Origin of the sequence: Legionella qingyii (assembly GCF_003990155.1) — a bacterium.
In the GTDB taxonomy this organism is placed as follows: Bacteria; Pseudomonadota; Gammaproteobacteria; order Legionellales; family Legionellaceae; genus Legionella; species Legionella qingyii.
The window spans coordinates 57,672-144,919 of sequence record NZ_RZGX01000011.1 but is presented as its reverse complement, the minus strand read 5'-3'; the positions used below and the strand labels follow the sequence as shown (position 1 = coordinate 144,919).

Below are 87,248 nucleotides of genomic sequence, written 5' to 3'. Positions count from 1 at the left end.
TTCATAGGAAGATGAAGCTGATTCAAAGACGTGCTTATGGATTTAGAAATTTTGAAAATTATAGGTTAAGGGTTAAAGTTTTGTGTTCTTGATTAGTGCCCCCTGATTTGGGGAAGAGCCATTTGTTTTAGTGTAGATGAACGCTTTTGAAATCAGTTGAGAATATTCAAGGATTATTTATGGTACCTAGGGTGGGACTCGAACCCACACGGTGTCACCACCACCGGATTTTGAATCCGGCGCGTCTACCAATTCCGCCACCCAGGCATTTGTGCGGCCATTATAACAAAGAAATAAATTCTCACAATGGGTTTTAGCATATTATTATTGAAAAAATAGCTAATAATTTAAGAGGATTTTATGAAAAAATATCATTTTATCATTTTTAGTTTTTTTCTTGTACAATTTGCAGCTATTACTCATGCCAAGAGCTGTCCGGATCCACAAACAACCTCATTAATTCTAGGTGGTTTCGTCTGCACACAAGGATTGGGCTCGTGTCAATTTTGTGCTGAATTAGTAACTTGGCGCCACTAAATTCCATGATTTTAACCAATATGGTCTATATTATTTAATGTCATTTACTGAAATGGAGTTTCAAATGAAAAATGCTAATTTAGCTTCAATATGGGTAAATCGATTTATTGCTGTTCTTTTTTTATTGAGCAGTCCACTAGTTGGGGCATATGCAGCTTGCTGTTCAAGCCATGGAGGGGTTGCTTCTTGTAATAGTACTACTGGGGTCCAGATGTGTAAGGATGGTACAGCCTCTCCAGCATGTACTTGTAAGAAAACAAAAAGTACAACTAAAACCACCACAACTACTACAAGTACTAAAGGGTGCTGTTCACAGCATGGAGGGGTAGCTCAATGTGATACATCTACTGGCCATTTAAAATGTAAGGACGGTACACAATCTACTGCTTGTTCTTGCCATTAAGCCTATAGAACCTGACAATTTGTGGATAAGCCTTGGTGTAGCGAAGAGGAGCAAAGAAAATTTTCAGATAAAACCTGGGTGTCGCTTCGTTGCACCCAGGAATTTTTATTAGACGCTTAAATGCGACTTTCAGTGATATCAATCATCATTTGCAGGGATTTTTTAGCGTTATCGATAACCCATTGCTGATCATTTTCGGGTAATCTGTTTCTACTTCCAGTAAATTCATTGACTACATCACCTGCTTTAACTTCATTATAAGCCATTGTTTTTCCTTGTCTTAGCAAATCGACAAGCGCAACTAGATGAGGGGGATCATTACGTGACATAGTAGCACAACCACAGCCTATTCCTTTTTCATTTTCATTTTTAGGGGCTTCTGCTAGATTGACTACCTCTATATTTAAACTTTTACAGTGTTGTTTTAGATTTTCTACCATGTGATTTTCAGTACCAATGGCATAACGTTTGGTTTTGGCACGATCATGAATGACATAATCCCAGATAAACGCGGTAGATCCTGAGTGTTGTGCTACTTTAATTACTGAGTTTCGGCATTCTGGATGAACGATCGTAGTGTACCCTTGATTATGCCAATAATCACACATTTCAGGTAGATAATGTGTATGTACGGCGCATTGACTCGCGAATAATATTAATTGAGCCTCATCAAACTGTTTTAGAGTTTTTGAATCTTGGGTTGTAAGTGAATATTGAGCCCCTGCGGTTCCACCCGGCCAATAGGCTAGATTTTTTATCCCTAACCAATAAGCGACGTTTTCACCCATATGTTGATCAGGAATAAAGAGGATCTTTTTATTTTGTTTTAGTGCCCATTGAAATATTTTTTTAACATTGGAACTTGTGCAAACGGCTCCGCCTTGAGCACCAGTTAACGCTTTGACTCGACCCGATGTATTCATATAGCAAACCGGTAAAATATTCTCGGCACCATACCTTTCATTCAAATCAAGAAAAGCAGGTTCAACCATGAAATCCTTGGCAAGCATTTCCATAGTGCAACCGGATTTGGGATTGGTTATATAAACCTGTTGGTTTTTATTCGCCAAAATACTAATTGATTCAGCCATGAAATGCACGGCAGACTCGATAATAACCGATTTTTCAGGATGTTCGGCTGCCATCAATGCTAATTGATAGGAGTCACCAATAAGTCCTCCGAATTGTTCAACCAAGCGGACAATATCTCCACCCATGTAATAGTGAGCTAAAAGCAATAATCGCTCACCAAAATGATCTTGAGCTTTTTTAAGATAAGGGGTCATCCACTTCAAGACGGTCGTGAGTTTACGATCTGGAAGTGCCTGATATTCTTGGGCATAGGGAATAAATTCTTCTTGATACCAGTCAATTGGGTAATCAGTCTGGCAAATGCTCATATCATTTCTGATTTGCATTAATGTAGTTTCAGGTGTGTAAAGCGTGGAGTTCTTAAACATCTATTGTGCCTCAAATCATTTTAATGTATCGCTCAAGTATAGTGTAGCCTGGAGACAGCGAAGCATAACCCAAAGCTCATTCATGTCCAGAATCCCAGGATTCCTTGCACCGCACCCAGGCTACCTTAATCTTGTTATTCAGGTGAAGTATCCATCAGGCCAAGCTTAGCAATACTTTCTTGTGCCTCGGCATTTTTATTCGGGTAATCTTCACGGAAGTGACCGCCACGTGATTCACGCCTTGCCAGAGCTGCTCTTACAATTAATTCAGCATTGAGAATAATATTTCTTAGCTCAATAAAATCTCGAGTGATGCAATGCTTCCAATAATACTCTTCAATTATTTTTTTACGTTTCATTATTAATTGTAGTAGATCTTCAAGGCCGGCCTCAGTTCGCACTATGCCCGCATAAGATGTCATTTCTCCTCTTAAACCACGCCACTGTGCATTGATTTGGCTGGCACGCCTGGCATTGACTTCACTGGGTGCACTCCAATTAGGAATATGTTCGGAGTATTTCCATGGAGCAGAAATATCTTTTAAAGTACATCGAGCTGCATTGGAACCCATGACCAATGCTTCGAGTAATGAATTGCTTGCGAGGCGATTGGCGCCATGTAAACCGGTAAAAGCTACTTCTCCTATCGCGTAGAGTCGTTTTAAATCGGTGCGGCCATCAATGTCGGTAAGTATTCCTCCACACTGGTAATGTGCTGCTGGCACTACAGGAATCATATCCTGACTCATATCAATACCAATGGATAATAGAGTCGCATAAATTTGTGGAAAACGTTTGTTTAGGAATTCTTTGGATTGATGCGTAATATCAAGATAAACATATCCCATTTGACTACGTTCAATTTCACTAAAAATCGCCCGCGCAACGACATCACGTGTTGCCAATTCCATTTGCTCTGGGGCATAGTGTTTCATGAACCGTTCGCCTGTTTCCGCGTTTTTAAGTAAAGCGCCTTCACCACGCACCGCTTCAGAGATAAGAAAGTTATTTAAAGAGTGGTGATGCAGTAGAGTAGGGTGGAATTGGTAGAATTCCATGTTACCAACACGAGCTCCAGCCCGATATGCCATAGCAACACCATCTCCAGTAGCAACCATGGGATTGGTGGTATATCTGTAGGTTTTACCTGCGCCACCTGTTGCTAACACCACGCAGTTTGCTAGAAAGGTATGAATTTTATTTGCTGCACAATCCAGAACATAAGCTCCTAAAATCTCTCCTTGAATATCGGTACGATGTGGATGGTAGTAGGTAATTAGGTTTACCGCGACATGATGCTCAAAAAAATGAATCTGAGGCTGTTGTTGCGCGAGTTGATTCATTGTTTGGGTGATTGATAAACCAGTTTGATCGCCACAGTTAAAAATACGTCGATGCGAATGTCCCCCTTCTTTTGCAAGATGAAAGTTTCCTTTGCTATCTTGCTTAAAGTGAACATTATACTGGCCCAGTTGTTTTATCATGTCTGGGCCTTGTCGGATAATGAATTCGACGGCGGGCAAATAGCACAACCCGTCGCCGGCAATCAAAGTATCAGAAATATGTGCTTCTAGGGAGTCTTCTGCTGAAAAAACAGCGGCAATTCCACCTTGAGCATAACGACTATTGCACTCAATCGCTTCGGCCTTGCTGATTAAAGCAATTTTTATTCGGGGTTGCAGGCTGATAAGCTGTAAGCAATATTGCAGTCCTGCCAGCCCTGTGCCCATAACAAGAACATCAAATTCAAAGGTTTGCCCTTGTTGTGAGGGTGTGCTACTCATAAAAATGCCTTTACTAACTGGGTTGCCAGACCCGTATAGTTCTCTGGTGTAAGTTTGATTAATTGCTCTTTGGCTTCTTCAGGTATCGATAACTCTTGAATAAATTGCTTGAGACTTTGTTCATCAATTCCATGACCACGGGTTAACGATTTTAGCTGTTCATAGGCATTTGGCACATTATAGCGACGCATCATGGTTTGCACCGCTTCAGCCAACACTTCCCAATTTGCTTTTAAATCTTCCTGTAATGCACGCTTATTGATTTGTAATTTGTCATTACCTTTGGCTAAAGATAGATAGGCAATGAGGCTATAAGAAAAGGCCATACCTATATTCCGCAATACGGTAGAGTCCGATAAATCCCGTTGTAGTCGCGATTGAGTGAGCTTATTAGCAAAATGAATAAACAGGGCATTGGCCATCCCCAGATTTCCTTCTGCATTTTCAAAATCAATGGGATTGACTTTATGAGGCATAGTGGATGAACCAACTTCTTCTGCTACGGTTTTTTGTTTAAAGTAGCCAAGGGAAATATAACTCCAAATGTCCTGTGTGTAATCGAGCAATATGTTGTTAATACGCACCATAATTTGTGATACTTCTGCCAAACCATCATGTGGTTCGATTTGGGTCGTATAGGCATTAAAGGATAACCCCAAAGATGTAACAAAGTTCGCGCAGTGTTTGCGCCAATCTACTTCAGGATAAGCAACAATATGCGCATTATAATTGCCAACAGCACCATTGAATTTACCAGGAATCAAGACTTCACATAATTGTTGTTGTGGTCTTTTGAGACGGGCAACGAAATTGACTAACTCTTTCCCCATGGTTGTGGGGGTTGCTGGTTGACCATGTGTTCTGGATAACATAGGGACATCAGCATGCTGCTTACCAAGTAGGGTAATGCCACCCATGATTTCAGCAAGCGTAGGTTGAATGACTTGGGCGATTGCCTGCTTAACCATTAATGCATAAGCTAAATTATTGATGTCTTCTGATGTGCAAGCAAAATGAATAAATGGTGTAATTGCTTTCAAATTGGCAAGTTGCTGGAATTTGTCTTTTAGATAATATTCTATCGCTTTAACATCATGATTTGTTTGCTTCTCAAATTCTTTAATTTTAAGAGCCTCATTCTCATCAAAATTAGCAATAAGATTATTGAGGAAATCTTTGGCCTTCTGATCCAATGGGGGAACCTCAGTAATCGCATTATTAGCTGCTAAAGATTCAAGCCAGCGAATTTCTACAGTCAGGCGATAATAAATTAAGGCGAACTCACTAAAATAAGGACTCAAAGCCCGTGTTTTATTAATATAACGCCCGTCGATTGGGGAGATCGCATTTAAAGCAGTAAGAGTCATAAGTAGCTAGCCCTAATGATAAAGCACATATAATATTAGATGCGCGAGCAGATGTGAATTGAAGTAAGGAATTTTATCAGAAAATTGATATTTTTTTAATATGGTTGTGTATAATGACTTCATTTTTAAAAATGAATCGCAGCATTTTATGAAAACAATCATTGAATCATATCAAGCAGGCCTGTTTCAGAAGAAGTATTGGGTACAAAATATTATTTCCGGAATTATCGTAGGGGTTGTCGCTTTACCTTTGGCTATGGCATTTGCTATTGCTTCAGGTGTCCGACCAGAACAGGGTATTTATACAGCGATTATTGCTGGTTTAATTGTGTCAATTATGGGGGGCAGTCGTTTACAAATCGCTGGTCCTACTGGTGCTTTTATTGTTGTGCTTTCAGGTATCACAGCAAAATATGGAGTTTCTGGTTTACAAATTTCAACCATACTCGCCGGATTCATGTTGCTATTTTTTGGCCTTGCTCGTTTAGGAGGCATTATTAAGTTTATACCTGCTCCTGTGATTATTGGTTTTACTGCAGGAATTGGTGTAGTGATTTGGGTAGGGCAATGGAACTACTTTTTTGGTCTTCCGTCAGGAGGAAGTGGTCATTTTCATGAAAAATTGTGGTATTTATTACAGTCTCTCCCTCATCTCAATATAACTACAACAATTTTAGGCTTTTTCTCACTGTTTTTAGTTATTTTTTCAAACAGGATTCCCGGGTTAAAACGTGTTCCAGGCCCACTTGTGGCTCTATTGATCGTGACAGGATTACAATCGGTTTATCATTTTTCTGGAGTTGCGACTATAGGCTCTCTATTTGGTGGAATACCTCAAGGCCTACCAGAATTTAAATTACCCAGTCTGACAATCAATAGAATGATTGAGTTAATCGGCCCTGCTTTTACTATCGCGATGCTTGGTGCTATAGAGTCGCTTTTATCGGCTGTTGTTGCTGATGGTATGGCAGGGACAAAACATAATTCAAATCGGGAGTTGGTGGGGCAGGGAATAGCAAACATCTTTGCACCATTGTTTGGCGGGTTTGCTGCAACTGGCGCTATTGCTCGTACAGCGACAAATATTCGTAATGGGGGCAATAGCCCTTTGGCAGGTATAATTCATGCACTCACTTTAGTTTTAATTATTCTTTTTCTGGCGCCTTTGGCAGTGAATATACCGCTTACTGTATTGGCTGCAGTTTTGTTTGTTGTAGCCTGGAATATGAGTGAAGTAAAACATTTTATTAAATTAATACAGTGTGCTCCAAAAGCGGATGTGGTGATTTTGTTGGTAACCTTTTTTCTTACAGTATTTGTTGATTTGGTAGTCGCTGTAAATATAGGTGTAATCATTGCTATATTAAATTTTATACGGGGTATGGCTACTAGTGTTGAAGTACAGCAAATGACCTCGGAAGAGTTAGCTCATGAATTGGCTCGGCAAAATATAGAAACCTTACCCGATGGAGTGTTGGTCTATGCTGTAGAAGGACCTTTTTTCTTTGGTGCAGCAGAATCATTCCAACATGCTTTAGCAGTAACTCATACTGATCCCAAAACATTAATCATTAGAATGCGCTGGGTACCATTTATGGATGTTACTGGTTTACAAACCCTGGAAGAAATTATTGAAGATTTGCAGGAACGTAATGTGAGAGTAATTTTAAGTGGTGCTAATCCTCGTGTAGAAGAAAAACTGCGTAAAGGTGGTATTATTAAACTTTTGGGCGACGCAAATTTTCACAAAGAATTTTCTCAAGCTTTAATTGCATGTAATGCATAATCTCACTCGAACATCCAGTACTCATGCTCAGGATTAGATAATACAACCCATTTATTCTGAGCTATGGGTACTAATGTTTTCTGACAAATAAAGTTTCTAATTCCCATAACCGCACATTTTAAGTAAAATGATTATCATTTTATGGACTTGGGGTAGTTATGACGGTCAAAACACATATTATCGATTTAGCACACCTTGGCATGCACGACCTGGAACAGGTTGGCGGAAAAAATGCTTCTCTTGGAGAGATGATCAGTCATTTATCCTCAGCAGGAGTATCTGTTCCCGGTGGATTTGCAACCACTGCAGATTCATTCAAGGAGTTTCTGTCTCAAGATAATTTAGATAAAAAAATCTATGCAAAACTGGCTACCTTGGATCCAGATAATGTACAGCAATTAGCTGTTGTTGGAAAAGAAATCAGGGAAATGATCGTTAATACGCCATTTACTCCTGAGTTTGAACGTGCCGTGCGAGCTGCATACGAAAAACTATCGCAAACTATAGGCCATGAAAATTTCAGTGTAGCTGTTCGTTCATCAGCGACAGCAGAGGACTTACCTGATGCATCATTTGCAGGTCAGCAAGAAACCTTTTTAAACGTCAAAGGAATTGATGAAGTTTTGCTCTCAATCAAACATGTGTTTGCATCACTATTCAATGATAGAGCAATCACCTATCGAACACATCATCAGTTTGCTCATCATGAAGTGGCCTTATCTGCAGGTATCCAACAGATGGTGCGTAGCGATATGGCGGTAAGTGGGGTGATGTTTACCATGGATACTGAGTCAGGTTTTGATCAAGTAGTATTTATTACTTCATCTTATGGTTTGGGGGAGATGGTTGTTCAAGGAGCTGTCAATCCAGACGAATTTTATGTACATAAACCCGGGATTCAAGCGGGTAGACCGGCTGTTATTCGTAGAAATCTCGGTAGTAAAGCCTTGAAAATGGTTTACTGTGATGATCCCAGCAAGCAACAGCGAGTCAAAACCGTAGAGGTTGATGCAAAGGAGCGATTACTATTTTCTTTAACTTCAAGTGAGGTAGAAAGCTTAGCCCGCCAAGCCATGATTATTGAGAAACATTATGGCCGACCAATGGACATAGAATGGGCAAAAGATGGTGTAAATGGTCAATTATATATTTTGCAAGCTCGGCCTGAAACCGTAAAAAGCCGGGATAATAAACAAATATTGGAACGCTATACCTTACAACAAAAGGGTACAGTGTTAGCTGAAGGGCGTAGTATCGGGCAACGTATAGGTCAGGGTAAGGCAAGAATTATTAAAGATGTAAGTGAAATGGATCGTGTGCAACCTGGTGATGTGTTGATTTCCGATATGACGGATCCTGATTGGGAACCTGTAATGAAACGTGCTGCCGCTATTGTGACTAATCGTGGGGGCAGAACATGCCATGCGGCTATTATTGCACGTGAATTAGGTATTCCTGCTGTAGTTGGATGTGGAGATGCCACGAAAACCATACGTGATGGTGATGAAGTGACCGTCAGTTGTGCTGAAGGGGACAACGGCTATGTCTATGCTGGTTTATTGCCCTACGAGCAGGTACGTCTTGATGTAGAAACCATGCCTGAATTACCAATGAAAGTCATGTTGAATGTTGGAAATCCTGAAAGAGCGTTTACGTTTCAATCCATTCCTAACTCAGGGGTAGGTTTGGCTCGTCTGGAGTTTCTAATTTCCAATACTATTGGTATCCATCCGCGTGCATTACTTGATTTTGATCATTTGAAAGATAAGGAATTAAAACAATTTATTTCTGAAAAAACAGCAGCCTATAATTCTCCAGTCGAATATTATATTGAGCGCCTAAAAGAAGGAATTGCGACAATTGCTGCAGCGTTTTATCCCAAACCTGTAATTGTACGATTATCAGATTTTAAATCTAATGAATATGCAAATCTTGTTGGCGGGAACTTATATGAGCCGCATGAAGAAAATCCAATGTTGGGTTTTAGAGGTGCATCACGATATGTTTCTGAATCATTTGCAGAGTGCTTTGCTTTAGAATGTAAAGCAGTTCGACGAGTTCGTGAAGAAATGGGTTTAACTAACGTAGAAGTTATGATTCCGTTCGTACGAACAGTTGCTGAGGCAAGTAATGTAATTCAAGTTTTAAAGCAACATGGGCTTGAGCGAGGTAAGCATGGGCTACGGGTGATTATGATGTGTGAATTACCTTCTAATGCATTGCTGGCCAAAGAATTTTTAGAGTATTTTGATGGGTTCTCTATAGGTTCTAATGACTTAACTCAGCTGACATTAGGATTAGACAGGGATTCGGGACTAGTTGCTGCTCAATTTGATGAACGTAATGAAGCAGTGAAAGTCTTATTGCATATGGCAATTTCTGCTTGTAAAAAGGCGAAAAAATACATAGGTATTTGTGGTCAAGGTCCATCGGATCATCAAGATTTCGCTCAATGGTTAATGAAAGAGGGAATAGAAAGCGTTTCACTTAACCCTGACTCTGTTTTAGAAACATGTTTATTTTTGGCAAAGCAATAGCATAGATAGAGTAAATGTAACTATTCAATAAGCCTGAGCAAAAAAATCCTGTTCCGCAGCTTGTAGAATCCAGAATTTTGTGGATAAGCTGCAGGATAGGAGCATGTAGTTGGCGTGGACATTTATGAGTTATGTTAAATTGCTGAAGAGGTATTCGAATTCCAGACAATTTCCAAAAGAATCTTTTAGCGAGGTATAAAACAGTAATGCGGGGTTTAAAATGGTGGCTTCTAATTGTAGGAACATGTCCTGTTATGGCTTTTGCCTCTACTGGGGCTGATCATGTTGATCCGGTAGCATTTGTATTACTTGGCGTCACAACTATTTTTTTCTTTGCAATTATCGGTCGTTATACTGCAAGGCGTATAAATCAGCCCAGTGTTCTTGGTGAGTTGCTCATAGGAATTCTTATTGGCAATGTATTCTATTATTACGGATTCCCATTAGCAGTTTTATTACGAGAAGGCTCTTCAATTTTTGAAGCTGTTAAAGAAGTACTACAGGGGGTGCCATTAAATCAGGCGGTTAGTTCGGTCATTCCCAATGAAAATTATGCACAACAAGTTGTAGGTGCCTTAAGCGGCCCTCATGGATCCGATTTTCTTAAAATTGCTTATATTGTTGATATTTTCTCAAGATATGGGGTTATTTTCCTCCTATTCATGGTTGGTTTGGAGAGCTCGATCGAGGAAATGAAACATACAGGCCGTGATTCCGTTATTGTCGCTTTGATTGGTGTGATTGCCCCCATGTTATTGGGATTTGGTACAGTTTATTTATTGATGCCTAATGGTTCCTATCAATCCGATTTATTTATTGCAGCAACCTTGAGTGCAACGAGCATAGGAATAACTGCGCGTGTTCTTTCCGAAATGAAAAAATTACGCACCAGAGAAGCAAGAACCATATTGGGTGCGGCAATGTTAGATGATGTATTGGGCCTGATTATATTGGCTGTAGTCAGCTCCTTGGTAATTAGTGGGGCTGTAGATCTCATGGTTGTGTTGCGCATTATTGTAAGTGCTATGCTATTTTTTGTAGGTACTTTATTTTTAGGTCCAATTATTTTACGCAAGGCAATTCATTTTTTTCGTTTTCTTGAACCTTGGGAAGCAAAATTATTCATTTCCTTTCTGTTTATCATGACGCTTTCCTGGTTAGCTTCGGTGCTTCAACTTGCAACAATTATCGGTGCATTTACTGCGGGAATCATTCTTCATGATGACTATTTTGATGGTGTACCTTTGAGTCAACAAGAAAATCGCAGTATTTATCACTTATTATCCCCATTAGAATCAATCCTGGCACCGATGTTTTTTATTGTAATTGGCATTCAAGTCAAATTGGAAAGCTTTTATCATTTGAATGTAATTGTTTTGGCCACAGGTTTAATTATTGCTGCGGTGATTGGCAAATTAATTAGTGGATATGGGGCACGCACCCCAAATGATCGGTTACTAATTGGTATCGGTATGTTACCTCGCGGCGAAGTGGGGTTAGTTTTCGCTTCCATTGGCCGAACTTTAGGTGTTATTTCTGATGATTTATTTTCTGCAATCGTTTTAATGGTAATGGTGACGACATTTATTGCCCCTCTCTTATTAAAAATTCGATATGCCCAGAAAGATAGGAAAATAGCACATGAATAACACTTTATTACAGATAGAGGCCGAGGTAACACGTGCGTTACATGAAGATGTAGGTGATGGAGATGTTACCGCAACTTTATTATCTGCCGAACTTCAGGCTGAAGCAGAGATTATTTCTCGAGAGCCAATGGTGGTATGCGGCCAGCTTTGGGTTAATGAAGTATTTAATCAACTTGATAATCAAATCAAACTAGAATGGCAAGTTAGAGAAGGAGAATGGTTAGCGGCTCCATCTACTTTGTGTACTTTATCTGGCTCGGCAAGAAGCATTTTAACTGGTGAGCGCACGGCATTAAATTTTTTACAAACTCTTTCCGCTACGGCAACACAAACTTATCAATACGCACAAAAACTTCATGGTACCCAGACGCGATTACTGGATACGCGAAAAACAATTCCTGGATTAAGAGCAGCACAAAAGTATGCGGTGACTTGTGGAGGAGGTTTTAATCACCGTATGGGGCTTTATGATGCTATTTTAATTAAAGAAAATCACATTAAAGCCTGTGGCTCTGTTGCTCAGGCCGTTGCTTTGGCAAGAAAAAACAAAAAAAATGTTTTAGTTGAGGTGGAAGTCGAAACTCTGGATGAGTTATGTGAAGCAATTTGTGCTCATCCTGATCGAATTATGTTGGATAATTTTAGTCCAAAAATGCTTGAAGAAGCGATTAGAATAAATCATCCAAAACGTTGTACTTTAGAAGTATCCGGAGGCGTTACTCTGGAAAATATTGCTACAATAGGTCAATTAGGTGTTGATTTCATTTCTGTTGGTGCAATTACCAAATCAATTCATGCCATAGACTTAAGCTTACTTATTAGGAAAATTTTATGATGCCAATGATAATTTTTACGGGAGGAGGTACAGCAGGACATGTGGCGCCTAACTTGGCATTAATACATGAGTTTAGTCATAAAGGTTGGGAAATTGCATACATTGGTTCTGCCAATGGTATTGAGAAGCAGATGATCGAACCACTTAAAATTCCATTTTATGGTATAAGCAGTGGTAAATTGCGTCGGTATTTTAGTTTAAAAAACTTATTGGATCCATTTAAGATTGTACTTGGTATTGTGCAGTCTTTTTTCTTGCTTAATAAATTAAAACCGGATGTAGTGTTTTCCAAGGGTGGTTTTGTTGCATTTCCGGTTGTGGTAGGTGCGTGGTTAAACCGGATCCCTGTTGTTGCTCATGAATCCGATATGAGTCCTGGACTCGCTAATCGTCTGAGTTTTCCTTTCGTTAATAAAATTTGCTTGACTTTTGAAGCAGGAAAAAAGCACTTTAAAAAGCAAGATAAAATAGAAGTAACTGGTACTCCAATCCGTAAGCAGTTGTTTGCCGGTAGTTACGACCGTGGGCTTGAGTTATGCGGGTTTAATACAGAGAAACCTTGTCTTTTAGCTATAGGAGGTAGCTTGGGAGCAAGTTCTATCAATCGGAGTATTCGTGAGGCATTACCCCAATTAACCAAGGAATATCAAGTTATTCATATATGCGGAAAAGGAAAATTAGAGGCCTCATTAACTAATCGAAAAGAGTACAAACAGTTTGAATATGCTACTGAAGAATTAGCTGATTTATTTGCCGCAGCATCAATTGTTGTGTCACGAGCGGGTGCTAATTCTCTATATGAAATTTTAGCTTTAGGAAAGCCTCATATCTTAATTCCTTTACCAGCTGAGGTTAGTCGAGGGGATCAAATCCAAAATGCACGCTATTTTCAAAGGCTAGGAATTAGCCTAGTGATTGAAGATTGGTCTTTAAATATGGATACTTTACTGCAAACGTTACATGAACTGGAGACTAATAAAAAGGATATTAATAATAAAATCAACGCACTAAATATTAAGTCCGCTACGGAGCAAATCGTAGCTATTATTGAGGAGCAAGTTCATGTTCAATCCGCAAGCACTGTATGAATTCGTTTGTCACCAGTGGGAAGAGGAAATAATTCCTAGTTTATGTGATTACATAAAAATTCCTAATAAATCACCTCACTTTGATCCTGAGTGGCAGGAACATGGATTCATGGATCAAGCTGTATCCCATATTGCTGATTGGTGTAAGGCTCACGCTCCTAAAGGAATGGTGCTGGAAATTATGAGGCTCGAAGGACGTACTCCCTTAATTTTTATCGAAGTCCCTGGCGTAATTGACGAAACTGTTTTGTTGTACGGTCACCTTGATAAACAACCGGAAATGTCAGGATGGAATGAAGATTTGAACCCCTGGCGACCCGTGTTAAAAGATGGCCGTTTATATGGTCGTGGTGCAGCAGATGATGGTTATGCTGCATATGCCTCATTGACTGCAATTTGCGCTTTACAGAATCAAGGGTTACCCATTCCTCGTTGTGTTTTGATTATCGAAGCGTGTGAAGAGAGTGGTAGTTATGACCTACCTTATTATATTGAACAATTAAATGAGCGGATTGGTAAACCTAAGCTAGTTATTTGCCTTGATTCCGGCGCTGGAAATTACGAACAATTATGGATGACTACTTCGTTACGAGGAAATTTGGTCGGTGAATTGTCAGTTGAACTCATTCAAGAAGGAGTTCATTCGGGGGCTGCAAGTGGTATTATTGCAGACAGTTTTCGAGTTGCGCGGCAACTAATTAGTCGTATTGAAGATGAAGCTTCAGGAGAAGTGAAACCATCCGAGTTGTACTGTGATATTCCTGAAGAACGAATAAAACAAGCAGAGCAGTGTGCCCAGGTTTTAGGAGATTCTGTTTACACAGGGTTTCCCCTGCATGAAGGAGTTGATCCGGTAACAACGGATAGAAATCAATTGATTCTAAATCGGACATGGAGACCGGCATTGACTGTTACCGGAGCTGATGGTTTTCCTGCTATAGCAAACGCTGGAAATGTTTTACGTCCACACACCGCACTAAAATTATCTATGCGTTTACCACCTTTAGTAGATCCTAAAATTGCAGCAAAAGTGATGCAAGAGGTATTAACTAAAGAACCTCCTTATCGTGCTAAAGTGAGTTTTACTGTAGGTGATGGCTCGCCGGGATGGAATGCGCCTGAACTTGCTTCCTGGTTGGAAAAAGCTGCTGATGTCGCCTCAATGACTTACTTTGGAAAACCAGCTGCATATTTGGGAGAAGGGGGGACTATTCCTTTTATGGGAATGTTAGGTAAGAAATTTCCTGATGCACAATTCATGATTACTGGAGTTTTGGGACCTCAGTCCAATGCCCATGGTCCTAATGAGTTCTTGCACTTAGATATGGTGAGAAAATTAACTGCATGTGTTGCTTATGTACTTTATCATGTAAGTTAATATATTTTTAAGCAGCTGCTTTTCTCCATATGGAGGAGAGTGAAACTCCCTCACCCTAACCCTCTCCCATGATGGGAGAGGGCATTCTTGGCGTGTAGCACGTTAAAAGCACAGCAAAAACATAATGTCCCATTTTCCCTTCTTCCCTAGGGGAGAAGGTGCCCGTGGGGCGGATGATCCGAAATTTTTCAGTCACATTCAAGCAAAATTTTTGTTACTCCTTGAACTTAAAGCAAAAAAATTAAAAAACCTCTCGACAGGCAGCTCAATTCTTGGGATACTTTTTCCGGCTCTGGAACGAGCCACTTAGTCCAACAATTAGGAGAAAATTATGAAAGCAAAATTTATTGCTACTGTTTTGTCATTCGCAGTAGTTACTTTTTCTGCCCATGCAGTCGTTCCCAAAGAAACTTCTGTCAAAAACAAGCCCCCTGTGGTAATTCATAAAATTGATCTCAACTCGGCTGATTTATCAACGCTTACTGGCTCAGTTAAAGGCATAGGAAGAAAGCGAGCTGAAGCCATCATTGCATATCGTAAAAGTCATCATGGTTTTAAATCTTTGGAAGAGCTTGCTGAGGTGAAGGGCTTAGGCCAACGTTTTATGACTGCGAATCGAGATAAATTAAATCAGGTGTTTGTTATTAATAAAATAGAATAAAAGTCATAGTAAATTAGAGGATTACTTTTATGTCACTGTTGTATGCATTATTAGTACAACAGTGACACGTGAATTAAATTTTTTAGAGTACTTGTTCAGGTACTTTAATCGCTTCCAAATCAATTTTTAAATGACTAATTTCGCTCTTAAAGAATGTAAAACTTGTTGCTGCTCGAATCGGAATAAACCCCCTTTTATGATGAATTGCTTTAAGAAGTTTACCGATATCACTTTCTTTACCTTTTTCTTTATTCAATTCATCATTTATTTGTTGTTCAGACAATGTGGCTAATTTATTTTTGTCTTCAATCGACAGCTGATGGAATGCTGTTTCAATTGCCTCAATTTTCTTATGCGGATCAGAGGAGAAAAAACCAGCTCGTTCTAAAATTCCCTTATTTACTGTTTCAATAATGCCATTAATCTTTTCCAATCGCTTAATTTCAGTGAATATTTCTGATAAACCTTTTTTATCGTTACATTTAATTATTCGTTGCTCTATATTGCTTGTCTCTTCTGCATTTAAACGCAATTTTCCAAGGGCGATGCATAGATCAAGTTTTATTTTATCAGCGGGTAATTCGACTTGCTGTATTGAACTATTTGCTACGTGTAATGGTTGTTGGGCTTTAAGCAATAATTCTTTGAGTTGAACATTTTCTTGCTGCAAGAACTCTAACTGAGCTTTAAGATCCATCAAATCGGATGCAGGCTCCTTGATTTGCTTCCCTTCTTCTATTCGCTGAATTAATGAATTATATTTTTGTTGTAAAGACTCCAATTCTGATTTAAGTCGACTAGTTTCGGGGCTAACTTCACTTGATGATTTTTTAGTTTGTTGCTGTATCTCAAGTTGTTGATGCAATAATCCATTTTCTCGTTGCAAGACTTCTATTTGATTTTTTAGTTCAAGAATAGTTTGCTCGTGGTTCTGTGCAGAAATCAGGCTTCCTTTTAACTCTTCATTTTCTCTTTGAACATTCTGTAATTTGCTCTTCAGCTGTTCAAAAGCGGTACTCTGCTCTTGAAAAGCGATACTTTTTTGCTCTATTTCTCTTTTTTGCTTTTCAATGGTTTCTTTAGATGTGGACTCGACTTTTTCTAGTCGCTCAAGCTCTAAACCCTGTTCTGTAAGCTTGCGTCTTGCTTCATCAGCATCAAGCTTAACTTGCTCATATTCTTGTTGTAGGATTTGTAGTTGACGATTAGACTCCTCTAAAGTAATCATTCTTTGAGATAATTGTTCCTGTGTCTTTTGTAACTCTTCCCTAGAAGCAGATAGTTCCTTTTTCATTTTATCTAAAGCGGCTTGCCATTGAGTGCCATAAACTTTGATAAGTTGAGTAAGGGGCATGGCTTGTAATGCTGCGGCATTCTCAGGATCTTTATCCATGAGAGTTTTTCTAAATGCAGAAATATACCGGTTGATTTCCTCTTGATTGCCTTCTGGAAAACCAAGAGCTTCAAAAGTTTCACTAAGAACTTCTTGATGTTTTCTGGCTTCTGCAGCAAATTCTTTTTGTGCTTCATGACGGGCATTAGCTATTCCAAAGCATTGTTGACATAGATTTAGCGCTGGTTTTATATCTTTAAGAAACTTGTGTGCTTCTTCTGCCTTGCCCTTTTTTAAAAGAATAATATCTTGCAAGCTTTGCTCAATGGCTTTATGCATTGAGGTCCATCGCAAATCGATCCCGGAAGTCCGTGGTTGCTTACCCAATTTTTTTGCTTCAGCTATGTCTGCCTTCTCCTCTTCAGGTAAGATGCTAAAAGGAGTTCGCATGAAATCAACTAGGCTAAGGATTGAATCAAGGAGGTTATTTACTTTTTCTGCATACTTGGCTTTGAACATTTCCTTTTGTTTTTGAGGAGGTATGTCTTTAAATATTAGAAGTTTTAATATAGTTTTATGCTTTTGGGAGGGGGACCCATCGAGACTGTCAAAAAATTGTTTTGGTGTAAATTCTTGGGGAATTAATGGTTTAACAAAAGTATGCACTACCTCAATTTGTTCATCGCTTAATTCAACAATTGGCTTGTTATTAAGCGTTATTCCTAAACGTAAATAAGCGCCTAACAATGCGGATGCATCAATTGCTGCTTTGCCATGTTGAGGGATATGAAGTCGCTGGTCTCCTTGCAGGCTTATAAAATTAGCAATATTTTCCATTACCTTTGTATATTCGACGTTGTCTTTGCCTTTATTAGTCGCTTCTTTTAAAAATGAAAAAAGGTTGAAAAGAAGTTTACCCATTAAATCAGGTTCACCATGGGTCCACTGCGATAATTCATTTGATTTTAAACTGGTGGGCATAATAAATAAAAACCTTAGCTTAGTTCATTTATGTCAGGACAGATAGTATATAATATAATCAAAATGATTACAAAATATATTTTAAATGGAAAATTGAATCATAATAATAATTTGCATCAGTTTTAAAATTGTAACTTTGAATAAATAATTTATAATTAGTTGATTATTTTGATTGCTGGATGTACATAAATAGTATTTAAAGTTGTTTATTTTGTTTTCATTATTTATCAAAAATTGAAAATTCTCTTCATGTATAAAAATTCACTGTTTAATTTTAAATTGTTGTGTAAGAACTGTCGATTTTTATCCAAATTTAGTATAAAGTAGCGCAAAAAAAAGAATGGGATAGTGCGGCTTATGTTCAGAAAATTAAGGGGCGTGTTCTCCAATGATTTATCGATTGATTTGGGGACAGCTAATACATTGATTTATGTGAGAGATAAAGGGATTGTTCTAAATGAACCCTCTGTAGTTGCTTTACGTAATGAATCAGGACAAAAACGTGTTGCCGCTGTAGGCCTTGAAGCGAAGCGCATGTTGGGAAGAACCCCAGGAAACATCAATGCCATTAGACCAATGAAAGATGGAGTGATTGCTGACTTTTTTGTTACTGAAAAAATGCTGCAGCATTTCATTCATAAAGTTCATGAAAATAAATTCTTACGTCCAAGTCCACGAGTTTTAGTTTGTGTTCCTTGTGGTTCCACACAAGTAGAACGTCGTGCGATTCGCGAATCAGCAATGGGTGCTGGTGCTCGCGAAGTATTTCTTATTGAAGAGCCTATGGCAGCTGCTTTAGGGTCTGGAATGCCAGTTGAAGAAGCCAGTGGCTCTATGGTTGTGGATATAGGTGGTGGTACAACGGAAGTTGCGATTATTTCCTTAAGTGGAATAGTTTATCATCAATCCGTTCGTATCGGTGGCGATAAGTTTGATGATGCGATTGTATCTTATGTACGTCGTAACTATGGCACACTTATTGGGGAAACTACTGCAGAACGCATTAAGCATGAAATTGGCTCAGCCTTCCCAAGCCGCGATTTATTTGAAATTGAAGTTCGCGGCAGAAACCTTGCTGAAGGTGTTCCCCGTAGTTTTATTTTGACTAGCGCAGAAATTTTAGAAGCACTGCAAGAACCGTTATCCGGTATTGTTGGTGCAGTGAGAGCCGCTCTAGAATTAGCTCCACCTGAGTTGGCAGCTGACATTGCTGAGCGGGGTATGGTTTTAACTGGAGGTGGTGCTCTGTTGAAAAACATAGATACTTTGCTCATGGAAGAAACTGGTTTACCTGTATTAATTGCTGAAGATCCGCTGACCTGTGTAGCACGTGGTGGTGGTAAAGCTTTAGAAACCATGGATTTACGCGGCGGTGATTTCCTCTCAACAGAATAGTACGTATAACAGATTATTTAGTAGACGCGGGTACAGTTCTATAGGATTTGTGCTCGCTCTTGTCTTTTCTGTTTTTTTGATGTTCTCTGATTACCATTATCGTTATTTAGATAACGTGCGTAGTGGTTTTTCCCTTGTTGTTGCTCCTTTGCAATACGCAGTAGATTATCCTGTACGCGTTATTGGCTGGGTACAGTCGCTGGTTAGCGCGAAAAAAGCTTTAATTGCTGAAAATATGCAATTACGCTATCAGCAAACCATGTTGGAAGCAGAGTTACAAAAATTAATCATAATACAAAAAGAAAACTCACAATTAAAAGAATTGCTCCTTACCTCTTCAAAAGCAGACATGAGTGCAATGGCGGCACAAATTCTTGCTGTTGATACGAGCAATTCACGTCAGATAGTTATTTTAAATAAAGGAAAACGCGATGGCGCCTATGTAGGACAACCCGTTTTAGACGCTAAAGGCGTTATGGGGCAAATTGTTGATGTTGGTCCTATAACAAGTACAGTCTTACTTATTTCTGACTCTAAGAGCGCTGTTCCTGTGCGCAATAATCGCACGGGGGAGCGCGCAATTCTTGTTGGAACAAATGATATAGAGAAATTATCTTTAATTAATTTACCCAAAACTTCGTCGATTCATCCTGGCGATGTACTAGTTACTTCAGGTTTGGATAGGCACTACCCTGAAGGTTACCCTGTGGGGAGTGTGGAAGAAGTGAATAGCATCCCTGGTGAAGATTTTGTTAAGGTTAAAGTAAAACCTGTTGCACTACTTAATCGTAATCGGTTGGTATTGCTGATATGGCAAGATGCGGAGCAAGAGCAGTTAAATACACAAATTAATGAACGTTTAAATGCTAAGGAGACTATGTGATGAGAAATCTTCGCATACGTTTATTCTTGGGATTTATTGTTGCTCTTCTTTTGTCTATATTGCCTATGCCTGAATTAATCTCTGCTTTTAGACCTCCCTGGGTTTTATTACTCGTGCTTTATATAGAGTATTTTTTACCGGGTAACTTTAGACTGACTACATTACTGTTTGTGGGATTATTATTGGATGTCTTATTGGCAACGGTAATTGGAGAGCATTCATTTGCCTTGTTATTGGTGACCTGGATTGCTTCCAGCAAATCAAGACGATTTCAATTTTTTTCCATGATGCAGCAAATCTTCTTGATTGGATTCTTTTGTCTTTTATACCAATCGATTATCTCTTTAATTACAGCTCTTCTCGGTTTCAACTATAGTTTATTCATGCCTTTAGCTAGCGCATTGGTAGGAATGTTTGTCTGGCCATGGATTCGCCTGCTTGGTGAAGATACCTTGCTAAAACGTCTGGTTTATCGTTAAGTCGTCATCCCAAGGCAACGAAGGAGCCTGCATCTTGTCACTGTACTATAGCATGGAGAACCCTGGTTGAATTCCCATGCCGGTCGGGTTATTTGAATTGATGATGTATTATTCGGTACTCACCAGGTTGTAAATTCTCTAATTTCCAGTCACCAATTTGATGGCGAACTAATCTTAACGTAGGAAACCCAATTGCCGCAGTCATTTTACGAACTTGATGATTTTTTCCTTCTTTTAAAATAATTTCCAGCCAACTGGTAGGAATATTTTTCCGGAAGCGAATAGGAGGAATACGTGGCCATAATTGAGGTTCATCAATCAGTCTGACTTCGGCAGGTAAAAAGCTAATATCCTTAAGAACTAAACCTTTTTTAAGAGGAACTAAATCTAGTTCATTAGGTATGCCTTCAACTTGAACCCAATAATACTTCCGTTTATTGAATTTGGGATGGGTTAGCTGATGTTGTAGGGCTCCATGATTCGTTAATAATAACAGGCCTTCACTGTTTTTATCTAACCGTCCTGCTGCGTAAAACCCCGGTTTATTAATAAAAGCAGTTAATGTGTGTTCCGGAGCATCACCAGAGAATTGGCTGACGACACCATAAGGTTTATTCAATAATATAATTTCTGGCATTAAGCATGATATAAAACGAGTTTCTAGTCTGCTTATAGTAGGAGTTTTCCACATTATGGGCAATTCTAAAATTCAATTCATTGTTTTTGTAGGTTAATTCTTATACAATAACGCAAAAATTATACTTTATGGTGAAAATTGTTTATGAAATACACAATCTTGGTTTCTCTCTTTTTTTGTCAATTTACGTATGCGATGAATCATATTGTAATGGTTGGTGATGAAAAAGTTGAAATTAAGCACATTGTGGGTAGAGGTAAGACCTTTGTTCACTTACACCATAATGAACAAACCGCTTTAAAAGCAGCTCAGGCTGTAATCCAGAAGGATGGTGGAGGTCTTATTGCTTTAGTACATTCCGGTGGTCGCAATATTGTCTTTCATTTAAATAACCAACGTTATGAGTTTGATCCAAATCGAATTTTTACAGATAATGGGATCAAAAAAACGCTTTTGCAGTTTGGTCAATATAATCCGCAGGCACATCAGGAAGTAAATAAGTTGGCAAATAAAATAAAACAGTTACTGCCAAAGGGGAAAATAGTTGCTGTTCATAATAATTCAACTTATTCACTTAAAGATTATTTACCAGGAAACACTCTGGAAAAAGATGCACAGGCGATACACATGATTCCGGAAAATTATTTCCGTAATTTTTATTTAGTCACCAAAATTAATGATTTTCTTCGTTTAAAAAGCAAAGGCTACAATGGAATTTTGCAAAAACCTTCTGCAACAGATGATGGATCATTGTCAATATATCTTGCAAAAAATGACTATATCAATGTTGAAGCAGGATATGATCAACTTGTTGAGCAGATCAAAATGTTGCAACATGCATAGTAAACATTCAAGCATAGACAATTAAATAAAAATGGTACTTGGGATTCCAATCTATCACATGCTATCATTGCCTTTTCTCTAATTTTACGGAGTTGTCAATGACATACGATAAAATCAAAGTGCCTTCACATGGTGAGGCTATTACAGTTGCTGCTGATCTGTCACTTCGTGTACCTAATAATCCCATTATTCCTTTTATTGAAGGAGATGGAATTGGTGTTGATGTAACCCCGCCAATGATTCGAGTTGTTGATGCTGCTGTTGCAAAAGCATATGGCGATAAGAGAAAAATTGCCTGGATGGAAGTATATGCCGGCGAAAAAGCAACTAAAGTTTATGGTGCTGATCAATGGTTACCTAAAGAAACTTTAGATGCGATGAAAAAATATGTTGTTTCGATTAAAGGCCCCCTGACAACTCCAGTTGGAGGCGGAATTCGCTCACTCAACGTCGCTATTCGTCAAGAAATGGATCTTTATACTTGTTTGCGCCCAATTCGATATTTTACCGGCGTCCCAAGTCCACTTAAAGAACCTGAGAAAACCGATATGGTTATTTTTAGGGAAAACTCTGAGGATATCTATGCTGGTATTGAATGGAAGGCTGATTCTCCAGAAGCTAAGAAAGTGATTGAATTCTTAATAAAGGATATGGGTGTTAAAAAAATCCGTTTTCCCGAGAATTGTGGCATAGGCATCAAACCAGTTTCTAAAGAAGGAACGATGCGTTTGGTAAGAGCCGCAATCCAATATGCAATTGATAATGACCGCCATACAGTAACTTTGGTTCATAAAGGCAATATTATGAAGTTTACTGAAGGTGCATTTAAAGATTGGGGCTATCAAGTTGCACGTGATGTTTTTGGTGCCAAAGAATATGAAGGTGGTCCTTGGATGGAATTCAAGAATCCAAAAACTGGCAAGCAAATCATCATCAATGATGTAATTGCTGATGCGTTCTTGCAACAAATTCTTTTAAGACCGGAAGATTATAGCGTAATTGCTACACTTAACTTAAACGGTGATTATATTTCTGATGCTTTAGCTGCCCAAGTAGGCGGTATTGGTATCGCTCCAGGTGCCAATATAAGTGATGATGTTGCTGTATTTGAAGCAACACATGGAACAGCACCAAAATATGCAGGAAAGAATAAAGTAAACCCTGGGTCTATTATTCTATCTGCTGAAATGATGTTACGTCATATGGGATGGAATGAAGCAGCTGATTTAATTATCAAAGGCATGCAAGCTGCTATCGCAGCTAAAACAGTGACCTATGATTTTGAACGTGGTATGAGCGGAGCAACTTTGGTGAGCAGCTCTGGCTTTGGAGATGAAATAATTAAACATATGTAAATCGTATGGATGAAATGTAGCCTCAGTAAAATGCAATAGAAGTTAGGATTATTTCCAATTTTGTATTTTCATCAGAGGCTACTTCCATACCATTACAATTTAGACCTTAAATGAATGTTATCTAATCAATATGTTTTTGATTATTTCAAAGACTAATTTTTTCATTAAAAATAGATGATTTTACTGGCCAAAAGTGCGTAGGGAGTCTATAAAAATAGTATAGAGGTTGTATGTTATGAGCGGGCAAAATCTAGAGGAAATTGTAAGGCATAAAGTCGCTGAACCGGAGTTAAGCACGGAAAACAGACTGCCTAGAAAGTACAAAGTAGTGTTGCTCAATGATGATTATACACCTATGGATTTTGTAGTTGAGGTACTGAAGCATTTTTTTCACCTAAATGAAGAAATTGCCATTCAGGTGATGTTACAGGTTCATATCCAAGGAAAAGGCGTGTGTGGGGTATTTACACGAGATATAGCAGAAACAAAAGTAGCACTGGTAAATGAATACGCCAGAATGAATCAGCACCCATTGCTATCCAGCATGGAACCCGAGTAATTTGCTGTGGGCTGAAGAGGAGCAACGACAATGTTAAATAAAGAACTTGAATTCACCTTGAATTTAGCCTTCAAGGAAGCAAAAGAGAAGCGTCATGAATTTATGACAGTTGAGCATTTGTTGTTGTCATTGCTTGATAACCCAGCGGCAGGAAGTGTATTGCAAGCTTGTGATGCAAATATTGAAGCATTACGCCGCGATTTAATTGAATTCATTGATGAAACGACTCCCAGAATTCCTGAAGATGAATTGGATAGAGAAACTCAACCTACACTTGGTTTTCAACGTGTGTTGCAACGTGCTGTATTTCATGTTCAATCTGCAGGAAAAACTGAAGTAACTGGTGCTAACGTTTTAGCAGCAATTTTTAGCGAACAAGAAAGTCAAGCAGTTTATTTTTTACGTCGTGAAAACATTACACGGCTTGATGTAATTAATTATATCTCTCATGGAGTTTCCAAGTATCAAAACAATGATATGCACGAAAACATGAACTCTATGGAAGATGATATGAGCTCATCAGAGGGTAATGAATCACCTCTGGAAAGTTATTGTACGAACCTCAACCGACGTGCGAAACAAGGAAAGATTGATCCGTTGATTGGACGTCATGAAGAAATACAGCGTACTATTCAGGTATTATGCCGACGTCGAAAAAATAATCCATTGCTTGTCGGCGAAGCCGGGGTAGGTAAAACTGCAATCGCTGAAGGCTTAGCTCGACGCATTGTAGATGGTGAAATACCCGACGCGATCCGTGATTGTGTTGTCTATTCCCTTGACTTAGGTGCTTTGCTTGCTGGAACCAAATATCGTGGTGATTTTGAAAAACGGTTAAAGGCGGTGTTAAAACAATTAGGTCAACAAGATGGTGCCGTATTGTTCATTGATGAAATTCATACAATTATTGGTGCTGGAGCTGCATCAGGTGGTGTTATGGATGCATCTAATCTAATTAAACCCTTGTTGGCAAACGGTGAGCTAAAATGTATTGGTTCTACAACGTATCAGGAATACCGAGGTATTTTTGAAAAAGATAGAGCTTTAGCAAGACGTTTCCAAAAAATTGATATACCTGAACCTACAGTAGATGAAACTTTTGAAATATTGAAAGGGTTAAAAGGACGATTAGAAGAGCATCATGGTGTGAAATTCACTATTCCTGCACTAAAAGCAGCTGCTGAATTATCTGCAAAATACATCAATGACCGATTTTTACCTGATAAAGCAATCGATGTGGTTGACGAGGCAGGCGCCTATCAGAATTTATTAACGGCGAGTAAACGCAAGAAAATCATTAGTGTCACCGAAATCGAGAGTGTTGTTGCAAAAATTGCACGCATACCTATCAAGAAAGTATCTGCTCGTGATAAAGATACGTTACGTAATTTAGAACGTGATTTGAAACTCTTAGTCTATGGGCAAGATCAAGCGATCACTGCGTTAGCTTCTGCCATTAAATTAGGTCGTTCAGGACTTAGAGATCCCCAAAAGCCAGTAGGATGTTTCCTATTTGCTGGACCAACGGGGGTTGGAAAAACAGAAGTAACCAGACAATTGGCCAATGTTTTAGGCATAGAATTATTACGCTTTGATATGTCTGAATACATGGAAAAGCATACCGTTTCACGTTTAATTGGTGCACCTCCAGGATATGTTGGTTATGATCAAGGTGGTTTGTTGACTGAAGCAGTGACTAAAAATCCTCATGCAGTGTTGTTACTTGATGAAATAGAAAAAGCACATCCAGATGTATTTAATTTACTGTTGCAAATTATGGATCATGGTACCTTAACCGATACGAATGGCCGTCAAGCTGATTTTAGACATATTATTCTGGTAATGACCTCTAATGCAGGGGCAGGGGAGATGGTACGAAATTCCATTGGCTTTTCACAACAAGATAACAGCAATGATGGGCTTGAGGTTATTAAAAAGCAATTTAGTCCTGAGTTTAGAAACAGACTCGATGCAATTATTAATTTTGCTCCATTGGATGCTGTGACAATTGGTTTGGTTGTTGATAAGTTCATTATGGAGTTGGATGAGCAATTAAGTCATAAGGGCGTTACTTTCAACGTCGATAAAATGGCTCGTGAGTGGCTTATTGAGCATGGTTATGACAAAGTGATGGGGGCTCGTCCGATGGCTCGATTGATTCAAGAAAATGTAAAAAAACCACTGGCTGATGAGCTTTTATTCGGTAAATTGATGCATGGTGGACATGTCACCTTAAAAGTAAAAGACGGTAAGCTGCATTTTGACAGTCATGATCATAGAGAGGGTGTTTTTTAAATGTCATTGACTGTAATAATAATAACTAAAAATGAAGAGAGAAATATTAGAAGATGTCTCGAATCCGTACGATTTGCCGATGAAGTAGTCGTACTGGATTCGGGAAGTACCGATAACACAGTAGCGATTGCCAAAGAATACACTGAACACGTTTTCTCTACAGACTGGCCGGGTTATGGTGCCCAAAAACAAAGAGCATTATCAAAAGCTACAGGCGATTGGGTATTAAATCTTGATGCTGATGAGTCGGTCAGTGAGGAATTGCAGCAAGAAATCATTTTGGCCATGTCGTCGAATGCAGCCGATGCTTTCAGAATCGCAATTCAAATGTATTTCTATAATCAACCCTTAAAATATTCTTCTAGCCCTAAACGTCACGTTCGTCTTTTTAAACGTGCAAACGCCTATTTCAGTAATGACATTGTGCATGAAAAAATAGTACTTCCAGAGGGCACACGAATTGGGAAAATCAAAAATGTTATTATGCATCACTCATTTAAAGATGTGAGTCATGTTTTATATAAGATGAATAAATATTCATCTTACAGTGCAAAGACATACATCTTGAATAAGAGAAGATCCAGTTTTATTAAAACAATGGCAAGTACTTCATGGATGTTTTTCAGATGTTATATCTTGCAACGTGGTTTTTTGGATGGCAGAATAGGTTTTTTATTTGCAGTGTTTAATGCACAAGGTACTTTTTATCGCGGTGTTAAACAATTGTATCAAGACAGCAATATCGATCAATTGCCCAAAAGCACAGAGGAATTAATTTGAGACTGAGCTTGTTAGAAGGAATAAATAATTTACTAATACCAATGCTGCTTGTTTTGCTAGCGTTTTTTATCCCTATAAGTGTTAGTGTTAAGTCAATTTTAGTGGTGATTAGCTTAGTGGCTCTGGTGCTTGCTCCTTATTACAGACAATACTTGTATTATTCTTTTAATACATTATGGGCTCGAGCTGCCATTGGCTTATTTCTTTTTGTCATTATCGGTTGCTTTTGGTCGGAAGCACCGTTCTCATTGCAATACAATGTTATCGATAAATATTCCAAGTTAATTTTTCTGCCAGTGCTTGCTGTAGGCTTTATTAAACCCAAAACAAGAATCTGGGTTTTAAATAGCTATATACTAACCATGCTATTGACTTGCGTTCTTTCAGTGCTGAAGGACGAACAGTTATTAATGTTTCATTCCATAGATCCTGCTGATGTATTTTACAATCACATTATTACTGGGTTTATGGTAGCCTTGGGTGTTTATTTTGCAGCAATTTTACTATTACGCCCGAATATAAATAAAGGGTTACGAATTATCTATTTAATTATGGTTGTTTTGGGAACATATCAGACATTTTTTCTTAATCCTGGGAGAACAGGCTACATTATCTACGGTGTTTTAATGTCTTTATTGATTGTGCTAAAACTGCCTCTTAAAAAAGCTTTGATCGGAATTGTAGTATTTATAGGAGCAATGAGTTTAGCCTATACCCTGAGTCCTGTGATGCAAAATGGAGTTCGTATAATGATGGATGATATTAAGCTCTTGCAACGCAATCAAGCAGATACTTCTTTGGGGTTTAGAATTCAGTTTCATCAATATGCTCAATCTTTATTTGAAAAACATCCCCTGATAGGAGTAGGCACAGGAGGTTTTCAATACAGCTTTGCTCAAGAGCAACCTATACCTGCCTGGGGGAAGAAACTTAATGAACCTCATGGTCAATATTGGTTAACGCTTGCAGAACTGGGTTTAATAGGGATTGTTCTTTTTCTTTTTTTTATAGGCACGTTATTTGTTACTGCCTTCAAGCTTAAAGAAATGAAACCATTTCTTTTGGGGTTATTGGTTTCTTTTTGTGTGTTATCTTTCTCCGATACTATATTTTGTTATTCAACAATAGGTTACTTATTAATTCTTTTCAGTGCCTTGTGTTTTGGGGAGCTAATTGAACAACATCAAGAGTCAGTAGCCCAAAAAGCATGAGTAGTGAATAAGCATCAGCTCAGATAGAACGGATATGTTTTAAATATCTAATAATTGTACTGGCCATAGATGGTAAAAATGATGGACTGGTCCATTTCCTTGACCAACGCAATTTTCTTTTGCTGCCTGTATGGCATTAAATAAATATTTTTTTGCAATACTGCATGCCGAAACCAAGTCAATTTTTTGAGCTAGGCAGGCTGTTATTGCTGCAGAAAGGGTACATCCAGTTCCGTGGGTATTTTTAGAATTAATTCTTGGGCTTGCAAACCAATGAGTATCTCCGTTTGATCCTATTAACAAATCATTTGATTCTTCTGAGTGCAAAAGATGTCCGCCTTTGAGTAAAACGTATTTAGGGCCAAGTTCAAGCAGCTTTTGTCCAACATACAGCATTTCTTTTTCAGATGATGCAGTTGTTCCTGTAAAAGTAGATGCTTCTGGCAGATTAGGGGTAATCACAGTAGCAAGGGGCATAAGTTGTGTTATCAATGAATCAACAGCCTCGGGCAATAATAATGGGTCTCCACTTTTAGCAACTGTTACAGGGTCAATGACAACAGGAATATCTATGGCTTTTCTTTTAAGAAATGAGGAAACTAATTCAATGATTTCATTACTGAAGAGCATACCTATTTTTATACTGTCTGGTTTAATGTCATCAAATATAGCATTTAGTTGATCTTCTATAGCTTGCAATGGAATAGTGTAACAGTGTCTTACACCACATGTATTCTGTACAGGTAGTGCCGTAAGTACAGTCATTCCATAGCAACCTAAAGCAGAAAATGTTTTTAAGTCAGCTTGAATTCCTGCTCCACCTGAGCCATCAAATCCTGCTATAGATAAGGCTTTATATCGCATAACTAAATTCTCGTAATCGCTTTTGACATTGAAATCCAGTCAGGATCAAATAGATTATTAATAAATGTTTCTTTGAATGTGGCAGGCCCTTTGACTCGCTCGTGAGCCAATTGCCCGCATAAGCCAAAATAGGCAGTTGCTTCAACTGCAGCTTGAAAATGATTGGAGTGGCACGCAACAAAGGCACTAAGAACAGCAGTCATTGTACAGCCCATTCCAGTGATCAGTGGCATGAGCTTAGAGCCAAATGGCAGTATATTCTCGTCTACTCCATTAGTAATAAAATCCTCAGGACCACTAATTACAACTGTTTTTTGTGATTTTGCCAGCCTATGCGCGCTGTTGATTGCTTTAGTTACAGGATCTGAGCTTTCAACTCCTTTAGTACTTCCGTGAGCACCCGCTAATGAAATGATTTCACTGGCATTGCCTCTGATGACTTGAGCATAAGAAAATAACTCCATGGCTGCAGATGTTCGAAGTTTACTTGCTCCTGCGCCAACTGGATCAAGAATTAGTGGTTTTCCTATCGAGTTTGCTATGTTTGCTGCAAATCGAGCTCTGTCCATAAATCCATCATTCAAAGTGCCTATATTAAGATATACTGCCTGACTTATAGAGACCAACTCTTCAATTTCATCTTGAGATTCAGACATAAGTGGCGCAGCACCCAAAGCCAAAAGGCTATTCGCCATAAAATCCATAGTGACGTAATTAGTTAGGCAAAGTATTAAGGGTTTTTGCCGTTTTAGTAGGGTGAGGGTGGATTGTATTCGGTCAAGCATATGCGTTCCTGGCGAGCGATACTACGCAGCATGAAAATAAGCTGCGAAGTATATATCGGAAACCTACCAAGCTGCAATTTTCTCTCCTGGACGTAAAGAGCACTCTTCTGAAATTGATCCATCATTACATACAACGAATCCAGTTACGCTGTAGGTAGAAACAACGCCGCCTTTCCATAAGCAGCAACCACGAAATAATTGTAGATCCATTACGGCATGTGGTGTGCAATAACAAGTAGAGTAAAAACCATTTTTACAAACAAGACGACCTGCTGATGAATCACAATAGCTCACGCCGCCCATTTGACTACAACAACCGGAAATATACTGAGATTGGGCGTATGCTGGTGAAATAAGAAAACTTAATATACCAATACAGAAAAGAGTTTTAAGTGACCGCATCTTGATTTCTCGAATTATTTTTCTTTTTAGAATAGCATAGGGTCTGTTTAAATTTCTACTATCTTGCCCAAGCAGTCCTGATTTTCTGCAATTCGAAATTCGAAAATCGGGCATTGAGGTACAAGCGAGCAAAATGTAAACAACCCCGATATTTTATAAACCATTAGGTTGCACTTGAATTGCTTGTAACAAATTAGGATAAAGTACAAATAGATAACTTGTAGCTAAGCCAGCTAAAAGGCCAAATAAATGTGCTTCCCAGGATACCCCTTTATCTCTGGGAAAAATACCAAAGAAAATACCGGCAAAGTAATAGAGACTAATGACACCCAGAATTATGGTAGTTAATGTGCCGTTTTGATAGATATTACTAACTAAAAAACCCCAGTAACCAGTGATAAGTCCGCTAGCACCTACATGCAAACCAGGTTTAGCGAAACACCAAATCGCAATTCCGCTTAAAAGAGTAATCATAACGGTAACGACAAGAAAGTAGTTAAGCCCATTAATTAATATGAAATTACTTAAAACTACCAAGGGAATCGAGTTAAAAAATATATGGTTGAAATTTGAGTGCAAAAGCGGAGCAAATATAATGCCAGGTAAGCCACGAAGATGCCTTGGAATAATGCCCAGGATTAAGATTTTTTTATAGACCTGACTGACAAAGAAGAAAAGCCAGGGAATCAATAAAATAATTTCCAGAATTGGAATATTATTTTTTGTTTGGCTTATAATCCAACTCAGACTATTATTTAATTCTTCAAGCACTTTTTACTCATGTATTTGGGTTATTTCGCAAGTTAAATTACCTTGTGCCAAGCGTATATCGATTGTATCGCCAATATTTACTTGTTGGCTGGAAAACACTACTTTATTTTTTTTCGTTGCAATAGCATATCCTCTATCCAGTGTAGCCAAGGGGCTAACGGCATGCAAGGTAGATAATTGTGTTCTTAATTGATATTGGAGTTGGTTGATCTTATTTTGCATTAGCTGGATTAATTGTGCTGCGATTTTTTGTAAAAGCATTTCTGTTTGTTTGATTTGTGTTTTGGGATTTTGGGCATTCAAATGATTGGTGCACAGATGGAGCTGATGTGTTTTCTGTTTGATGATCGAGTATATGCCAGCAATCAATTGTCGCTCCAAATAATCGGTCGTTTGCCAATAACTGGCAATCGCTTTTTGTGGTGACGATATTTTGTCGATTAAGTGCTGTAATTTAACCTGATATTTTTGCAAAAATCGGTGCATTGCTTCAGACAAGCGAGAGATCGAATGATTTAATAATTTAAACAACTCATTACAGTCTGGCGTCACTGCTGTTGCAGCGGCTGTAGGTGTTTCCGCTCTATAATCAGCTACAAAGTCGGCAATTGTAAAATCTGTTTCATGGCCCACGCCGGATACAATAGGAATTGAGCTGTTTGCAATAGTTCGTGCCAATTGTTCATCATTAAACGCCCATAAGTCTTCAATGCTTCCACCACCTCGTGCAAGCAGAAGCACATCACATCGTTTTTCTGTATTGGCATGTTTTAATGCATTAATCAACTGAAGTGCAGCACCGGCGCCTTGAACTTCACTTGGATAGATGAAGACATCAGCTAACGGAAATCGTCGGGCCAGAGTGGATAATATATCGCGAATCGCAGCTCCGGTAGTTGAAGTGATAACTCCAATGGCGCGAGGCATTGATGGAATGGGTCTTTTTTTAATTGAATCAAATAAACCTTCGGAAGAAAGTTTGTTTTTTAATTCTTCAAAACGTTGATAGAGGGCTCCCAAGCCGGCTTCGGTAATTTGCTCCACGATTAATTGATAATCGCCCCGTGCTTCATACAGGCTTAACCTTCCACTAGCGACTATATGTTGACCGTCAAACAATTTGTTTGCAAGACCAGTGGCATGGCGGTTTTTAAAGTAAACACAACGAATTTGGGCATTATTATCTTTTAATGTAAAGTAAAAATGTCCGGAGACTGGTTTACTCAAATTAGAGAGTTCTCCTTCAACATGAACTGTACCTAATTCATTTTCAAGATAGCTTTTAACTTGTCGATTAAGTTGGCTGACAGTAAGAATTGTATTTCTTTTTTCCACGATCAATTTGTGCGTGCTCCATAATAATGAGAAACAAGATAAAATTTTAAACATGCATGGCTTGCAGAGTACCAAAATTAATTACTTCCATATAGTAATGAAAGAATTTAACTTCATTTCAACCTATCTTGGCAAACCTTCTAAGAATAAGCTATGATCCTTGCTTTAAAAATTAAGAATAAAAATAAAATGAACTCATTCCAAAATAGAAAATTAAGATTTTTCAGCTCATTTTTGTTTTTGCTTGTAACCATGAGTATGGTTGGTTGTGTCGACTTATCAGGAGGTAGGGCCTCTGAGAAGAGACCAATACCGAAGAGCGCTCAATCCGTGATTCTTAAAACACAAACTCAGAAAAAAGCGAAAACAACTACAAAGACGGTGAAAGTGAGTAAATCCCAACCTTATCATGGTGAGGTACATACCATGCTGGGTGGACTTGGGCTTTTTAGCACCGGGATGAGAACACTAAGCGATACTGTTACTGAAGAGTGCAATGTCCCAGCACCCAGTGATATGTGGTACAACGCAGGTAATGTTACTCGCTCAATAGCCACTTACTATCAAAAACATCAAATGCATAGGCCTATTATTTTAGTGGGACATTCTTTAGGGGCTAATGAACAAATTAAGGTTGCTCGTAATCTGGATAAAATGGGTATTCCTGTGGATTTGTTGATCACTGTGGATGCTGTATCTCAAACTATTGTGCCTCCTAATGTGAAACATGCGATGAATTTTTTCAAGCCTGGATATGTACCTATGTTTAGTGGTTTAAAGCTTAGAGCAGTGAATCCAGAGCAAACACGTATTGACAACATTAACGTGACTACGTTAAAAGGCATCGAAGTGAATCATTTTACTATTGATAAAGATCCCGTTGTACAAGCAATGATAATGGAAGAAGTAAAAAAGGTGTTGAGTAATGCAAATCAAGCAAAAGGGTAAAGAGAGTTGTCCTCGTGTCTGCATCATTGGAGCAGGTCCGAGCGGTCTTGCTGCAATTAAAAATTTGCAAGAAGAGGGTGTAACCGATATCACTGTATTTGAAAAAAACAATCAAATCGGCGGTAACTGGGTATATGACGAGAGGAATGATCATTCCAGTGTTTATGAAACGACTCATATCATTAGTTCAAAGCGTTGGTCGGAATTCGAAGATTTTCCTATGCCGGCGCATTATCCTGATTATCCATCACATACTTTGGTTTTAGATTATTTTAAAAGCTACGCAAACCATTTTGATTTAACTAAATACATTCGTTTTAACACGAATGTTTTGAAAGTAGAACATACGGATCTGGGTCAATGGAAAGTCATTTTTGAAAATGATCAAGGTACTCATGAAGAGTTTTTTGATTATCTATTGGTCGCTAATGGCCATCATTGGGATCCGTTAATGCCAGAATATCCAGGTGAATTTTCTGGACAGCTGCTTCACTCACATCAATATAAGAAAGCCTCTGTTTTTAAAGATCAACGTGTTTTGGTCGTTGGTGGCGGTAATTCTGCTTGTGATATTGCTGTAGAAGTAGCACGCGTTTCTTCGAAAATGTGTATCAGTATGCGTAGAGGCTATCACATTTTCCCTAAATTTGTATTTGGCAAACCAACAGATGATGCTGTAGCAAAAATGAGATGGATGCCTTCCTGGCTAAGACAGAAGACTTTAAGTTTTTTTGCGCGTATCTTGCAGGGGCGATATGCTAAATATAAATTAATGAAACCAGATTGCGGTCCTCTAGAAATCCATCCAACAATTAATACAGAGTTGCTCTATTTTATTCGTCATGGAGAAGTTTTCCCTCGCCCAGGAATTACTCATTTCGAAGGAAATCGAGTTCATTTTACAAATGGTAATTCTGAAGAGTTTGATACAGTGATTTTCGCCACAGGTTATAAAATAAGTTTTCCTTTCCTCGATAAAGAAATTGCTGACTTTAGTAATTCAACTAAGATTCCACTGTATCGTAAAATGATGCATCCGGACTTTGATAATCTCTATTTTATTGGTTTGTGTCAGCCTCAAGGATGTATTTGGCCTCTAGCTGATTATCAGTCAAAAATCGCGGCACGCATTATTATGGGAACTTTGAAGCGACCTGATAAATTGCATGAAAAAACACTTCAAGAAATGAATAAACCTCATTATCGATTTAAATCCCATATAAGACATGCTGTAGAAGTGGATTATCATAAGTTTCGCCGCGAATTATTGGATATGCTGGAAGCTTAATTGCAAAATTGTAGCCTGGGTGAAGGCAAAGCCCCAACCCGGGAACTCTGTGCCCGAATACCCAAGATTTCGCATATCCAGGTTGATACCATTGAACGTTCACCAAGATATGTTATCTCCAATATTCATTAGGATACGTCAGCCCAGAACAACTCACGTCAAACCTGAGCCTGATGTATCGTCACTTCTTACCATTTATTGACTCATTAATATGCAAGTTGTTTGTATGTAGTGTCATTCCCGCGAGGGCGGGAATCTATCCATCAAGTTGGTTTATTACTGTGTTTGTGAGATGTATTGGGAGTGAGCGATTAATTCCTGGATTCCTGCCGTTTAATTAGTGCACCCATTAATTTCTCAATATTGGTTACATGTGGGTTTTCCTGGAGAATCATGGCATTAGTTCGTTCTTCACAATATCCTTTTACTTCTTTATCCGGAAAAATATAAAATTTCTTCTGGTCTACTTCATGAACAATATGTTCTGCAATATCTATAGCGGGGCGTGAATGTGATAAAAGTGACTTTAATGCTTCATGAAAAGAAGAATTTGCACTGGCTGTATGTGACAACAGGGATGTGTCTGTAAAGGAAGGAAAAACAACTGAGACATCTACTGGTTTTTTCATACGCACCAAATCAAAATATAATGATTCAGACAATGCAAGTACAGCATGTTTTGACATGGAATAAGAAGTGGTTTGCGAACCTGTACATAATGCATATAAGCTCGCTATATTGATAATATGTGAATGAAAAGCTTGTTGAAATAAAAACGGAATAAAAGCCTGGATCATATGAATCATTCCATATAAGTTCACATCCATTACGCGTTGGATATGTTCTGAAGGCAAATCCCAGATAGGCGCTAATGAGCCTATAATTCCTGCATTATTGTAGATCCAATCAATCCGTCCTAACTTATTCTCAACCTGTTGTGCCAATTGTACGACGTCATCAGCTTGGGTTACATCACAGGCAATTGCCAAAATTTTCTCCGGGAAGAGGGACAATAATCGTTCGGTTTCTTGTTTGAGTTTAATGTCATCTTTATCTACCATAACTACAGTATTGCCTTGTTGTAAATTGACTTGGCTTAATGCTAAGCCAATTCCATTTGCAGCACCGGTGATTACAGCTACTTTCATTTTTTTTCCTTTTGCTATAATTTTTATAAATCATACAAACATAAGGGTGTTATCTTGAAAAACGACAATGAAATACCAGAGCCTTATGAGTATCCTGAGGATCCTGAAGAATATCCAATTGAACCAGAGCCTTATGAGCCGGATGAGCCTGGATATCCTGAGCCTGAACCATCACAACCATCTGAGCCAAATTGGGAGTAGTTGTTTAACAGGCGTTAACAAAAATGGTGGATGCTTTATAATTCGGATTAAGGTATAAGCCATAACCCTAAGCATCCAGATTTCCCGGGTTTTGCTTCGTAGCACCCAGGGTACAGGGGGATACTTATCCCAAGATTAATTTCTATTTATAAGCTGCTCCAGAGCTTTCCCTATATCTTTGGCCCTCATTAAACTTTCTCCAATAAGAAAGGTATTAATGCCATGAGATTGCATCAAATTTATATCTGTACGTGTGTTAATACCACTTTCAGTGATAGTAATTTTATCTTGAGGAATATATTGTTTTAATTGGATACTGAGTTGGATGTCTGTCTTAAAAGTATGAAGACTACGATTATTAATACCTATTAAGGGGGTAGGTAAGCGTAAAGCGCGCTCCAGTTCCTCGTGACTATGGCTTTCTACAAGTACTGCCAATTCCAGTTCGTGCGCTAATTGATAGAAATCCGTTAACTGAACATCATCAAGTAATGCAACAATAAGTAAGATACAGTCTGCACCTAATGCCAGGCTTTCATAAATTTGATATGGATCAAGAATAAAATCCTTTCGTAATACAGGTAGGTTGCAATGCGTTTTTGCCAGAGCCAAATAATCAGGATGACCTTGAAAAAAATCAATGTCAGTAAGCACAGAAAGGCAACGTGCACCATGTTGTGCATAGATTGTTGCAATTTCTTCTACATTAAAATCCTCTCTGATTAATCCTTTGCTTGGCGATGCACGCTTAATTTCCGCAATAATTGCCGGATTTTGTTCACTGTTCAGAGCAGCAATGAAATCACGTCGCTCCATGAGGGGCTGTTCTGCCAATACGCTTAATGGCTTATTTTTCTTGGCAAGAGCGACCTCTTCCTGTTTACGTTGGGCTATACGCTGTAACACACTATTCATGATGCGATTCTTTATTTAAAGTTTGAGTTAGTTGACTAAGTTGAGTAAAACATTGGCTGGCTTTTCCACTGTCTATAACGATTTTAGCTTGCTCCAATGCACGAATAAACGAAATACTTTCATGAGCGCAGTAAATTGCTGCGGCAGAATTTAATAAGACCATATCACGAGCGGCTCCTTGTTCTCCGGAGAACACCGCCTGAATCATTTCTAAACTTTGAGTGGGGGAATCAACAATAACTTCTTCTAAAGAGTGATGTTTGATCCCATAGTCTTCTGGATTAATTATCCAATGATCGAAGGATCCTTCTCGATACTCAATAACATCTGTAGGTGCGGCAATACTGATTTCATCTAATCCATCTTGAGAACATACTACTAAAGCTCGTTCACTTCCCAAGTGAGCAAGAACAGAAGCTAAAGGTTTTTGCCAATCTTTTGAAAATACACCAACTACTTGCTTTTTTACTCGAGCAGGATTGATTAAAGGGCCAAGTAAGTTGAACAAGGTTCTAATGCCTAGTTGTTGTCGTGCTGCACGTGCATGTTGCATGGCAGGGTGGTAGTGAGGCGCAAATAAAAATGCCAGGCCACATTGTTCGATACAGGTCTGTATATGCTGATCGGAAAGGCTTAATATAAAACCTGCTTGTTCTAATAAATCAGCACTTCCACTACGACTAGAAACAGAGCGATTACCGTGTTTTGCAACTTGGAATCCTGCTGCTGCTACCACAAAACTACATGCTGTAGAAACGTTAAATGTATTTTTGCCATCTCCGCCTGTCCCAACGATATCAATTAAGTTGGATCCTAAATCGATTGGATGGGCTAATTTCTGCATAACTTCTGCTGCAGCAATTAACTCTTCAGTAGTTTCACCTTTCATGCGCATGAGTGCTAAAAAAGTCGCGATTTGTATATCATTATATTGGCCTGACATACACGCGTGAATCACGGCTTGCATTTGTTCAGGTTTTAAATTTTTTTTCGCGATTAAGTGCTCAAACAGAACATTGGGTTTCATATTTTAAGAAATTCTCTAATAATTGCAGTCCATATTGGCTTAATATTGCCTCTGGGTGGAATTGTAGACCAAAAACAGGATATTGACGATGTGATATTGCCATAATTGTATCATTTGTCCATGCGTCAATTGCGAAGCACTCTGGAAGGCTTTGTTTTTCAACCATCAAAGAATGATAACGAGTTGCTTTGAAATGATTCGGGATGCTTTTAAAAATTCTTTGTTGATTATGTTCTATAGTTGATGTTCTTCCATGCATTATTTCTGAGGCGGGTATTATTCGACCGCCAAAAACTTGAGCAATGCTTTGATGTCCAAGACAAATACCTAAAATAGGAATAGTAGAATAAAAAGTATGTATTGCTTCCATGGAAATACCTGCATCATTTGGAGCTTTTGGGCCTGGTGAGATGACCAAGTATTGAGGACCTAGTTTTTTTATCTGGCTTATACTGATTTGATCATGGGTATAAACTAATACTTCTTGATTGAGGCATTGGAAATATTGCACTAGGTTGTAGGTGAATGAATCATAATTATCAATAATGAGCAGCATGTTAAATCAAAATATTGGTTGGTGACGTCGCTTGGGTGCAAAACGTAACCCTGGGTTTACCGAATATACATTCCTGGGCTCCGCTGCGCTGTACTCAGGGTACTTATTTATAAGGTGAAATCCTCGCCTAAATAAACGGCCCTAACTTGTTGGTTGGCCAGTATAATCTCAGGGGTTCCTTCACACAATATTTTTCCTTGGCTGACGATATAAGCTCGCTCACAAATATCCAGGGTTTCTCTGACATTATGATCCGTGATTAAAACGCCAATACCTTTATTACATAAATGTTGAATGATTTTTTTGATATCAATAACCGAAATAGGGTCGACTCCAGCAAAAGGTTCATCAAGAAGAATGAAGGAAGGCTCAATAGCTAAGGCTCTCGCAATTTCAACACGTCGTCTTTCTCCTCCAGATAAGGACATACCAAGACTTTTATGCAGATGTGTAATATGAAACTCTTGAAGCAGAAGATCTAGCTTTTCTTCTCGAGCCTGCTCGTTTAAATCAGGTCTAAGCTCCAAAATAGCCATGATGTTTTCTGCAACAGTCAGTTTACGAAAGACAGAAGCCTCTTGGGGAAGGTAGCTAATTCCCAGACGCGCTCTTTGATGCATGGCACTTAGTGTTATATCTTGGTTAGATAGAAGAATTTGACCTTCATCGCAGGATTGCAAACCAACTATCATATAAAAACACGTTGTTTTACCCGCTCCATTAGGGCCTAACAAACCAACGCACTCGCCATTTTTTATATGGATACTGATGCCGTTAACCACGGTTCGCGATTTAAATGATTTTTTTAGATTTCGCGCTTCCAGTATACTCATGATGGTTTCTTTTCTGGGTGATAAATAATAACAATTCTTTGGCTGTCATTACCGTGAGACAGAACATGTTGTTTCTCAGTATCATAACTTATTTTTGCAGCAGAAAAAGAGTTTTTTCCTTGTTCTACTCGAGCATTCCCTATTAACTCAATTAAATGGCGTAATGGATAATATCGAATGATATCTGCATAAGCATGTACGGGAGGTTTTTTAGGATCCGTTATTGTCCAATAGTGCGCCTGTTTTTCTTTAGTTCCATTGGCTATGGCAACAACTAGTTGATTTTTTTCATTTCCTATAGTCACCGCTTTAGAGGCTTGTAGATTTGTTGTTCCTTGCACCAATTCAACATTGCCAATATAGATTCCTTTATGCTCTTGTTGGCTTAAATCAGCTGAGTCTGCCATTACATGCATTACTTTTTCTTTATCTTCTGCTAGGGCAAATGCAGAAGAAGTGAACAAGAAAAAAAGAAGCAAACTGTAGTTAACCATTCGCTGGAACATAACTTCCTCTTGCTTGGTGCAATAACTCTACTCTTTTTTCATCGAGGTAAGCATTCATTCCGGTAGACTGAACAACGTTACCTGGTTGTTCGTATGTTACGAGCAAATCAGAACTTGCCCTCTTTTCTTTAGGGAAGTAGATTACTTCTTCTGTTTTTAAAGTACTTTCTTGCGTTCCTTTTTTTTGACGCACAACAACATTGCCAGTAAACGTGATTTGTTTACCACCTTCAAATGATTTGGCCTTGAGTGAGCTGATATCCCAGGGAGGCTGTTCTTCTTGGCTTACAATAATATGTGGATTTTGTAATAAATAGACATTACCTTTTTGAATATGCTGCATGAATGGAGAGGTAAGCACATTGGCAAGTGTCCCTTGTTGATTATACTGACGTACTGTAACGTTAGAAATAGTAATGTCTACTGAATTAGCCAGGGTTTCACTATCCAAGCGAATTCTTATTGCAGAGTGGCTGTAATACCATCCTGAACACGCCAGGATAATCAAAGTAAAAAACAGCCATACGAATTGTTTTGTCGCATTCATTATTTTAGATAACCTGCTATAGCTGAATCCATCTTATTCTGTGCATTAAGAATAAGGTCACATAACTCACGTACCGCTCCACGGCCTCCAGACAGTGTTGTCTGCCACATGGCAATTTCTTTAATTTGATGTACAGCATTGGCAACGGCAACACTAAGACCAACTTGCCGCATAATTGGAGCATCCGGCACATCATCACCAATATAAGCAAAGTGTTCATCCTGGAGATTTAGTTTACTTTTAAGTTGCTTGTAAGTCTCTTGCTTATCTAATTGATCTTTATAGTAATGAATAATACCTAATTGTTGCATTCTATGATCTACTACTGCATTACGCGAACCAGTAATAACGGCGACCTCAATTCCTGCAGTCATAAGTAATTTTAAACCCACTCCGTCATGAATATGGAATGTTTTCAGTTCATTAAAGTGGTTATCGATATATAAGAGACCATCAGTAAGAACGCCATCTAAGTCACAGATGAGGCATTTAATGTTCTTGGCTCGCTCAATTAATTTATTCATTTAGAAAACACCCGCTTTTAATAAATCATGAAGATGAAGAACAGCTATAGGCCGTTTATCTTCCTCAACGACGATTAATGAAGTGATACTGTGTTTTTGCATAATAGTCAAAGCTTCAGCCGCAAGCATTCCCATGGGAATCGTACGGGCATCGCGAGTCATGACTTCTTTTATTGGCGTCGTATTAATATCATATTGGCGTGTTAGAGTGCGTCGAATGTCACCATCTGTATAGACCCCAACAAGATGCCCTTTGTTATTAATGACGCAAGTCATACCCAATTTTTTATCAGTTACTTCAATTAGCGCTTCACTGACTGTTGCATTTTCATGAATAAGCGGTAGCTGTGCTCCTTGGTGACAGAGTTCGTCAATACGCAGCAAAAGTCGTTTGCCTAAAGAGCCTCCAGGATGTGATAAAGCAAAGTCTTCCTCATTAAAACCTCGCGCTTGCAAAAGTGCAATTGCTAGTGCATCGCCCATAACTAAGGCTACGGTAGTACTGGTTGTTGGGGCAAGGCCAAGAGGGCAGGCTTCTTGCTTGATACTAACATCCAAGTTAACATCGGCTGCTTTTGCTAAAGTCGACTCAGAATTTCCAGTTAGGGTAATCAAAGGAACTTCCAGTCTTTTTAGCAAAGGAAGTAATGTGACTAACTCTAATGTATTACCTGAGTGAGAAATGGCAATTACGATATCTTGGCGGGTAATCATTCCCAGATCCCCGTGACTTGCTTCGCCCGGGTGCATAAAAAACGAAGGGCTTCCTGTACTTGATAGAGTTGCCGCGATTTTATTCGCTATATGACCGGATTTTCCCATACCAGTAACTACGATCCGCCCGTTACAGGAGAGCAATAGTTCACAGGCTTTTTCAAACCGGCTATCAATTCGCTGGGTTAATTCAAAGACAGCTTGTGCTTCAGTTTCAATAACAGCAAGTCCAAGTGTACAAAAATTCATAGGCTATTTGATGTTTTTTACTTATTTTCCATTCTAACAAAAAAACATTTGAATAAATAGGATTAAATCGCTCAATTTTTTTACGGTCCAGTATAAATTATCAGGATACTCCAAAATGTTAATTTTAGTTTGTTGCTTTTTTTGCTCAGGATGCTTTTTAAATATTCGCAAAAAACTTGGCTATTATTCATCCTTAAAAAGTATCCTGAGCGAAAAAATCAAGCCCCCTAAAAACCTAGCATTTTGGAGAGTATCTTGGGTATACTTCTACTTTTGGCTATAACCGGAAAACAGAGCATGCCTGAAAATTGGGTTGAAATAAAAAATTTAATCTTCACTCGCGAGAGCCGTTGCATATTCAATGGTATTGATATGCTGGTTCAGCGTGGCAAAATTACCGCAATTATGGGGCCAAGTGGTTCTGGAAAAACTACTTTATTGCAGTTAATTGGTGCTCAGCTAAGACCTGACAGTGGCTGTATTCAAGTCAATGGTCAAGACATACATCAATTATCTCGCAAGGCTTTGTATGAGGCTAGGCGAAACATGGGCTTGCTTTTTCAGAGTTCTGCTTTATTTACCCATCTATCAGTGTTTGATAATGTGGCTTTTCCTTTACGGGAGCATACTCAATTAAATGAGTCCATGTTGCGTGACATCGTATTGATGAAGCTAGAAGCCGTAGGGTTGCGAGGGGCCGCTACTTTGATGCCTGCTCAATTGTCAGGTGGTATGGCCAGACGAGTTGCTTTAGCACGCACCATAGCTTTGGATCCTGAACTTATGATGTATGATGAACCATTTACCGGACAAGACCCTATTTCTTTAGGTGTTTTGGTTCGTTTGATCAAAAGGTTGAATGAGTTGTTGCATACAACCACAATTATTGTCTCCCACGACGTTGAAGAAACTTGTTCTATAGCAGATTATATTTATCTAATCTCTGGTGGAAAAATCATAGGCCAAGGAACTCCGAATGAACTCATTCAATCATCTGAGCCTCAGATCAGACAATTTATGCATGGAGAAGCGGATGGGGTTGTTCCTTTTCATTATCCTGCCAGAGCGTATATAGAGGAGCTATTAGATGCTTGAGTTCATCACACGTATGGGTAATCGTAGTTCACGGGTTTTACAAAATTTGGGAAACTCAGGCTTATTTCTGTTTTTTATGTTGTTCAGACGCCCGGGTATTTCAAAACTTTGGCCTTTGTTGCGTTATCAAATCCATTTTGTTGGTGTTTTGTCGTGCTTGATTATTGTTGTTTCTGCTTTATTTATTGGAATGGTTGTGGGGCTTCAGGGTTATAATACGTTGCAAAAATTTGGCGCTTCAAGCCAGTTGGGTCAGTTATTAGCCTTAAGTATCTCAAGAGAACTTGGACCAGTAATTAGTGCTTTGTTGTTTGCTGGACGTGCAGGTTCAGCTTTAACTGCCGAAATTGGTTTGATGAAAGCAACAGAACAATTATCAAGTATGGATATGATGGGAGTTGATCCTTTAGGAAGAGTTATTTATCCTCGTTTTATAGCGGGTTTTATTACATTACCTCTTTTGGCATTGATTTTTTCTGCTGTTGCTATTTTTGGTGGTTATTTTATTGGTGTTCACTGGTTAGGTGTTGATGCAGGAAGTTTCTGGTCCAATATGCAAGCAGCTGTGGATTTCCGAATCGACGTACTCAGTGGTATCATTAAAAGTTTGGTTTTTGCTTTTGTTGTAACCTGGATTTCTGTATTCCAGGGTTTTGAATGTGTGCCTACTGCAGAAGGTATTAGTCAAGCGACGACTAAAACAGTAGTTTATTCATCGCTTGCTGTATTAGGACTTGATTTTTTGTTGACCGCAATGATGATTGGAGATTGGTAAATGAGTAAGCAACGTTACGTAGATTTTAGTGTTGGCCTATTTATGTTGCTTGGTATATTGGCTTTGCTGGTCATGACAATGAAAGTAAGTAATTTTTCTAGTTTTGGATCTCATGACAGTTATGATGTAACGGCTGATTTTACCGATATTGGTGGCTTAAAAGTGCGGGCACCTGTTACTGTAGCAGGAGTTAAGATTGGAGAAGTAACCCATATCGAGTTACAGCCAGGAGAGCTTAATGCAAAGGTAACTATGCGTTTGCGAAGTGATAAAAAAATACCGTATGACGATGCTTCCGCACGCATTTTGACTGAAGGGTTGCTTGGTTCCAATTATATTAGTATTGTTCCAGGCTTTGAGGATGAAGGGGATAAAGAACATCCTTATTTGCAAAATGGAGACGTGATTGGAAAGACTCAAGAGGCAATTATTCTAGAAAATTTAATTGGTCAACTACTATTTAACATTAAAAAATAAGGTCAGAACATGAGAATAATAAAAACAATTTTATTAGTTGCCAGTGTGATTTTATCTCCGATAATGAATGCATCACAAAATTCTCCTATTCCGATGTTAGAGCAAACTGCCAACAACATCATTGCTACTCTAAAGGAAAATAAGGACAACTTGAAAAGCAATCCGAATATTATTTATCACGCTGTAGAAACAAATTTGCTTCCTATTGTTGATGTCGCAGGTATGTCACGTTCTGTTTTGGGAAGACAAGCTTGGACCAAGGCAACGAATTCGCAAAGAGCGCAATTTTCTAAAGCGTTTACGCGCTTGGTAATTCGTACTTATTCCAGTCCTTTGTCACAATACACTAATGAAAGCATACAATTTTTACCTTTAAGAGGCTCTTTGAACTCTCGATTTTTGCGTGTTAACAGTATTATTATTCGTGCTGAAGGTCAAAATATTCCATTGTCTTATAGTCTTGTTGCTAAAAATGGTCAGTGGAAGATCTATGATCTTAGTGTTGAAGGGGTTAGCCTGTTGCAAAGTTTCCGTTCGCAGTTTGCTGCCGCATTACAAAATTCCAGTATTGACGAAGTCATCAAGTTAATGGATCAAAAACAACTTAAAAGGACTTCCTAATTGTGAGTAGTGCTAATTTTAAACCTGGTGTTGATCTGACATTTAAGTCAGTAGTTGTCGTGCGAGCCAAGCTCTATCAGGCTTTGATGGAAGATAAAAGTGACCGATTTAGTTTGGATCTAAGTGATGTAAAGCATTGTGATAGTGCTGGTTTAGCATTGCTTATCGAAGCTAGAAAATTATGTAAAAAAAACAATAAGTTTTTTGAAATTATAGGTATGCCTACCGAAACTCAATCTTTAGTAGAGTTTTGCGGTGTGAAGGGCATTTTGGAGGCTGTGTAATATTTGATTGTTCTAATAGGAATGCCTACTTTTTAAAGAGCGGTTACTTTTTTAGGATTATAAATTGTAGCCTGGGTGACGGTGTGAGCCAGAGCCCGGGTTTTCTTTTTTATTTGGAATAACAGAATATTGGATGATGCATTTGTTTCATCTCAGATAGCTTTGTTGTCAAAAGTTGTATTTATTTCAATTTGTGAGCTAATTTTAATGATAAGTAATGAAGAAATCGAACAAAAATTTAAAGCCATCGATGATGTTTCTTACATCAAAGTGGAGGGGGATGGTTATCAATACCAGATAACTATAGTCAGTGATGTTTTTTTAAATAAAACAAAGGTCGCCAGACAGCAGTGGGTTTATGCGCAATTGAAAGAATTGATTACCACCGGCAGGCTTCATGCGATTAGCATGAAGACGTGGACAAAAGAAGAATGGGGGATGCAACATGGATAAATTATTAATAAATGGTGGTAAGGCACTAAATGGCGAAGTAGTTATTTCGGGAGCAAAAAATGCTGCTTTACCTATTATGGCAGCAAGCTTACTTGCAAGAGATCATGTCACCATTTCCAATGTTCCTCATCTGAAAGACATCACTACCATGATGGAGTTGCTTGGTCAATTAGGCGCTCAATTAATTGTTGATGAAAAAATGAATGTCCAAGTTGATGCCAATCAAGTGAATGAGTTTGTTGCTCCTTATGATTTGGTTAAAACCATGCGGGCTTCGATTTTAGTGTTGGGGCCTTTACTTGCTCGATTTGGTAAAGCAGATGTGTCTTTACCCGGAGGTTGTGCTATTGGAACAAGACCTGTCGATTTGCATTTAAAAGCATTGAAAACTATGGGCGCTGATATTACCGTGAAAAATGGTTATATCAATGCTCGTTGTCGACGAGGTCGCTTGCAAGGCAAACGTTTAATGTTTGATACAGTCACTGTTACAGGTACTGAAAACATACTTATGGCAGCAACCCTGGCTGAAGGAACAACAATTATCAAAAATGCTGCTCGTGAGCCTGAAGTGGTTGATTTAGCTAATTTTCTAATTCAAATGGGTGCAAAAATTTCTGGTGCAGGAACCTCAATAATCGAAATTGAAGGTGTTGAGTCTCTTTCTGGAGGCACCTATTCAGTAATGTCTGACCGGATTGAGGCAGGAACTTATTTGGCTGCAGGAGCTCTGACCCGAGGACATGTTACTGTAAAACGAGTTCGTCCTGATACGTTATTATCGCAATTATGTAAATTTGAAGAAGCTGGCGCAGAGTTAACCATAGGTGAGGATTGGGTAAGTCTTAACATGCATAACCAACGTCCACAAGCAGTAAATATTTCTACCGCACCGTATCCTGCTTTTGCAACAGACATGCAAGCTCAATTTATGGCAATGAACTCAGTTGCGGAGGGTTCCTCTACTATAGTTGAAACGATATTTGAAAATCGTTTTATGCACGTACAAGAATTACAACGCATGGGCGCGCAGATTCAACTTAATGGAAATACTGCAATAATTAATGGAGTTGAACGATTAACCGGAGCACCCGTAATGGCAACTGATTTACGTGCTTCAGCCAGTTTGATTTTGGCTGGATTAGTTGCTGATGGTGAAACTACTGTTGAGCGTATCTATCATGTAGATAGAGGTTACGAGCGTATAGAAGAAAAATTATCTTTATTAGGCGCTGACATCAAGAGAGTTTCAGACCGGTGATTACTAAAGAGGAATTATCCTTATACCTGCACCAACTATTGAGCTGTGAACGATATAGTGATTATGCTCCCAATGGAATGCAAGTTGAAGGTAAAGAGCAAATTCGCCGAATTTGTACTGCAGTGACCGCTTCTGATGAGGCGATCACTGAGGCAATTGCATGGGGTGCAGATGCTTTGTTAGTTCATCATGGTTACTTTTGGCGCGGTGAAGCACCAATGGTTATAGGGATGAAGCGTCAACGAATTTATAAATTATTGTGTAATGAATTAAATCTATTCGCATATCATCTTCCTTTGGATTGCCATACTGATCTGGGAAATAATGCCTGTTTAGCCAAATTATTTGAAGTGGACTTTGTTCATACGCACCGGGCAGGAGGTACTGATAATCTGATGTGGTCAGGAAAGTTAGCTCAAACAATGAAGCAAGTAGAGTTTACTGAATATTTAACAAAAAAGTTACGACGAACCCCATTGTTCATTGCAGGTAGTGAAAAAGCGATCACACATATTGCTTGGTGTAGTGGGGGAGCACAGGATTTTATCGAAGATGCATTCCGTTTAGGCGTGGATGCTTATATCAGCGGGGAAATATCTGAACGAACTTATTATCAAGCAAAAGAATTAGGTATTCATTATTATTCCTGTGGCCATCATGCTACTGAACGTTATGGAATTCAGGCTTTAGGTAATCATCTTGCTTCTCAGTTTGAGCTAGAGCATTTATTTATTGATAGTGAAAATCCTATATAAGCTAATTCCTTCAGCTTGATCATCATAAATAGCCAATATTTGAAAATGAATTGACTTAGATGTGCTACATTTAATAAATCAATAGTGATTTACCATATGTTACTCTTGTACCAGTAAGCGTCATAGGCTAACATGATTTAATAATCGCTAAAGGATTGTTTTAATGAGCAATTTTCGTTACTTTATGTTTTTAGTTTTTTTATTTTGTTCCTTTTCGAGTCATTCAAATGCTAATGAAAAGCACAATAAAGCTTTTCGAAATTTTTGGCATCCTACTTATCTAGGGGAGCGTCTGGATTATTGTACTGTGGATGGTAAGGAATGTGGCAAAATCGTAGCGGATCGTTATTGCCAAATGCTAGGTTACGATTATTCGAGCGATAATGAAATTGCCTACAATATAGGATTAACACATTACCTATCAACCAGTTCAAACTGCAAAGGCTGGCGCTGTAATGGTTTTATGACCATAGTTTGTGCTACTGGATTATCTCATACCCCTCCAAAACCTTATCATTATCGGGAAAAGAGTTTTGCTGCCCCTCGCTTTAATGATTATCGTGTGGATTGGTGCTATGACCAAAAGCAAGGTTGCGGTTCACGTGCAGCAAATTCCTTTTGCAGTCGTATGGGATATATACACGCCAAGCATTTTGTGAAAGAAACCCAAGTAAGTGCCACTAAAACAATCGGTAGCCAAGAGTTATGCTTTGGGAATCAGTGCAATGCGTTTAAATTAATCGTGTGTTATCGATAGTGAGTTATTGAAATCTTTCCTCGCTTTTGGAGGAAAGAATGATAATGCAAGTATATAAAACTTAAGGATAAGTTTATGAGTATTAATGACAAAGTTTTTATCATTGATAATAATGAAAGTCGTGGCAACACGTTGCGTACCATACTTGATTTTATTGGTGAATCTACTGAAGTCAATAAGTATAGCGAGTGGAAAGTGGCTGATATTGAGCCTAATGTTATACTTCTGGGAGCAAGTGAAGCAATACAGGAGACAATCAATGAGCTGGATGCTTTGGTAAACAAATTTCCCAATGTTCCAGTTATTCTCGTAGGCCAAAAATTAAATAATACTCAATGCCTCTTACGCAATGTTGTTGCTTGTCAAACGTTCCCATTTACTTATGCCCAAATAATGGAATCCTTGCATCAATGCCAAATTGCTAAGGAAGCAGTCAAATCTATTATTAGCAGCAATCATAAAAATCCTTTATTACGCAGCCTTGTGGGGAATAGTGTCAGTATTCGTAATGTTCGCAGATTAATAGAGCAAGTATCTGATACTGAAGCAAGTGTTCTAATTCTAGGGGAATCTGGTACAGGTAAAGAGGTTGTAGCACGTAATATTCATTCTCTGTCTTCACGAGCTACTAAGCCTTTTATTCCTATTAACTGTGGTGCCATTCCCGGAGAGCTGCTTGAGAGTGAATTATTTGGTCATGAGAAGGGCGCATTTACTGGCGCGATTACCTCACGCCAAGGACGATTTGAATTAGCAAATGGCGGTACTTTATTTCTTGATGAGATAGGTGATATGCCGTTACCCATGCAAGTCAAATTATTACGGGTATTACAAGAGCGTTGTTTTGAGCGAGTAGGTTCTAATAAAAGTATTGATGTGAATGTAAGGATTATTGCTGCCACTCATAGAAATTTGGAGGAAGCGATTAAAGAAGGGAAGTTCAGAGAGGATTTATTTTACAGGCTTAACGTATTTCCCATAGAAATGCCTCCTCTCAGGGAACGAGCAGAGGACATTCCATTATTATTTAATGAGTTGATCTCTCGCATCGAAAGTGAAAACAGACCTAGCGTACGCTTAATGCCGGATGCTATGGCTACGTTAAGTCAGTATAGCTGGCCAGGTAATATTAGAGAGTTAGCTAATTTAGTCGAGCGATTAACTATTCTGTATCCCAAAGGAATTTTGAGTGAAAAAGATTTACCACAAAAGATTCGAGGTGAATATAAGCCTCCGCATACAGAATCAGATACATCGAGTTCTGAACGAGAAGCTTTATTAGAAGCGATGAGTCAGGAGCAGCTTTCTGGTACAGAGGGTATAGACCTAAAAGAACATTTGGTAAAAACTGAGTTAGCCCTTATTAGTCAAGCATTACATGAGTCAGATTGGGTAGTTGCACATGCTGCAAGTTATTTGAATATGAGGCGCACCACTTTGGTAGAAAAAATGCGTAAATATGGTCTTACCCGTCCCGAACGAGTTTGAAGCGTTTCTTGAGTTAGCTATTTGGCAAGGTGTGTCAGATAATTCACATATATTATGTAAGTCCCGGGTTTCGCTACGCTTCACCCAGGCTACATTGTAATCAGTTAAACTACTTACTGTTTCGTGTCATCGGTTTTCGGTTCTTCTGGTGGTTCAACTGGTTGCGTGGATTCATTAGATGCGCTTTCTTCAACGGTTTTTTTAGGCTTAGCCTCTTTAACAGGCTCTACATTTGTTGTTTGCTCTGTTTTTTCCGTTTCCTCTGCTTGTTGGGCTCTATTTTCTTTATAGGACTGAACGATTTCACCAACACTTTTTTTGATATCTGTATATAACTTGCTTGTCATTGAAGCTAACTCTTTGAGATCTGGCAGTTTTGTTTTAAAGTCACTCATAGCTCACTCCATTATGTAATCTAAATTAATTATATACCATTATCTCAAATTCAGCTGTTGATTCAGTATTTTGAATATTAAAGCTTTTTATTATTCATCCTTATAATTCAACTGCTGAATTTAATTGGTTAACCCCAGGGTTGCATAAACCTCATTGCTGGTTTAAGCAATTTATTAGCTAGAGTAGCTTTGGGTGGCACAGTTAGTTTGAATGCTTTAAAGTTTGCAATTTTTTCTATCAGATAGTCATCACTTGTGCATAATTTATCGACGAGATGCAGAGCAAAGGCATCTTTGGCTAACCAATGTTCTCCTGTAGAAACTTTATCTATATCCAGTTGTTCGCGATGTTCAGCTACATAATTTCTAAAAGCAGCATGAATTTTTTCCAGATCTTCCTGAGCCTTTTTCTTGCCTTTTTCAGTATTCTCACCTAGCAATGTTAAAGTTCGTTTATACTCTCCGGCAGTTAACAATTCCACGTCAATATCGTGTTTTTTAAGCCAGCGATGGAAATTAGGGATTTGGGCTACTACACCTATAGAGCCAATAATCGCAAAAGGTGCTGCAATGATCTGATTCGCAACACAGGACATTAGATAACCGCCACTGGCGGCCATTTTATCAATACTCACAGTCAATGGAATATTTCTATCACGAATACGTTGGAGCTGTGACGCAGCCAATCCATAGCTATTGACTACCCCACCAGGACTATCCAGGCGAACTAAAACTTCATCTCCAGATTTTGCAATGCATAGTATGGCTGTTATTTCCTCTCTAAGTTGTTCTACCTGGGAGGCTCTAATGTCCCCATGAAAATCAAGAACATAAAGAGTTGGCTGTTCTTCTTTATTTTTTTTCTTTTTCGGCGGCTTTTTGCCAAGAACTTCTTTGTTCATTATGGATATGATATGATCATGATGCTCATTTAATGATGTGATTTCCAGTTTAGGCTTGGGTTTGCGGCTCATGGAAAAAAAACCTGCAAATATTATGAGAAAGGCAATCACTACAGTCACTGATTTTAAAAGAAACATACCGTATTGAGCTAAAAATTCCATCATTAACCTTTAAAAAATAAAAACAAAATTATGGCTCTCAATAAGAGAGTACGCAAGAGCTAGTTTAAGTATATTCAATAAGTTGTAGGGGAATGTAATATTATGCCTTCTAATGAAAGATTAAGACAAAAGAAAATTGAGAATTTGCAGTATGCAGCATTAATTCTCATCAAGCTGATAGATAATAAATTAAAGAAGGATGTTGAGAAAGAAGGTGTTTTTCGTATATCTGCATTTTCAGAACCAAGGCGTAAAGCCCTAGTTGCTGAAATTGAACAAGGAAGGATTGATTTCACTGAAATGACAATTCTGCAATGTGCACAAGTACTAAAAGCAATTTTGGGCACATTACAAGCCAATAACGAGCTCTTGTTTACAGCTATTGAATTAGGCACTTTAATCAAAGCGAAACAGAACAATGAAAATTATCTAGAAAAAATAAAACACATCTTGGAACAACGCTCAGAAATTAATCAAAAAATAGCCTTTTGCTTGTTAAGAATGTTAAACAATGTTGCCAATGATGAAAAAACCAAGATGACATCTGATAATTTGAGTCGAATGATTGGTCCCAATCTATTTCCAATGTTCGATAATAATGATTTAAGTTCCATAAAAATAATCGAGAAACAAAATGAAATTTGTTCTGATCTGATCACTAATGCTTCAATTCTTATCAAACCACAATTCTACATAGTCAGTACTCATTATGAAGCTCAAGTAAAAAATGCATCAGAAAATAGATTCCATCTTTTCAATGCAAAGAGTCACAAATTAGATGGTGATTATAAAAAATTTACTGGTGATTTATTAAAAAGCCAAATTCTGTTGAATTTTAAAAAACAACTTGAAAACGCTACTGCGCAGAATCTTGAGGAAGTAATAACAAAGTTAGAAAAATCGCCTGAGTATAAGGTGCTTGCTGCAAGTCAAGGACTTACAACCTGGGTTTTGAGCTTTTTTGTGCAATGCGATACCTCTTCTGTAAAAGCTTTTAGAGAGATGGTCGCAGAACGAAGAAGCGATCTGGAATTTGAAAAAACCTTGGAAATGAAATAACACTTGTTTTGTTTTTTAGTTCAAGTACTATTCTTTTATTAGAGTATAGCCCGAGTAGGGTAGCGGCACTGCTATTAAGTGAACTTGTTAGAAATATAGTCTATGTCATCTCCGCGAAGGCGGAGATCTATTTTTTAGAGTGGCTTAGCGCTTCATGTAGAAATAGATTTCCACCTTTGTGGGAATGACAAAAGTACTTGATTTAATGACTTAATGGTAGAGAAGTGCGGCTGAACTGGATATTATAAAGTTGAAATGGTTCAAAGTTTTCGCTATGCCTCATCCAGGCGTTGGCACCAACCCACAGTGTATTATTGACCTATGCTTGATGTGATTAACCTTGATTTTGATTATCAAGATAAGCCTTTATTAAATAAGGTGGCTTTTCATTTGCCGTCAGGGGGATTAATTCATTTACGTGGGAGAAATGGTGCAGGCAAGACGACTTTATTGAAATTAATCGCCGGTTTATATCATCCGCATCAGGGTGAAATTCAATTTCTAGGGCGAAATATAGACCAGGACCGAGCAACTTATCAACGCCATCTATGTTTTGTTGGTCACAAATCAGGGATTAATCCTAATTTAACGTTAAAAGAAAATTGTGTTTTTGATCTTCATTATACTTCTTCATGTTCACGTACCATCAAGAACGATGAATTGAGTAAGCTAAAAGAATTCGCTTCGATTTTTAAACTTGAACATCATCTAGATATCCCCTGCGGCCTATTATCTACAGGACAGCGCAGGCAAGCTGGTTTACTACGCTTGTGGTTCTCTGATGTTAAATTATGGTTGCTTGACGAGCCTTTAGTGGCGTTAGATGATAAGGCCATTACACAGATTATGGATAAAATAGCAGCTCATCGAAAGCAGGGTGGGGCTGTATTATTGACGTCGCACCAGCAATTGCCACTCAACTCCTCTGATTATGAGGAGTATTGTTTGTGATTTCATCATTTGCTTTATTTACCAAACAATGCAAACGCGAGTTGCTTATTCAGGTGCGTCAAATTCGTTTTTTAGTCAACTCCTGTTTGTTTTTTTTAATGTTCCTTTTTATGTTTCCTCTTACAGTAAAGCCAGAGATCATTTTGCTTAGAACTATAGCTCCTGGATTGGTGTGGATGGCGATACTCTTGTCTTTATTGCTCTCAGCAGAGCGCTTATTTCAACAAGATTATGAGCATGGGGTAATTGAACAATGGATTGTTTCTGGTCAGTCATTACCATTGCTAGTTAGTGCAAAAGTAATTGCGCACTGGTTATTTAATTTACTGCCGTTACTCATTTTATGCCCCTTAATTGCTTTATTGTTTTCATTAAGTTTATGGGAGACAGAAGTACTTGCGCTTACTATTATTTGCGGAACTCCCGCTTTACTTTTTCTTTGTGCCTTGGCTGCTGCGTTTGGTGTCGGAGTCAACCAAAAAGGTCTTTTGATGGCTTTGATTTTATTACCATTAACCTTACCTTTACTTATTTTTGGAAGTGGAACTTTAAATATTGCCATGCAAGGTTTACCAGTTAGCGCTTATCTGGCCTTGTTATCAGCAATATCGGTAGTTGCTGTGGGATTTTTACCTTATGCAATTGCTGGAGTGATGCGCATCAGTCATGTTGAATAGGAGCTGATTCCCTTTTTACTATTTTGGCCAAACTGTCTTGATTATGGATTTTGCGAATAAGTGGATACGTGATAAAATCCGCTTTTTTTGATTTCAATTATTCCTATGTGGAAATTATTATACCAACTGGCATCGCCTAAGTTATTTTATAATTTTGCTGGACGCCTTATTCCAACTTTGGCAGTAGGTGCTTTGGTTACGTTATTTGTTGGTATCGTTTGGGGACTGGCATTTACTCCGCCTGATTATCAACAAGGCGATGCATTCCGTATTATCTATGTGCATGTCCCCAGTGCGTTTTTATCGATGATGCTCTATGCTTGGATGGGGTTTTTAGCGGTATTGCTTTTGGTTTGGCGTATTAAGATAGCAGGTCTTTTGATTAATATTGTGGCTCAAATGGGTCTTAGTATGGCTTTTCTTGCGCTGGTAACTGGAAGTATCTGGGGAAAGCCCATGTGGGGGGCGTGGTGGGTTTGGGATGCTCGTTTAACATCTGAATTAATCCTTTTATTGCTTTATGCGGCGATTTTAGCGACTCACTATGCTATAAAAAGCAAAGAAGATGGAGATAAAATCATTGCCATCTTAACTTTAGTTGGAATACTTGATTTACCAATTATTCATTATTCAGTTTATTGGTGGAATACCTTACATCAAGGATCCACTTTGTCGGTTTTTGCCAAACCCAAAATTGATGGCAGCATGTTATACCCCTTATTGTTGACCATAGCGGGATTTATTTTATATTGTTTGTGGATTATTTTAGGGAAAGCACGCCAGGAACTATTGCTTAGGGAAAAAAGACAATCTTGGGTCAAGATTCAATTTGAAGGGGAAGTTAAATGAATCAGTTTTTAGAATGGTTGGCGATGGGAGGATATTCCATTTATGTGTGGCCAGCTTATGGTTTGGTTTGTGTTGTTTTAGTAATGAATTTATTAGGTATGAAATGGAAAGGAAAGCAAACACGCCAAAAATTACAACAATGGTTTAAGCGATAAAGATGACTCCAGCACGCAAACGCAAGATAATGATTCTAGTATTTACCCTGTCTATTTTATCCATTGCTGCAGCGTTGGTTTTATATGCTCTAAGACAAAATATTAGCTTGTTTTATACTCCAACCCAAGTTGTAACTGGTGAAGCGCCACGACAGCATAATATTCGTGTGGGGGGAATGGTTAAGAGCGGTTCCATTGTCCGTTCGAAAGAAAGTTTGAATGTCACCTTTAAAATAACTGATTTTGATAAGACGATTACCGTAACTTATAAGGGGATTCTTCCTGATTTGTTTCGAGAGGGGCAGGGTGTAGTTGCTGAAGGGCAGCTGCTTGATAATCAACATTTTCGTGCCTCACAAGTATTGGCGAAACATGATGCAAATTATATGCCGCCGGAAGTGAAAGCCGCTTTATCCAAAAAGGTACACTCATGATTGCAGAATTAGGGGTTTTTTCTTTAATTTTGGCTTTGCTTTCGTCCATAATGCTTGCCTTTGTTCCTCTTGTAGGGTTGCAACTAAAGCGCAGTAATTGGATGGATGCTGCAGGTACCTATGTGGTCTGCCAGTTTTTCTTTATGGCCTTGTCTTATTTTTTCCTGACCCTTTGCTTTTTAAAGAATGATTTTTCAGTTATTTATGTAGTAAGTAACTCGAGTATTTCCTTACCTTGGTTTTACAAACTCTGTGCAGTATGGGGCGGACATGAAGGTTCTATGTTGTTATGGGTCTGTATTCTTAGTTTTTGGATGTTGCTTGTAGCTTTTTGCAGTACGGGTCTCGATAAGGCTATGCGTACGCGCGTTTTAGTTGTTCTTGGCTGGTTAAGTATAGGTTTTATTCTGTTTTTACTGACTACCTCCAATCCTTTTTTACGCCAATTTCAATTTTTAAATACTCAAGGTCGTGATTTGAATCCATTATTACAAGATCCAGGGTTTCTATTTCATCCGCCTATGTTGTATATGGGGTATGTTGGTTTTTCTGTGGCTTTTGCTTTTGCTATAGCGGCACTTTGGGCCGGCAAGGTAGAAACCAGTTGGTCCAAATGGACTAGACCATGGACCTTAGCTGCCTGGTGTTGTTTAACTGCTGGGATTACTTTAGGAAGTTGGTGGGCCTATCGAGAGTTAGGTTGGGGAGGATGGTGGTTTTGGGATCCAGTCGAAAACGCTTCTTTTATGCCTTGGCTGGTAGGAACTGCTTTATTGCATTCTTTGGCAGTGACTGAGCAACGCCAACAATTTAAAGCGTGGACGATGTTGTTGGCCATTGCCGCTTTTTCTTTAAGCTTAATTGGTACTTTTCTTGTACGTTCCGGTGTTCTCACCTCGGTTCATGCATTTGCCGTAGATCCGCAACGTGGATTATACATATTGGGATTTTTACTATTTGTTATTGGCGGTTCTTTATTATTATTTCTTTTTAGGGCACAAAGCTTGCATTCAGGCAGCAACCCAAGTCCTTTTTCCCGAGAAAGTGCGTTGTTATTAAATAATGTTTTCTTAGTGGTAATTATGCTTACTGTTTTAATGGGAACAGTGTATCCGTTGCTTGTTGAAGGGTTGGGGCTAGGTAAATTATCTGTAGGTGCTCCCTATTTTAATGCGGTATTTGTTCCGTTGATGGTTCCTTTGCTGTTATTGATGGGAATTGGTATTCATTTAAGATGGAATAGTGATCGTTGGCAAGATGTGTTAAAGAAACTTTGGAAAATGGCATTTCTCAGTTTTTTATTTCCTTTCATTTTGTTGCTTACTGCTTCGAGAGAATTTGACATTACTGCCTTTATGGGCTTGATCCTGGCATTCTGGGTGATTTTAAGTACGACTCAGGCGGCTTACAGACGGATTTACGAGCGTGGTTTATTCCAGGTAGGGCAGGCTTATTGGGGAATGATTCTGGCACATTTAGGTGTGGCAACTACGGTAATTGGCATTGCGGTGTCTACAGCTTATGGTGTACAAGATGATGTGCAAATGGAGCCTGGAAAAAAAGTTACTCTGCAAGGTTACTCTATCGAGTTTATGCAGCAAGAACCATTATCTGGCCCCAACTATAAGGGAACCAAAGCGCAATTTAAAATAAATTATCAAGGTAAGACGAAGATGATTTACCCTGAGAAAAGGTTGTATACAATAGGTCAAATGCCCATGACGGAATCGGCAATTGATGTGACACCTTTTAGAGATATTTACATTGCCCTCGGTGAACCATTAACTAATAATTCATGGTCGGTAAGGCTCTATTATAAACCTTTAATTCGCTGGATTTGGGCGGGTGGATTTATGATTTTAGCTGGTGGTTTTTTTGCATTGACTGACAGACGATATTATCGAAAAAGACAGTCGGTAGCAGTTGGTGTTCAGGAGTTAAAAGCATGAAAAAAATAGGATGGAAGGTTATTCCAATTACTCTTTTTTTGCTGCTTTGTGTTTTTCTTTGGCGTGGTTTATCTCTAAATCCACATGAGTTACCTTCTGTTCAGCTGGGAAAGCCATTGCCTCAGTTTAGTCTACCTCAATTGCAGGCTCCGGGTTCCCTTATTAATTCCAATCAATTACGCGATCAGGTGATTTTGTTAAATGTTTGGGCCAGTTGGTGTTCGGCATGTATTGATGAGCAAGTTTTTATGTTGCAACTGGCACGCGAAGGAATACCAATTTATGGGTTAAATTATAAAGACAAAGCAACTGATGCACTCCGATGGTTAGAGCAATGGGGGAATCCCTATAAACTCGTTATCCAGGACCAAGATGGAAGGGTTGCGATTGATTTAGGAGTTTATGGAGCACCAGAGACTTTTGTTGTTGATAAACAAGGAATAATTCGTTATCGACATGTGGGAGTTATGACTCAAGAGGTATGGTTAAAAGAGGTTTTACCCTTGATAAAGCAGTTGGAGCAGACTTCATGAGAATAGACCTCATCTTGTTTGGATTTTTACTTTTTTTATGTTCATCAGTTTGGGCAAGCAGCATTTATCCTTTGGATTCAGCTCAAAAAGAAGCTCAGTTTAACCATTTACTCAAAGATTTGCGGTGCCTTGTTTGTCAAAATCAAGATTTGGCGGATTCTAATGCTGAGTTAGCCAAAGACTTGCGTGCTCAAGTATATCGAATGGTTAAAGAGGGTAAGAGTGATAATGAAATAAGTGATTATCTAACTGCTCGTTATGGCGATTTTATTCTATTCAAACCACCAGTTAAGGCGGTGACTTTTTTACTGTGGTTTGGACCTCTTTTATTTTTATTACTAGGATTTGTTATTTTCTGGCGAACTTGTTTTAGAACTCGAGAGAAGAAGCATACTTCACTTGAACTAGGTTAGTGAGTCATGGAGAGGGTTCTCGAACCCAGGTATTATTTAAAATTAGTGAGTTTCTTATGAATGAATGGTGGTTATTGGGATTATTAGCAGGTCTAACAGGACTGGCCTGTATGTTCATAATTTACCCATTCAGGCGTCATTTTATAGCGGGTTTGCTGCTGGTCCCGTCTATATTTTTACTCGCATTTGCTGGATATTTTTATTGGGGTGGTTTTGGTGGATGGCAAGAGCACGTTCATCAACTGAATTCTCAGGAACAAGCTAAAAAAATGTTAGAATCCGTAAAAAGTCCGCAAGAATTAATCGATAAATTACGCGCAAAATTGGATGACACTCCAAAAAGTGCTAAAGGATGGTATCTTTTGGGACGCTTATATACTAGCCAAAATAAACAGCAAAATGCTGTAGATGCTTTTGCGAAAGCATATCAATTTAATCCAGATGATGAACAATTCGCCATCAATTATGCACATAGCTTGTGGGTTCTGAATAATCAGCAATTTACCCAACAAATTACCGAGATTTTTAGTCAATTATTAAAAAATAATCCCAATCAGCCAGATGCATTAGCCATGCTTGCGATGGATGCTTTTGTGAGTCATGCTTATGAGGATGCCATAAGTTATTGGCAACGCTTATTAAAACTGGCACCAGAACAATCAGAAGAGGCTAATGCTATTCGGAAAGCAATTGCTAAAGCTGAAGAGCATATTAGATTAAGAGAGAAAAATCTGGATTGATGTTGGCATCTGAGGTAATGAAGGAACGTGCCTGAAGTGAGGCACGCTGAATTTTAAGAATAGTCAAGAGAGCTGGATTTCAAAGTGTATTCATGGATGGTTTATCAGGATAATCAAACTCCTTAGATGGTTCTTTATTTGAAAGGAAAAATCCTCGTTTGAACCCCCCGAAAGTAGGTTTGTCTTCTTTCTGCTTAGCTGCAGGAGTAACAACCGACGTTTGCTTTGTTGCAAGATCTTCTTTAGGAATAGCATTCGCTTCATGATATGCTTTGACAAAGCTTTTATGTTCCTCTTCAGAAATAATCGAATATTTCTGCAATACATCTAAAATGCTATCTAATTTACCCTCATTAATGGCTATTGCAAATTGAGCATGATAATGATCATCCTCCATTTCAAAATCGTCTTGATGATATAAATAATGATCAGCATCATCGCGATGTACAAAGCGATAAACACCCAACTCGTTTGAGCGATGCATAAAAAAATTATTGACTTCAGCACTAACGCAATTCATTTTAGAGAACAATAGAAGAAAAAGTAAGCTTAATTCATCTTTTACAGGAGGTAGGCTACTTTGTTGTAGGCTTGGTTTGGGATAAACAGTCAAGGTATCGTTATATAAACTAAGATTAACTTTTTTGCATAAATGGGTAAAAGCCTTAGGCATTGAAAACTCCTAATCGTTGGATTTATTTGACTAAAATATGCCCTAAGAGTTTATTGTAAAAACATTAAGGTTTTATTAAGAAAGGCCTAAATTTGCAAAGAATTCATCTAACTTATCAAAGCAAGACGCATCTGAATCAAGATAAAATTACAAAGAATGGGAAATTTATAATACTTATCTTTTTGATAAGAAACATGTTCTATTTGTAATGCAATTAATTTTAAATCTGCTAGTCTATAAGTAGGCATCGGAATTTTAAGGAGAAAATGATGTATAAGAGGGTATTGTTTGCTACTGACTTTGACGAAGTTGGTATTATAGCAGCGCATAAGGCAAAAAAAATTGCTGATGAGAATGGCGCTGATTTGATATTAGTTCATGTCGTAGAGCCCATTCCTGCATATGCATATCCTGGTTTTGCCGGATTTGCTGAGGTTGAATTATCTATTCGAGAGCAAGCCGAAAAAGAACTCAATGATTTAGGCCAAAAGTTAGGAGTGGATGCAAAACACCGATTTATTGAATTTGGTTCCACCAAAAATGAAATTTTAAGAATTGCACAAGAGCGACATATCGATTTGATTGTTACAGGAAGTCATGGAAAGCACGGTCTTTCATTATTATTAGGCTCAACAGCAAACTCTATTTTGCACGGAGCTCAATGTGATGTTTTGATTGTCCGCTCTGCTCATCCAGAAAAATCATAAAATGTATCTCGGGGCAACGAAGCGAAATTCAGAGAATATAGGAATCTTTTAAAACCTAATTTTTGCTTTTGCTTGCTCCTGGAGCTGGAACGACGCCTAATAATTTATTTTCAATCTTCTTATTATTTCTCAACTGGGCAGAAAACAAGTATACTACTAGGTTTCGAGTTACACGATTGAATTATTATGAAATTGTTGCGCGGGATTCAACATTTTTCTGCTTTTGATAAAGGTGTGGTAGCTACTATTGGAAATTTTGATGGTGTGCATTTAGGTCATCAAAATCTTATTAGGACTTTAAGAGCTAAAGCAAATGAATTAAAGTTGCCTTTAGTCCTTATTCTATTTGAGCCACAGCCCAGAGAATATTTCCAACAGGAGAAAGCACCTGCAAGACTCTCCAGTTTAAGAGAAAAATTAAATGCGTTACGCTCATGCCAGATTGATTATATATACTGTCTAAAATTTAATAGTGGATTAGCGCAAACATCAGCGGCAGATTTTGCACGTACTTATTTGTTTTCTACACTCAATGTGAAGTATCTACTCATAGGTGAGGATTTTCGTTTTGGCAAAAATAGAGAAGGCGATGTGAGCTTGTTGAAGGAACTCAGTTCTGAATATGCTTGCGATGTGAATATTTATTCAAATTTTTGTATCAACGAAAATCGAATCAGTTCAACACGAATTAGAACAGCTTTACAGGATGGCGAGTTGAGCATAGCTACCAAATATCTGGGTAGGCCTTATAGTATTTGCGGGCGTGTATTACATGGAGATGGACGCGGACGTCAGTGGGGAATTCCTACAGCAAATCTGGCTCTTCATCGGTACTCGTTACCGCTACAAGGAGTATTTGCAGTTCAGGTCCGAATTGCCTCCAAAATGGTTTATGGTGTCGCTAATGTTGGACGCCGTCCTACAGTAGATGGCAGCAAAAATATTTTGGAAGTTCATCTATTCGATTTTAATCAGTCAATATATGGCGAATTATTGCAGGTGTTTTTCTTGCACAAATTGCGTGATGAGGTTAAATTCACTTCGGTGGATGCTTTAATTGCACAGATTTATGATGATATTGCGGTGGCGAAAGAATTCCTCAAGAATTGTAATGAAATTACCTCTATATCAAAGCTAGGTGTAGATTTGAGTGCCGGTTGAATGAAAATCATTTTGGAAGGGCAGGGATAATGCGCGTTTTTCCAAAATGTTTTTCATACTAAGATGCACCCGATGCGAGCTATATCCTGATACGGGGTGAGAAGTCACCAAAAGTTTAACGATTTTGCAGAGCGAACTCTTATGGCAGAATATAAAGATACATTAAACCTTCCTAATACTTCATTTCCGATGAAGGCAAGCCTGGCTACCCGAGAACCTGAGGTTTTGGCTGATTGGCAAGCAAAAAAGGTATATGAAAAAATTCGTAAAGCCCGTGCTGGATGTAAGCGTTTCATTCTGCATGATGGTCCACCTTATGCGAATGGTCATTTGCACTGCGGACATGCGTTAAATAAGATTCTTAAAGACATTATTGTTAAATCAAAATCACTTAGTGGATATGACGCGCCATTTGTTCCTGGATGGGATTGTCACGGGTTACCCATTGAACTTAATGTAGAGAAAAAAATAGGCCGAGTTGGTGACAAGGTATCCGCTCGAGAGTTTCGTGCTAAATGCCGTGAGTATGCTGCCAGCCAAATTGACATTCAGCGAGAAGAATTTCAAAGGCTTGGAGTTTTTGGTGATTGGTTCAATCCTTATGTCACTATGGATTTCCGTTATGAAGCCAATATCGTGCGCGCATTGGGGCTGATGATTAAAAATGGTCATTTACAACAAGGTTTTAAACCAGTACATTGGTGTATTGATTGTGGTTCTGCTTTAGCTGAAGCAGAAGTTGACTATGATGAGAAAACCTCTCCATCGATTGATGTCGCTTTTTTTGCAGTAAATCCTGAAGAATTTATTCATTTGTTTCAAGTAAATGCAGAAATAAAGCCCCTAGGTCTTCCTATTTGGACAACTACTCCATGGACTTTACCTGCTAATGAAGCGGTATGTTTGCATCCTGCGATTGATTATTCCTTGGTCGATACTGGTGATGCATATTGGATACTCGCTACTGATTTGGTTGAATCTGCGATGGCTCGTTATGGGATGAGTCAATATACAATACGTGGCTCGGCGAAAGGAAAGCAATTTGAACATTTAAAATTGAAACATCCTTTTTATAATCGTTTTGTACCAGTGGTATTAGGTGAGCATGTCACTACCGAGTCGGGTACAGGAAGTGTACATACTGCGCCCGCTCATGGTCCAGATGATTATCTGGTTGGTAAAGCGTATAATTTACCTTTGATTAATCCAGTTAAAGGAAATGGTTGTTTTGCTGATGATGTTGAACTTTTTGCTGGACTTTCTGTATTGAAGGCTAATGAGACCATCTTAGGTGTTTTAGCTGAAAAAGGAGTCCTTTTAGCTAAAGAAAATATTAGACATAGTTATCCTCATTGCTGGCGGCATAAATCACCGATGATTTTTTTGGCTACGCCTCAATGGTTTATCTCTATGGATAAAAGCCAGTTAAGGGAACATATTGTCAAAGAAATTGATAAAGTAACTTGGGTTCCTGATTGGGGCAAGGCTCGTATTAGCAATATGGTTGAAAATAGACCCGACTGGTGCATATCAAGACAAAGAGCCTGGGGCACTCCTATGCCTTTGTTTGTACATAGCGCGACGCGTGAATTGCATCCTAATACACTTGAGCTGATTGAAAAGGTCGCTTTACTTATTGAGAAATCGGGGATCGATGCCTGGTTCGAAATGGATGTAAAAGAGTTGCTAGGGGATGATGCTGAGTTTTATGAGAAAATTAATGATACCATGGACGTGTGGTTTGACTCAGGAGTAACTCATTTCTGTGTTTTACAACAAAATAATGCTTTGGCTTTTCCTGCAGATATTTATTTCGAGGGCTCAGATCAGCATCGCGGTTGGTTTAACTCCTCGTTAACTACTTCCGTGGCCATGTATGGTGTTGCTCCTTATAAAACCGTATTGACTCATGGATATACGGTGGATGCTGAAGGTAAGAAACTTTCTAAATCCAAAGGAAATTATGTTGCTTTAGATCAATTGGTTAATCAACACGGTGCTGATATTTTACGTTTATGGGTAGCCTCTACTGATTACCGACATGAAGTGAGCATTTCGGATGAAATTATTAAGAGAAATGCAGATGCTTACCGCAGAATTCGTAATACAGCCCGCTTTTTGTTAGCTAATTTATTCGATTTTGATCCGGCAATTGATTGTGTCCAAGACAAAGATCTTTTGGAGTTGGATAAATGGGCATTAAAGCGCAGTCAACTCTTACAAAAAGAAATTATAGAAGCCTATGAAAGCTATCAATTTCATATTATTTACCAGAAGATTCATAATTTCTGTGCAGTAGATATGGGAAGTTTTTATCTTGATTTGATTAAGGACAGACAATATACCACAGCAAAAGAAAGCAAGGCCCGTCGTTCTTGTCAAACTGCGATGTACCACATTATTAGGGCATTCTCTCTTTGGTTAGCTCCCATATTATCCTTTACGGCTGAGGAGATAGGGCGCTATATACCTGGATATAACCAGGAATCAGTCTTTACTGAACTTTGGTATGATGCGTGGCCTCAAATTGATGATGTGAACATGATGGATTGGGATGAATTGCATTTAATCCGTGATGAAGTGAATAAGGCGTTGGAGGAAACACGTCAAAAAGGAGAAATCGGTTCTGCTTTGGCTGCAGAGGTAACTTTATATGCTGACGACAAAGTATTACCTAAATTGACTCGTTTGGGCGAGGAATTGCGCTTTTTATTAATTACATCAGGAGCAGCAGTTCATCCCATGAGTTCAGCCCCTGCTGGCTTGTCTGCTACGACATATGGTGTTTCGATTGCTGTTTCAGCAAGTAAGCATGAAAAGTGTGCTCGTTGTTGGCATAGACGACCCGATGTGGGACAAGATGTTCAACATCCCGAGCTCTGTTTACGTTGTGTTGGCAATATCAGTGGCCAAGAGGAAATGAGGCAATTTATATGAAAAAATGGCCATGGTTTATATTAAGTCTTGTAGTAATTATTTGTGATCAAGCAAGTAAATACTTGGTGAGTGCTTTTTTAACTCCCTATAAACCATTACCTGTTTTTCCAATGTTTAATCTTACTTTGGCTTATAATTCTGGCGCTGCTTTTAGTTTTTTAAGCGGTGCCGGAGATTGGCATCGGTGGTTTTTTGCCGTCTTTAGCTTAATAGTGAGTAGTATACTTGCTATCTGGCTGTATCGTACTGCGAGCCATGCTAAGTTACTTTTGGCAGGGATAAGCCTTATTTTAGGTGGTGCTATAGGTAATCTGTTCGATAGAGCATATCACGGTTATGTAATTGATTTTATAGATGTCTATTATAAACACCACCATTTTGCTACTTTTAACATAGCAGATAGTGCGATTTGTATCGGAGCTGGATTTTTCATTTTGGATTTATTGGTTAATAAAAGCAATTAATTAGGTTCTATTAGTATTGGCATTTCTTCAATGCCTTTTTTACTTAGAACTTCTTGTGCTTCTTCTTTTAGTTTCTGAAATTGACTGGCAATTTCTTTTTCTTGTCGTAGTTCATTGCTAATGCCTAATATTGCTTTGATTTTATTTAAACGATCTTCAATTGATTCCTCATTTAGAGCTTCTTTTAATTCTTTAAACATACTTTTATACGAAGATGAGAAAAAGGATAGGAATGCATGTCCCAGGGTATTTTCTTTGGTATGGATAAAATCTGACACCAATACAATTACACTCGATTTTTGACTCTTACATTCTTTGACCATATAGTTGATGCTTAATTGAAGTCCTTGAACATTCTCCTGAGCTCTAGCTATAGAGAAGTCCAAAGCGGCAATTTTTTTTGCTATTGATAAGTCAGAAGGTAAAGGAAGAACTGTGTGCCTTATTTTATTGCTTGCCTCATCAAGGAATAATCTAAAAGAGTCTTCCAAGCTTGTACAATCTACATGCTTCTTCAATCGTTCTATTTTTTCATGGATGCTTTTAAGCGATTGAATCATTTTCTTTTGCTTTTCCAAATTATTAATCAATTCCTCAATATCACTATTTATCTTTGCCAATGCATTTGTTGTTTTATGGCTTATAACATCGACAACCTCTTCTAATAAATCCCTTTTAACCTTTTTTAATTCTGCTAAGTTATTTAACTCATCTTCTATGCTAATAATGAGGTGATAAGGCTTTTCTTCATCCGGAATTAATTTGTGTCGTTCAATTTGAGTCTGAATTATTTGCAGAGGTTTTAAGGCCGTATCATTTTTACTCCTCAATATCTCTAAAGAAATCGTCTTACTTGGGATGCCTCCGATAAATTGAGGAAGGCCCCAACGTCCTGTCCACAACAATGAGATTGCTTGTTCCTGATAAGAGCCATGTTGGTATTTAAAATATTCGTTCCATCCCGATCTTTCATTTTCTGGTATATCAAGATCGATCAGAAGTTGATTGAATTTTTTTTGAGTATCATACTGGCTCCAAAATTGACTCATTAGGTCTTCGCTGCTTACTGAAGGTTGCTCATTTAATAATTGTTGTAATTGAGTTATTCGATTAAATTGTTCTTGAGGAAAGGTATTTATATTTTGCAGAATTTGCGCTTGTTGCATTTTTAAGTGATTTAATTGATCTTTAAAGCGTTGATATGAAATATCTTCTTTAGGAGCCAGTTTTTCTAATGGATCAACTAATTGAACTGAAGGTCTATTTTTATTTTCCAATTTGTTTTTTAATTCATTAAATTTATCAGTCAACAGGGCTTTTATGGCTCCCATTTCATCTTTATATTTTTTAGGTGTCAGGTATAAAGTTGTTAATTTTTCCTCAAATGAAGATAGGGAAGTGTACAGTGCCAATAAGATATCATGGCTCGTTTGTTCCCCTTGATTGATATCGTATTTTTGAATCCAGCCTTTCATTCCATCTATTACTTTATTAATTGCTTCTTGATTCAGTCTTAATCCTGTTATTCCCACCCAATTAAATGCATTGACCCAACCATTACTTAAACCAGATAAGAGCATATCTATAAAGGCAATTTCAGGATGATCTTTAGGTAAATTTTGTTTTCGTTCGATTGCTAATGCTGTTATAGCAAAAACTAAAGTCCAACTACGCTTTCCACCACTAACCTTGTCAATTTTGGCAGACATACTGCCTGTTTTTTCTTTCATTTCTTTGGCAATATAATTCAATTGCTGTGCAAGTGGTAACCTCTTACATTGATTAATAAAATCAACAAGTGCTTTTTTTATGCCTTCTTTGTAGTTATCAAATAAAGGATCGTTTTTGTGTTTTCCGTTATAACTGGAAAGAGTCGCTATTGTTTCATCTAAAATAGCGTCAGTCAGCATAGTAAATAGCCTATAAAAACTAGGTAATTAACCTATTATAGGCAGGATAACATTAAGGAATGCTTAGCCATAAGTATATACTTAAGATTAAATTTTGAACTTCTTAACAAAACCAGGACTTACGAAAAACTCCAATCTCTTTGTTAAAAAATGTTTTTAATTCGGTCATTTAGTCTATCTAAACTCCCTCATTAAAACATTTTTTGCCTCGACCTTGAGATTTTTCGTAAGTCCTGAAAACTTAAAATTATGCCAAAATACTTGTTGTGAGCACGTCCAGCTGTTTTGCATCAGGATTATGTATGCTCACTGCTGCTACAGAGGGCAAATTAAGAAAATGCTCTGCTTCTTCCCATTCAATTTCAGCTGGAAATAGCTTTAAGTGAGGAAGGCACTTATTCAATAGAGTACAAAAGGCCAGATCAGCGGGGAAGGGGCGGACGTGTGCAAAACCAAGGCTCATCGCAGCCATTGCTTCTGAAATCGTAGCGACTCCTGGTAAGTAATTGAATGAGTAAACATTTGCTGTTTGTGCAATTGCAGGTAAGTAACCAGGACTAGTAGCAAAATGAACACCTGCTTGATAGCAGTTTTCGAGTTGTTGTGTATCAATAACACCACCGGCACCAATTTTAAGAGAGGGGTATCGATCGATTGCCTGAGCTAATAATTTTTGATCTGTTGAATTAATTTCAACTAAATCGAAACCGGCTGCTTTAATTTGTTCTAACCGTTCAAACAAGAAATTGTCTACATCCAGTGATATAATCACAGATTGCTTTCCCAGTAACTTATCTAAGATCATATTGAGTCCTACGGTGATGTATTTTTTTAGTAAACTTTGGTTAAGTCACAAAGTTTAATGTTAGAAGAGTTAGTTTATATTGGCAAGTATATTTGTAATTCTCGTTTGAAGAAATTAGGGATATTAATTAGTTTTGCAGGAATGAGATACTATTATTTAAAAAGTACCCCAATCATCCAGATGGATATTCTTGAGGTACATTTTTTCTATTATGAACGGTTTAAGTATTGGATGTAGTATTAAATGGAGAAAGCGGTTGTGCCTGCTCACGCTGTGCCAATGGGCTTTCTTCACAAGTAACATTAGGCTTATAGGCTTCTTCAAATTCAGCCATATGTTTTAAGAAACTATTCATTGCTATCTCAGGAACAGGTGCTTTTTCTAACATACTCATGAGTTTTCGTTTTAATGCTTCTGGGTTAAATTTATCCAGTTCATTTTTTTGTTCTTCTGGCAAGTTTTTCTTAGCTTCATCAGTAAGAAATTTATCTAAATCTTTTTGGGCTCTTGGATCCTGTATTGTTTTAACTTTAGAAAACATGAAGCCCCAAGTAGGTTTGGGGTCATTACTTATAGTTTGTACAAAGGCAGCGGCATTAAATATCTGTGGCGATGGCGTAGGCGCAGGGGATGCCTTAGGTGATTGTGCAGCGGTTGGCATTGATGTGAGGCCTAGGCCAAACTTTTGAGTTGTGATTGTTGATCCTGGCGGCTGCATAGGTACATCAATGGCTGCTTTAAGCGCCGCTTGCTGCGCATTTGCGCGGGCAGATTGCATCAATGTAATTTGGTTTGCAACCATTAATTGTTCTGCTTTATTTACCGCAATTTTTGAACGAGTTTCTTCCTGTCGTGTTGTATTTAGTTCGACTTCTTGCTTTTTTACGTGTTGAACTACATTTTTTACACTCATAATCTCGGGTTTGGCTTTTTCAAAGCGTGCTTGGGCATTTTCTAATTTTGACGAATCATTTTTGACATCTTCCCAATTTTCTCCTTTATCAAGAAGAAAATACTTACCATCGTGTTTTACAAGTCCTTGGGCTTGATCTTTGGGAAGAGCAAATAATGCTTTGTCATAGGTTACGCCTTCAGAGTTTAACTCAGCATCAAAAAATACTTTCTCATTTCCCACTTTAGATTTGATGTCCTTTAGGCTTGCCAATTGCAGGTTTAAAGCATTTTGTTGATTCAATATCTTACGCGCTTCCTTTTCATTGCCTTTGTCTAATTCGTCAAACACACTTTGAGTCATTCTATCGATTTGTCTTTCGAGTGAGCTAATTTCCCGATCTAACATTTCTGGATCATTTTCAAAGGTTGGAGCAGATTTATCATATGCATTCAAAACATTATTATAAGTTTTATGCTTTTCATCTATGGCTATACTCTCATCTTCAAGCATACTTAGCTCATGGGTAAGGGCTTGTTCTTCTGCTTTAAGATTTTCTTGTTGTTTTTGAAAACTTCTAATGGAGCTATCATAATGCTCCAAAGTATCCTTAAGCGCATCATTGGTCTCTGGAGTCGTTTTTTTCTGAGCAGTTGGTTGATTGGGTTTTAGCATTTTCTCCTGTTGCATCTCAATTAACTCATTTTGAGCTTTTTTTGCTTCGGCTTCTTCCGCGAGCAGCCAATGAAATAGAAAACCTCTTCTTCGTTCCTGCATCGTGATTTCTTCTTGTATTTGCAGCTGCCGTTCTTCTTCAATGGCTCGCTCAAGAGCTAACTCAGTACCAATTTCATGGGTCACTGTTTCCCCTGCAGGGGATAATAAGAAGATCTTTATGTCTTCAGGATTATGTAAGCCAAATTGGCTCAGATCGATTGTAGAAGGATTAGGATCTGCTTGATTTTCAGGTGAAGAAAAACCAAGTGCTCCGCTGTCTATTTTTGATTGTATGGCAGCATCAAGTCTTTTATTTATAAGGGCGAACTCATCAGAGGTAAGATATTCTGTTAGGTTCTCTTTTGAAATTGACATAGATCTGTATCCTCTTACACCATATTAAAATTATATACGATATTGTTCAATAAATCACCAGAAACAAGTGGCTTACAAAGAGCACGTTAAATACTATAGCTGATTGTTTCCTTTTGCAAAGGGGCTTTTGAGTTACTTTTCGAATTTTTTACCGCTAATATGGGAGCATGATGAGAAATCGGCTCATGATTTTTTTCTTTTAAATAGGGTTCACTGCGTTTGTCCAGGAGAGTTTGTAAAAGACAGTGACTTTCAGAGTGTGGGATTAATTCATAACGTCTAGGGTCACTAGAATAATATTCCGCATCATCCAAAGTAGCGTGTAATTTTAGATCTTCTTTTGCAAATGCCCAATAATATAAATGACCACGTTGACTTTCTATAAACGATAACAAAGTTTGTTTTAATGTACTGGCTTGGTTATCGATCCAGTTGCAAATGGAAGTGATTCCTTTTGCACTTGTTGTAAACAAAAAACCAAATGAATGATCCCATACCTCGCCAATAGTGCAGATAATACTGCCTAATACATAGGCAAGAATACGTATTACAGGATCTAAAATGGTAAGGGCTATGCGCACAGAGAAAGAAATAAAATCCAAAATAGGCAAAATAAAGAGATTTTTCATTAATTGTAATAGTGGAAGGCACAAGGCACGAACCGTATTAATACAGAGATTGAGCAATGGATTATCAGAAAAGTGTCCGAATGGCCAGGTAAAACCATAAAGTGGTGATAATCTAAAATTGGCGATTAAATTATCTGATGGTGGTCTTGTTGCAAAGAAGAGTAATAATTCTCCTATAGCACTGATATTGCCAGGAATAGCAAGCATTTTAGTGAGTAGATTTGTAATGCCACGGAATGGTACATGAATAAATAGGGCACTAACTTCGACAAATGGAATGGTGAGTAGGGCTAGAGTAAAATCAGCAGATGCTGCAATAATTTGTTTGCTGAAACTCTTAAAAAGGAGTCCGCTTTTTTTCCAACCGTTAAGAAAACCCTCATGAAATCCATAATGATATCCTTCAAAAAATGGCGCAATACACAACTTTCCTAAAGTGACAACGCTTTTGCAAAACCATTTACAGGTACCAAGAAACCAATCATCACCAGGATGCATAATGGTATCATAAATCGCCGCGCCACCTTTTCCACCTAAAGCGGCATAATTGGTGTAAGGAAAATCCCCCATTTCATGGCCTAATGATGGAATTACTTTAGTTAATCCATAACCCAGGCTAAGTGCTAATGAAGCAATAATTGCAATCTCCGCTGGATCTTCTTTGAGGGTATTAAACGCTTCAACAAAAAATTTATCCAGATTTCCACCGGCTACGACACTTTGCCAGTAGGTCATTGATGCAGAAATCGCTTCAGAGATTGTCCCATGACTCATCCAGTGAGCTAATTTTTGTGTGGGTTCAATTCCTGCAATTAAACCATGTAAGTGTAATTTGGTTAAAATTGATTTAAGAAACTCTGGAGCAAGTACTGCACCACCGCCGTAAGTATATGCTGCCATTGCTAAAGTACCGATCAATGGATTTTGCTCACTTACATCGATGAAAAAGCTGGCGATATGTCGTATTATTTCTAAGAACCGATGACACGGATTATCATAAGCAGGGTGGCTTGGTGGATGATTGGGTCGAGCAATGATATAAGGGCTGATGCTAATCTGCTCTTTAATGAATTCTTCCAAAGTTTGGCCATTAGCTAAAAGACCTTTATTTTCCAAAGCTAATCTTAGTGAATTCCTTACTTTGCTGTTTTTGCTTTGTTGTTCTTTAAGCTCATCGGATTTTGGAATGTGTGTGTCATGAATATGATTGAAAAAATCATCACGTAGATCATGGATAATAAAGTGGCGCATACTTTTGTAGAATTTATGAAAAAACCTGGGGATACGTGAAATAAACGCATCAAGTCTGAGACTAACTCGCTCTGGTAAGTAGAGATGACGTTTACTGATTTGTCCTAAAGTATATAAATCCTGACCTTCTGGCAAAGGGTAGAAGAGCCCATCATGAACAAAATAGCGTAATCTCATTATTTTGTTTTCCTGCCTGATTAGGATAAGCTCTTCATCAGCAATAATTATCGAACTACCATGTGGTAGTCTACTGATCATTTTATCCGCTTTTTTTGGGTTTTGAGCAAGTATAGGTTTGCTGGTGCTGTTGATGCGTTTGCTGATTAGGGTTTGTAAATCGGAGTAACCTTTTTGTGGAAATCCTTGTAGCTTATAGTAGGGTGTGATTTTCGTTATAGTCAGACCGTCTAATCGTTGTACTACTTCTGTTTTGTGTTCCGGTTTCGTATCTATTGCTAGATAATTGATCCAATCATGGCCATCTCGCCATAATTTATTAAAAAATGCCGCTAGTTGTGCAAATCGATTTGCAGGGATATTGCTCAGGTTTGCTGCAGGAGATAATTTGTAATAGTCACTAATCGCTCTTAATGCATCATCCAAATCTTTGCTGCTATGCCCTATATGAAGCTCGCTATCCCACACCAGGCATGGTTGTTTTTCTTCATGATTTTTTACAACATGGCTAAAGTCCATTTGATCTTGTCGCGACACAGAATAGACACGATTAAAAGAATAATGTTGTGCCATTTTATGAGCTTCATAAAGTATGTTTCCCAAGGTGCCTTCGGATATCAGTGGTGAAGTTGCTAACAAGCGGTTTTGATCGGAACAATAGCCGATAATTTTGATCACTTGTTTTCTCAGTGCTTCATGGCCTTCGTGATCCTGACTGGTTAATCTCCGCTCTCTTTTTAGCAATTTTTTTAAAGAATCAATGCATTCATTAGCAAGCAGCAGTTTTTGTTCTTGTGCAGAAGTGAGTGGCTGGCTGTAACTTGCTGCACGTATGCGGTAGCGATGAATTTTACTAATAACATTTGCTACTAATGAAGAAGAGCGATCTCCTGGAAGCAGTTGAATTACCTCTGCCTTGTAGGTAAATAACATCAGCTGCACTGTTTTTTTATCATGATTGGCGATTAAGCGCAGCCTATCTCCCCCTGGAAGGAGGTATTCCATATTATAATGACCGTATACTACTGTTCCTGCTTCGCTGCTAAATGGACTTCCTGTTATGGTAGGCAGTGCTTGATGGCTAGAGGGTGTAATGGCTAAGGGAACGATAAGTTGAGTGTGGCCTTTCGATGTTACAAAATAAGACATTGGAACTATCCTTTGTTCACATACTGCACAGGATACTTGGTTTTTTGGTGAAATATCAAGTAGAAACACTACAAATCTGGATATTTTATAGTGTCACTGATAAAATGTTTTAAAAATAAACAGGAATATATTTTAATGATTAGTTATTGTGGTTATATCGCTTTAGTTGGCAGGCCTAATGTAGGTAAATCAACACTTCTTAATTGCATTATGCAGCAAAAAGTAAGTATTACCTCAAGAAAGCCACAAACAACTCGGCACAGTATTTTGGGGATACGTACTGAAGGTGATTATCAATTTGTTTATGTAGATACCCCTGGAATTCACCAGGGAACTAAAAAAGCAATGAATCGCATGATGAATAAAACTGCGATTAGCGTCTTGCGTGATGTTGATGTAATTGCTTTTTTAGTTGATGGAACGCATTGGCAAGAAGAAGATGAATACGTTTTGAATTTAGTAAAACAAGCCAAAGTACCTTGTATTCTAGTCGTGAATAAAGTGGATAAAATTGATGATAAAGCTCAGTTGTTACCCTGGATAGAGCAAATAAGTCAAAAACATGAATTTGCAGCAATTATTCCAATATCAGCAAAAACAGGGGTACAGGTCGATGAATTGCAAGAAAAATTGCAGAATTATTTGCCTGAGGGGCCTCATTTATTTCCAGATGATCAATTGACCGATCGGCCCATAAAATTCTTATGTGCGGAATTACTGCGTGAAAAAATTTTCCGCTTTTGCGGACAAGAATTACCTTATTCTGTTACTGTAGACATTGAATCATATAAGGATGAAGGCGCGCTCGTACGTATTCACGCACTGATTCTCGTCGATAAAGACAATCACAAACGAATGATCATTGGTGATAAGGGACAAAAATTAAAGGAAATGGCAACGAATGCGCGAGTGGATATGGAAAAACTGTTAGGTAAGAAAGTATTCTTACAGTGCTGGTGTAAGGTAAAATCAGGCTGGTCGGATGACGAGCGTATATTAAAACAATTAGGTTATGACAACTAGGACAATAGCAGCTTGGTTTTTACACAAACAATGGTCTGGGGATACCAGTGCCCAAGTCAGTTTTTTTACACGTGAGCTAGGAGTTATACAATGCCTTTACAAGGGCGGGCGTACCCCTAAAAAGCAAGCCCTTTTGCAACCTTTTACTCCGTTATGGATCAATCTTGTCGAGCGCCGTGAGCGATATTATGCACAAACTGTTGAAAGTACCTCGCCATCACTTCAACTATCAGGCGGCTCACTTTTCGCAGGTTTATATATAAACGAAATTCTTTATTATGCGCTAAGTCGCAATTATTCTGACTCGACATTATTTGATGCTTATTTGTTTACTTTAAATGGCCTTACGTTGGCAAAGGAACGATTAGTTATTGAAGCCTTATTAAGGCGTTTTGAGTGGGCTTTACTTCATGCATGTGGTTATTCCTTTTCATTAACACAGGAAGCGAGAACAGCAAATTTGATTGTCCCTGATTCGTGTTACCAATTTGTCGCAGGCGAAGGTTTTATTCCTGGCAGCAAGGGAATTCCGGGGGAGCATATTCTTGCTTTGGCACAAAATAACTTAAATGAGGTCCTCTATCTTAAATCAGCAAAAATGATTATGCGTCAAGCGATAGATCATCTTCTGGGTGGACGAGAGATTAAGACAAGGGCTTTGTATCTTGCCGAAGTGAAATAAAGAGTTGGAGGCAGGAGTTTGATTGCATGGATTTTTACTGCATTTAACTGATCTAACGAATATTTATGTTTTCAAGCAACTTGAGTTTAGGCCAGAATGGACTTTATACTCTTTATTTTATGTGTAAGGTGTAGAATGAAGAAGCCAATACTATTGGGTGTCAATATTGATCATATAGCTACTGTGCGACAGGCACGTGGTACCCGTTATCCTGATCCTGTCCAAGCAGCTATGGATGCGGAGGAAGCAGGTGCTGATGGTATTACTCTGCATATGAGAGAAGATCTAAGACATATTCAAGCTCGTGATGTGCGTTTGATTAAACAAGTCTTGCAAACACGAATGAATCTTGAATTGGCAGTTACCGATGCCATGCTTGATTTTGCAGAAGAAATTTCACCCGAGCATACTTGTTTGGTTCCAGAAAAACGTGAGGAATTAACCACAGAAGGGGGGCTGGATGTAATAACGCACCAGAAATCAGTAGAACATGCAGTGCGACGCTTGCAATCCATGGGTAGTGAGGTATCTTTATTTATTGACCCAGATCATGTGCAGATTAAAGCTGCAGCAGATATTGGTGCCCCTGTGATTGAATTGCATACTGGTTGTTATGCTGATGCTACTGATGTTGAGCAGCAGCAGTATGAATTAGCGCGAATTAAAAACGCTGCGGAGTATGCAGCCAGTTTAAATTTGATTGTTAATGCAGGTCATGGTCTTAATTATCATAATGTACAACCTATAGCGTCTATAAAAGAATTACATGAACTTAACATAGGCCATGCAATTATTGCCCGAGCTTTATTTTGTGGTATGAAAGAGGCAGTAAGACACATGCGTCAACTAATGCAGGAAGCAAGACTTTATGTCAACATCTGACGTCATTGTTATTCGTATTACTGGGGATTCAGGCGATGGTGTGCAATTAGTGGGGGAACAACTCACCATTAGTGCGGCACTTACCGGTCGTGATGTGCGGACTTTACCTGATTTTCCTGCAGAAATTCGGGCCCCCGCAGGTACTGTAGGGGGAGTTTCTGGTTTTCAACTGGCGATGGCCGAGCATGCTATTTTTACCGCGGGTGAATCGCTTGATGTGCTTGTTGCATTAAATCCAGCCGCATTAAAAAATTCCCTGCAACATCTGAATCAAGGCGGTTTACTGATTATCAATGAAGACAGTTATCAGGAAAAAGATTGGCAAAAAGCGGGAATGGATAAGAGTTTTCTCGATAATTGTGCCGAACATTATCAAATTGTTTCATTTCCTTTAATCACCCAAACCTTGCAAGCCGTATCTTCGCTTGATTTGACTAAACCTCAAGCTACAAAAACCAAAAACTTTTATGTTTTGGGTTTGGTTTTATGGTTATTTGATTTGCCAACTGCTGCATGCGAAGCGTTTATTGCTAAAAAATTCAAAGCGAATGCTGTTGTTGCTAAAGCCAATCAATTGGCTTTATTAGCCGGATACAATTATGCAATGACTTTAGAGTTAACTCGCCGAGATTATATGCTAGGTGAAGTTAATCGAGGTGCGGGAGAATATCGGCAAATTACAGGTGTTGAAGCAGTAGGTTTAGCACTTGCTACCCTGGCTACTTCCACACAAGTACCAATGTTAGTTTCGGGGTATCCGATTACGCCTTCTTCAGCAATCCTCCATGAATGTGCACGATTATCTGATTTTGGAGTGCAACTTCTTCAAGCCGAAGATGAAATTGCTGCGATCTGTGCTTGTATTGGAGCTGCATATGGTGGGAGATTGGCTTTAACTACAACTTCAGGACCTGGATTAGATCTAAAAAGTGAAAGTTTAGGTCTGGCCGTAGTGGCTGAATTACCTTTAGTCTTGCTTGATGTTCAACGCGCAGGCGCTTCTACCGGTTTACCAACGAAAACAAGTCAAAGTGATTTACGACAGGCACTTTATGGACGTCATGGTGAAGCACCCTTGCCGGTATTAGCCGCGCAATCTGCCGCAGATTGTTTTAATACGGTTTTAGAAGCATTTTATTTAGCGATTAAGTATATGACTCCAGTAATTGTATTATTGGATGCTTATCTGGCAAATGCTGCTGAGCCTTGGAAAATTCCTGAGGTATCTTCTTTAAAATTACCGCAAATTGAATTTAACCGTTTTCCAAAACCATTTACTCGGGATGAGTTTTTAAGTCGAAGTTGGAATAAGCCAGGGACTCCGGGGTACATTCATCAATTGGGGGGCTTGGAAAAACAAGGTGAAGATGGCCGTGTCAGCTATGATGCGGAAAATCACCAAAAAATGGTACATTTACGTCAGCAGAAAATCAATGGAATTGCGCAGGAGTATACGCCCTTGACCGTTGAAGGGGATGCTAATGCACCAATCATTTTAATTGGCTGGGGCAGTACGTATGGCAGTTTAAAGTCAGCAGTTTTGCAATGTTTGGAACAAGGGGTGGCGATCGCTTACGTGCATTTACGTCATCTGAATCCATTGCCTAATGATTTAGGCCCTATTTTGAAAAAATACGATAAGGTATTTGTCGCCGAATTAAACTCTGGACAATTATGCCAAGTTATTCGCGCTACTTATTTGGTTGATGCACAAGTAATTAGTCAATCGAATGGCCAGCCTTTTACTGTCAGTCATCTGGTGAACATTATAAAAGCGGAAGCTAACTATGAACAACAACTATAAACGCGAAGATTTTGCTAATGCAAATGAAGTTCGCTGGTGTCCAGGCTGTGGTGATTATGCAATTTTGATGGCCTTGCAAAAAATGTTGCCTGATTTGGGGTTACCACCAGAACAGCATGTCTTTATTTCCGGAATAGGTTGTGCAGGCCGATTGCCTTATTACATGAACACTTATGGCTTTCATACCATTCATGGTCGAGCAACTGCGGTTGCAACAGGATTAAAAGCGCTGAGGGATGATCTGTGTGTGTGGGTAATTACTGGAGATGGGGATGCTTTAAGTATTGGTGGTAATCATCTGATCCATATTTTACGCCGTAATGTAAACGTGAATATTTTATTATTTAATAATCAGGTATATGGATTAACTAAAGGACAATTTTCACCTACTTCACAGAAAGGCCAAGTGACTAAAACCTCGCCAAGAGGGGTGGCTAATGAACCAGTGAATCCACTTACTTTGGCTTTAGCTGCGGGTGCTAGTTTTATAGCTCGAGCAGTAGACAAAGACCCCATTCATTTGGGAACCATATTAAAGAAAGCGCAGGAACACCAAGGCTGTTCTTTTGTGGAAATTTATCAGGATTGTAATATTTTCAATCATGGTGCTTTTGACGAGTTTGCGCTTAAAAGCAATCGCGCCGAGAACACGGTGATATTGGAAGAAGGACAACCTTTGCTTTATGGTGCGCAAAAAGAGAAAGCATTGCATGTAAAGGGAGAAGAGTTCACCAGCGTTTCTGCAGAAGATGTCGGTATTTATCGACATGATCCAAGTAACTTTGCTGTGGCGATGCGACTTGCTTCTTTATCTTTTCCTGATTATCCAGTTCCTTTGGGTGTGTATTATCAAAAAACTCGGGATTTGTTTACTCTACCTCAAGAAGTAAAAAAGACTGCAAATGACTTACCTGATCTATTCAGGGCAAAAGCCACTTGGCAACAGAGTTAAGCTCATAGCTTGGATGAAGGCACAAGACGTACCCCGGGAATTTATTACGGAATCTTCTACGCATCTCTGAAAACCAGTCTATTTCTATTCAAACGTCCCGTGGTTTGATCCTGAGAGATGGTCACTTTTTTGGACCATCTTTCAGGCATAAAGCGCGAAACGTAGACTAATGAAGCAATTGTCAACAGATCTTAATATCATGAGCAGTTATTTTAATAACAGCCAACACTCTGTAAGCAGCTCTGTTTCAGCCACTTCATGGTCAAAGTTGTAATAGCAAAATATACAGGGTAAGTCACCTAACTGTTCACCCGAATTAGGTAACCAGTCACGATATAAACTATAGACAGTGTCCCCAATGGCATCTCGTGAACCCTTATGTACTGCCACAGCATAACGTCCTGCAGGGAGATACTTTTCAATGATATGCCCTTCAATTTTTATTTGCTCTGGTACAGTAATTCCTAAGTCAAAACGAAAATCTGCAGGATTGGTTACTTTCGGGTCGTCATAAGCAAATCCAAACGCTTCCCCTGCTTTTGGTTTTAGGTTTATTGATTGAGATTTTGCCCAATGAATTAACTTATTGACACTCTCGCCCAATGTTGCAGGTGAACCTCGATGTTCAAATACCGCCAAACGTTTCGCTGGTATATCTTTGATTAATACATTCATGTTGATATTACCTTGTTTCGGCAAAAAATACGGTGGATTTTCCCAAGAACCCCAATTTGAATGCAATCTAAATTCACTTGGGCTCAGACCACAAGCTTGTTTAAACACACGAGTAAAGGCTTCATGGGATTCGAATCCCGCATTTATTGCAATTTCAAGAATGGTTTTATCCTTATTAACAATTAATTGATGGGCTGCCCGTTTTAGGCGAAGCCAACGAATATACTGTTGTAGTGATAGACCTGTATAAGCAGTAAATAAACGATGAAAATGATATTTAGAAAAGCAGGCAATCTTGCTTAATTGCACCAAATCAAGCTTTTCATCAAGATGTTTGCCAATAAACTCAATTACTTTTTCTAATTGGTACTTATAATTCATACTTTTCTCAACTTTAAGTCATCAATTTATTTACACAAGTAATGCTATCGTATTTTGGAAAGAATGCTTTGACCATTTTTGCTAACTTGAACAAACAAGAAATTGGTGACAGGAACGCTCGGGTTACATTCCTTTTCACCCACGTTTATATTGAAGCAGTTTGCGATTTCGGACTTAACCTAGCCACTAAAAAAAATCCCGGCAAAAACTTAACCGGGATTCAGGTAGAGGAGAACGATAACTAGTCGCGGCCTGAAAATGCACTTAGTATATTGAGCAAGCTGACGAACAAGTTATAAATTGATACAAAAAGGCCTACTGTAGCCGAAATGTAATTCGTTTCACCTTCATGAATAATTGCACTCGTTTGCATGAGAATTAATCCTGAAGAAATAAGTATAAAAATAGCTGAAATGACTAATTGTAAGGCGGGCATCTGAATGAAAATTCCTGCTATCATTGCTAATAAAGCAACCATTACACCAACAAAAAGAAATCCACCTAAGAAACTAAAGTCTTTTTTAGTCGTTAATGCGTAACCGGATAATGCAAAGAAAATGATCCCTGTACCACCTAAGGCAGTTGCAATTATTTGTGGGCCGTTAGTAAAGTGGCTGATATAAAAATTAAGCACAGGACCTAAGGTATAACCCAGGAATCCAGTGAAGGCAAAAACACTGACTAGTCCCCAAACGCTATTTCGTAATGCTTGAGTCAAAAACATTAAACCATAAACGCCGACTATCATCAGAATAGGGTTCATAGGGCGTGCGCCACTTGTAAGAGATAAAACTGCCATACCTGCACTGAACAAGAATGTCAGACTTAGTAATAGATAGGTGTTACGCAGTACTTTATTGCTCGAAAGCGCAGATTCATGGCTTCGCGTAAGTATAGTGACATTATTTCGGTTCATTGTTTAGAGCTCCTCTATTTTTATATTAAGTCTAGCATATCTATGGGGCAGTTTCCCATATTTCAAGTTTAAAACGAATTATTTTTGTTTTGAGGTTCTACAGTACTATAGTAGTATTATAAATAAATTTTGATAGAACAAGTAGAGTGGTTATTGCCGTTCTGATTATCGTAAACAGGAAGAGTTCGTAGGCATCCGGGTTAACCGATTCATATCACTAATCAGGGTTTGGCGGTGCGCCATATACTCAGGTTATGGAAAAATTTCGACATTTTTGATGTCCTAAATTTTAGGATTTATTATGGCACGGGCAGCATTAGTACAAATGGTTTCTTCAGCAGATGTCGCTGACAACTTGCAACAAGTAGAAAAATTAATGATCCACGCTCGTGAAGAGCAAGCTGAGCTAGTAGTATTGCCTGAAAATTTTGCGTTCATGGGATTTCATGAAACAGATAAATTACAGATTGGCGAAGTGTATGGAGACGGTCCCATCCAACAAAAAATGAGTCAATTGGCAAAAAAATTAGGTTTGTGGGTAATTGCCGGGACTATACCTCTTAAAAGTTCAGGTTCCAAAGTACGCGCCAGTTGCCTGGTATATGATGCACAAGGCAAGTGTGTAGCTCGTTATGATAAGATTCATTTATTTGATGTGAACGTCTCATCAAATGAAGCATACCAAGAGTCAATGTCCATTGAACGCGGGCATGAGCTGGCTCTTGTTGACACTCCAGTTGGAAAAATAGGATTAACGGTTTGTTATGATGTACGTTTCCCAGAGCTGTATCAACAGTTGATGTTGCAAGGAGCGCAGTTATTTACGGTTCCTTCTGCATTTACGACCATCACAGGTGTGGCGCACTGGGAGGTATTATTACTAGCAAGAGCCATAGAAAATTTATGTTACGTCTTGGCAGCAAATCAAGGGGGGAGACATGAAAATGGACGAAGTACTTTTGGTCATAGCATGATTGTTGATCCTTGGGGAAAAGTACTTTCTCAAAAAGAAATGGGTACTGGAGTAGTGACAGCAGATATTGATTTAGAAAATCAAAGGGAAATACGCCGAAAATTCCCCTGTATAGAACATCATGTATTAAACTTATAAAGTAGATACTATTTTTTGATAACAAAAACCAATAGACACTATTTTTATTTATTTAAGGTAATTAAATGACAGAAGCCCTTACTACAGCAAAAAAGATTTTACTAGCTCCTGCAGCACTGGATGAAACGGGTATAGAAAAATTATTTAAAACGATGATGCATCATCATATTGATGATGCAGATCTTTATTTTCAAAGTTGCAGTTATGAATCTTGGTATTTGGAAGATTCGGTAGTGAAAAGCGGGAGCTATTCCCTAGATAGAGGAGTAGGGATTCGCGCGGTTAGTGGTGATAAAACAGGATTTGCTTATTGTGATGACATTTTATTACCTTCAATGTTGCGAGCTGCCGATGCAGCACGTTCTATTGCACTGACTGGCTCCAAACCAACTCAATCCATCCAGGTAAAAGGAGCGGCTGTAAGTCGCTACCAAGGTTTAAATCCAATTGAGGGCATGAGCAAGCAAGAAAAAATTGCTTTATTAGAAGCAATTGATAAAGAAGCTCGTCGAATTGATCCTCGTGTAATTCAGGTTAATGCTTCATTAAGCGGCTGCTATGAAGTTGTGATGGTTGCTGGAATGCACGGACAGATGATCGCTGATGTTAGACCGCTGGTGAGTATCAACGTAAGCGTTATCGTAGAAGACAAAAATGGAAGAAGGGAATCTGCACGCTCTGGTGGCGGTGGCAGGGTACCTTATTCTTACTTTCATGAAAAAGAAAATGCCTTAAGTTATGCTCGTGAAGCGGTACGTGAGGCTTTGATTAATCTGGAAGCACAACCTGCACCAGCAGGAACAATGCCTGTGGTTTTGGGTCCGGGGTGGCCGGGTGTTTTATTGCATGAAGCTGTAGGACATGGTTTGGAAGGAGATTTTAATCGCAAAGGATTATCTGCATTTTCTGGCCGTATTGGTCAACAAGTCGCAGCACCAGGAGTTACTGTAGTTGATGATGGTACTTTGAAAGACAGACGTGGTTCCATAACCATAGATGATGAGGGAACTCCATCTCAGTGCACCACCTTGATTGAGAATGGTGTTTTGGTGAATTACATGCAAGACAAACTAAACGCCAAATTGATGGGTATGAAATCTACGGGTAACTGTCGTCGTGAGTCTTATGCACATGTACCTATGCCCAGGATGACTAATACCTATATGTTGGCAGGACAGCATGACCCTGAAGAAATTATTCGTTCTGTACAACGTGGTTTATACGCAGTTAATTTTGGTGGTGGTCAAGTTGATATTACCTCAGGCCAATTTGTATTTTCTGCAAGCGAAGCATATCTCATTGAGAATGGAAAAATTACTGCACCAGTCAAAGGGGCCACACTGATTGGCAATGGACCGGATGTGATGAAAAAAATCAGCATGATTGGAAATGATTTGGGATTGGATCGGGGAATAGGTGTTTGCGGTAAAGACGGACAATCCGTTCCAGTCGGAGTGGGACAACCTACTTTGAAAATCGATGCATTGACAGTAGGTGGAACAAGTTAAATCGGGTCTTTAGCAGCCTGGGTGAAGTGAAAGCGGAACCCGGGTTTTGCCAAGAGAAATTCTCCCTGGGTTCGGCTTTGCCTTCACGCCCTATTCACTGAATGGCTTTATTTGGTACCTCTTGCGCGCGAATAATAAAGCCTGACATACTGATGTATGCTACATTTAACCTCTCAAACCAGCAGGAATATGAACACTGATGGAGTTGTTGGATTGGGCTTGCACAGTGCCTCCCATACCATTAGTTACAGTGTAAGCTACGGTAAATCTTGGATCTACAGGATTATTGCTTTGATAACTACAAATGATGTTTCCCGACGCACTGTTATAAGTAACTGAATCATTAACGTAGTTTATTAAATTAGCGGGAACATCTTGAACCGAGCCGGTTGAACGAAAGTATACTTGCAGTGTTTGGGATAATACGTATTCTACGCCATAGCCACCTATATAGTTTCCAAAATGAGTTACAGCGTTTGGTCCTTGAGTAGCAGGGCAATAAACATTAATATCATATGCAGTGGGATCCGCCATTGCAATTCCAGGAACGAAACTTGAAAGCAATAACAATGAGCTTAAAGAAAAATTCTTAATCATAATAGTTCCTTCTATATTAATTAAAAAATGATGACTTGTATTATATTGACCAATTAGATTGTCAATTAATTGATTTGGGCTGTCAATGAAAACGATCTAGGGGTTTACCTGATTGTCTTACAAAAATGGAACATCCAATTTCTTGCAGTTATTCAACAAGGTCTCAAAAATCATTTCTCGCCATTCCTTGGCACGTCACTAGGTATTTTTCTCTCCATTTAATTTGTTAAGTAAAGAGCTGATTTCAAAAATACGCTCTTCTGAAGAAGTACTGTCCAGGTTAAAACGTAAGCGCTGTGGTCCTTCCATTTGATATCTTTTGGCATGTACTTGAATTAAATGAATCAAAACGCCAGGATCAATAGAAGGTTTTTCACTAAATTCCAGTTTGCCTTGCTGTGCTCCGGCACTTATTTTTTGAATACCCATTTGTTCCGCTTTTAATTTTAATTCGGTAATCAATAATAGATGTTTGACTTGTTGTGGTAATAAACCAAATCGGTCAATCATCTCAATTTGTAAATCATGCAGCTGTTCTTTACTTTTTGCGTTCGCAATTCGTTTGTACATGATAAGTCGATTGTGAATATCGGGAATGTATTCTTCAGGAATAATGGCGCTGATTCGTAAATCGATCTCAGGTCCTTGGTGCATTGGTGCCGATAATTCTGGTGTTTTTCCTTCTTTTAAATCATGCACTGCTTTATCAAGCAGTTCCATAAATAAATTAAATCCAATTGCCTGCATGTTCCCGCTTTGTTCTTCTCCTAAAAGTTCACCTGCCCCGCGAATTTCCATATCATGGGTTGCCAGTGTGAATCCCGCACCCAGATCTTCCAGTGATACAATTGCTTCCAAACGTTTGACTGCATCGGCAGTTAATACTTTTTCATGGGGAGTAAGCAAGTAGGCATATGCCTGGTGATGAGAGCGACCAACGCGTCCACGTAACTGATGCAATTGGGCTAATCCAAATTTATCCGCGCGATCAATAATAATTGTGTTGGCTGTAGGAATATCTATACCTGTTTCAATGATCGTTGTGCAGACTAACACATTAAAACGGTGGTGATAAAAATCAGACATTACCCGTTCTAACTCGCGTTCACGCATTTGTCCATGGGCACTGCGGATTTTTGCTTCTGGAACTAGTGTTTGCAAATCCTGACATATTCGTTCAATTGTTTCTACATTATTATGCAAGAAAAAAACCTGACCGCCTCTAAGAATTTCTCTTAGAATGGCCTCACGGATGGTGGTGTCTTTCTTCTCTTGCCAAAAGGTTTTAATTGCCAGACGTTTGGCAGGAGGTGTAGTCATAAGGGAAATATCCCTGATTCCAGCCATAGCCATATTCAGTGTTCTCGGGATTGGGGTAGCAGTCATGGATAAAATATCGACATGAGTCCGCAGCGCTTTGATATGTTCTTTTTGTTTGACACCAAAGCGATGTTCTTCATCAATAATGAGAAGCCCTAAATTTTTAAAAGCAATATTACTCTGGAATAATTTATGTGTTCCTATGACTATATCAACTGTTCCTGATTTCAAGGCAGTAAGAACCGCCTCGGTTTCTTTGTTTGAACGAAAGCGAGAAAGCAACTCAATGTTGATGGGGAAGTCAGCAAACCGGTCTCGAAATGATTCAAAATGTTGTCCAGCCAATAGGGTGGTGGGTGCCAGAATGCAGACTTGCTTATTGCTTTGCACCGCAATAAACGCAGCACGCATTGCGACTTCAGTTTTGCCAAAACCTACATCCCCACAAATTAAACGATCCATAGGTCTTGGGGACTTCATGTCCGTTATGATTTGATCGATTGCGTGTAATTGATCGGGAGTCTCTGTAAAAGGGAACGCGCTGGCAAATTTAACATATTCATTGTTATCTATTTGATATTGATATCCTGGTTGCGCTTCTCGTTTGGCGTAGAGATCCAGTAATTCGATTGCTACATCATGAATTTTTTCAACGGCCTTCTTCTTTTCTTTTTGCCATTGATCAGAACCGAGTTTATGCAATGGAGCATGCTCACTATCCATCCCAGTGTATCGGCTAATAAGATGGAGTGAGGTCACAGGGACATATATTTTATCCTCACCCGCATAGGTAAGAACTAAAAATTCACTGGAAAAGCCGCTGGATTCGATATGTTGCAATCCCTGATAACGTCCGACACCAAACTGTAAATGGACTACCGGATCGCCAACACGTAGCTCGGCCATATCGCGGATAATTAAATCGGGATCAATCGTCTTTTGTGTCCCTCGTCTTTGAGGTGTGCTTTGTTCTCCAAATAATTGAGACTCAACGATGATTGCGATATGACTTTGCTTTAATTCACATCCATAAATAAGGTCTCCAGTGCTGATGTTGAGCGGAGCAGTATCATTAATAAAATCGTACCATGAAGATTGTACTTTAGCGGAAATGCCACTTGGTTTGAGTAAATCAAGTAACACTTCACGTCGTCCAGCACTTTCGACCACAATTAAATAGCGGCGTGTGGAATCAGCACAATATTCACGAAGTTGACTCAAAGGTTCCTGGGTTTTCCTGTCTATAGGCAACTGGGGGCCAGGTAAAATATCAAAATTAACTACAGCACCTTTTTTATCTGAAGGATTTTGGAACAAGCGAAGTTGTTCGTATGTATTCGCTTTGGTTAATAATTCAATTGGATTAATGAAACATGCTTCAGGAGATAAAATAGGCCTGCTGATATCATATCGTCTTTGTTCAAAGCGCTCATTCAACTCTTGCCAGAATTGTTCTGCATTATTTTGAATATTTTCAATCAAGCAAACCTTGGCATTTTCTGGTAAATAGTCAAAAAAAGTAACGGTTTTTTCAAAAAATAAAGGTAAATAATATTCGATCCCCGAAGGAAACTGACCTTCACTGATTGCTTCATAAATAGGGCACTGGCTAGGATTTCCTGGAAATAATTCTCTAAAAGCACGTCGAAAGAGCAGTTGGCTTTGTTCATTTAAAGGAAATTCTCGTGCAGGTAACACATTGATTTCTTTTATTTTTTCTATTGTACGTTGCGTTTCGGTATCAAACTCCCTGAGACTTTCAATTTCATCATCAAAGAGTTCAATACGAAATGGTAAACCAGAACCCATGGGATAAACATCGATAATTGAACCGCGTAAGGCAAACTCTCCATGTTCAAGTACTTTATTAACACAATGATAACCGGATTGTTGTAACTGATTACGAAAAGCAGTTAAATCGAGCTTTTGTCCTTCTTTAAGCATCAAAGCATATTGATTCAAAAATTCAGGCGGACATAGCCTATGCATTAGTGTACTTGCTGAAGTGATAACAATTGCATCAGTTACTTGTTGAATACGACTTAATGTATATAACCGTTCAGAAATGATGTCCTGATGTGGCGAGAATTGATCATAAGGAAGTGTTTCCCAATCAGGAAAAAACAATAATTCTTGGGGGGTATTGGGGTTGAGAAAGAAATTTAATTCCGCTTGCAACTGATTTGCACTGAGATTGTCTTGGGCAATCAATAACTTAATTCCAGGCGTTTGTTGGCAATATTCAGCCAGGGCCAGTGCTAAGCTGCTTCCATGGAGTTGTCCCCATATTTGTTTGGCCTGTGTCGGTTTGTAGAGTAAGGTGTTGATGGGCATGGCTTAAGCAATCGGATTTAAAAAGTGTCGATTATACCTTATGTGTTGTCTTGGTTCATCTTAAAATTGCAGATTATTGATGATTGATTGGATAAAAAATCAATTTTAACATAATCGCTGCACCAGGCTTCAATAAATACTGAAGGGAAGGAGAAAAGTTTGTTCTCTTCAAAGGGATTATT

At 38.5% G+C, this 87,248-nt stretch carries 83 protein-coding genes and 1 tRNA gene; 53 read left to right on the top strand and 31 right to left on the bottom strand.

Translation table 11 applies throughout. From position 1 onward, the window contains the following. On the top strand, positions 1-92 hold a 92-nt coding region (locus ELY20_RS09820), incomplete at its 5' end, for a transposase (RefSeq protein ID WP_131775223.1). 88 nt (positions 93-180) lie between these two features. On the opposite strand, the gene ELY20_RS09815 is transcribed toward ELY20_RS09820, so the two are convergent. Then, positions 181-267 (bottom strand) — tRNA-Leu (locus ELY20_RS09815). Between the two features lie 93 nt (positions 268-360). Between ELY20_RS09815 and ELY20_RS16910 the strand changes: the two genes are divergently transcribed. After that, positions 361-537: a hypothetical protein gene (locus ELY20_RS16910; protein ID WP_165831629.1), complete on the top strand. Its 177-nt coding sequence runs from the start codon at positions 361-363 to the stop codon at positions 535-537. Between the two features lie 64 nt (positions 538-601). After that, positions 602-940, top strand: coding sequence for a hypothetical protein (locus ELY20_RS09810; protein WP_126955398.1), 339 nt, complete (start codon positions 602-604; stop codon positions 938-940). A gap of 116 nt (positions 941-1,056) precedes the next feature. Here the strand turns inward: ELY20_RS09810 and nadA are convergent, their stop codons facing one another. The 3 genes from nadA to purB all read right to left on the bottom strand — a co-directional run bounded on the left by nadA (position 1,057) and on the right by purB (position 5,551). Further along, positions 1,057-2,400: a quinolinate synthase NadA gene (gene nadA, locus ELY20_RS09805; protein ID WP_110143500.1), complete on the bottom strand. Its 1,344-nt coding sequence runs from the start codon at positions 2,398-2,400 to the stop codon at positions 1,057-1,059. Between the two features lie 134 nt (positions 2,401-2,534). After that, entirely contained in the window at positions 2,535-4,184 is a 1,650-nt protein-coding gene (gene nadB / locus ELY20_RS09800; protein WP_110143499.1) for an L-aspartate oxidase, read from the bottom strand. Further along, entirely contained in the window at positions 4,181-5,551 is a 1,371-nt protein-coding gene (gene purB, locus ELY20_RS09795) for an adenylosuccinate lyase (protein WP_110143498.1), read from the bottom strand. The genes nadB and purB overlap by 4 nt, the downstream gene beginning before the upstream one ends. 148 nt (positions 5,552-5,699) lie before the next feature. Between purB and ELY20_RS09790 the strand changes: the two genes are divergently transcribed. From ELY20_RS09790 to ELY20_RS09760, 7 genes are all read left to right on the top strand, one after another. Then, the gene (locus ELY20_RS09790; RefSeq protein ID WP_110143510.1) at positions 5,700-7,337 is read left to right on the top strand and encodes a SulP family inorganic anion transporter; all 1,638 of its coding nucleotides are present in this window, start codon (positions 5,700-5,702) and stop codon (positions 7,335-7,337) included. A 158-nt stretch (positions 7,338-7,495) separates the two neighbouring features. Further along, on the top strand, positions 7,496-9,874 hold the full coding sequence (ppsA, locus tag ELY20_RS09785) for a phosphoenolpyruvate synthase (RefSeq protein ID WP_110143497.1): 2,379 nt from the start codon (positions 7,496-7,498) through the stop codon (positions 9,872-9,874). A 206-nt stretch (positions 9,875-10,080) separates the two neighbouring features. Continuing rightward, the gene (locus ELY20_RS09780) at positions 10,081-11,523 is read left to right on the top strand and encodes a cation:proton antiporter (protein WP_110143496.1); all 1,443 of its coding nucleotides are present in this window, start codon (positions 10,081-10,083) and stop codon (positions 11,521-11,523) included. After that, positions 11,516-12,358, top strand: coding sequence for a carboxylating nicotinate-nucleotide diphosphorylase (gene nadC / locus ELY20_RS09775; protein WP_110143495.1), 843 nt, complete (start codon positions 11,516-11,518; stop codon positions 12,356-12,358). The genes ELY20_RS09780 and nadC overlap by 8 nt, the downstream gene beginning before the upstream one ends. Next, positions 12,355-13,446 carry an undecaprenyldiphospho-muramoylpentapeptide beta-N-acetylglucosaminyltransferase gene (locus tag ELY20_RS09770; protein ID WP_110143494.1) on the top strand — a complete coding sequence of 364 codons (1,092 nt, stop codon included), beginning with the start codon at positions 12,355-12,357 and terminating at the stop codon, positions 13,444-13,446. The genes nadC and ELY20_RS09770 overlap by 4 nt, the downstream gene beginning before the upstream one ends. Beyond that, the gene (locus ELY20_RS09765) at positions 13,421-14,824 is read left to right on the top strand and encodes a M20 family metallopeptidase (protein ID WP_110143493.1); all 1,404 of its coding nucleotides are present in this window, start codon (positions 13,421-13,423) and stop codon (positions 14,822-14,824) included. The genes ELY20_RS09770 and ELY20_RS09765 overlap by 26 nt, the downstream gene beginning before the upstream one ends. A gap of 331 nt (positions 14,825-15,155) precedes the next feature. Then, complete coding sequence (locus tag ELY20_RS09760; RefSeq protein WP_110143491.1) at positions 15,156-15,485, top strand: ComEA family DNA-binding protein; 330 nt, start codon at positions 15,156-15,158, stop codon at positions 15,483-15,485. 82 nt (positions 15,486-15,567) lie between these two features. Here ELY20_RS09760 and ELY20_RS09755 read toward each other — a convergent pair whose 3' ends face one another. Next, positions 15,568-17,799, bottom strand: a complete 2,232-nt coding sequence (locus ELY20_RS09755; RefSeq protein WP_110143490.1) for a coiled-coil domain-containing protein — start codon at positions 17,797-17,799, stop codon at positions 15,568-15,570. A 357-nt stretch (positions 17,800-18,156) separates the two neighbouring features. On the opposite strand from ELY20_RS09755, the gene ELY20_RS09750 reads away from it, so the two are divergent. From ELY20_RS09750 to mreD, 3 genes are read left to right on the top strand one after another with little or no spacing between them, the layout of a single operon-like run. After that, positions 18,157-19,194 carry a rod shape-determining protein gene (locus tag ELY20_RS09750; RefSeq protein ID WP_003636696.1) on the top strand — a complete coding sequence of 346 codons (1,038 nt, stop codon included), beginning with the start codon at positions 18,157-18,159 and terminating at the stop codon, positions 19,192-19,194. Further along, positions 19,172-20,077: a rod shape-determining protein MreC gene (gene mreC / locus ELY20_RS09745; RefSeq protein ID WP_110143489.1), complete on the top strand. Its 906-nt coding sequence runs from the start codon at positions 19,172-19,174 to the stop codon at positions 20,075-20,077. The genes ELY20_RS09750 and mreC overlap by 23 nt, the downstream gene beginning before the upstream one ends. Next, a complete protein-coding gene (gene mreD, locus ELY20_RS09740) occupies positions 20,077-20,556 on the top strand; it encodes a rod shape-determining protein MreD (protein ID WP_110143488.1) in 480 nt (159 codons plus the stop codon). The genes mreC and mreD overlap by 1 nt, the downstream gene beginning before the upstream one ends. Positions 20,557-20,644: 88 nt before the next feature. Here the strand turns inward: mreD and ELY20_RS09735 are convergent, their stop codons facing one another. Continuing rightward, positions 20,645-21,193: a pseudouridine synthase gene (locus ELY20_RS09735; RefSeq protein WP_110143509.1), complete on the bottom strand. Its 549-nt coding sequence runs from the start codon at positions 21,191-21,193 to the stop codon at positions 20,645-20,647. A gap of 144 nt (positions 21,194-21,337) precedes the next feature. Between ELY20_RS09735 and ELY20_RS09730 the strand changes: the two genes are divergently transcribed. The 6 genes from ELY20_RS09730 to ELY20_RS09705 all read left to right on the top strand — a co-directional run bounded on the left by ELY20_RS09730 (position 21,338) and on the right by ELY20_RS09705 (position 28,236). Continuing rightward, entirely contained in the window at positions 21,338-22,036 is a 699-nt protein-coding gene (locus ELY20_RS09730) for a protein tyrosine phosphatase (RefSeq protein WP_199739199.1), read from the top strand. Between the two features lie 98 nt (positions 22,037-22,134). Then, positions 22,135-23,391 carry an NADP-dependent isocitrate dehydrogenase gene (gene icd, locus ELY20_RS09725; protein ID WP_110143487.1) on the top strand — a complete coding sequence of 419 codons (1,257 nt, stop codon included), beginning with the start codon at positions 22,135-22,137 and terminating at the stop codon, positions 23,389-23,391. A 235-nt stretch (positions 23,392-23,626) separates the two neighbouring features. Then, positions 23,627-23,950, top strand: a complete 324-nt coding sequence (clpS, locus tag ELY20_RS09720; RefSeq protein WP_110143486.1) for an ATP-dependent Clp protease adapter ClpS — start codon at positions 23,627-23,629, stop codon at positions 23,948-23,950. Between the two features lie 30 nt (positions 23,951-23,980). Further along, positions 23,981-26,245 (top strand): ATP-dependent Clp protease ATP-binding subunit ClpA, encoded by a 2,265-nt coding sequence (gene clpA / locus ELY20_RS09715; protein WP_110143485.1) that lies wholly within the window; start codon positions 23,981-23,983, stop codon positions 26,243-26,245. Further along, positions 26,246-27,025 carry a glycosyltransferase family 2 protein gene (locus tag ELY20_RS09710; protein ID WP_110143484.1) on the top strand — a complete coding sequence of 260 codons (780 nt, stop codon included), beginning with the start codon at positions 26,246-26,248 and terminating at the stop codon, positions 27,023-27,025. Continuing rightward, positions 27,022-28,236 carry an O-antigen ligase family protein gene (locus ELY20_RS09705; RefSeq protein WP_233590549.1) on the top strand — a complete coding sequence of 405 codons (1,215 nt, stop codon included), beginning with the start codon at positions 27,022-27,024 and terminating at the stop codon, positions 28,234-28,236. Before ELY20_RS09710 ends, ELY20_RS09705 begins: the two co-directional genes overlap by 4 nt. 39 nt (positions 28,237-28,275) lie before the next feature. Here ELY20_RS09705 and thiD read toward each other — a convergent pair whose 3' ends face one another. The 5 genes from thiD to xseA form a co-directional block, all read right to left on the bottom strand. Further along, positions 28,276-29,100, bottom strand: a complete 825-nt coding sequence (gene thiD / locus ELY20_RS09700; protein ID WP_110143483.1) for a bifunctional hydroxymethylpyrimidine kinase/phosphomethylpyrimidine kinase — start codon at positions 29,098-29,100, stop codon at positions 28,276-28,278. A gap of 2 nt (positions 29,101-29,102) precedes the next feature. Further along, entirely contained in the window at positions 29,103-29,885 is a 783-nt protein-coding gene (thiM, locus tag ELY20_RS09695; RefSeq protein WP_110143482.1) for a hydroxyethylthiazole kinase, read from the bottom strand. Between the two features lie 63 nt (positions 29,886-29,948). Next, entirely contained in the window at positions 29,949-30,287 is a 339-nt protein-coding gene (locus tag ELY20_RS09690; protein ID WP_110143506.1) for a neurogenic locus notch, read from the bottom strand. Positions 30,288-30,440: 153 nt separating this feature from the next. Next, a complete protein-coding gene (locus tag ELY20_RS09685; RefSeq protein WP_110143481.1) occupies positions 30,441-31,058 on the bottom strand; it encodes a rhomboid family intramembrane serine protease in 618 nt (205 codons plus the stop codon). 3 nt (positions 31,059-31,061) lie between these two features. Further along, positions 31,062-32,447 (bottom strand): exodeoxyribonuclease VII large subunit, encoded by a 1,386-nt coding sequence (gene xseA, locus ELY20_RS09680; RefSeq protein WP_199739198.1) that lies wholly within the window; start codon positions 32,445-32,447, stop codon positions 31,062-31,064. A gap of 135 nt (positions 32,448-32,582) precedes the next feature. Between xseA and ELY20_RS09675 the strand changes: the two genes are divergently transcribed. After that, complete coding sequence (locus ELY20_RS09675) at positions 32,583-33,341, top strand: thioesterase domain-containing protein (protein WP_110143504.1); 759 nt, start codon at positions 32,583-32,585, stop codon at positions 33,339-33,341. After that, a complete protein-coding gene (locus ELY20_RS09670; RefSeq protein WP_110143480.1) occupies positions 33,319-34,629 on the top strand; it encodes a flavin-containing monooxygenase in 1,311 nt (436 codons plus the stop codon). The genes ELY20_RS09675 and ELY20_RS09670 overlap by 23 nt, the downstream gene beginning before the upstream one ends. A gap of 311 nt (positions 34,630-34,940) precedes the next feature. On the opposite strand, the gene ELY20_RS09665 is transcribed toward ELY20_RS09670, so the two are convergent. After that, positions 34,941-35,777, bottom strand: a complete 837-nt coding sequence (locus ELY20_RS09665; RefSeq protein ID WP_110143479.1) for an SDR family NAD(P)-dependent oxidoreductase — start codon at positions 35,775-35,777, stop codon at positions 34,941-34,943. Positions 35,778-35,831: 54 nt separating this feature from the next. On the opposite strand from ELY20_RS09665, the gene ELY20_RS16905 reads away from it, so the two are divergent. Continuing rightward, positions 35,832-35,978, top strand: a complete 147-nt coding sequence (locus tag ELY20_RS16905; protein WP_165831628.1) for a hypothetical protein — start codon at positions 35,832-35,834, stop codon at positions 35,976-35,978. Positions 35,979-36,113: 135 nt separating this feature from the next. On the opposite strand, the gene trpC is transcribed toward ELY20_RS16905, so the two are convergent. The 8 genes from trpC to ELY20_RS09625 all read right to left on the bottom strand — a co-directional run bounded on the left by trpC (position 36,114) and on the right by ELY20_RS09625 (position 41,849). Further along, entirely contained in the window at positions 36,114-36,893 is a 780-nt protein-coding gene (gene trpC / locus ELY20_RS09660) for an indole-3-glycerol phosphate synthase TrpC (protein WP_110143478.1), read from the bottom strand. Continuing rightward, the gene (gene trpD / locus ELY20_RS09655) at positions 36,886-37,920 is read right to left on the bottom strand and encodes an anthranilate phosphoribosyltransferase (protein ID WP_110143477.1); all 1,035 of its coding nucleotides are present in this window, start codon (positions 37,918-37,920) and stop codon (positions 36,886-36,888) included. The genes trpC and trpD overlap by 8 nt, the downstream gene beginning before the upstream one ends. Beyond that, on the bottom strand, positions 37,898-38,476 hold the full coding sequence (locus tag ELY20_RS09650) for an anthranilate synthase component II (protein WP_110143476.1): 579 nt from the start codon (positions 38,474-38,476) through the stop codon (positions 37,898-37,900). Before ELY20_RS09650 ends, trpD begins: the two co-directional genes overlap by 23 nt. Before the next feature lie 107 nt (positions 38,477-38,583). Continuing rightward, a complete protein-coding gene (lptB, locus tag ELY20_RS09645) occupies positions 38,584-39,309 on the bottom strand; it encodes an LPS export ABC transporter ATP-binding protein (protein ID WP_110143475.1) in 726 nt (241 codons plus the stop codon). Then, positions 39,306-39,815: a lipopolysaccharide transport periplasmic protein LptA gene (gene lptA, locus ELY20_RS09640; RefSeq protein WP_110143474.1), complete on the bottom strand. Its 510-nt coding sequence runs from the start codon at positions 39,813-39,815 to the stop codon at positions 39,306-39,308. Before lptA ends, lptB begins: the two co-directional genes overlap by 4 nt. Next, entirely contained in the window at positions 39,796-40,362 is a 567-nt protein-coding gene (gene lptC / locus ELY20_RS09635; RefSeq protein ID WP_110143473.1) for an LPS export ABC transporter periplasmic protein LptC, read from the bottom strand. The genes lptA and lptC overlap by 20 nt, the downstream gene beginning before the upstream one ends. Next, positions 40,362-40,886 (bottom strand): 3-deoxy-manno-octulosonate-8-phosphatase KdsC, encoded by a 525-nt coding sequence (gene kdsC / locus ELY20_RS09630; RefSeq protein WP_110143472.1) that lies wholly within the window; start codon positions 40,884-40,886, stop codon positions 40,362-40,364. The genes lptC and kdsC overlap by 1 nt, the downstream gene beginning before the upstream one ends. Beyond that, positions 40,887-41,849, bottom strand: coding sequence for a KpsF/GutQ family sugar-phosphate isomerase (locus ELY20_RS09625; RefSeq protein WP_110143471.1), 963 nt, complete (start codon positions 41,847-41,849; stop codon positions 40,887-40,889). It lies immediately after the preceding gene. Positions 41,850-42,146: 297 nt separating this feature from the next. Here ELY20_RS09625 and ELY20_RS09620 point away from each other — a divergent pair, with 297 nt between their 5' ends. The 10 genes from ELY20_RS09620 (at position 42,147) to ELY20_RS09575 (ending at position 49,815) form a co-directional block, all read left to right on the top strand. Continuing rightward, complete coding sequence (locus ELY20_RS09620) at positions 42,147-42,944, top strand: ATP-binding cassette domain-containing protein (RefSeq protein WP_110143470.1); 798 nt, start codon at positions 42,147-42,149, stop codon at positions 42,942-42,944. Continuing rightward, positions 42,937-43,719 (top strand): lipid asymmetry maintenance ABC transporter permease subunit MlaE, encoded by a 783-nt coding sequence (mlaE, locus tag ELY20_RS09615; RefSeq protein WP_110143469.1) that lies wholly within the window; start codon positions 42,937-42,939, stop codon positions 43,717-43,719. Before ELY20_RS09620 ends, mlaE begins: the two co-directional genes overlap by 8 nt. Continuing rightward, a complete protein-coding gene (gene mlaD / locus ELY20_RS09610; RefSeq protein WP_110143468.1) occupies positions 43,720-44,196 on the top strand; it encodes an outer membrane lipid asymmetry maintenance protein MlaD in 477 nt (158 codons plus the stop codon). Positions 44,197-44,205: 9 nt separating this feature from the next. Then, a complete protein-coding gene (locus ELY20_RS09605; protein WP_110143467.1) occupies positions 44,206-44,817 on the top strand; it encodes an MlaC/ttg2D family ABC transporter substrate-binding protein in 612 nt (203 codons plus the stop codon). A 2-nt stretch (positions 44,818-44,819) separates the two neighbouring features. Next, positions 44,820-45,101: an STAS domain-containing protein gene (locus tag ELY20_RS09600; protein WP_110143466.1), complete on the top strand. Its 282-nt coding sequence runs from the start codon at positions 44,820-44,822 to the stop codon at positions 45,099-45,101. A gap of 207 nt (positions 45,102-45,308) precedes the next feature. Then, positions 45,309-45,554 carry a BolA family protein gene (locus tag ELY20_RS09595; RefSeq protein ID WP_110143503.1) on the top strand — a complete coding sequence of 82 codons (246 nt, stop codon included), beginning with the start codon at positions 45,309-45,311 and terminating at the stop codon, positions 45,552-45,554. After that, positions 45,547-46,815: a UDP-N-acetylglucosamine 1-carboxyvinyltransferase gene (gene murA, locus ELY20_RS09590; protein ID WP_110143465.1), complete on the top strand. Its 1,269-nt coding sequence runs from the start codon at positions 45,547-45,549 to the stop codon at positions 46,813-46,815. Before ELY20_RS09595 ends, murA begins: the two co-directional genes overlap by 8 nt. Continuing rightward, on the top strand, positions 46,812-47,570 hold the full coding sequence (locus ELY20_RS09585; RefSeq protein ID WP_110143464.1) for a Nif3-like dinuclear metal center hexameric protein: 759 nt from the start codon (positions 46,812-46,814) through the stop codon (positions 47,568-47,570). Before murA ends, ELY20_RS09585 begins: the two co-directional genes overlap by 4 nt. Before the next feature lie 163 nt (positions 47,571-47,733). Continuing rightward, positions 47,734-48,327 (top strand): hypothetical protein, encoded by a 594-nt coding sequence (locus ELY20_RS09580; RefSeq protein ID WP_110143463.1) that lies wholly within the window; start codon positions 47,734-47,736, stop codon positions 48,325-48,327. Positions 48,328-48,402: 75 nt separating this feature from the next. After that, positions 48,403-49,815 carry a sigma-54 dependent transcriptional regulator gene (locus ELY20_RS09575; RefSeq protein ID WP_110143462.1) on the top strand — a complete coding sequence of 471 codons (1,413 nt, stop codon included), beginning with the start codon at positions 48,403-48,405 and terminating at the stop codon, positions 49,813-49,815. 113 nt (positions 49,816-49,928) lie between these two features. On the opposite strand, the gene ELY20_RS09570 is transcribed toward ELY20_RS09575, so the two are convergent. Next, on the bottom strand, positions 49,929-50,210 hold the full coding sequence (locus tag ELY20_RS09570; protein ID WP_110143461.1) for a hypothetical protein: 282 nt from the start codon (positions 50,208-50,210) through the stop codon (positions 49,929-49,931). 128 nt (positions 50,211-50,338) lie between these two features. Then, positions 50,339-51,274: a protease SohB gene (gene sohB, locus ELY20_RS09565; RefSeq protein WP_165831630.1), complete on the bottom strand. Its 936-nt coding sequence runs from the start codon at positions 51,272-51,274 to the stop codon at positions 50,339-50,341. 102 nt (positions 51,275-51,376) lie between these two features. Between sohB and ELY20_RS09560 the strand changes: the two genes are divergently transcribed. The 10 genes from ELY20_RS09560 to ELY20_RS09515 all read left to right on the top strand — a co-directional run bounded on the left by ELY20_RS09560 (position 51,377) and on the right by ELY20_RS09515 (position 59,034). Beyond that, positions 51,377-52,333, top strand: coding sequence for a RhoGAP domain-containing protein (locus ELY20_RS09560; protein ID WP_110143459.1), 957 nt, complete (start codon positions 51,377-51,379; stop codon positions 52,331-52,333). Positions 52,334-52,654: 321 nt separating this feature from the next. Continuing rightward, positions 52,655-53,284, top strand: a complete 630-nt coding sequence (gene ccmA, locus ELY20_RS09555; RefSeq protein ID WP_110143458.1) for a heme ABC exporter ATP-binding protein CcmA — start codon at positions 52,655-52,657, stop codon at positions 53,282-53,284. Next, on the top strand, positions 53,281-53,961 hold the full coding sequence (gene ccmB / locus ELY20_RS09550; RefSeq protein ID WP_110143457.1) for a heme exporter protein CcmB: 681 nt from the start codon (positions 53,281-53,283) through the stop codon (positions 53,959-53,961). The genes ccmA and ccmB overlap by 4 nt, the downstream gene beginning before the upstream one ends. Positions 53,962-54,066: 105 nt before the next feature. Continuing rightward, positions 54,067-54,810: a heme ABC transporter permease CcmC gene (gene ccmC, locus ELY20_RS09545; RefSeq protein WP_199739197.1), complete on the top strand. Its 744-nt coding sequence runs from the start codon at positions 54,067-54,069 to the stop codon at positions 54,808-54,810. Next, positions 54,807-54,965 (top strand): heme exporter protein CcmD, encoded by a 159-nt coding sequence (ccmD, locus tag ELY20_RS09540; RefSeq protein WP_058468303.1) that lies wholly within the window; start codon positions 54,807-54,809, stop codon positions 54,963-54,965. The genes ccmC and ccmD overlap by 4 nt, the downstream gene beginning before the upstream one ends. Positions 54,966-54,967: 2 nt before the next feature. Beyond that, positions 54,968-55,399 (top strand): cytochrome c maturation protein CcmE, encoded by a 432-nt coding sequence (gene ccmE, locus ELY20_RS09535; protein WP_110143455.1) that lies wholly within the window; start codon positions 54,968-54,970, stop codon positions 55,397-55,399. After that, entirely contained in the window at positions 55,396-57,348 is a 1,953-nt protein-coding gene (locus tag ELY20_RS09530) for a heme lyase CcmF/NrfE family subunit (protein WP_110143454.1), read from the top strand. Before ccmE ends, ELY20_RS09530 begins: the two co-directional genes overlap by 4 nt. Continuing rightward, complete coding sequence (locus ELY20_RS09525; protein ID WP_110143453.1) at positions 57,345-57,881, top strand: DsbE family thiol:disulfide interchange protein; 537 nt, start codon at positions 57,345-57,347, stop codon at positions 57,879-57,881. The genes ELY20_RS09530 and ELY20_RS09525 overlap by 4 nt, the downstream gene beginning before the upstream one ends. Then, entirely contained in the window at positions 57,878-58,294 is a 417-nt protein-coding gene (locus ELY20_RS09520; protein WP_110143452.1) for a cytochrome c-type biogenesis protein, read from the top strand. Before ELY20_RS09525 ends, ELY20_RS09520 begins: the two co-directional genes overlap by 4 nt. A gap of 56 nt (positions 58,295-58,350) precedes the next feature. Further along, positions 58,351-59,034 (top strand): tetratricopeptide repeat protein, encoded by a 684-nt coding sequence (locus ELY20_RS09515; RefSeq protein WP_110143502.1) that lies wholly within the window; start codon positions 58,351-58,353, stop codon positions 59,032-59,034. Between the two features lie 79 nt (positions 59,035-59,113). Here the strand turns inward: ELY20_RS09515 and ELY20_RS09510 are convergent, their stop codons facing one another. Beyond that, positions 59,114-59,707 carry a hypothetical protein gene (locus ELY20_RS09510; RefSeq protein WP_110143451.1) on the bottom strand — a complete coding sequence of 198 codons (594 nt, stop codon included), beginning with the start codon at positions 59,705-59,707 and terminating at the stop codon, positions 59,114-59,116. Positions 59,708-59,976: 269 nt separating this feature from the next. On the opposite strand from ELY20_RS09510, the gene ELY20_RS09505 reads away from it, so the two are divergent. The 4 genes from ELY20_RS09505 (at position 59,977) to lspA (ending at position 64,976) form a co-directional block, all read left to right on the top strand. Continuing rightward, positions 59,977-60,414 carry a universal stress protein gene (locus ELY20_RS09505; RefSeq protein ID WP_110143450.1) on the top strand — a complete coding sequence of 146 codons (438 nt, stop codon included), beginning with the start codon at positions 59,977-59,979 and terminating at the stop codon, positions 60,412-60,414. 186 nt (positions 60,415-60,600) lie between these two features. After that, entirely contained in the window at positions 60,601-61,575 is a 975-nt protein-coding gene (gene ribF / locus ELY20_RS09500; RefSeq protein WP_110143449.1) for a bifunctional riboflavin kinase/FAD synthetase, read from the top strand. A 141-nt stretch (positions 61,576-61,716) separates the two neighbouring features. Next, positions 61,717-64,512, top strand: a complete 2,796-nt coding sequence (gene ileS / locus ELY20_RS09495) for an isoleucine--tRNA ligase (RefSeq protein WP_110143448.1) — start codon at positions 61,717-61,719, stop codon at positions 64,510-64,512. Continuing rightward, positions 64,509-64,976 carry a signal peptidase II gene (gene lspA / locus ELY20_RS09490; protein WP_058468294.1) on the top strand — a complete coding sequence of 156 codons (468 nt, stop codon included), beginning with the start codon at positions 64,509-64,511 and terminating at the stop codon, positions 64,974-64,976. The genes ileS and lspA overlap by 4 nt, the downstream gene beginning before the upstream one ends. Here lspA and ELY20_RS09485 read toward each other — a convergent pair. The 4 genes from ELY20_RS09485 to ELY20_RS09470 form a co-directional block, all read right to left on the bottom strand. After that, positions 64,973-66,886 (bottom strand): hypothetical protein, encoded by a 1,914-nt coding sequence (locus tag ELY20_RS09485; RefSeq protein ID WP_110143447.1) that lies wholly within the window; start codon positions 66,884-66,886, stop codon positions 64,973-64,975. The two genes, lspA and ELY20_RS09485, sit on opposite strands and share 4 nt — an antisense overlap. A gap of 247 nt (positions 66,887-67,133) precedes the next feature. Further along, entirely contained in the window at positions 67,134-67,691 is a 558-nt protein-coding gene (locus ELY20_RS09480; protein WP_110142461.1) for a bifunctional 4-hydroxy-2-oxoglutarate aldolase/2-dehydro-3-deoxy-phosphogluconate aldolase, read from the bottom strand. Between the two features lie 220 nt (positions 67,692-67,911). Beyond that, complete coding sequence (locus ELY20_RS09475) at positions 67,912-69,675, bottom strand: hypothetical protein (RefSeq protein ID WP_110142460.1); 1,764 nt, start codon at positions 69,673-69,675, stop codon at positions 67,912-67,914. A gap of 86 nt (positions 69,676-69,761) precedes the next feature. Then, positions 69,762-72,881 carry a hypothetical protein gene (locus tag ELY20_RS09470; RefSeq protein WP_110142459.1) on the bottom strand — a complete coding sequence of 1,040 codons (3,120 nt, stop codon included), beginning with the start codon at positions 72,879-72,881 and terminating at the stop codon, positions 69,762-69,764. Positions 72,882-73,016: 135 nt separating this feature from the next. Here ELY20_RS09470 and era point away from each other — a divergent pair, with 135 nt between their 5' ends. The 5 genes from era to ELY20_RS09445 all read left to right on the top strand — a co-directional run bounded on the left by era (position 73,017) and on the right by ELY20_RS09445 (position 78,224). Next, positions 73,017-73,904: a GTPase Era gene (gene era, locus ELY20_RS09465; protein WP_165831599.1), complete on the top strand. Its 888-nt coding sequence runs from the start codon at positions 73,017-73,019 to the stop codon at positions 73,902-73,904. After that, positions 73,894-74,586, top strand: coding sequence for a DNA repair protein RecO (gene recO, locus ELY20_RS09460; RefSeq protein ID WP_110142457.1), 693 nt, complete (start codon positions 73,894-73,896; stop codon positions 74,584-74,586). The genes era and recO overlap by 11 nt, the downstream gene beginning before the upstream one ends. Positions 74,587-74,721: 135 nt before the next feature. Next, entirely contained in the window at positions 74,722-75,468 is a 747-nt protein-coding gene (gene pdxJ / locus ELY20_RS09455; protein ID WP_110142456.1) for a pyridoxine 5'-phosphate synthase, read from the top strand. Then, positions 75,455-77,272, top strand: a complete 1,818-nt coding sequence (locus ELY20_RS09450; protein ID WP_110142455.1) for a 2-oxoacid:acceptor oxidoreductase subunit alpha — start codon at positions 75,455-75,457, stop codon at positions 77,270-77,272. Before pdxJ ends, ELY20_RS09450 begins: the two co-directional genes overlap by 14 nt. Beyond that, entirely contained in the window at positions 77,256-78,224 is a 969-nt protein-coding gene (locus ELY20_RS09445) for a 2-oxoacid:ferredoxin oxidoreductase subunit beta (RefSeq protein ID WP_110142454.1), read from the top strand. Before ELY20_RS09450 ends, ELY20_RS09445 begins: the two co-directional genes overlap by 17 nt. Positions 78,225-78,431: 207 nt before the next feature. Here ELY20_RS09445 and ELY20_RS09440 read toward each other — a convergent pair whose 3' ends face one another. After that, positions 78,432-79,280, bottom strand: a complete 849-nt coding sequence (locus ELY20_RS09440; protein ID WP_110142453.1) for an AraC family transcriptional regulator — start codon at positions 79,278-79,280, stop codon at positions 78,432-78,434. A 241-nt stretch (positions 79,281-79,521) separates the two neighbouring features. Then, on the bottom strand, positions 79,522-80,196 hold the full coding sequence (locus ELY20_RS09435) for a Bax inhibitor-1/YccA family protein (RefSeq protein ID WP_110142452.1): 675 nt from the start codon (positions 80,194-80,196) through the stop codon (positions 79,522-79,524). Positions 80,197-80,497: 301 nt separating this feature from the next. Here ELY20_RS09435 and ELY20_RS09430 point away from each other — a divergent pair, with 301 nt between their 5' ends. Both ELY20_RS09430 and tldD read left to right on the top strand, forming a co-directional pair. Next, complete coding sequence (locus tag ELY20_RS09430) at positions 80,498-81,307, top strand: carbon-nitrogen hydrolase family protein (protein ID WP_110142451.1); 810 nt, start codon at positions 80,498-80,500, stop codon at positions 81,305-81,307. A 65-nt stretch (positions 81,308-81,372) separates the two neighbouring features. Next, positions 81,373-82,815 carry a metalloprotease TldD gene (tldD, locus tag ELY20_RS09425; RefSeq protein WP_110142450.1) on the top strand — a complete coding sequence of 481 codons (1,443 nt, stop codon included), beginning with the start codon at positions 81,373-81,375 and terminating at the stop codon, positions 82,813-82,815. 165 nt (positions 82,816-82,980) lie between these two features. Here the strand turns inward: tldD and ELY20_RS09420 are convergent, their stop codons facing one another. Together ELY20_RS09420 and mfd are read right to left on the bottom strand one after the other, a co-directional pair. Continuing rightward, entirely contained in the window at positions 82,981-83,412 is a 432-nt protein-coding gene (locus ELY20_RS09420) for a hypothetical protein (RefSeq protein ID WP_110142449.1), read from the bottom strand. A gap of 198 nt (positions 83,413-83,610) precedes the next feature. Continuing rightward, positions 83,611-87,066, bottom strand: a complete 3,456-nt coding sequence (gene mfd / locus ELY20_RS09415) for a transcription-repair coupling factor (protein ID WP_110142448.1) — start codon at positions 87,064-87,066, stop codon at positions 83,611-83,613. Positions 87,067-87,248: the final 182 nt, after the last annotated feature.

Coding starts and splice junctions, on each gene's coding strand:
- mlaD (WP_110143468.1), top strand. CDS start 43,720: ATGAGTAAGCAACGTTACGTAGATTTTAGTGTTGGCCTATTTATGTTG.
- ELY20_RS09485 (WP_110143447.1), bottom strand. CDS start 66,886: ATGCTGACTGACGCTATTTTAGATGAAACAATAGCGACTCTTTCCAGT.
- lptC (WP_110143473.1), bottom strand. CDS start 40,362: ATGAATGCGACAAAACAATTCGTATGGCTGTTTTTTACTTTGATTATC.
- ELY20_RS09730 (WP_199739199.1), top strand. CDS start 21,338: ATGAAATACACAATCTTGGTTTCTCTCTTTTTTTGTCAATTTACGTAT.
- ccmC (WP_199739197.1), top strand. CDS start 54,067: ATGTGGAAATTATTATACCAACTGGCATCGCCTAAGTTATTTTATAAT.
- icd (WP_110143487.1), top strand. CDS start 22,135: ATGACATACGATAAAATCAAAGTGCCTTCACATGGTGAGGCTATTACA.
- nadB (WP_110143499.1), bottom strand. CDS start 4,184: ATGAGTAGCACACCCTCACAACAAGGGCAAACCTTTGAATTTGATGTT.
- ELY20_RS09755 (WP_110143490.1), bottom strand. CDS start 17,799: ATGCCCACCAGTTTAAAATCAAATGAATTATCGCAGTGGACCCATGGT.
- lspA (WP_058468294.1), top strand. CDS start 64,509: ATGAAAAAATGGCCATGGTTTATATTAAGTCTTGTAGTAATTATTTGT.
- ELY20_RS09575 (WP_110143462.1), top strand. CDS start 48,403: ATGAGTATTAATGACAAAGTTTTTATCATTGATAATAATGAAAGTCGT.
- ribF (WP_110143449.1), top strand. CDS start 60,601: ATGAAATTGTTGCGCGGGATTCAACATTTTTCTGCTTTTGATAAAGGT.
- nadC (WP_110143495.1), top strand. CDS start 11,516: ATGAATAACACTTTATTACAGATAGAGGCCGAGGTAACACGTGCGTTA.
- ELY20_RS09765 (WP_110143493.1), top strand. CDS start 13,421: ATGTTCAATCCGCAAGCACTGTATGAATTCGTTTGTCACCAGTGGGAA.
- era (WP_165831599.1), top strand. CDS start 73,017: ATGATTAGTTATTGTGGTTATATCGCTTTAGTTGGCAGGCCTAATGTA.
- ELY20_RS09750 (WP_003636696.1), top strand. CDS start 18,157: ATGTTCAGAAAATTAAGGGGCGTGTTCTCCAATGATTTATCGATTGAT.
- ELY20_RS16910 (WP_165831629.1), top strand. CDS start 361: ATGAAAAAATATCATTTTATCATTTTTAGTTTTTTTCTTGTACAATTT.
- ELY20_RS09670 (WP_110143480.1), top strand. CDS start 33,319: ATGCAAATCAAGCAAAAGGGTAAAGAGAGTTGTCCTCGTGTCTGCATC.
- ELY20_RS09810 (WP_126955398.1), top strand. CDS start 602: ATGAAAAATGCTAATTTAGCTTCAATATGGGTAAATCGATTTATTGCT.
- sohB (WP_165831630.1), bottom strand. CDS start 51,274: ATGGAATTTTTAGCTCAATACGGTATGTTTCTTTTAAAATCAGTGACT.
- ELY20_RS09675 (WP_110143504.1), top strand. CDS start 32,583: ATGAACTCATTCCAAAATAGAAAATTAAGATTTTTCAGCTCATTTTTG.
- ELY20_RS09450 (WP_110142455.1), top strand. CDS start 75,455: ATGTCAACATCTGACGTCATTGTTATTCGTATTACTGGGGATTCAGGC.
- thiD (WP_110143483.1), bottom strand. CDS start 29,100: ATGCGATATAAAGCCTTATCTATAGCAGGATTTGATGGCTCAGGTGGA.
- ELY20_RS09620 (WP_110143470.1), top strand. CDS start 42,147: ATGCCTGAAAATTGGGTTGAAATAAAAAATTTAATCTTCACTCGCGAG.
- recO (WP_110142457.1), top strand. CDS start 73,894: ATGACAACTAGGACAATAGCAGCTTGGTTTTTACACAAACAATGGTCT.
- mlaE (WP_110143469.1), top strand. CDS start 42,937: ATGCTTGAGTTCATCACACGTATGGGTAATCGTAGTTCACGGGTTTTA.
- murA (WP_110143465.1), top strand. CDS start 45,547: ATGGATAAATTATTAATAAATGGTGGTAAGGCACTAAATGGCGAAGTA.
- ELY20_RS09665 (WP_110143479.1), bottom strand. CDS start 35,777: ATGAAAGTAGCTGTAATCACCGGTGCTGCAAATGGAATTGGCTTAGCA.
- trpC (WP_110143478.1), bottom strand. CDS start 36,893: ATGAATAGTGTGTTACAGCGTATAGCCCAACGTAAACAGGAAGAGGTC.
- ELY20_RS09480 (WP_110142461.1), bottom strand. CDS start 67,691: ATGATCTTAGATAAGTTACTGGGAAAGCAATCTGTGATTATATCACTG.
- ELY20_RS09475 (WP_110142460.1), bottom strand. CDS start 69,675: ATGTCAATTTCAAAAGAGAACCTAACAGAATATCTTACCTCTGATGAG.
- purB (WP_110143498.1), bottom strand. CDS start 5,551: ATGACTCTTACTGCTTTAAATGCGATCTCCCCAATCGACGGGCGTTAT.
- ELY20_RS09605 (WP_110143467.1), top strand. CDS start 44,206: ATGAGAATAATAAAAACAATTTTATTAGTTGCCAGTGTGATTTTATCT.
- clpS (WP_110143486.1), top strand. CDS start 23,627: ATGAGCGGGCAAAATCTAGAGGAAATTGTAAGGCATAAAGTCGCTGAA.
- thiM (WP_110143482.1), bottom strand. CDS start 29,885: ATGCTTGACCGAATACAATCCACCCTCACCCTACTAAAACGGCAAAAA.
- ELY20_RS09515 (WP_110143502.1), top strand. CDS start 58,351: ATGAATGAATGGTGGTTATTGGGATTATTAGCAGGTCTAACAGGACTG.
- nadA (WP_110143500.1), bottom strand. CDS start 2,400: ATGTTTAAGAACTCCACGCTTTACACACCTGAAACTACATTAATGCAA.
- ccmE (WP_110143455.1), top strand. CDS start 54,968: ATGACTCCAGCACGCAAACGCAAGATAATGATTCTAGTATTTACCCTG.
- ELY20_RS09505 (WP_110143450.1), top strand. CDS start 59,977: ATGTATAAGAGGGTATTGTTTGCTACTGACTTTGACGAAGTTGGTATT.
- ELY20_RS09520 (WP_110143452.1), top strand. CDS start 57,878: ATGAGAATAGACCTCATCTTGTTTGGATTTTTACTTTTTTTATGTTCA.
- ppsA (WP_110143497.1), top strand. CDS start 7,496: ATGACGGTCAAAACACATATTATCGATTTAGCACACCTTGGCATGCAC.
- ELY20_RS09445 (WP_110142454.1), top strand. CDS start 77,256: ATGAACAACAACTATAAACGCGAAGATTTTGCTAATGCAAATGAAGTT.
- clpA (WP_110143485.1), top strand. CDS start 23,981: ATGTTAAATAAAGAACTTGAATTCACCTTGAATTTAGCCTTCAAGGAA.
- ELY20_RS09440 (WP_110142453.1), bottom strand. CDS start 79,280: ATGAATTATAAGTACCAATTAGAAAAAGTAATTGAGTTTATTGGCAAA.
- ELY20_RS09560 (WP_110143459.1), top strand. CDS start 51,377: ATGCCTTCTAATGAAAGATTAAGACAAAAGAAAATTGAGAATTTGCAG.
- ccmD (WP_058468303.1), top strand. CDS start 54,807: ATGAATCAGTTTTTAGAATGGTTGGCGATGGGAGGATATTCCATTTAT.
- ELY20_RS09435 (WP_110142452.1), bottom strand. CDS start 80,196: ATGAACCGAAATAATGTCACTATACTTACGCGAAGCCATGAATCTGCG.
- ELY20_RS09710 (WP_110143484.1), top strand. CDS start 26,246: ATGTCATTGACTGTAATAATAATAACTAAAAATGAAGAGAGAAATATT.
- lptB (WP_110143475.1), bottom strand. CDS start 39,309: ATGAGTATACTGGAAGCGCGAAATCTAAAAAAATCATTTAAATCGCGA.
- ELY20_RS09650 (WP_110143476.1), bottom strand. CDS start 38,476: ATGCTGCTCATTATTGATAATTATGATTCATTCACCTACAACCTAGTG.
- ELY20_RS09525 (WP_110143453.1), top strand. CDS start 57,345: ATGAAAAAAATAGGATGGAAGGTTATTCCAATTACTCTTTTTTTGCTG.
- ELY20_RS09780 (WP_110143496.1), top strand. CDS start 10,081: ATGCGGGGTTTAAAATGGTGGCTTCTAATTGTAGGAACATGTCCTGTT.
- ELY20_RS09770 (WP_110143494.1), top strand. CDS start 12,355: ATGATGCCAATGATAATTTTTACGGGAGGAGGTACAGCAGGACATGTG.
- ELY20_RS09470 (WP_110142459.1), bottom strand. CDS start 72,881: ATGTCTTATTTTGTAACATCGAAAGGCCACACTCAACTTATCGTTCCC.
- ELY20_RS09790 (WP_110143510.1), top strand. CDS start 5,700: ATGAAAACAATCATTGAATCATATCAAGCAGGCCTGTTTCAGAAGAAG.
- ELY20_RS09625 (WP_110143471.1), bottom strand. CDS start 41,849: ATGAATTTTTGTACACTTGGACTTGCTGTTATTGAAACTGAAGCACAA.
- ELY20_RS09760 (WP_110143491.1), top strand. CDS start 15,156: ATGAAAGCAAAATTTATTGCTACTGTTTTGTCATTCGCAGTAGTTACT.
- kdsC (WP_110143472.1), bottom strand. CDS start 40,886: ATGAATAAATTAATTGAGCGAGCCAAGAACATTAAATGCCTCATCTGT.
- ELY20_RS09580 (WP_110143463.1), top strand. CDS start 47,734: ATGAGCAATTTTCGTTACTTTATGTTTTTAGTTTTTTTATTTTGTTCC.
- ELY20_RS09510 (WP_110143451.1), bottom strand. CDS start 59,707: ATGCCTAAGGCTTTTACCCATTTATGCAAAAAAGTTAATCTTAGTTTA.
- ELY20_RS09595 (WP_110143503.1), top strand. CDS start 45,309: ATGATAAGTAATGAAGAAATCGAACAAAAATTTAAAGCCATCGATGAT.
- trpD (WP_110143477.1), bottom strand. CDS start 37,920: ATGAAACCCAATGTTCTGTTTGAGCACTTAATCGCGAAAAAAAATTTA.
- ELY20_RS09690 (WP_110143506.1), bottom strand. CDS start 30,287: ATGCGGTCACTTAAAACTCTTTTCTGTATTGGTATATTAAGTTTTCTT.
- xseA (WP_199739198.1), bottom strand. CDS start 32,447: ATGTTTAAAATTTTATCTTGTTTCTCATTATTATGGAGCACGCACAAA.
- ELY20_RS09430 (WP_110142451.1), top strand. CDS start 80,498: ATGGCACGGGCAGCATTAGTACAAATGGTTTCTTCAGCAGATGTCGCT.
- lptA (WP_110143474.1), bottom strand. CDS start 39,815: ATGTTCCAGCGAATGGTTAACTACAGTTTGCTTCTTTTTTTCTTGTTC.
- ELY20_RS09420 (WP_110142449.1), bottom strand. CDS start 83,412: ATGATTAAGAATTTTTCTTTAAGCTCATTGTTATTGCTTTCAAGTTTC.
- mfd (WP_110142448.1), bottom strand. CDS start 87,066: ATGCCCATCAACACCTTACTCTACAAACCGACACAGGCCAAACAAATA.
- ileS (WP_110143448.1), top strand. CDS start 61,717: ATGGCAGAATATAAAGATACATTAAACCTTCCTAATACTTCATTTCCG.
- ELY20_RS09530 (WP_110143454.1), top strand. CDS start 55,396: ATGATTGCAGAATTAGGGGTTTTTTCTTTAATTTTGGCTTTGCTTTCG.
- mreD (WP_110143488.1), top strand. CDS start 20,077: ATGAGAAATCTTCGCATACGTTTATTCTTGGGATTTATTGTTGCTCTT.
- ELY20_RS09735 (WP_110143509.1), bottom strand. CDS start 21,193: ATGCCAGAAATTATATTATTGAATAAACCTTATGGTGTCGTCAGCCAA.
- pdxJ (WP_110142456.1), top strand. CDS start 74,722: ATGAAGAAGCCAATACTATTGGGTGTCAATATTGATCATATAGCTACT.
- ccmA (WP_110143458.1), top strand. CDS start 52,655: ATGCTTGATGTGATTAACCTTGATTTTGATTATCAAGATAAGCCTTTA.
- ELY20_RS09570 (WP_110143461.1), bottom strand. CDS start 50,210: ATGAGTGACTTTAAAACAAAACTGCCAGATCTCAAAGAGTTAGCTTCA.
- tldD (WP_110142450.1), top strand. CDS start 81,373: ATGACAGAAGCCCTTACTACAGCAAAAAAGATTTTACTAGCTCCTGCA.